The sequence below is a fragment of the Janthinobacterium sp. TB1-E2 genome (genome assembly GCF_036885605.1).
GTDB lineage: Bacteria > Pseudomonadota > Gammaproteobacteria > Burkholderiales > Burkholderiaceae_D > Janthinobacterium > Janthinobacterium aestuarii.
Genome location: NZ_CP142523.1, coordinates 6,116,618 through 6,231,720, shown reverse-complemented (window position 1 = coordinate 6,231,720; position 115,103 = coordinate 6,116,618). Strand labels below are relative to the sequence as shown.

General features: G+C 63.0%; 101 protein-coding genes (2 of these 101 running past the window's edge). 65 read left to right on the top strand and 36 right to left on the bottom strand.

The window, feature by feature from the left end:
• Nucleotides 1–419, top strand: partial view of a glutathione S-transferase family protein gene (locus OPV09_RS28030; RefSeq protein WP_338680047.1) — the 3' portion only. It extends 208 nt beyond the left edge of the window; the window shows 419 of its 627 coding nt (coding positions 209–627); its start codon lies off the left edge, out of view; it ends in the stop codon at nt 417–419.
• Between the two features lie 179 nt (nt 420–598).
• Here OPV09_RS28030 and OPV09_RS28025 read toward each other — a convergent pair whose 3' ends face one another.
• From OPV09_RS28025 to OPV09_RS28015, 3 genes are all read right to left on the bottom strand, one after another.
• Complete coding sequence (locus OPV09_RS28025; RefSeq protein WP_034745523.1) at nt 599–1,447, bottom strand: HDOD domain-containing protein; 849 nt, start codon at nt 1,445–1,447, stop codon at nt 599–601.
• A gap of 152 nt (nt 1,448–1,599) precedes the next feature.
• Nucleotides 1,600–1,884, bottom strand: a complete 285-nt coding sequence (locus OPV09_RS28020) for a hypothetical protein (protein WP_034745526.1) — start codon at nt 1,882–1,884, stop codon at nt 1,600–1,602.
• A gap of 45 nt (nt 1,885–1,929) precedes the next feature.
• Nucleotides 1,930–2,358 (bottom strand): MarR family winged helix-turn-helix transcriptional regulator, encoded by a 429-nt coding sequence (locus tag OPV09_RS28015; RefSeq protein ID WP_034745529.1) that lies wholly within the window; start codon nt 2,356–2,358, stop codon nt 1,930–1,932.
• A 131-nt stretch (nt 2,359–2,489) separates the two neighbouring features.
• On the opposite strand from OPV09_RS28015, the gene OPV09_RS28010 reads away from it, so the two are divergent.
• From OPV09_RS28010 to OPV09_RS27965, 10 genes are all read left to right on the top strand, one after another.
• Complete coding sequence (locus OPV09_RS28010; RefSeq protein WP_072457325.1) at nt 2,490–3,434, top strand: GlxA family transcriptional regulator; 945 nt, start codon at nt 2,490–2,492, stop codon at nt 3,432–3,434.
• A 140-nt stretch (nt 3,435–3,574) separates the two neighbouring features.
• Nucleotides 3,575–4,816 carry an acetylornithine/succinylornithine family transaminase gene (gene astC, locus OPV09_RS28005; RefSeq protein WP_034745535.1) on the top strand — a complete coding sequence of 414 codons (1,242 nt, stop codon included), beginning with the start codon at nt 3,575–3,577 and terminating at the stop codon, nt 4,814–4,816.
• 94 nt (nt 4,817–4,910) lie between these two features.
• Entirely contained in the window at nt 4,911–5,942 is a 1,032-nt protein-coding gene (locus OPV09_RS28000; protein ID WP_072457323.1) for an arginine N-succinyltransferase, read from the top strand.
• A 13-nt stretch (nt 5,943–5,955) separates the two neighbouring features.
• Nucleotides 5,956–7,008 carry an arginine N-succinyltransferase gene (gene astA, locus OPV09_RS27995; RefSeq protein WP_319990466.1) on the top strand — a complete coding sequence of 351 codons (1,053 nt, stop codon included), beginning with the start codon at nt 5,956–5,958 and terminating at the stop codon, nt 7,006–7,008.
• Nucleotides 7,001–8,491: a succinylglutamate-semialdehyde dehydrogenase gene (gene astD, locus OPV09_RS27990; protein ID WP_338680044.1), complete on the top strand. Its 1,491-nt coding sequence runs from the start codon at nt 7,001–7,003 to the stop codon at nt 8,489–8,491. Before astA ends, astD begins: the two co-directional genes overlap by 8 nt.
• Nucleotides 8,492–8,511: 20 nt before the next feature.
• The gene (gene astB, locus OPV09_RS27985; protein WP_338680043.1) at nt 8,512–9,852 is read left to right on the top strand and encodes an N-succinylarginine dihydrolase; all 1,341 of its coding nucleotides are present in this window, start codon (nt 8,512–8,514) and stop codon (nt 9,850–9,852) included.
• A gap of 151 nt (nt 9,853–10,003) precedes the next feature.
• Entirely contained in the window at nt 10,004–14,731 is a 4,728-nt protein-coding gene (locus OPV09_RS27980; protein ID WP_338680042.1) for an NAD-glutamate dehydrogenase domain-containing protein, read from the top strand.
• Nucleotides 14,731–15,744: a succinylglutamate desuccinylase gene (locus tag OPV09_RS27975; protein WP_338680041.1), complete on the top strand. Its 1,014-nt coding sequence runs from the start codon at nt 14,731–14,733 to the stop codon at nt 15,742–15,744. The genes OPV09_RS27980 and OPV09_RS27975 overlap by 1 nt, the downstream gene beginning before the upstream one ends.
• A 145-nt stretch (nt 15,745–15,889) precedes the next feature.
• Complete coding sequence (locus tag OPV09_RS27970) at nt 15,890–16,858, top strand: DUF2167 domain-containing protein (RefSeq protein ID WP_338680040.1); 969 nt, start codon at nt 15,890–15,892, stop codon at nt 16,856–16,858.
• A 99-nt stretch (nt 16,859–16,957) separates the two neighbouring features.
• Complete coding sequence (locus tag OPV09_RS27965) at nt 16,958–17,467, top strand: DUF1993 domain-containing protein (RefSeq protein WP_034745557.1); 510 nt, start codon at nt 16,958–16,960, stop codon at nt 17,465–17,467.
• Here OPV09_RS27965 and OPV09_RS27960 read toward each other — a convergent pair.
• Nucleotides 17,464–18,030, bottom strand: coding sequence for a glycine zipper 2TM domain-containing protein (locus OPV09_RS27960; RefSeq protein WP_070302843.1), 567 nt, complete (start codon nt 18,028–18,030; stop codon nt 17,464–17,466). The genes OPV09_RS27965 and OPV09_RS27960 overlap by 4 nt on opposite strands.
• A gap of 160 nt (nt 18,031–18,190) precedes the next feature.
• Here OPV09_RS27960 and OPV09_RS27955 point away from each other — a divergent pair, with 160 nt between their 5' ends.
• From OPV09_RS27955 to OPV09_RS27930, 6 genes are all read left to right on the top strand, one after another.
• Nucleotides 18,191–19,297, top strand: coding sequence for an NADH:flavin oxidoreductase/NADH oxidase (locus tag OPV09_RS27955; RefSeq protein WP_338680039.1), 1,107 nt, complete (start codon nt 18,191–18,193; stop codon nt 19,295–19,297).
• 161 nt (nt 19,298–19,458) lie between these two features.
• Nucleotides 19,459–21,042 (top strand): ABC-F family ATP-binding cassette domain-containing protein, encoded by a 1,584-nt coding sequence (locus OPV09_RS27950; protein ID WP_338680038.1) that lies wholly within the window; start codon nt 19,459–19,461, stop codon nt 21,040–21,042.
• A 254-nt stretch (nt 21,043–21,296) separates the two neighbouring features.
• Nucleotides 21,297–21,755 carry a RidA family protein gene (locus OPV09_RS27945; RefSeq protein ID WP_034745569.1) on the top strand — a complete coding sequence of 153 codons (459 nt, stop codon included), beginning with the start codon at nt 21,297–21,299 and terminating at the stop codon, nt 21,753–21,755.
• 129 nt (nt 21,756–21,884) lie between these two features.
• The gene (locus OPV09_RS27940; protein WP_319990476.1) at nt 21,885–23,315 is read left to right on the top strand and encodes an amino acid permease; all 1,431 of its coding nucleotides are present in this window, start codon (nt 21,885–21,887) and stop codon (nt 23,313–23,315) included.
• A 286-nt stretch (nt 23,316–23,601) separates the two neighbouring features.
• A complete protein-coding gene (locus OPV09_RS27935) occupies nt 23,602–25,074 on the top strand; it encodes an amino acid permease (RefSeq protein ID WP_034745575.1) in 1,473 nt (490 codons plus the stop codon).
• Between the two features lie 67 nt (nt 25,075–25,141).
• Nucleotides 25,142–27,091 carry a S9 family peptidase gene (locus OPV09_RS27930; RefSeq protein ID WP_338680035.1) on the top strand — a complete coding sequence of 650 codons (1,950 nt, stop codon included), beginning with the start codon at nt 25,142–25,144 and terminating at the stop codon, nt 27,089–27,091.
• Between the two features lie 5 nt (nt 27,092–27,096).
• On the opposite strand, the gene OPV09_RS27925 is transcribed toward OPV09_RS27930, so the two are convergent.
• From OPV09_RS27925 to OPV09_RS27915, 3 genes are all read right to left on the bottom strand, one after another.
• Nucleotides 27,097–29,049 carry an acid phosphatase gene (locus OPV09_RS27925; protein ID WP_338680034.1) on the bottom strand — a complete coding sequence of 651 codons (1,953 nt, stop codon included), beginning with the start codon at nt 29,047–29,049 and terminating at the stop codon, nt 27,097–27,099.
• A gap of 95 nt (nt 29,050–29,144) precedes the next feature.
• A complete protein-coding gene (locus OPV09_RS27920; RefSeq protein ID WP_072457300.1) occupies nt 29,145–31,295 on the bottom strand; it encodes an FUSC family protein in 2,151 nt (716 codons plus the stop codon).
• Between the two features lie 90 nt (nt 31,296–31,385).
• Entirely contained in the window at nt 31,386–33,074 is a 1,689-nt protein-coding gene (locus OPV09_RS27915; protein ID WP_338680033.1) for a M14 family zinc carboxypeptidase, read from the bottom strand.
• A gap of 149 nt (nt 33,075–33,223) precedes the next feature.
• Here OPV09_RS27915 and OPV09_RS27910 point away from each other — a divergent pair, with 149 nt between their 5' ends.
• Nucleotides 33,224–33,793 carry a hypothetical protein gene (locus OPV09_RS27910; protein ID WP_338680032.1) on the top strand — a complete coding sequence of 190 codons (570 nt, stop codon included), beginning with the start codon at nt 33,224–33,226 and terminating at the stop codon, nt 33,791–33,793.
• 68 nt (nt 33,794–33,861) lie between these two features.
• On the opposite strand, the gene OPV09_RS27905 is transcribed toward OPV09_RS27910, so the two are convergent.
• The 6 genes from OPV09_RS27905 to purB all read right to left on the bottom strand — a co-directional run bounded on the left by OPV09_RS27905 (nt 33,862) and on the right by purB (nt 40,161).
• Nucleotides 33,862–36,015 carry a S46 family peptidase gene (locus OPV09_RS27905; RefSeq protein ID WP_034745584.1) on the bottom strand — a complete coding sequence of 718 codons (2,154 nt, stop codon included), beginning with the start codon at nt 36,013–36,015 and terminating at the stop codon, nt 33,862–33,864.
• A gap of 305 nt (nt 36,016–36,320) precedes the next feature.
• Nucleotides 36,321–36,590, bottom strand: coding sequence for a GlsB/YeaQ/YmgE family stress response membrane protein (locus OPV09_RS27900; protein WP_034745587.1), 270 nt, complete (start codon nt 36,588–36,590; stop codon nt 36,321–36,323).
• A 166-nt stretch (nt 36,591–36,756) separates the two neighbouring features.
• Nucleotides 36,757–37,332: a YceI family protein gene (locus OPV09_RS27895; protein ID WP_034747598.1), complete on the bottom strand. Its 576-nt coding sequence runs from the start codon at nt 37,330–37,332 to the stop codon at nt 36,757–36,759.
• Between the two features lie 138 nt (nt 37,333–37,470).
• Complete coding sequence (locus tag OPV09_RS27890) at nt 37,471–38,025, bottom strand: YceI family protein (protein ID WP_338680030.1); 555 nt, start codon at nt 38,023–38,025, stop codon at nt 37,471–37,473.
• Nucleotides 38,026–38,071: 46 nt separating this feature from the next.
• Nucleotides 38,072–38,596: a cytochrome b gene (locus OPV09_RS27885; RefSeq protein ID WP_046684510.1), complete on the bottom strand. Its 525-nt coding sequence runs from the start codon at nt 38,594–38,596 to the stop codon at nt 38,072–38,074.
• A 185-nt stretch (nt 38,597–38,781) separates the two neighbouring features.
• A complete protein-coding gene (gene purB, locus OPV09_RS27880) occupies nt 38,782–40,161 on the bottom strand; it encodes an adenylosuccinate lyase (RefSeq protein ID WP_034745594.1) in 1,380 nt (459 codons plus the stop codon).
• Between the two features lie 277 nt (nt 40,162–40,438).
• Here purB and OPV09_RS27875 point away from each other — a divergent pair, with 277 nt between their 5' ends.
• The 5 genes from OPV09_RS27875 to OPV09_RS27855 all read left to right on the top strand — a co-directional run bounded on the left by OPV09_RS27875 (nt 40,439) and on the right by OPV09_RS27855 (nt 47,897).
• Nucleotides 40,439–41,053: a glutathione S-transferase N-terminal domain-containing protein gene (locus tag OPV09_RS27875; RefSeq protein ID WP_128141672.1), complete on the top strand. Its 615-nt coding sequence runs from the start codon at nt 40,439–40,441 to the stop codon at nt 41,051–41,053.
• Between the two features lie 7 nt (nt 41,054–41,060).
• Nucleotides 41,061–42,089 (top strand): LacI family DNA-binding transcriptional regulator, encoded by a 1,029-nt coding sequence (locus OPV09_RS27870; protein ID WP_070302852.1) that lies wholly within the window; start codon nt 41,061–41,063, stop codon nt 42,087–42,089.
• A 310-nt stretch (nt 42,090–42,399) separates the two neighbouring features.
• Nucleotides 42,400–44,694 (top strand): TonB-dependent receptor, encoded by a 2,295-nt coding sequence (locus OPV09_RS27865; RefSeq protein WP_338680027.1) that lies wholly within the window; start codon nt 42,400–42,402, stop codon nt 44,692–44,694.
• A gap of 15 nt (nt 44,695–44,709) precedes the next feature.
• On the top strand, nt 44,710–46,572 hold the full coding sequence (locus tag OPV09_RS27860; protein WP_338680026.1) for an alpha-amylase family glycosyl hydrolase: 1,863 nt from the start codon (nt 44,710–44,712) through the stop codon (nt 46,570–46,572).
• A complete protein-coding gene (locus tag OPV09_RS27855; protein WP_331777299.1) occupies nt 46,569–47,897 on the top strand; it encodes an MFS transporter in 1,329 nt (442 codons plus the stop codon). The genes OPV09_RS27860 and OPV09_RS27855 overlap by 4 nt, the downstream gene beginning before the upstream one ends.
• Before the next feature lie 56 nt (nt 47,898–47,953).
• Here the strand turns inward: OPV09_RS27855 and bfr are convergent, their stop codons facing one another.
• The gene (gene bfr / locus OPV09_RS27850; RefSeq protein ID WP_034745609.1) at nt 47,954–48,430 is read right to left on the bottom strand and encodes a bacterioferritin; all 477 of its coding nucleotides are present in this window, start codon (nt 48,428–48,430) and stop codon (nt 47,954–47,956) included.
• Between the two features lie 421 nt (nt 48,431–48,851).
• Between bfr and OPV09_RS27845 the strand changes: the two genes are divergently transcribed.
• A complete protein-coding gene (locus OPV09_RS27845; protein WP_046684505.1) occupies nt 48,852–49,532 on the top strand; it encodes a Fe2+-dependent dioxygenase in 681 nt (226 codons plus the stop codon).
• 219 nt (nt 49,533–49,751) lie between these two features.
• Here the strand turns inward: OPV09_RS27845 and OPV09_RS27840 are convergent, their stop codons facing one another.
• Together OPV09_RS27840 and OPV09_RS27835 are read right to left on the bottom strand one after the other, a co-directional pair.
• Nucleotides 49,752–50,453 carry an energy transducer TonB gene (locus OPV09_RS27840; RefSeq protein ID WP_051990857.1) on the bottom strand — a complete coding sequence of 234 codons (702 nt, stop codon included), beginning with the start codon at nt 50,451–50,453 and terminating at the stop codon, nt 49,752–49,754.
• Nucleotides 50,454–50,469: 16 nt separating this feature from the next.
• The gene (locus OPV09_RS27835) at nt 50,470–50,685 is read right to left on the bottom strand and encodes a (2Fe-2S)-binding protein (RefSeq protein WP_034745611.1); all 216 of its coding nucleotides are present in this window, start codon (nt 50,683–50,685) and stop codon (nt 50,470–50,472) included.
• A 413-nt stretch (nt 50,686–51,098) separates the two neighbouring features.
• On the opposite strand from OPV09_RS27835, the gene OPV09_RS27830 reads away from it, so the two are divergent.
• From OPV09_RS27830 to OPV09_RS27815, 4 genes are all read left to right on the top strand, one after another.
• The gene (locus OPV09_RS27830; RefSeq protein ID WP_034745614.1) at nt 51,099–51,383 is read left to right on the top strand and encodes a FeoA family protein; all 285 of its coding nucleotides are present in this window, start codon (nt 51,099–51,101) and stop codon (nt 51,381–51,383) included.
• Between the two features lie 2 nt (nt 51,384–51,385).
• Nucleotides 51,386–53,287, top strand: coding sequence for a ferrous iron transporter B (gene feoB / locus OPV09_RS27825; RefSeq protein ID WP_338680021.1), 1,902 nt, complete (start codon nt 51,386–51,388; stop codon nt 53,285–53,287).
• Nucleotides 53,288–53,296: 9 nt separating this feature from the next.
• Nucleotides 53,297–53,575 (top strand): hypothetical protein, encoded by a 279-nt coding sequence (locus OPV09_RS27820; RefSeq protein ID WP_338680020.1) that lies wholly within the window; start codon nt 53,297–53,299, stop codon nt 53,573–53,575.
• A gap of 70 nt (nt 53,576–53,645) precedes the next feature.
• Complete coding sequence (locus tag OPV09_RS27815; RefSeq protein WP_338680018.1) at nt 53,646–53,807, top strand: hypothetical protein; 162 nt, start codon at nt 53,646–53,648, stop codon at nt 53,805–53,807.
• Between the two features lie 49 nt (nt 53,808–53,856).
• Here OPV09_RS27815 and nagZ read toward each other — a convergent pair whose 3' ends face one another.
• The 4 genes from nagZ to OPV09_RS27795 form a co-directional block, all read right to left on the bottom strand.
• Nucleotides 53,857–55,398 (bottom strand): beta-N-acetylhexosaminidase, encoded by a 1,542-nt coding sequence (gene nagZ / locus OPV09_RS27810; protein ID WP_338680017.1) that lies wholly within the window; start codon nt 55,396–55,398, stop codon nt 53,857–53,859.
• Between the two features lie 170 nt (nt 55,399–55,568).
• Complete coding sequence (locus OPV09_RS27805) at nt 55,569–57,179, bottom strand: FMN-binding glutamate synthase family protein (RefSeq protein ID WP_338680015.1); 1,611 nt, start codon at nt 57,177–57,179, stop codon at nt 55,569–55,571.
• A gap of 103 nt (nt 57,180–57,282) precedes the next feature.
• Entirely contained in the window at nt 57,283–58,296 is a 1,014-nt protein-coding gene (locus OPV09_RS27800) for a M48 family metallopeptidase (protein ID WP_338680014.1), read from the bottom strand.
• Nucleotide 58,297: 1 nt separating this feature from the next.
• Complete coding sequence (locus tag OPV09_RS27795) at nt 58,298–59,350, bottom strand: YjgN family protein (RefSeq protein ID WP_072457273.1); 1,053 nt, start codon at nt 59,348–59,350, stop codon at nt 58,298–58,300.
• A 164-nt stretch (nt 59,351–59,514) separates the two neighbouring features.
• Between OPV09_RS27795 and OPV09_RS27790 the strand changes: the two genes are divergently transcribed.
• The 3 genes from OPV09_RS27790 (at nt 59,515) to OPV09_RS27780 (ending at nt 61,625) form a co-directional block, all read left to right on the top strand.
• Entirely contained in the window at nt 59,515–60,186 is a 672-nt protein-coding gene (locus tag OPV09_RS27790) for a glutathione S-transferase family protein (protein ID WP_034745630.1), read from the top strand.
• Nucleotides 60,187–60,402: 216 nt separating this feature from the next.
• Nucleotides 60,403–61,176: a 5'-3' exonuclease gene (locus tag OPV09_RS27785; RefSeq protein ID WP_034745632.1), complete on the top strand. Its 774-nt coding sequence runs from the start codon at nt 60,403–60,405 to the stop codon at nt 61,174–61,176.
• 41 nt (nt 61,177–61,217) lie between these two features.
• Entirely contained in the window at nt 61,218–61,625 is a 408-nt protein-coding gene (locus OPV09_RS27780; RefSeq protein WP_034747616.1) for a response regulator, read from the top strand.
• On the opposite strand, the gene mnmA is transcribed toward OPV09_RS27780, so the two are convergent.
• Complete coding sequence (gene mnmA, locus OPV09_RS27775) at nt 61,622–62,743, bottom strand: tRNA 2-thiouridine(34) synthase MnmA (protein ID WP_034745634.1); 1,122 nt, start codon at nt 62,741–62,743, stop codon at nt 61,622–61,624. The two genes, OPV09_RS27780 and mnmA, sit on opposite strands and share 4 nt — an antisense overlap.
• 31 nt (nt 62,744–62,774) lie before the next feature.
• Nucleotides 62,775–63,254: an NUDIX hydrolase gene (locus tag OPV09_RS27770; RefSeq protein WP_034745637.1), complete on the bottom strand. Its 480-nt coding sequence runs from the start codon at nt 63,252–63,254 to the stop codon at nt 62,775–62,777.
• A gap of 412 nt (nt 63,255–63,666) precedes the next feature.
• On the opposite strand from OPV09_RS27770, the gene OPV09_RS27765 reads away from it, so the two are divergent.
• From OPV09_RS27765 to OPV09_RS27755, 3 genes are read left to right on the top strand one after another with little or no spacing between them, the layout of a single operon-like run.
• On the top strand, nt 63,667–64,779 hold the full coding sequence (locus OPV09_RS27765; RefSeq protein ID WP_034745641.1) for a Re/Si-specific NAD(P)(+) transhydrogenase subunit alpha: 1,113 nt from the start codon (nt 63,667–63,669) through the stop codon (nt 64,777–64,779).
• A gap of 24 nt (nt 64,780–64,803) precedes the next feature.
• Nucleotides 64,804–65,118, top strand: coding sequence for an NAD(P) transhydrogenase subunit alpha (locus OPV09_RS27760; protein WP_034745644.1), 315 nt, complete (start codon nt 64,804–64,806; stop codon nt 65,116–65,118).
• Nucleotides 65,119–65,126: 8 nt separating this feature from the next.
• Nucleotides 65,127–66,581, top strand: a complete 1,455-nt coding sequence (locus tag OPV09_RS27755; RefSeq protein ID WP_314605639.1) for an NAD(P)(+) transhydrogenase (Re/Si-specific) subunit beta — start codon at nt 65,127–65,129, stop codon at nt 66,579–66,581.
• A gap of 45 nt (nt 66,582–66,626) precedes the next feature.
• On the opposite strand, the gene OPV09_RS27750 is transcribed toward OPV09_RS27755, so the two are convergent.
• From OPV09_RS27750 to OPV09_RS27730, 5 genes are all read right to left on the bottom strand, one after another.
• Nucleotides 66,627–67,571 carry a GGDEF domain-containing protein gene (locus OPV09_RS27750; protein ID WP_081368390.1) on the bottom strand — a complete coding sequence of 315 codons (945 nt, stop codon included), beginning with the start codon at nt 67,569–67,571 and terminating at the stop codon, nt 66,627–66,629.
• Between the two features lie 115 nt (nt 67,572–67,686).
• Nucleotides 67,687–68,829: a UbiH/UbiF/VisC/COQ6 family ubiquinone biosynthesis hydroxylase gene (locus OPV09_RS27745; RefSeq protein ID WP_338680008.1), complete on the bottom strand. Its 1,143-nt coding sequence runs from the start codon at nt 68,827–68,829 to the stop codon at nt 67,687–67,689.
• 9 nt (nt 68,830–68,838) lie between these two features.
• On the bottom strand, nt 68,839–70,161 hold the full coding sequence (locus OPV09_RS27740) for an aminopeptidase P N-terminal domain-containing protein (protein ID WP_338682396.1): 1,323 nt from the start codon (nt 70,159–70,161) through the stop codon (nt 68,839–68,841).
• Complete coding sequence (gene murU, locus OPV09_RS27735) at nt 70,161–70,880, bottom strand: N-acetylmuramate alpha-1-phosphate uridylyltransferase MurU (RefSeq protein ID WP_338680007.1); 720 nt, start codon at nt 70,878–70,880, stop codon at nt 70,161–70,163. Before murU ends, OPV09_RS27740 begins: the two co-directional genes overlap by 1 nt.
• Before the next feature lie 62 nt (nt 70,881–70,942).
• Nucleotides 70,943–72,010 carry an aminoglycoside phosphotransferase family protein gene (locus OPV09_RS27730; protein WP_070302866.1) on the bottom strand — a complete coding sequence of 356 codons (1,068 nt, stop codon included), beginning with the start codon at nt 72,008–72,010 and terminating at the stop codon, nt 70,943–70,945.
• A gap of 99 nt (nt 72,011–72,109) precedes the next feature.
• Here OPV09_RS27730 and OPV09_RS27725 point away from each other — a divergent pair, with 99 nt between their 5' ends.
• From OPV09_RS27725 to rsmA, 4 genes are all read left to right on the top strand, one after another.
• Nucleotides 72,110–74,365, top strand: coding sequence for an LPS-assembly protein LptD (locus tag OPV09_RS27725; protein WP_338680004.1), 2,256 nt, complete (start codon nt 72,110–72,112; stop codon nt 74,363–74,365).
• 103 nt (nt 74,366–74,468) lie between these two features.
• A complete protein-coding gene (locus OPV09_RS27720; RefSeq protein WP_338680003.1) occupies nt 74,469–75,863 on the top strand; it encodes a peptidylprolyl isomerase in 1,395 nt (464 codons plus the stop codon).
• A 19-nt stretch (nt 75,864–75,882) separates the two neighbouring features.
• Nucleotides 75,883–76,938 carry a 4-hydroxythreonine-4-phosphate dehydrogenase PdxA gene (pdxA, locus tag OPV09_RS27715; protein WP_034745664.1) on the top strand — a complete coding sequence of 352 codons (1,056 nt, stop codon included), beginning with the start codon at nt 75,883–75,885 and terminating at the stop codon, nt 76,936–76,938.
• Nucleotides 76,939–77,038: 100 nt separating this feature from the next.
• Complete coding sequence (gene rsmA / locus OPV09_RS27710; protein WP_034745667.1) at nt 77,039–77,818, top strand: 16S rRNA (adenine(1518)-N(6)/adenine(1519)-N(6))-dimethyltransferase RsmA; 780 nt, start codon at nt 77,039–77,041, stop codon at nt 77,816–77,818.
• A gap of 8 nt (nt 77,819–77,826) precedes the next feature.
• Here the strand turns inward: rsmA and OPV09_RS27705 are convergent, their stop codons facing one another.
• Complete coding sequence (locus OPV09_RS27705; RefSeq protein ID WP_034745670.1) at nt 77,827–78,744, bottom strand: LysR family transcriptional regulator; 918 nt, start codon at nt 78,742–78,744, stop codon at nt 77,827–77,829.
• A gap of 225 nt (nt 78,745–78,969) precedes the next feature.
• On the opposite strand from OPV09_RS27705, the gene OPV09_RS27700 reads away from it, so the two are divergent.
• The 7 genes from OPV09_RS27700 to OPV09_RS27670 are packed head-to-tail and all read left to right on the top strand — an operon-like array spanning nt 78,970 to nt 85,890.
• Nucleotides 78,970–80,085: a porin gene (locus OPV09_RS27700; protein ID WP_235194139.1), complete on the top strand. Its 1,116-nt coding sequence runs from the start codon at nt 78,970–78,972 to the stop codon at nt 80,083–80,085.
• A 56-nt stretch (nt 80,086–80,141) separates the two neighbouring features.
• On the top strand, nt 80,142–81,164 hold the full coding sequence (locus OPV09_RS27695) for an ABC transporter substrate-binding protein (protein WP_034745676.1): 1,023 nt from the start codon (nt 80,142–80,144) through the stop codon (nt 81,162–81,164).
• Between the two features lie 21 nt (nt 81,165–81,185).
• A complete protein-coding gene (locus OPV09_RS27690) occupies nt 81,186–82,025 on the top strand; it encodes an ABC transporter permease (RefSeq protein WP_034745679.1) in 840 nt (279 codons plus the stop codon).
• Nucleotides 82,022–82,801, top strand: a complete 780-nt coding sequence (locus OPV09_RS27685; protein ID WP_034745682.1) for an ABC transporter permease — start codon at nt 82,022–82,024, stop codon at nt 82,799–82,801. Before OPV09_RS27690 ends, OPV09_RS27685 begins: the two co-directional genes overlap by 4 nt.
• A gap of 13 nt (nt 82,802–82,814) precedes the next feature.
• Complete coding sequence (locus tag OPV09_RS27680) at nt 82,815–83,846, top strand: ABC transporter ATP-binding protein (protein WP_072457248.1); 1,032 nt, start codon at nt 82,815–82,817, stop codon at nt 83,844–83,846.
• Between the two features lie 18 nt (nt 83,847–83,864).
• Nucleotides 83,865–84,809 carry a nucleoside hydrolase gene (locus OPV09_RS27675; RefSeq protein WP_338680001.1) on the top strand — a complete coding sequence of 315 codons (945 nt, stop codon included), beginning with the start codon at nt 83,865–83,867 and terminating at the stop codon, nt 84,807–84,809.
• Nucleotides 84,810–84,834: 25 nt separating this feature from the next.
• On the top strand, nt 84,835–85,890 hold the full coding sequence (locus OPV09_RS27670; protein ID WP_338679999.1) for an adenosine deaminase: 1,056 nt from the start codon (nt 84,835–84,837) through the stop codon (nt 85,888–85,890).
• A 1-nt stretch (nt 85,891) separates the two neighbouring features.
• Here the strand turns inward: OPV09_RS27670 and OPV09_RS27665 are convergent, their stop codons facing one another.
• Nucleotides 85,892–87,274, bottom strand: a complete 1,383-nt coding sequence (locus tag OPV09_RS27665) for a short-chain fatty acyl-CoA regulator family protein (protein WP_034745691.1) — start codon at nt 87,272–87,274, stop codon at nt 85,892–85,894.
• 157 nt (nt 87,275–87,431) lie between these two features.
• On the opposite strand from OPV09_RS27665, the gene OPV09_RS27660 reads away from it, so the two are divergent.
• From OPV09_RS27660 to mmsB, 5 genes are all read left to right on the top strand, one after another.
• The gene (locus OPV09_RS27660; RefSeq protein WP_338679998.1) at nt 87,432–88,940 is read left to right on the top strand and encodes a CoA-acylating methylmalonate-semialdehyde dehydrogenase; all 1,509 of its coding nucleotides are present in this window, start codon (nt 87,432–87,434) and stop codon (nt 88,938–88,940) included.
• A gap of 9 nt (nt 88,941–88,949) precedes the next feature.
• Nucleotides 88,950–90,110: an acyl-CoA dehydrogenase family protein gene (locus tag OPV09_RS27655; protein WP_034745696.1), complete on the top strand. Its 1,161-nt coding sequence runs from the start codon at nt 88,950–88,952 to the stop codon at nt 90,108–90,110.
• Complete coding sequence (locus OPV09_RS27650; protein WP_034745699.1) at nt 90,107–90,892, top strand: enoyl-CoA hydratase; 786 nt, start codon at nt 90,107–90,109, stop codon at nt 90,890–90,892. The genes OPV09_RS27655 and OPV09_RS27650 overlap by 4 nt, the downstream gene beginning before the upstream one ends.
• The gene (locus tag OPV09_RS27645; RefSeq protein WP_338679997.1) at nt 90,885–92,030 is read left to right on the top strand and encodes an enoyl-CoA hydratase/isomerase family protein; all 1,146 of its coding nucleotides are present in this window, start codon (nt 90,885–90,887) and stop codon (nt 92,028–92,030) included. The genes OPV09_RS27650 and OPV09_RS27645 overlap by 8 nt, the downstream gene beginning before the upstream one ends.
• A 119-nt stretch (nt 92,031–92,149) precedes the next feature.
• A complete protein-coding gene (mmsB, locus tag OPV09_RS27640) occupies nt 92,150–93,052 on the top strand; it encodes a 3-hydroxyisobutyrate dehydrogenase (protein ID WP_034745702.1) in 903 nt (300 codons plus the stop codon).
• A gap of 187 nt (nt 93,053–93,239) precedes the next feature.
• Here the strand turns inward: mmsB and OPV09_RS27635 are convergent, their stop codons facing one another.
• Nucleotides 93,240–93,821: a hypothetical protein gene (locus OPV09_RS27635; protein WP_319990506.1), complete on the bottom strand. Its 582-nt coding sequence runs from the start codon at nt 93,819–93,821 to the stop codon at nt 93,240–93,242.
• A 36-nt stretch (nt 93,822–93,857) separates the two neighbouring features.
• A complete protein-coding gene (locus tag OPV09_RS27630) occupies nt 93,858–94,457 on the bottom strand; it encodes a hypothetical protein (protein WP_034745710.1) in 600 nt (199 codons plus the stop codon).
• A gap of 244 nt (nt 94,458–94,701) precedes the next feature.
• On the opposite strand from OPV09_RS27630, the gene OPV09_RS27625 reads away from it, so the two are divergent.
• On the top strand, nt 94,702–95,427 hold the full coding sequence (locus OPV09_RS27625) for an HAD family hydrolase (protein WP_338679996.1): 726 nt from the start codon (nt 94,702–94,704) through the stop codon (nt 95,425–95,427).
• A 102-nt stretch (nt 95,428–95,529) separates the two neighbouring features.
• Nucleotides 95,530–96,546 carry a heat-inducible transcriptional repressor HrcA gene (gene hrcA / locus OPV09_RS27620; RefSeq protein WP_034745713.1) on the top strand — a complete coding sequence of 339 codons (1,017 nt, stop codon included), beginning with the start codon at nt 95,530–95,532 and terminating at the stop codon, nt 96,544–96,546.
• 48 nt (nt 96,547–96,594) lie between these two features.
• Here the strand turns inward: hrcA and fur are convergent, their stop codons facing one another.
• Nucleotides 96,595–97,026: a ferric iron uptake transcriptional regulator gene (gene fur, locus OPV09_RS27615; RefSeq protein WP_034745717.1), complete on the bottom strand. Its 432-nt coding sequence runs from the start codon at nt 97,024–97,026 to the stop codon at nt 96,595–96,597.
• 195 nt (nt 97,027–97,221) lie between these two features.
• Between fur and OPV09_RS27610 the strand changes: the two genes are divergently transcribed.
• From OPV09_RS27610 to OPV09_RS27600, 3 genes are read left to right on the top strand one after another with little or no spacing between them, the layout of a single operon-like run.
• The gene (locus tag OPV09_RS27610; RefSeq protein WP_338682395.1) at nt 97,222–97,857 is read left to right on the top strand and encodes an outer membrane protein assembly factor BamE; all 636 of its coding nucleotides are present in this window, start codon (nt 97,222–97,224) and stop codon (nt 97,855–97,857) included.
• Between the two features lie 20 nt (nt 97,858–97,877).
• Entirely contained in the window at nt 97,878–98,687 is an 810-nt protein-coding gene (gene dapB / locus OPV09_RS27605) for a 4-hydroxy-tetrahydrodipicolinate reductase (protein ID WP_034745720.1), read from the top strand.
• A gap of 8 nt (nt 98,688–98,695) precedes the next feature.
• On the top strand, nt 98,696–99,022 hold the full coding sequence (locus OPV09_RS27600; protein ID WP_034745723.1) for a barstar family protein: 327 nt from the start codon (nt 98,696–98,698) through the stop codon (nt 99,020–99,022).
• A gap of 118 nt (nt 99,023–99,140) precedes the next feature.
• Here OPV09_RS27600 and OPV09_RS27595 read toward each other — a convergent pair whose 3' ends face one another.
• A complete protein-coding gene (locus OPV09_RS27595) occupies nt 99,141–100,388 on the bottom strand; it encodes a CaiB/BaiF CoA-transferase family protein (RefSeq protein WP_338679993.1) in 1,248 nt (415 codons plus the stop codon).
• Nucleotides 100,388–101,566: an acyl-CoA dehydrogenase gene (locus tag OPV09_RS27590; RefSeq protein ID WP_034745726.1), complete on the bottom strand. Its 1,179-nt coding sequence runs from the start codon at nt 101,564–101,566 to the stop codon at nt 100,388–100,390. The genes OPV09_RS27595 and OPV09_RS27590 overlap by 1 nt, the downstream gene beginning before the upstream one ends.
• Nucleotides 101,567–101,725: 159 nt before the next feature.
• On the opposite strand from OPV09_RS27590, the gene OPV09_RS27585 reads away from it, so the two are divergent.
• Entirely contained in the window at nt 101,726–102,622 is an 897-nt protein-coding gene (locus tag OPV09_RS27585) for a LysR substrate-binding domain-containing protein (protein ID WP_338679992.1), read from the top strand.
• On the opposite strand, the gene OPV09_RS27580 is transcribed toward OPV09_RS27585, so the two are convergent.
• Both OPV09_RS27580 and OPV09_RS27575 read right to left on the bottom strand, forming a co-directional pair.
• A complete protein-coding gene (locus tag OPV09_RS27580) occupies nt 102,619–102,984 on the bottom strand; it encodes a VOC family protein (protein WP_070303028.1) in 366 nt (121 codons plus the stop codon). The genes OPV09_RS27585 and OPV09_RS27580 overlap by 4 nt on opposite strands.
• Nucleotides 102,985–103,061: 77 nt before the next feature.
• The gene (locus OPV09_RS27575; protein ID WP_338679988.1) at nt 103,062–103,850 is read right to left on the bottom strand and encodes a helix-turn-helix domain-containing protein; all 789 of its coding nucleotides are present in this window, start codon (nt 103,848–103,850) and stop codon (nt 103,062–103,064) included.
• A 132-nt stretch (nt 103,851–103,982) separates the two neighbouring features.
• On the opposite strand from OPV09_RS27575, the gene leuS reads away from it, so the two are divergent.
• The 9 genes from leuS to OPV09_RS27530 all read left to right on the top strand — a co-directional run.
• The gene (leuS, locus tag OPV09_RS27570; protein ID WP_219328086.1) at nt 103,983–106,622 is read left to right on the top strand and encodes a leucine--tRNA ligase; all 2,640 of its coding nucleotides are present in this window, start codon (nt 103,983–103,985) and stop codon (nt 106,620–106,622) included.
• A 2-nt stretch (nt 106,623–106,624) separates the two neighbouring features.
• The gene (gene lptE, locus OPV09_RS27565; RefSeq protein ID WP_331777273.1) at nt 106,625–107,224 is read left to right on the top strand and encodes an LPS assembly lipoprotein LptE; all 600 of its coding nucleotides are present in this window, start codon (nt 106,625–106,627) and stop codon (nt 107,222–107,224) included.
• Between the two features lie 10 nt (nt 107,225–107,234).
• Complete coding sequence (gene holA, locus OPV09_RS27560) at nt 107,235–108,251, top strand: DNA polymerase III subunit delta (RefSeq protein WP_034745739.1); 1,017 nt, start codon at nt 107,235–107,237, stop codon at nt 108,249–108,251.
• A 17-nt stretch (nt 108,252–108,268) separates the two neighbouring features.
• Nucleotides 108,269–109,540: a glutamate-5-semialdehyde dehydrogenase gene (locus tag OPV09_RS27555; RefSeq protein ID WP_338679987.1), complete on the top strand. Its 1,272-nt coding sequence runs from the start codon at nt 108,269–108,271 to the stop codon at nt 109,538–109,540.
• 68 nt (nt 109,541–109,608) lie between these two features.
• Nucleotides 109,609–110,046, top strand: coding sequence for a CopD family protein (locus tag OPV09_RS27550; protein WP_034745744.1), 438 nt, complete (start codon nt 109,609–109,611; stop codon nt 110,044–110,046).
• Nucleotides 110,047–110,056: 10 nt separating this feature from the next.
• On the top strand, nt 110,057–110,674 hold the full coding sequence (locus OPV09_RS27545; RefSeq protein ID WP_034745748.1) for a 2-hydroxychromene-2-carboxylate isomerase: 618 nt from the start codon (nt 110,057–110,059) through the stop codon (nt 110,672–110,674).
• A gap of 405 nt (nt 110,675–111,079) precedes the next feature.
• Nucleotides 111,080–112,285, top strand: a complete 1,206-nt coding sequence (locus OPV09_RS27540) for a THUMP domain-containing class I SAM-dependent RNA methyltransferase (RefSeq protein WP_374106838.1) — start codon at nt 111,080–111,082, stop codon at nt 112,283–112,285.
• A 71-nt stretch (nt 112,286–112,356) separates the two neighbouring features.
• Nucleotides 112,357–113,637, top strand: coding sequence for a multidrug effflux MFS transporter (locus OPV09_RS27535; RefSeq protein WP_198511227.1), 1,281 nt, complete (start codon nt 112,357–112,359; stop codon nt 113,635–113,637).
• 203 nt (nt 113,638–113,840) lie between these two features.
• A protein-coding gene (locus tag OPV09_RS27530) for an HDOD domain-containing protein (protein ID WP_338679984.1) crosses the window boundary here: on the top strand, nt 113,841–115,103 show its 5' portion. It continues 900 nt past the right edge of the window; 1,263 of the gene's 2,163 nt are visible here — the first part of the coding sequence; the start codon lies at nt 113,841–113,843; its stop codon lies beyond the right edge, outside the window.

The window sequence follows — 115,103 nt, the reverse complement described above, 5'->3', positions numbered from 1 at the left end:
ACCTGGCCGAGCAGGTGCCGGGCCAGACGATTTACCCGCAGGCGCCGCAAGCGCGCGCCGACGTCAACCGCTGGCTGTTCTGGGCCGCGCAGCACTTTGCGCCCGCCATCAGCGTGCTGGCCTGGGAACGCGCCTGGAAAGGCATGACGGGCAATGGTCCTGCGGACCCGCTGGAAGAGGCGCGCGGCGAGCACGAACTGCATGCCTGTGCCGTGGTGCTGGATGCGCATCTGGCGCAGCGTGAGTGGCTCTGCGGCGATGCCTTGACCCTGGCCGAGTTCGCCGTCGCCGCGCCGCTGATGTACAGCGAGGCCGTGCGCTTGCCGCTGGCGCAGTACCAGCACATCCAGGCGTGGTTTGCCCGCGTGCGCCAGCTGCGCGCCTGGCAGGAAACGGACGTGAAACTGTTGCCGGGATAATGTGTGCGCTAAGTGAGCCAGCGCACGGAGCTGGCGCGGCACAGCGCATAAGATAGGGCTGTCTCTTTCAGGACATCCCTAGCTTTGGACTTTACCCGCTTTCGAGCGGGTTTTTTTTGTTTGCCGCTATGGAAGCCTGGCGCTGATAGTGAGTGCTCGCATCCGGCGCGGCAGGCAGCCTAGTGCACGAGTACCTTCAGCAGCGACTGCACTTCATCGTCCGATTCTTCCATGATGCTCGACAAGGTCGCATCGTCGCCGATCAGGCAATCGATGCTGCGCGCGGCGCGGGCGGCCCGCACGGCGATGGCGGCCGGGCTTTCGTTGAGCGGTGACGAGACGGGCGCCAGGTCATTTGCCAGCAGCAGGGTGTCGCCCAGCGATTCGGGAGGGATGGCGCGCAAGCCTTCCCACAGCGCATCGATGGCGCCCCTGACCGCTTCCGGCACCTTCAGTTTGGCCAGGACGCCGTGGCCGATGGCTTGTTCGCCATGTTCGACCCAGTCTTCCGGTTCGCCGTCGAGGATGCCGGGGAATTCGGCCGCGCGCGACAGCAGATAAAACCCGCCCACTTCATGCATGATGCCTGCAAACAGGGCCGTATCGGGGTCCACCTTGGTGACACGGCGGGCCAATACCTGCGACAGGGCCGCCACGTGGGCCGTATGCTCCCACAGCTGGTTGGCCTTCGCTTGCAGCACGGGATCGGTGATGGTGCTGCCCAGCTGGCGCACGATCAGCGATGCTACCACCGACTGCAGGGTACGCACGCCTAGCCGCTGCACGGCGTTGCGCACGCTGGTGATTTCATTGCCGGAACGGTTGAACGCCACGGAATTGGCGATCGCCACCGTGCGCGCGGCCAGCAGCGGGTCAGCCTGCACCAGCTTGGCGGCGGCCTCGATATGGCAGTCGGGATCGGCCAGCGCCTCTTGCAGCTTGAGCGAAGCGTCCACATTGGCAGGAAAGGTCAGCTCGCCACGAGCGGCTTGTGCGGCGATGCTTTTAAAGGCGTCGAGTCTGTTCATTGAAAAAATTATACTCGCAATATTTCCGTACGGAACTTTTTAAGCATGATCTTTTCGCAAACAGCTTAGCAAAAGGCAAGCAAAGCCCGGTAAACGGAAAAAGGCATGCCACTTGATCAGCAGCATGCCCTTTTGGGATCATACGAGCGTTATCAGTCTGCTTCGCTAAATATCGCGTCGCAGCCTTCAACGAGTTCATCGCTGTCTTCCAGCTCATCCGTCAAGCCCAGGTCGAACAGTTCCTCGACGGCGTTCATGAAGCTGTTGTGCTTGGTGGCGCCGATCAGGCGATAGATTTCGCCGTCTTCGTTGCGCACGCCGATGATCAGTTTTTCCTGACGCACCAGTTCCGGCGTGCTGGCGTTGAGCAGCAGGTTGCCGATGATGTGTTTATCGAAATGAGCAGGCTTTTTGCCTTCGAGCAGTGAGGTTTTCAACTTGGTTTCCTTTGTCTTGTTTGAATGTCGGTGCCTGGTGTATGGTCAGCCGTTGGCGATTGCCTGTTTCAGTCCCGCCAGGGTGCTTTCCAGGCGTATGAAATCGTCTTCGGTATAGCCGTCGAACAGGCGCTGGCCCTGCGTTGTCAGCTTGGGGAACACGTCATGGAACACCTGTTCGCCCTCGCAGCTCAGGCGCACGTAATAGGAACGCTTGTCGCGTGGACAGCGTTCGCGTATCACCAGCCCCTTCTGTTCCAGTCGGTCCACCACGCCCGTCAAAGTACCCTTGGTAATCAGGGTTTTCTGGCCCAGTTCCTTGTAGGACATGCCGCGGGTGTTGCCGAGCGTGGCAATGATGTCGAATTGCGCATGCGTCAAGCCGTACTGGCGCACGAAGTCGCCAGAAAACCGCTCGAAGCCTTGCATGCATTCGGCCAGCAGCCGGATACTTTTTAAATATCGTTCACCCATGGGGGTGATTATATCCTTCCGCTCCGCTTTTTTCCGCCGCGCCCGGATGCGCCCTTGCATGAGGGGGGCGACGGGGCGGAAGTCCGGTATCATGTGGGCAACTCAGCCCTTGCCCTTGGTCCGCCTCGCCGATGTCCTTCGCTAATCTTTCCCGTATCGGCCTCGACAAACCGCTGCGTTTGCTGCTGGTCCATGCCGGCGATGCCGAGTCGATCACCTGGGCCGGCCTGGTGCAGCCGCTGCGCCTGTGCGCGCGGGCGCTGGGACCCGGTGCCTTGCAGCTGGACGTGCGCACGCCGGAACAGGTGGCCGCGCAGGGCGGTAACTGGCATATTGCGCTGCTGGTGGCCGACGAGACGGAGGCGCCGCTGCGCGCCGAGCTGTGCCGGGCCGTGATCGAGCGCTGCCGTTCGGCGCCGTTCTGGGGCGGCGTGGGCGCGGCCGTGCTGTGGCTGGCCGGCGCGGGCGTCATGGATGGCGTGCGCATCGCCTTGCCGTGGGCCCTGTATGCCGATGCGGAAGCGAAGGCCGAACGGGCCATCCTGACACCGCACCTGTTCGACATCGACGGTCCGCACATCACCTGCTGCGGCGGCGCGGCCAGCATCGATTTTTCGCTGACCCTGATCGAGACCATCTTTGGCGCCGACGTGCAGGCGCTCGTCAAGGAAGCGCTGTGCGTGGACAAGGTGCGCGGCAAGGAAGAGCGCCAGAGGGTGGCCCTGCAGGCGCGTTTCGGCGTGCTGCAGCCGAAATTGTCCGAAGCGGTGACCTTGATGGAAGCCAATATCGAGGAACCGCTGTCGACCGACGATATCGCCAGCTTGGTGGGCCTTTCGCGGCGCCAGCTCGAGCGGCTGTTCAAGCAATACCTGGGCAGTCTGCCATCGCGCTACTACCTGGAGCTGCGCCTGCGGCGCTCACGGCAACTGTTGCTCGATACACATTATTCCATTGTGCAAGTTGGCCTGATGTGCGGCTTTTCCTCGGGCTCGCACTTTTCCACGGCCTTTGGCACCCTGTTTGGCAATACGCCCCGGGAAGAGCGGCAAAGAAAGCTGATGCCGCCTGCGTGATTAAAGCAAGCCCGGCTGTGATGAATTGTGAAAATCCTTGTCGCAGATTCAAAAGAGTTTTAGCATCCCGCTTTTTATAATGCAGTACACACGTAGCTGTCGTAGCTGCGGAGTACCTAACATATTGATGGGGAAATGCTATGAATGCCAAGCTTGATTCGACCGTAACGGCTCGTCCAGTCACCCGGGAAACCTTTGACCAGGTCCTCGTTCCTACCTACGCCCCTGCAGCCATGGTGCCCGTGCGCGGTTCCGGTCTGGACCTGTGGGACCAGTCAGGCAAGCATTACCTCGATTTCACCTCCGGCATCGCCGTCAACAGCCTGGGCCACTGCCATCCGGCCCTGGTCGACGTGCTGACCAAGCAAATCAATAATCTGTGGCATTTGGGCAACGGCTACACCAATGAGCCCGTGCTGCGCCTGGCGCTGGCCCTGACGGAAGCGACCTTCGCCGACCGCGCCTTCTTCTGCAACTCGGGCGCGGAAGCCAACGAAGCGGCCCTGAAGCTGGCGCGCAAGTACGCGCATACCAAGTTCGGCGCGCACAAGTCGCGCATCATCTCGTGCTTCAGCTCCTTCCACGGCCGCACCCTGTTTACGGTCTCCGTCGGCGGTCAGGCCAAGTACACGGAAGGCTTCGAGCCGCTGCCGCCATCGATCGACCACATCGCCTACAACGACATCGAAGCGGCGCGTGCCGCCATCGGCGATGATGTCTGCGCCGTGATCGTCGAGCCGGTACAAGGCGAAGGCGGCGTGGTGCCGGGCAATCCGGAGTTCCTCAAGGAGCTGCGCGCCCTGTGCGACAAGACGGGCGCCCTGCTGATTTTCGACGAAGTCCAGAGCGGCATGGGCCGCACCGGCGCCTTGTTCGCCTACATGGGCTACGGCGTCACGCCGGACATCCTGACGGCCGCCAAGGCCCTGGGCAACGGCTACCCGATCGGCGCCATGCTGACCACGAATGAACTGGCGCAAACGCTGGCCGTCGGCACCCACGGCACCACCTACGGCGGCAACCCGCTGGCCGCCACCGTGGCCCTGACCGTGCTGGACACGATCAACACGCCGGCATTCCTGGCGCGTGTGAAAGAAGCGAGCGTCAACACCATCGCCATGCTGCAAGGCTTGATCACGGATTACCCGCAAGTGTTCTCCATCGTGCGCGGCAGCGGTTTGCTGCTGGGCCTGGTCGTCACCGATGCCTACAAAGGCCGCGCGAAAGACATCCAGAAAGCGGCCGAAGCGCAAGGCTTGATGGTGCTGATCGCCGGCATGGACGTGGTGCGCCTGGCGCCGGCCCTGATCGTCTCGGACGAGCAGATCGCCGAAGCGGGCCGTCTGCTGCGCGCCGCCATCGACGGCATGCTGAAAGCCTGAAGCTAGCCCCGCTCCCTGTTTGATCACCGGCCCGCCGCTTTGCTGCGGGCCGGCTTGGTTCTACCCCAGCATCGTCAGCATTGAAGGAGTACCCATGTATGTTGTCCGTCCGGTAGAAATTGCGGATATTGCAGCCCTCGAAGCGCTGGCCGCAGTCACCATGCCGGGTGTCCATACCCTGCCGAAGACGCGCGAAAAAATCGCCGCCTCCGTCGAGCGCTCCATCGCCTCGTTTGCCGCCCATGTCGACATCCCCAGCGAAGAGTCGTATCTCTTCGTGCTTGAATCCCTGCTCGACAAGAGCATCTTTGGTACGGCCGCCATCTTCGCCTCGGCCGGCTCGAACGGCACCTATTTTTCCTTCCGCAACGACGTCATCCAGCAAGTCTCGCGCGACCTGAACATCAGCCACAGCGTGCATGCGCTGACCCTGTGCTCGGAGCTGACGGCGTACTCGCAGCTGTCCGGCTTCTATGTGCGCAACATGGAGCAGGCGGGCCTGGAAGCGGCCCTGCTGTCGCGCGCGCGGCTGCTGTTCGCCGTGCTGGCGCCGCACCGTTTTGGCGACCGCTTCTTCGTGCCGCTGGCCGGCATCACGGACGCCAATGGCCAGTCGCCGTTCTGGGATGCGCTGGGCCGCAAGTTCTTCCAGATGGATTTCCTCGATGCCGAAAAAGTCATCGGCGGTGCGCGCAACCGCACCCTGATCGTCGAACTGATGCCGCATTACCCCGTGTACGTGCCGCTGCTGCCCGGCGACGCGCAGGCGGCCATGGGCCAGATCCACCCGAGCGGCGAACTGGCGTTCAATCTGCTGACGGAAGAAGGCTTTGAAGCCGACGATTACATCGACATCTTCGATGGCGGCCCGATCCTGCAGGCGCACAAGCATGCGCTGCGCTCGTTTACGGGCTCGCTCACGCGCCGCGTCGTCGCCGGCGTCACGCCCAGCCGCACGGGCCTGAAAGTCAATTATGCGGTCGCTTCCGGCGCCGAGCGCAATTTCCGCGCCGTGACCTTCGCCTGCGATGCGCTCGAAGCGCAGGACAGCGTCGGCTTGCCGGCAGACCTGCTCGAGGCGCTGGCCGTGGCCGAAGGCGATAGCGTCATTTGCGTGCGTATCTAAGGGAGTCAATTTTATGCTAGTAGTACGCGCCATCAACGCCAATGACCTCGATGCCCTGTATGGCCTGGCCAGCCAGGTCGGCACCGGCATGACCACCCTCAAGCCGGACATGAAAATGCTGGGCGACCGCCTGGCCATCGCCTGCGCTTCGTTCGCCGAAACCATTCCGCCAGAAAAGCGCGATTACATGTTCGTCATGGAGGATACCGATACGGGCCGCCTGGCTGGCGTGTGCGCCATCAAGGGCGCCGTGGGTCTGGACGAACCGTTCTATAACTACCGCATCGGCACTCTGGTCCATTCCAGCCGCGAGCTCGACGTGTTTACGCGCATGGAAACCCTGTACCTGTCGAACGACCTGACGGGCAGCACGGAACTGTGCTCGCTGTTTCTGCACCCCGATTACCGCAGCGGCAACAACGGCAAGCTGCTGTCGAAAAGCCGTTTCCTGTTCATCGCCCAGTTCCCGCAGCTGTTCACGGAAAAGCTGATCGCGGAAATGCGCGGCTACCAGGCGCCGGACGGCAGCTCGCCGTTCTATGAAGGCCTGGGCCGCCATTTCTTCAAGATGGATTTCCACCACGTCGACGATTTGACGAGCCTGGGTAAAAAATCGTTCATCGCCGAACTGATGCCGCGCCAGCCCATGTACGTGGCCTACCTGCCCGACGAAGCGCAGGAAGTCATCGGCAAGGTGCATCTGAGCACGGCGCCCGCGCGCCGCCTGCTGGAACAGGAAGGCTTGCACTTCGAAGGCTATGTCGATATTTTCGACGCCGGTCCCGTGCTGCAGGCGCGCGTCTCCGAATTGCGCGCCATGCGCGACAGCATGCCGGCCGTGCTCGACGCCGACGCTGCGCCGGAAGTGTGCGGCGACGCGTCCCAGGCCGAGCCTTACCTGGTGTCGAACACCGATCTGAAAGATTTCCGCATGATCGTCACCAGCGCCAATCCGCACAGCGGCAAGATCGCGCTCGATGACGATGAACTGCATCTGCTGCGCTGCCATCACGGCGACACCGTGCGCACCTTGTCACTCAACCCGAGGAAGCATCCCCATGTCTAACGTATTGAATCCATCTAGCGCAGCATCGAACTTCATCAACGGCGCCTGGCTGCCAGGCACGGGCCGTGAACTGGTCACCATCGATCCGTCGAACGGCAAGCAGACCTGGGCCAGCCTGGAAGCGACGGAGAACGAAGTCGAGCAGGCTTGCCAGGCCGCCAGCGCCGCCTTTGAAGCATGGGCCGACACGCCTGTCGAAGAGCGCATCGCCATCTGCGTGCGCTTTCGCGAACTGCTGAAGGAGCATGCGGAAGCGCTGGCGCTGCTGATCTCGGAAGAAGTGGGCAAGCCGCTGTGGGAGTCGCGCACGGAAGTGGCCACCATGGCCAACAAGATCGATATCTCGGTACAGTCGTACAACGCGCGCACGGGCATCACGCAAAGCAAGATCGCCGATGGCGACGCCGTGCTGCGCCACCGTCCGCATGGCGTGTTCGGCGTCTTCGGTCCGTACAATTTCCCCGGCCATCTGCCGAACGGCCACATCGTGCCGGCCCTGATCGCCGGTAACACCATCGTCTTCAAACCGAGCGAATATGCGCCGCGCACGGCCATCAAAACCGTGCAGCTGTGGCAGCAGGCCGGCTTGCCGAATGGCGTCGTCAACCTCGTCAACGGCGGACGCGACACGGGCGTGGCCCTGGGTGCCAATCCGCATCTCGACGGCGTTCTGTTTACGGGTTCGTGCCAGACGGGCATCAGCCTGCATCGCCAGTTCGGCGGCCAGCCGGGCAAGATGCTGGCGCTGGAAATGGGCGGCAACAACGCCCTCGTCGTGTGGGACGTCAAGGACGTCGACGCGGCCGTGCACCACGCGATCTTCTCCGCCTTTGTGTCGGCCGGCCAGCGCTGCACCTGCGCGCGCCGCCTGGTGGTGCAGGATAACGCCGCCGGTGCCGCCTTCATCGCGCGCCTGGTGGAAGTGGCCGCGAAACTGGGTATCGGCGCGTCCGACGCCCAGCCGCAGCCGTTCATGGGCCCAGTGGTATCGAGTGCCGTGGCAAAACGCCTGGTGCAGGCGCAGGAGGACATGGTCGCCAAGGGCGGCACCACCTTGCTGCAGATGCGCCAGTTGAATCCCGAGGCGGGCTTTGTCACGGCCGGCATCGTCGACGTCACCAATGCTGCCGGCATTCCCGACGAAGAGTGGTTCGGCCCACTGCTGCAAGTGATCCGCGTGGCCGATTTCAATGCGGCCCTGAAGGTGGCCAACGCCACGGAATTCGGCCTGGCAGCAGCGCTGCTGTCCGACGATCCGGCCCTGTGGCAAACGTTCCAGACGCGCGCGCGCGCCGGCATCGTCAACTGGAACCGTCCGACCACGGGCGCGGCCAGCACGGCGCCGTTCGGCGGCATCGGCAAGTCGGGCAACCACCGTCCGAGCGCCTATTACGCGGCCGATTACTGCGCCTACCCGGTCGCCTCGATCGAGAACGGCGCTCTGGAAATGCCGGCCAAGCTGTCGCCCGGCCTGAATTTTTAAATTTTAAGGACATGCCTCCCATGCACAGCACGCGCGAATACAATTTTGACGGCCTGGTCGGGCCATCGCATAACTATGCGGGACTCTCGTTCGGCAACGTGGCCTCGTTCAGCAATGTGAAAAGCGCTTCGAATCCGAAGCAGGCCGCCTTGCAGGGCCTGGCGAAGATGCGCGCCCTGGCCGCGCGCGGCTTTGCGCAAGCATTGCTGCCGCCGCAGGACCGGCCGAATTTCCGCCTGCTGCGCTCCATCGGTTTCACGGGCACGGACGCCGAGGTGCTGGCGCGCGCCTACAAGGAATCCCCGGTGATTCTGGCCTGCGCGTATTCCGCCTCGCCCATGTGGACGGCGAATGCCGCCACGGTCAGCCCGTCGGCGGACACGCAAGATGGCCGCGTGCATTTCACGGCCGCCAATCTGAATAACAAGCTGCACCGCGCCTTCGAGCACGCGCAGTCGGCGCGCAGCCTGCGCGCCATTTTCAGCGACGACAAGCACTTCGCCGTGCACGATGCGCTGCCGTCGACACCGGCCTTCGGCGACGAGGGCGCGGCCAACCACACGCGCTTGGGCGCGAGTCACGGCGCGCCATCGGTGGAGTTGTTCGTGTATGGTCGCGTGGAGTTCGACCCGTCCGCGCCATCGCCGAAGCGCTACCCGGCGCGCCAGACCCTGGAAGCGTCGCAAGCCGTGGCGCGATTGCATGGCCTGGACGCGAAGCGCACCGTGTACGTGCAGCAGAACCCGGACGTGATCGACCAGGGCGTGTTCCATAACGACGTCATCGCCGTCGGCAATGGCAATGTGCTGTTCTATCACGAGCAGGCGTTTGCCGATGAAGAAGCAAGCCTGTCACAGTTGCGCCGCGCCGTCGCCGCCACGGGCGCGCAACTGGACGCGCTGCGCGTGGATACGGGCCAGGTGCCGATCCAGGATGCGGTGACCAGCTATCTGTTCAACAGCCAGCTGCTGACGAAAGAGGGCGGCAAGATGGCGCTGGTGATACCGCAGGAATGCCAGGAAAACCGCGCCGTGTCGCGCTACCTGGAAGGCCTGGTGGCCAGCGGTGGACCGATCGACGAACTGATACATTTCGACCTGCGCCAGAGCATGCGCAATGGCGGCGGGCCCGCCTGCCTACGTTTGCGCGTGGCGCTGACGGAAACCGAGGCACGCGCCATGCACCAGGGCGTGATCATGACGGAAACGCTGTACCATCGGCTGGTGCAGTGGGTGGAAAAACACTACCGCGACCATCTGGAGCCGGGCGACCTGGCCGACCCGCAGCTGGCGCTGGAAGTGCATGCGGCGCTTGAAGAATTGACGATCATCCTCAACTTACCTGGATTGTACGACTTGTAGGCGATAGAAAAACACACAGAACATCCGAGACAACTATCCGTAGCACAGACAGAATTGGACGGGCGACCCCCGTCTCTTGACACCGCTGCCGCCCAGCCACAAGCCCGAACGACAGCGTTGGACATTCACATTACCGTAATGGAGATGCAAGATGAATCACACGCCACAAGATTTGCGTACACAAACGCTGGAGTTGATTAACGCGGCTGGCAATGCAGGCAAGGCGGCAGCGCCTGTCGTGCAGCTGGTGCAGGCATGGCTCGACTCGCTCGACGCCGAAGACCTGGCCGATATCGCGCCCGACAGCCTGGCGCCCGTGCTGGTCGAGGGCTTCACGCAAGCGGCCAAGCGCACCGGCAACGGCTGCCAGATCGCCACCCTGCGTTATGCGGATGGACGTGGCGGCATGGCGAGCGCCTTGCTGATCCTGAACGAAGACATGCCTTACCTGGTCGACTCCATCGTCATGGCCATGCGCCGCCAGCACCTGGCCGTGCGTGGCGTGATGAACACCGTGCTGCCCGTGCGCCGCGCCGCCGACGGCAGCGTCGAAGCGGTGCGCCAGCCGGGCGACCCGCTCGAATCGTATGTGCTGGTGCTGCTCGACGAAGAGCTGGCGCCGCAAGCCCAGGCCGCGCTGGTCGCCGCCCTGGAGACGGTCGCGCGTGACGCGGCCGTCGTGCGCCGCGATAGCGCCGCCATGAGCGAGCGCCTGGCCGCCGTCGCCACGGCGGCATCGCAGCATGGCGAAGAAGGCGCGGAGGTGGCGGCCTTCCTGGAGTGGGCCCGCAGCGGCGGCTTTGAAGTATTTGGTTACGCCTACTACCGCGTCAAGCCGGGCGTGCGCGAACTCGAACGCGACATTCCGAGCCGTGTCGGCGTGCTGCAGGATACGGCGCACCCGGTCTACGGCACCTGCCTGGCGAATATCCCGGGCGACTTCGACACCCTGGCCAAGCGCGATTCGGCGCTGTCCATCGTCAAGGCCGACGTGGCGGGCACTTTGCACCGCGACCAGCAGCTGGACTTCATCGGCGTGCGCGACATGGATGCGCAAGGCGCGATCCTGGGCGAGCATTGCTTCGTCGGCCTGTTCACTCGCGCCGGCAATTCCACCCCGCTGGCGGCGCTGCCGTTTGCGCGTGGCCGCGTGGCCAAGGTTTTGAGCCTGGCCGGCGTGCGCCAGCAAGGCTTCCGTGCCGAGAAATTCCGCGAAATCCTTGAGTCCTTGCCGCGCACGGAAGCGCTGGAAGCGGATCTCGACTGGCTGGCGCAAGTGTGCGGTTCCGTCGTTTCGCTGTACAAGCAGCCGCGCACCAAGGTCTTCGCGCGCCGCGACGTGTATGCGCGCCACTTGAACGTGCTGGTCTACCTGCCGCGCGAGCGCTACAGCGCCAGCGTCGCTTCGAGCCTGGCAAAAGCCCTGCAAGCCAGTTCCGGCGCCACGCATGTGAGCATGCAAACCCTGGTGGCCGACGGTCCTCTGGCGCGCGTCTACCTGATCGCCCACGCCGCGCGCTACCCGCTGGACCTGGAAACGGATATCGAACAGCCGCTGCTGAGCGTGCTCGACGGCTGGCATAACGGTTTTGCCGCCGTGGCCGACGCCGTGCCCGACGTGGACCTGCGCACCAGCCTGCGCAAACTGTGCGCCACGTTACCGCTCGATTACGTGGCCGCCACCGCGCCGGCCGTCGCCTTCCGCGACCTCGACACCATCCTGCGCAATACGGATCCGTCGCACGTGGCCGTGCGCATCGAGACGGGCGCCGTCACCACGATCCGTTTGTACTCGGCCAACAAGGTGCCGCCGCTGTCGACCATCCTGCCGGCACTGCACAACGCGGGCGTGGCCATCGACCGCGAACAGGCGTATTCCGTGTCGCTGGCCGACGGCACGCGCTATTTCGTCACCAGCCTGACGGTCGATGCCGCCAGCGCGGCGAAACTGGCGCAGCCATCCGTCGTCGCCGTGGCGCAGGAATTGTTTGCCGCCCTGTTCAACGACACGGCCGAAGATGGCCGTTTGAATGGCCTCGTCATCGAAGGCGGCTTGTCTACGCGCGAAGTGCAGCTGGTGCGTGCCTATACCAGCTACTGGCGCCAGACGGGCAGCCGCTTCTCGGTGCGCTACATCGCCGAAAGCCTGCGCAAGCAGCCGGCCCAGGTCAAAGCCCTGGTGGAAGCGTTCCTGCAGCGCTTCGATCCTTCGCTGTCCGACGCGCAGCATGCGCAAGCCCTGGAAAGCATCGCCGCCATCAAGGCCGGCCTGCCCTCCGTGAACCATGCCGATACCGAGGAAATCCTCGGCGCGCTGGCCGACCTGATGGCCGCCACCCTGCGCACCAGCTACTTCCAGAACAATCAACAAGGCGACAAGATCATCTTCAAGTTCGACACCAGCAGCCTGGCGCTGGTGCCGGAACCGCGTCCTTACCGCGAGATTTTCGTCTTCTCGCGCCGCTTCGAAGGCGTGCACCTGCGCGGCGGCCCTGTCGCCCGCGGCGGCTTGCGCTGGTCCGACCGCATGGAAGACTACCGCACGGAAGTCCTGGGTCTGGTGAAAGCGCAGATGGTCAAAAACGCCGTCATCGTGCCGGCCGGCGCGAAGGGCGGTTTTGTCTGCAAGATGATGCCGAAAGACGCCGTGCGTGAAACCATCGCGGCCGAAGGCGAAGCCGTCTACCGCCTGTTCATTTCCAGCCTGCTGGAAGTGACGGACAACCGTTCCTTGGGCAATATCGTCCCGCCAGTCGATACCGTGTGCTTCGATGAAGCCGATCCGTATCTGGTGGTCGCTGCCGACAAGGGCACGGCCACGTTCTCGGACATCGCCAACGGCATCGCCGTGCAGCGCGGTTTCTGGCTCGGCGACGCGTTTGCCTCGGGCGGCTCGAACGGCTATGACCACAAGAAGCTGGGCATCACCGCCAAGGGCGCGTTCGAAGCCGTGAAGCGCCACTTCTATGAAATGGACCACGACCTCAATACCACCCCGATTACCATGGTCGGCGTGGGCGACATGTCGGGCGACGTGTTCGGCAACGGCGTACTGCTGTCGCGCCAACTGAAACTGGTGGCCGCGTTCGACCACCGCCACATCTTCCTCGACCCGACACCGGACGTCGCCGTCTCGTTCGAGGAACGCGCGCGCCTGTTCGCCTTGCCGCGCTCCTCGTGGGACGACTACAACAAGGAGCTGATCTCCGCAGGCGGCGGCGTGTATCCGCGCACCGCCCGCACGATCGAACTGTCGCCGCAGATCCGCGCCGCGCTCGATATCGCCGAGACCTCGCTGCCGCCGGAAGAACTGATGCACCGCATCCTGAAGTCGCCCGTGGACCTGTTCTACAACGGCGGCATCGGCACCTACATCAAGGCGTCGACGGAGACCCACGCGCAAGTGAAGGACCGCGCGAATGACCACATCCGCGTCAGCGGCAATGAGCTGCGCGTGAAAGTCGTGGCCGAAGGCGGCAATCTCGGTGCGACGCAGGCGGGCCGTATCGAGTTCGCGCTGGCCGGTGGCCGCATCTTCACCGATGCGATCGACAATTCGGCCGGCGTGGATTGCTCGGACCATGAAGTGAACGTGAAAATCTGGCTGGACGTGGAAGTGAACGCGGGCAAGCTGACGGAAGAAGAACGCAACCGCGAGCTGTATGCGATGACGGACGACGTCGAGCGCCTGGTCTTGCGCGACAACACGCAGCAGACGCATTTGCTGGTGCGCGAGTTGCAGGCGCAAAGCGAAAGCGCCGTGCAGGATGGCTACGCCGCCCTGATCGCCAGCTTGGAAGAAGAGGGAGCGCTGTCGCGCGAACTCGAGCAGCTGCCATCGGTGGCCGAACTGGCGCGCCGCAAGCTGGACAACCGTGGCCTGACGACGCCGGAACTGGCGGTGGTGATCGCCAACGTGAAGAACCGCTTCAAGCGCATCCTGTCCGCCTTGCCGCTGACCGGCGAAACGTGGGCCGAGCCGGTGCTGAAACCCTACTTCCCATCCCTGCTGGTGGAAACCCGTTCGGCGCTCGACCACCCGCTGGCCAACGCCATCCTGGCAACCGTGCTGGCCAATGAAGTGATCAACCGCTGCGGCCCGCTGATGATCCGCAACCTGGCGGCGGAACACGGCGTGGACGAATCGACCGTGATCCTGGCCTGGGGCCAGGCCTGGGTGGCCTTGAACCTGGCGCCCGTGTTCGACGCGCTCGATGCGGACGCCTTGACGATTCCACGCGACGTGTCGATCAAGGTCGACGCGCAAACGCGCGTGCTGCAGCAAACGATGATCGCCGGCGTGCTGTCGGTGCCGGCCGAGCAATTGCGCGGCGCCGGCCTGGCCGAACTGACTCGTTTGTTTGGCGCGGAATCGAAGCGTGAGCTGCTCAAAACCGTTGGCATCAAGTCGGAAGCGGCGCTGGTGCCGGGCTTGAGTCCGGCCTTCGTGCAGGCGTGGGATGCGGTCGACGCGCTGGAAGTCGTCGCCGGCTTCCTGTTCCCGGCCCTGTCCGTGCCGCGTCCTGCCTCGATGGACCTGGCTTCCTTCCTGCAACTGGGCCTGGCCCTGCGCAGCCAGGCGGGTATCGACACCTTGGAACGTGGCTTGAAGCTGGCGGCGCAAGGCAAGTCGCAGGAGCAGTTGCGCAACTACGCGCAACAAGCGCTGCGCCGCACGCAACAGCGTTTGCTGACGCAGGTGCTGGCCCGTGCCGAGCAAGGCAATGCCGGCCAGGCCGTCGATGCCGTGACGGGCGCGCTGGGCTTGTCGGCCTATGTGGCGGCGACGGAACTGGAGCAAGCCATGCTGGACGTGTGGACCTTGTCGGAAGCCGTGAATAAAATCACGGCGAAAACCCCAGCGGAAGCGGCGGTGTAATGACGCAAAAAGTAACACAGGTAGTGCAGGATGCTGGCGGCTTGCCGCCAGCCGTGCAGGCGCTGGCGCAGGCCGATTTCAGCGGCGTGGCCCGGTTGTTTTCGGACGCCGGTTTCACGGTGGCCTTGCCGGCGCCCGGCATGCTGCAGGTCGTCAAGCCGGGAGCTGGCCGCGCCAGCGTGGCCGTCTCGGTGGGCGTGCATGGCGACGAGACGGGACCGATCGAAGTGCTGGCGCATCTGCTCGACGCCTTGTCGCGCGATGCATCGAAGCTGGCCGTCGATTTGCTCGTTTGCGTGGGCAATGTCGATGCGATCCGGGCCGGCAAGCGTTTCATCGACGCCGACCTCAATCGCATGTTCCGCCCCGTGCGGGGCAGCCTGGCGCAAGCGGCGGAAAGCGCGCGTGCCGATGAAATGATCGCCGCGACAACAGCGTTCTTTGCAGCGGCGGGACCCGTGCGCTGGCATCTGGATTTACACACGGCCATCCGGCCGTCCGTGTACCCCACGTTTGCCATCGTGCCGGACCTGGTGGCCGACGACGCCAAGGCACAGCTGATCGATTGGCTGGGCCAGGCGGCCATCGGCGCCATCATCATGAACCCGCAGTCGGCCGGCACGTACAGTTATTATTCGGCCGAGCATTTCGGCGCGGCCGCCAGCACGGTGGAACTGGGCCGCGTGGGCACCCTGGGGCAGAACGATTTGTCCCTGTTCGACGACGTGTCGCGGGCGCTCGACGGCTTGCTGCGCGGCTTGCCTGCGCAGCCCGTCAAGGCGCAACCGCACGTGTTCAAGGTGGCGCAGGAAATCATCAAGCACAGCGATGAATTCCGCATGGCTTTTGACCGCAGCACGCAGAATTTCACGTCCTTGCCGCAGCACGCCGTGATCGCCAGCGATGGCGACCATGTGTACACGGTGCAGCACGCGGAAGAGCTGGTGGTGTTTCCCAACCCGGACGTGCGCGTTGGCTTGCGCGCGGGACTGATGGTGGTGCGCGTGTCCTGATCTTCACGCCATGCACGGCAGCAGGCGCCAGCCGGGGAAACCCGTCTGGCGCTTTTTTCATGGGAAAATGCCGCACAGAAATAATTATCCATTAAGCAACCAGTTGATTTAAAATATTTACCCTTTGCAATTTTTTGGACCGATCATGTTGAAACGCCTGCTGACAGCCCTGCTGTGCCTGACCCTCACCGGCCTGACGGCTGCCGCCCCTGCCGAAGAGAAGGCTGCCGCAACGGAAATGACGGCCGAGCAATTCCTTGCCCAGTTGCACCTGCAGCGCGGCAAGATCACATTGCCAGGCGGTATCGCCACCCTGGATTTGCCCGCCAGCTTCCGTTATTTGTCGCCGGCGGACGCCGAGCGCGTGCTGGTCGAGGCCTGGGGTAATCCACCGGGCATGGAATCGCTGGGCATGATCGTGCCCGCCAAGACCAGCGTGCTCGAGCGTGATAGCTGGGGCGTGGTGGTGACGTATGAAAAGGAAGGGCATATCAAGGATGACGATGCGGACAGCATCAAATACGATGAATTGCTCAAGGATATGCAGGCATCCGTGCTGGAAAACAATGCGGAGCGCAAGAAGCAGGGTTACCCAGGCATCCATCTGATGGGCTGGGCGGAAAAACCCAGCTATACCAAGGATACGCACAAGCTGTACTGGGCCAAGGACCTGATGATCGATGGCGGCGAGCACTCGCTGAACTACAATGTGCGCGTGCTGGGCCGTGAAGGCGTGCTGAACCTGAACGCGATCGCCAGCATGCAGCAGATCGCGACGATCAAGCAGGAAATGCAGCAAGTGACGGCGTTCACGGAATTTACCGACGGTAACCGCTACACGGATTTCGACAGCAAGACGGACAAGGTGGCCGAGTATGGCCTGGCGGCGCTGGTGGCCGGTGGCGTGGCCAGCAAGCTGGGCCTGTTTGGCAAATTGCTGGCGCTGCTGCTGGCTTTCAAGAAAGTGCTGCTCCTGGCCGTCGTGGGCGGCGGTGCGGCCATCGTCAAGTTTTTCACTGGCAAGCGCAAGGAGAAGCCGGCGCCGATACAGCAGCAGGAGTCCGTTGAACAGCCAGCGCATTTACCGGACGGCAAGGTCAACCTCGACAAGTAAAAGCAACTGGGCTGCTAGGTGCGCTGACGCACACGGGCGCGGTACCCGAAAACAGCGCCTCGGGTACACTGGCTCATCGTTCACTATCAGGAGTCCGCCATGTCCGTGTCCATGTATCAGGCAACCATTCCCGTCTTCATCCGCGGCTTGCGGGTCGTCTCGTCCCTGCTGGAAAAAGCGCAAGCCCACGTGGAGGAAGATGGCATCGTGCCCGAGATTTTGCTGGGTGCGCAGCTGGCGCCCGACATGCTGGATTTGACGGCGCAGGTGCAGCGCGCCAGCGATACGTCGAAGATGTCGGTCGAGCGCCTGAGCGGCGTGCCGGCGCCGAAATTTGAAGATAACGAAGCGTCCTTCGAGCAGCTACAGGAACGTATCGCCAGCACCATCGCCTACATCGACAGCGTGAATGCGGGCCAGATGGCGGGCAGTGCGCAGAAGGAAGTCGTGCTGAACTGGACCGACGAGGGGACGAAATTCTCGGGCGATGATTACCTGCTCAGCTTTGCCTTGCCGAACTTCTATTTCCACGTTTCCATGGTCCACGCCATCCTGAGAAACAATGGCGTGGCCGTGGGCAAGCTCGATTATCTGGGCCCGTACGATTAACGTTGCGGTTGCTGCTCGACTTGATTTTGCACCGCATTACCCAGCATGCCGCCGCCGATCACGCCGGCCACCGTCGCCAGCGCCTTGCCGCGGCCGCCGCCGACCTGATTGCCGATCAAGCCGCCGATGACGGCGCCCGTGCCGATGCCCACGTAGTTCGGTTGTGCTGGTGCAGGTGCCGGCGCAGGCACTGGCTGCTGGCGCACAGGTTCGCGGTAGGCCGTGTCGCGGTAGCCATCGTTGTTGTCATTGTAGGCAGGGCGCGCTTGTGCCACTTGCGTGTGGTGCACGACGCGCTTGTGCACGACAGGCGCCGGGGCTGGTGCCGGGGCGGCTTGCGCGACGACAGGCGCGGCCACCGGTGCAGCTGCGGGCGCAGCCAGGGCGGCGGCGCTGGCTGGCGTCATGGCGGCCACGTCGGCCGGCACGGCAGGCACATTCGCCCGCGAATTGGGCAGGATGCCGGCGATGGACGCCGCGCCGACCAGGCACAGGACCGTCACGGAAATGGCGGCGCCGGCCATCAAAGGGTGGATGCGGCTGGCGGTAGTCGTCGTGTTCATGTGTTCTCCTGGGGTGGTACTGCGGGTGTTATTGATGTGTCCAGATTAGCGGCCGCGCCTGTCCAAGGCTAGCCCTTGCGCTGTATCAAACGTAAGCAGGTGTAAGCCGCGCTTTTCAAAGCACAGTAGAATCGGTGCTTCCCCTTTTCCGGAGTCCGCCATGAGCCAGCTATTCACGCCGTATGCCCTGGGGCCGCTGCAGGTGGCCAACCGCATCGCCATCGCGCCCATGTGCCAGTACTCGGCTGACAACGGCAACGCCACCGACTGGCACATGATCCACCTGGGCCACCTTGCCCTGTCCGGCGCGGGCTTGCTGATGACGGAAGCGACGGCCGTCTCGCCCGAGGGACGCATCTCGGCCGAAGACCTGGGCCTGTGGTCGGATGCGAATCAAGCTGCGCTGGCCAAGGTGGTGCAGGCGATCCGCCGCCACGCTCCGATTCCCCTGGTGGTGCAACTGGGCCATGCGGGACGCAAGGCGTCGAGCCGCGCGCCCTGGCAGGGTGGTTCCTGCGTGCACCTGGCCGAGGGCGGCTGGCAAACGGTGGCGCCTTCCGCCATCGCCCATGCACCGGGCGAAACCGTGCCGATCGCCCTGGACGAGATGGGCTTGCTGCAAATCAAGGGCGCCTTTGTGTCGGCCGCCCAGCGCGTGCATGCGCTCGGCATCGAGGGCATCGAATTGCATGCGGCGCACGGCTATCTGCTGCACCAGTTCTTGTCGCCGCTGTCCAACCAGCGTACGGATGCGTATGGCGGCAGCCTGGAAAACCGCATGCGCTTTCCGCTGGAAGTTGTTGAAGCCGTGCGCGCCGCCGTGCCGGCCGCCGTGGGCGTGCGCATTTCCGCCGCCGACTGGGTCGAGGGTGGCTGGGAAATTGAGCAAAGCGTGCGTTTCGCGCAGGAACTCAAGCAGCTGGGCGCCGACTTCATCCACGTCTCCAGCGGCGGCGTTTCGCCGCAGCAGCAAATTCCCGTGGGACCCGGCTACCAGGTGGCGTTTGCCGAACGCATCAAGCGCGACAGCGGTTTGCCCACCATCAGCGTGGGCCTGATCACGGAAGCGCAGCAGGCGGAGGACATCATCGTCAACGGCCAGTCCGACATGGTGGCGCTGGCGCGCGCCATCCTGTTCGACCCGCGCTGGCCCTGGCATGCGGCGGCCCAGCTGGGTGCGCAAGTGCAGGCGCCGCCGCAGTACTGGCGCTCGCAGCCGCGTGAATTCAAGAACCTGTTCGGCGACACGACCTTGGGGCAGCGCTGACAAGCCTGCTCTGCTACACTGACGCTTCTTTCCCATTTCTCCAGGACGCTTCGACATGCGCCATTGATACTGCCGTGCTGTGCACGGCCTCGCCCATCCCGCCATAGCGCCTTTGCGCCGCGCGGGTTCGCCAGCCCTGTCTGCACGTACAAGGAGTATCCATGCCCGCATTACTACAACTCGACCGTCTGTCCTTTGTGCTGCCCGATGGCCGCACCCTGTTTTCCGATTTGCAATTTAGCTTTGCCCCGCAACGTATCGGCCTCGTCGGCGATAACGGCGTGGGCAAGAGTGTGCTGGCGCGCCTGCTGGCGGGCCAGGCGCAGCCGTCTTCCGGCGCCGTGCGCTGCGACGGCCGCGTGCATTACGTGGCGCAGGAACTCGATCCTGAACGCTATCGCACCGTGGCGGCGCTCGCCGGCATGGACGACTTGCTGGCCGCGCTGGCGCGCATCGCCGAAGGCAGCGTCGACGAAGCCGATTACGCGCTCGTGGGAGAGCGCTGGGATGCCCACACCCGTTTGCGCCAGGCGCTCGATGCGCTCGATTTGCGCCATGTCGATGCCGACATGCCAACGGTCAGCCTGAGCGGCGGCGAGCGCCAGCGCATCGCTCTGCAAGGGGCCTGGCTGTCGCAGGCGGACTGGCTGGTGCTCGATGAGCCGAGCAACCATCTCGATGTACAGCAGCGCGCCCGCCTGGTGGCGCAGATGGCGCGCTGGCCGGGTGGCTTGCTGCTGGTCAGCCATGACCGCGGCTTGCTCGGGCACGTCGATGCAATCGTCGAGCTGTCTAGCCAGGGCTTGCGCAGCTATGGCGGCAATTACGCGATGTATGCACAGCAGCGCGCGCTGGAACAGGCCGGTTTTGCTGCCGCCCTGCAGGCGGAAAAGGCGGGCGCCAGACGCGAACAGCGCGACGCGCAGCAGCAAGCCGAACGCCAGCAGAAACGGGTGGTGCGTGGTGAGCGCGATGGTCGCGAAGGCAACCAAAGCAAGCTGCTGCTCGATGCGCGCAAAGAGAAAAGCCAGGATAGCCAGGGCAAGTTGCGCCTGCGCGCGCAAGAGGTGCAGCAGGTGCGCCAGCAAAGGGTGATGGACGCCAGCGCCCGCTGCGCGCCCGAGATGGAACGGCTGCTGCTGGCGCCCGACAGTGCCGTGCCGAACGGCAAGCTGATCCTGGAACTGCGCGACGTGGTCTTGCCCTATGGCCAGGCGCAGCCTGTGAGCCTGGTCATCAGCGGCCCGCGCCGCCTGGCCGTGACGGGTAATAATGGCAGCGGCAAGTCGACCCTGCTGCGCGTGATCGCCGGACAGCTGGCGCCCGCCAGCGGCGAGCTGCTGTGCCATGCGCGGGTGGCGTGGCTGGACCAGCATGCCGGACTGCAAGACGGCGAGCGGAGCGCCGTGCAGCGCTTGCAGGAACGCAATAGCACGATGGCGGAAGGGGACTTGCGCACGCGGCTGGCGCTGCTGGGCATTGCCGGCGCGCGCGCCACCATGCCCAGCCACTTGCTCAGCGGTGGCGAGCGCATGAAGGTGGCGCTGGCGGCCGAGTTGTATGCGCAGGCGCCGCCGCAACTGTTGCTGTTAGACGAACCCGACAATCATCTGGACCTGGCCAGCCTGCAGGCGCTGGAGCAGATGCTGCTGCAATACCGGGGCGCGTTACTTGTGGTTTCGCACGACCAGGCATTTCTGGATGCGATAAACCTTGACCCCGAGGGCTTGACATTGCACAAGTGACAATTTAATGAAAAAAGTCACGCTCGATGCCTGTAGAGCATGCTTCATGAACTGATGCTGAATTTTGTTTGATTGTCGGTATAATCCACTGAATAACCGGGCCTATTTGTGAACTAAAACTGCTGGTTCACCAATATGATGACGTTTAATCTGGCACTGTTGTCGGTCACTACCGCGCTGCCAGGGCGTCATCCTCCGTGCCCTGCCGTGCATGAATTCTGGTTTCGCTTATATTGTTTTCTTGGAGAAATAGCATGTCGTTTTACGAAAAACTCAAGGCCCTCAACATTGAACTGCCAGTCGTTGCCGCGCCAGCTGCCGCCTACGTGATGCATGCGCGCACGGGCAACACCGTCTTCCTGTCCGGCCACCTGGCCAAGAAGGATGGCAAGGTCTGGGTTGGTCAACTGGGCAAGGATGTCACGACGGAAGAAGGCAAGATCGCCGCGCGCGGCATCGCCATCGAACTGATCGCCACCCTGCAAGACGCGTGCGGCGGCGACTTGAACAAGGTCAAGCGCATCGTCAAGGTCATGAGCCTGGTCAATTCCACCTCCGAATTCACGGAACAGCACCTGGTGACCAATGGCGCCTCGGAACTGTTCGTCGAAGTCTTCGGCGACAGCGGCAAACATGCGCGCTCCGCCTTTGGCGTGGCGCAAATCCCGCTGGGCGCTTGCGTCGAGATCGAGCTGATCGCCGAACTGGCCTGACGCAGTGGTCTGACCACATGAGCATGCCGGCGATTGCCGCCGGCGCGCCTTTTCTTCCTTTCCAGCAAGAGCGGAACCGCCATTGGGGTGGAGGGATCGGTGTATTCAAGAAAAAAACGGAGACACGTAATGAAAACGAGTGAACAAGGCTTGCACCGCGGCCTGGGTGAGCGGCAGATCCGCCTGATGGCGCTGGGCGCCGCGATTGGCGTGGGCCTGTTTTTGGGTTCGGGTAACGCCATCAAGATGGCCGGTCCCGGCATCATGCTGTCGTACATCATCGGTGGCGCGGTTATCTTCATGATCATGCGCGCGCTGGGCGAAATGGCCGTGCACAATCCCGTGGCCGGCTCCTTCAGCCGCTATGCCCAGGATTATCTGGGCCCCCTGCAAGGCTATCTGACGGGCTGGAACTACTGGTTCCTGTGGCTGGTCACGTGCGTCGCGGAAATTACCGCCGTCGCCATCTATATGGGCATCTGGTTCCCCGACACGCCGCGCTGGATCTGGGCCCTGGCGGCCCTGGGTTCCATGGGCGCGATCAACCTGCTGGCCGTGAAAGCCTACGGCGAGTTCGAGTTCTGGTTCGCCCTGATCAAGGTCGTCACCATCATCCTGATGATTATCGGCGGCACGGGCATGATCGTCTTCGGTCTGGGCAACGATGGCGTGGCCATCGGTATCTCGAACCTGTGGACGCATGGCGGCTTCTTCCCGAATGGCGCGCAAGGCGTATTGATGTCGCTGCAGATGGTGATGTTTGCCTATCTGGGCGTGGAAATGATTGGCCTGACGGCTGGCGAAGCGGCCAACCCGAAGAAATCGATTCCCGACGCCATCAATTCCGTGTTCTGGCGCATTTTGATTTTCTATGTCGGCGCCTTGTTCGTCATCCTGTCGATATACCCATGGAATGAAATCGGCACCACCGGCAGCCCCTTCGTCATGACCTTCGAACGCCTGGGCATCAAGACGGCGGCCGGCATCATCAACTTCGTCGTGCTGACGGCAGCCTTGTCGTCGTGCAATGGCGGCATCTTCAGCACGGGCCGCATGCTGTACAACCTGGCGCTGCAAGGCCAGGCGCCGAAGGCGTTTGCGGAAACGACGGCCAGCGGCGTACCGCGCCGCGCCATCCTCGTGTCCGTCTTCGCGCTGCTGTTGGGCGTGCTGCTGAACTACTTGGTGCCGGAAAAAGTGTTTATCTGGGTTACCTCGATTTCCACCTTCGGCGCCGTCTGGACCTGGGGCGTGATCCTCGTCACGCAGATCCAGTTCCGCAAGACCCTGACGCCGCTGGAAATCAAGAACCTGGCCTTCCGCATGCCGTTCGCACCGTATGGCTCCTGGATTTCGCTCGCTTTCCTGGCACTGGTGATCGGCCTGATGGCGTATTTCCCCGATACGCGCATCGCCCTGATGGTGGGACCGGCCTGGCTGATCCTGCTGACGGTGCTGTACTACGTGTTGGGCCTGGCGCCGAAAGAGGGCCGCGACGACGTGCCGCAAGGCTACGAGGCGGGCTGGTCGCCGGCTGATGCGCCGCACGGCAAGAAGTAATTCAGCTGACCTGAGCTGAACCAGAAGCGCGCCCCTGCCCCTGCAGCGGCGCGCTTTTTCTTTCATAGAAGCAATATCTTCTTCGCCAGCACTCTTGCGTGTTTGGTGGCGCACGCCTGGCGTTGTTTCCATGCATCAAAGTTCTGTTTGGCTGTGCCGGTGAAAGCCCTATAATCGCTTAGTTTTGAAAATGGACGCGATCTTTCCGGTTTTTTGCCAGGTAGGGCCGGAGCGCTATTTGTTTTTACCCGTCATACGAATATGTGTGCCTCATAAAGGAATATTAGTGAGCCAAACCCTGGTCCAGAAAATTTGCCGCACCAAGCCGATCGATACTACGGTCGAATATGGTGAAGGCCTCAGCAGCAGTGGCTTGAGCCGGTCCATCGGCCTGTTTTCCCTCACCATGATCGGCGTCGGCGCCACCATCGGCACGGGCATTTTCTTTACCATGGTCGAAGCCGTGCCCAAGGCGGGCCCTTCGGTCGTTCTGTCTTTCCTGATCGCCGCCATCACGGCCGGCCTGACGGCCTTGTGCTATGCGGAGCTGTCGTTCCGCATCCCCGCCTCCGGCTCCTCGTATTCGTTTGCCTACGCCACTGTCGGCGAGTTTCTTGCCTTCATCATGGCCGCCTGTCTGCTGCTCGAATACGGCTTGGCGGGCAGTGCCGTGGCCATCGGCTGGTCGTCCTACCTGAACAACTTCCTGGAAAATGCGTTTGGCTGGCACATACCCGAGATGCTGCGCACGCCGATGATCGTTTCCGGCCCGCATGGCATGGAGTTTCACGCCGGCCACATCAACCTGCCGCCGATCTTTTTGATCTGCATGTGCGGTTTCCTGCTGTTGCGCGGCGCCAAGGAATCGGCGCTGATGAATGCCATCATGGTCATCATCAAGCTGTCCATCCTCGTATTCTTCATTGCCATTGCCTTTTCCGGTTTCAACGCCGACAACTTCGTGCCGTTCTTCAATACCGACAATAGCAAGGGCTTTGCCGGCATGACGGGCGTAACGGCCGCGGCCGGCACCGTCTTCTTCTCCTTCATCGGCCTCGATACGGTGGCGACGGCCGGCGACGAAGTGAAAGACCCCAAGCGCAATGTCCCGCGCGGCATCCTGTATGGCTTGCTGATCGTCACCGTGTTCTATCTGCTGGTGGCCGTGGCCGCCCTCGGTGCGCAACAGGCGAAATTGTTCGAAGGCCAGGAAGCGGGCCTGGCGGTGATCCTGCAAAACGTGACGGGCAAGACCTGGCCCGCGCTGGTGCTGTCGGCCGGCGCCGTCATTTCCGTCTTCAGCGTGACCCTGGTGACGATCTATGGCCAGACGCGCATCCTGTTTGCCGTCAGCCGCGACGGCCTGATCCCGAAATCGTTCCAGAAGATCCACCCGCGCACCCTGGTGCCGGTCAGCAATACCATCATCGTTTGCCTCGTCGTGGCCGTGGTGGCGGGTTCCATCGATGCGACTTACCTGTGGGACATGGTCAGCATCGGCACCCTGACCGCCTTCATGGTGGTCTCGATCGCCGTGCCCGTGCTGCGCCACAAGCAGGGCGCGAACCGCATCGAAGGCTTCAGCGTGCCGTTCGGCCCGTATGTGATCCCCGGCCTGAGCGTACTCGCTTGCCTGTACATCATGCGCGATTTGCCGCATACGACGTTTGTCGTGTTTAGTATCTGGATGACGGTGACGGTGGCCATTTACTTCCTGTACAGCATGCGGCATTCACACCTGGGCAAGAAGGCCCGCTAATGCAGTCTGTTCCATCCAAAACCGCCGCGCTTGCCGGCGGTTTTTTTTATTTCTAACCGGAATTTACATGATGAAAATAACTGATCTGGCCGCCTGCGGCTTGCTGGCAAGCAGTCTTCTGGGCACCACGGTACAGGCCGCTCCTGCAACCGGGCCGGCATTGCGCGATTACCGCGCCGTGGCCCTGTCGGCCAATGGCCAGCGCATCGCCGCCATCGAATCGAACAAGGCCGGCGAGCAAGCGCAGCGCCCGCACGCTGCCATCGTCGTGCGCGACGCCGCCAACGGGGCCATCGTGCAGCAATTCGACCCGTGTGCCGTGTGTTCCTACGATAAGCCCAGCTGGTCGCCCGATGGCCGGCAGCTGGCCTTCATCGGCTACGACGCCAAGGCGGGCACGGCGCAGCTGTACCTGGCCACCCTGTCGCAAGCGCAAGTCCGAACGTTGACCAGCATCAAGGGCGTGGCCAGCACGGCGCTCTGGTCGCCGGACGGCAAGCAGTTGGCCTTGCTGGCCACGGTGGGCGCGCGCAAGCTGGCCGGCGCCGTCGAGGCGGGCGCGCGCCAGGTGGGCGAAGTGGGCAGCGAAGACGATGCCCAGCGCATCGCCGTCGTGCCGGCCAGCGGCGGCGAGCTGCGCTTGCTGTCGCCAAACGACACCTATGTGTATGAATACAGCTGGACTCCCGATGGCCGCGGCTTTGTCGCCACCAGCGCGCAGGGCAATGGCGACAGCAACTGGTGGGTCGCCAAACTCAGCCATATCGATGCGGCCACGGGCGCCCTGCGCGTGATCGCGTCGCCGGCCATGCAGCTGAACCTGCCTTCGGTCTCGCCCGATGGCAAGACGGTGGTCTTCATCGGCGGCCTGATGAGCGATTTTGGCTCCATCGGCGGCGATATCTACACGGTCCCGCTGGCCGGCGGCACGCCGCGCAATGTGACACAAGACTATCGCGGCACCTTCAATGGCGTCGTCTGGCGCGGCGCCCGTTTGCTGGCAACGGCCCTGATCGATTCGCAGCTGGCGCTGGTGCCCGTCGATGCGCAGACCGGCCCCAGCCAACCCGTGCTGCTCGGAGAAATCAGCAGCAGCGGCAGCGATGGCCGTCTGTCGTTCAGCGCCGATGGCTCGCAAGCGGCCGCCGCGCAGGAAGACTTTACGCACGCTTCCTACCTGGTGGCGGGACCGGTGGCCCAGCTGAAAAAGATCACGCGCGACAATGACGGCTTTGCACCGCAGCTGACGGTGCAGAACGTGGGTTGGAACAACGAGCAATACAAGGTGCAGGGCTGGCTGCTGGGGCCGTTGAAGACGGACGCTGGCAAGCGCTACCCGATGGTCGTCAACGTGCATGGCGGGCCCGGCGCGGCTGCCTCGCCCCGCTACGTGGGCGCGAGCACCCTGATCCACGAATTGACGCAAAAAGGTTATTTCGTCTTCCTGCCCAATCCGCGCGGCAGCTTTGGCCAGGGCCAGGCTTTTACGCGCGCCAACATGGCGGACTTTGGCGGCGGCGACTGGCGCGACATTCTCACTGGCATCGACGCGGTGCAAAAAGTGGCACCCGTCGATGGCGAACGCCTGGGCCTGATCGGCCATTCATATGGCGGCTTCATGACCATGTGGGGCGTCACGCACAGCGACCGCTTCAAGGCGGCCGTGGCGGGCGCTGGCGTGTCGAACTGGATCAGCTATTACGGCCAGAACGGCATCAACCAGTGGATGATCCCGTTCTTTGGCGCCTCCGCCTATGACGATCCGGCCGTCTACCGCAAGGCTTCGCCGATCGAATCGATCAAGGCGGCCAAGACGCCAACCCTGATCTACGTGGGCGAGCGCGACGTGGAAACGCCGGCCGCCCAGTCGCTGGAATTCTGGCACGGCTTGCGCGCCATGGGCGTGCCGTCCAGCCTGTTCATCTACGACGGCGAAGGCCATTCCTTCCGCAAGCCCGAGCACCAGCGCGACTTGCAGAAGCGTACTATCGGCTGGTTTGAGCGCTACCTCAAGTAGCTCGCCTATACATCCAGGCGCAGCTGCAAGCCCGTTGCCGTGTACGTCGGCGTCACCTTGAAACCATCGACCGTGATGCTGTCGAACTTGCCTTTCAGGCTGGCGCCCTGCAGCACGGTCAGGGTGTCGCCGGCGGCCGGCTTGTAGCCGTTCTGGAACGTCACTTTCAGGTTGCCGCCCGCCACCGTCATCTGGCCCGCCACGCTCAGGCGGCCTTGCTGCCCGCTGCCCAGCTTTAATTCCAGGTTGCCGGTGGCCAGCTGCGTGTACTTGCCCGCCAGCGCCAGGCTGGACTGGGCATTGCTGACCAGGGTGCCGCCGCTGACATACACGTCGCCCTTGCCGAAGGCCGTGGCCGACAAGCCTTCCAGGCGGCCCCCTTCCAGCTGCGTGCCGCCGCTCCAGCTATTGTTGCCGCCCAGCTTCAGGGTGCCCGTGCCTTGCTTGTTCAGCTTGCCCGTGCCGCCGATGTCGTTGCGCCAGCGGTCGACGGCGTAGAAGCCGCCCTTGGCCGCATCCATGCTGATGACGACATTGCCCGTGAAGACGGCATAGCCGTCGGCGGCGGCAAACAGGTTCAAGCGGCCCCAGCCTTCAGCATCGTCCATCACCGGGTAGCCCGATGGCAAGGCCGTTGTTTTCAGCACCACGCGGCGCTGCGCGTCGGACAGATACGGCAAACGCGTTTCCAGCAGCACTTCCGCGCCTTTCGGCACGACGGCCGGCGCATTGGCGGCGCCCATCTGCGCGAAACCGAAGGTCAGGCGGCGGATATAGGCGGCCTTGGTGCTGACGTAGTCCGAAAAGCGGTCGTTGGCGCTGCTGTCCGAATGGGCGTAGTCGTAGAAAGTGTCGGCCGTGGTGCCGGTTTTCGCCATCAGGGTCGTGTGCGCCTGCGTTACGGCGGCGGCCTTGGTGGCGGCCGTGGCCGGGTCGAGCAGGTTGGCGGCGACGATGGCTTGCGCCTGCACGCGGCCGCTGATCACGTCGAGCGGCGAATGCATGCCGGCGATGATGCGGTTTTCGCCGAGTTCCAGCCCCCGCGCCACCATTTCCTGGTAGCGCTCGGGCAAGGCATACGCCATGCCCAGCGCGCCGCGCACGGCTTCGGCCGAGTGGCCGCTGGTAAAGCCGCCATCGGTGGCGGGCGTGGGGCTTCGGGCCGGCAGCAGGGCCGGGATCACGGCTACGTTGCTGCTCCAGCGGAACGGGCGCGCATATTTGTAGAAGCGCTTGGCCGGTTCCGTCGAGCCATTGTTGCCCATGGCGTTGACGAGGCCCACCACGTTGCCGAACTCGGCATTGGCGCTGCCTGCCACGCCCGTGTTGCTGCCGCTATCGTTGTAGAGCTTGCTTGTCGCGTCCGGCGCGATGTCGGTGATGCTGGTGGTCTGGCGCGCCGCGCTGCGCCAGGCGTCCGTCAGCGGACCCATGCCGTCGGTGATGCTGTAGCCCTTGCCGCGGCGGTCATCGAGGTAGGCGGCCAGTTCCTGCGCCGGCGTGCGGCTGGTGGTGGCTTTGACGACGAAATCGATGTTCGCATTGTGCACGCTGGCATTGACGATGGTGCCGCCCGGCGTGCCATCGTTGGGTACGCCCGTCCAGGCGGAAGGCACGACCGCAGGGAAGCCGTCCACGGCCGGCGCCGAGACACCGGCATCGACGATTTCCGTCAATGGTTTCCATATGTCGAGCATGCCGGCCAGTACGCGTACGCCCGCATTCGTGGCGGCTGTGGCGTAGCGCGCATCGCCGCGCTGGTTGCTGGCGATATTGTCGACAAAGGGGATGGCCGTGGCCGATGGCGGCGCCGTGTCGGGCGCACCCTGGTCGGCGGGCGCGGCGGGAATGACGAGCGCTGCTTCCTGGTGGTCGGAACCGCCGCAGGCGGCAAGGGCGAGGGCGGCGCTGATGGCCAGCGCCAGCGGCAGGCGCCGGCTCAGGGGAAATGCGTGCATGGATGACCTTGGCTGGAAGTGGAAAAACCATGGCAGCATAGAGAGGCCAGATGACCTCCTGATGACACCACTTGCGCCAGGGCGCTCCCAAAAGATTATCTGGGCGCCACGATATGCACGATCGCCGCGCTATGCACCACGATCTTGTCGGCATCGGCCTGTAACAGGCGGATGCGTCTTTTGACCAGCGGCCAGCCCGACCAGTCCACTTCGCTCACGGGCGGTGCGGCAGGGGTCGCCAGCGGGGCGCTGATGGCGGCCTTGTTGTCGAGCTGGTCCAGCGCGCGCGACAGGGTCAGACACACTTGCGTATGGCTGTGGCCAAGCAGGGCGTTGACGGGCGCGACGGGCAGCTGGCTGGCATGGCGCCCCAGGATGGAGCGCAGCGCCGCCACGTGGGCGACCAGCAAGTAATTTTGCACGATGAACAGGTTGATGTCTTCCACGGCCCGCTGCTTGCTGGCCGGTTCGTCGAGCATGCGCACCAGCGCCGAGCTGAGCGCGGCCAGGCTGTCCATCAAACGCTTGCGCTCGATGCGGTAGGCGAAGTCATCGAAACACTTTCCCTGCAGCAGCGCGAAGCTGGCCTGCATGTATGACAGGTTCACGTTCAGCACCTGGCGCACGAGGCGCGGCAGGCTCTGGTATTCCCAGTTGGCCAGCACGAAGCTGAATACGGTGGCCACCGCCGCGCCGATCAGGGTATCGATCAGGCGTTCGCTGACGAGGTTCGGGTTGCTGGGCGCCACCAGGTGCATTTGCAGCAGAATCATCAGGCTCACGGCAATGGCCGTGTAGCGGTAGCGCAAATAGATGAAGGTGGGCGTGGCCACGATGGAGAGGAACAGGATGGCCATCAGCACGATATTGCTGTGCACGTAGCGGATCACGATGGCCGTGATCACGCAGCCGATGATGGTGCCGATGATGCGGTCGGCGCGGCGCTGGCGCGTCATGCTGAACGTGGGCCGCAGGATGATGACGATGGTGAGCACGATCCAGTAGCTGTGCGCCGCATACGGCAGCCAGTGGCCGATCAGCAGTCCCACCGAGATGGCCATCGACACGCGCAGGGCGAAGCGGAATACGGGCGAGTCCAGGCGCAGATTGGACAGCAGTGTCTTGAGTTCGTATTTCTGCTGCGACAGGAATGGCGCCATGTCCGCACCGCTCCAGAACGGCACGTTGTCATAGACTTTTTGCGTGGCCAAATGCAGTTCACCGATCATTTTCAGAATGGCGCGGATCTTGTTGCGCTGCGCGCGCAGGGTGGCCAGCGCTTCCTGCGCAGCGTCGCCCTTTGCCTGCAGTCGGGCAATTTCTCCTTCGATGTCGGCCCATTCCTTGTCGTAGCTGATCTGCGCATACGAGGCGCGCTTGCGCGTGACGGCGTAGGCGACGGATTCGATGTCGCGCGCCGCCTTGTAGGCCAGGTCGTGCAGGGATTTCAGCACGTCGGAGTCGGCCAGGTGCTGGCGCAGCAGCGCGTAATCCGTGTGCGTCGAGAGTATCAGTTCATACAGATCGAGCATGCACACGTGCACCTGCACGACGATGGCGTCCTTGCTGTTCTTGTGGCTGCGCAAAATCAAGTCGCGCGACGCCTGCTGGCGGTCGGCCAGGATGCTTTGATGGCGCACCAGCTTGTTGAACTGCTCCGTCAGATTGAAACGCGTGTCGTAGAAATCGGCCTTGATGTCGATGTAGGCGGCCAGTTCGAACAGGGCTTCGGCCAGCACTTGCTGCTTGATGCGGTGGCGCAAGACCCAGGCGATGGCCATGGCATAGGCCAGATAGATCAAGCCGCCCAGCATGAACAGGCCCGCGTGGTGGAACGATTGCTGCCACGTCATCTGATGCTCCATCGACATGGTCATGATGAACAGGGCGGCCAGTTGCAAGGGCATGGATTTCTTGCCGTACACCACCATCATGCTGGCGAGAAAACTGACGAGCACGAGCACCATCATCAACAGCCACTGCACGGGCCCGCACAGGCTGATCAATAAGGTCACGGCGCTGCACAGCAGCACGGAAGCGAGCATTTCGTTGAACTTGTGGCGAAGCGGGCTGGGCATGTCCATCAGGGTCGTGCACAGGGCGCCGATGCACACGGTCATGGCCGTGGCGCTGTCGCTGATTTCCTGGGTCAGCAAGGCCAGGCCGACCAGGCCGACGGCCACGCGCAAGCCCAGATAAAAATAATGGCTGTAAATAAAGGTGCGCAGGTTCAGTGCGTAGTGCATGGGATTACCTTGTGGGCAGGGCACAGAAAGAGGCGCCGCACCGGGGTCTCCGATGCGGCGCCAGGATGTTGCAGTCGCTACAGCCCCGAGTTACATCAGGGCGATCACAGGATAACGCCGCCATTCCGGCTCGGCAAAGCGCTGGCAGTGCGCAAAAATGAAGTCGAGCACGGCTTCCTGATTGCTCAGCAAGGCCGGGTTGGCCGCTTTCCACTCGGAAAATTTTGCCGCCAGCGCCGGCTCGTCGCGCAGCAATTCGGATGCCATGTCCTCGAATACGTAGTCGGAAAACGCTTCTTTCTTCTCCAGCACGCTGTTGAAGAAGCCCCAGCGGAAGAAGCTGTCGTGCGCCTGCGGCTCCAGCGTTTCCACGGCGTAGCGGGCGTTGTCCTGCTCCAGGGACACGACATAATCGCCCGCCTGCACGGTGAACTGGCCCGTGCGCGCTTCCAGTTCCACCGTGTCGTGGAACATGTGGCCTTCGTAGGCAGTGGCGCGCGTACCGACGTTGGTGATGTGGTAGTAGCGCGCCGTTAGCGTCTGTTCGGCGGTGATGCGGCTCATTTCGACGCCGTTCCAGCGAAGCCGCTCGATGACTTCGCGCCACGCTTGCGGCACGACGTAGGCTTTCGGCGCGGCCACGGTGACGTCCGCATCGAAGCGGTTGTAATACTTGATATCGCGTTCCCACGGCTGCGAGCGGTCGTAGGACAGGCGCTGGTAGTCGCCGAGGATACTTGGCGTGTATTGCGCCGCATAGCCCTTGAAGGGGAAGGTCGACGGCTGTTCTTCGTTCATGCTCCAGTGGATGGGCCACTCGGCTTGCGTGCGTCCCGCCGCCTTGGCTTGCGCGCGCAGTTGCTTGATCTGTTCGCCATGTTTGACCGTGAACGCCATGGTGATGTCGAGCAGGGCGCGCATGGAAGCGTAGCGGTCGGCAAACGGTTTCAGCATGTGCGTTTCCGGCATGAAACCGATGACGTGGTGCAAGGCCGCAAAGCCGGTCGAGAAACGCGGTACTTCGAGGAACTCGGCGATGCCGTGGTCGGGGCTGTCCTTGACGGGGTTCACATACGGGCAGGTGGGCCAGCCGGCCTGTTCCATCTGCGCAAAGATGTGCGGCAGCATGGTGTCTTGCAGGAAGGGGCCGAGGCCATTGCCCAGCTTGTCCGTCTGCGTGTGGATCAGGGTCATCGTGTACGGGTAGTCGGCGCCGTTCGACGTATGCGTGTCGACCATCACGTCCGGGTCCCAGCTGGCCAGCAGGCGGTTGAACACTTGCGCGTTCAGGCTGTCGCACTTGATGAAGTCGCGGTTCAGGTCCAGGTGGCGGCTGTTGCCGCGGAAACCGAATTGCTCCGGGCCATCCTGGTTCACGCGCGACGTGTTGGCGCGGTTCAGGCTGCCATCGACGTTGTAGATCGGAATGAACAGCAGCACGGTGCTGCCCAGCGCCGCCAGGCGTTCCGGCTGCGTACACAGGTCGCGCACGATGGCCATGCAGGCGTCGATGCCTTCCGGTTCGCCCGGATGGATGCCGTTGTTGTTGAAGAACACGGTGCGGCCCGCGCGCTTGATCTGTTCGCGGTCGAACACGCCGTCCGCGCTGACGACGCCAGCATGGATGGGCACGCCCGAGTCGGACAGGCCGATCTGTTCGAAATGCAGCACTTGCGGGTAGCGTGCGGCGAGATCTTGATAGAAGGTGATGCATTCCAGCCAGGTCGTGGTCTGGTTGTGGTTACCGAGTTCGTAGGTCGTGCGCAAGTCTGGTGGCATAGCGGTCTGAGTCTGGGAGGGGGAAGGCGCGCTGGGTAAGCACGCCCGCTAGGGGCCAATTGTAGCACCGGCGTTGGCGCCTTGAGGCGCGGCAGAGGGACCGGGCCGGACTTGTGTTATGAATACGTTTCACGCACGAGGGAGGCGGCATGGGCAAGATGGCGATGGCGGCGGCGCTGTGGTGGGCTTGCCTGGCGGCACAGGCGGCGCCATTGCGCTTGCCAGTGGGCAAGGGACCGCTGGCGCAGGGCGGGTCCGTCACGGCTGCCGCGCAGGGCGCGCTGATACGCTACCGGGGCTGGCTGCTGGCCGTCGATGGCGCCGTATCGGAGCAGCGGCCCGACGTCGTACTGGCATCGGCGCAGGCGGGCCATGCACCGCAGCTGCAGATGGGATCCACGCAGCGCAGCTTGCCCCTGTGGTCAGCGTTCGAGCTCGTCAAGGGTAGCGCGCGCCTGCGCATCACGGCGCTGCCCGGCCCCGATGAGCTTCCCGCGCTGCTGCTGGACTTTGGCGATGGCGACTACCGCATCGTGATACCCGCCGCCCCCATCGCGCGGCAAGCCTATCCGCTGCTGGCGCAGCGCTTTCCCGGCGCCGACCTGGCCTTGCTGCTGCAGGACGGCCGGAGAGTGATGCTGCCCTTGGGAAGTGGCCGTGCGCAGGTGTTTGGCGAGGAACAAGCGGTGCCGTACCGCTTCACCAAGGTAAAGCGCTAGGCGAAAAAAAGCCACTCCCGCAGGAGTGGCTCAGGCTAAAGCGCCCGTTGCCGGGTTATTGCTTCTTGTTATTCAGCGCCCATTTCTTTCAGCAGGTTGTCTGCGTGGTCGATGTGTTTCATGTTCCACAGCATGTAGCGCAGGTCGACCTGGATCGAACGGGTGTTGGCCTTGTTGTAGTCCCAATCGGAGATGATCGAGTCCAGGGTGCCGTCGAAGGCCAGGCCGATGAATTCGCCTTTGGCGTTCAGCGCAGCCGAACCGGAGTTGCCGCCGGTGATGTCCAGGGTCGCCAGGTAGTCGACCGGTACGGTTTTCAGCTTCGGATCGACGAATTTACCGAAGTCCTTGGCTTTGATCGCGGCCAGTTGGTTTGCCGGTGCATTGAACTCGCCCTGGCCCGTGGCTTTGGCGGCGACGCCATTGACGGTGGTGAAGGCAGACCAGGTGGTGCCGTCGGCGCCATGGTCGCGGCCGGCTACTTTGCCGAACGTCACGCGCAGGGTGCTGTTGGCGTCAGGATAGACGGCTTGGCCCTTGCTCTTCATGAAGGCGATTTTTGCTTTCATGTAGTTGGCGTACGCTTGCTGGATCTTGCCTGCCAGTTCTTCATCTTCCGCTTCGTTTTTCAGCGAATCCGGGTACATGGCGACGGCTGCCTGGATGAAGCTGTCCTTGCTGGCCTGAAATTCAGCTGGCGTGCGTTTCAGCCATGCTGCGCGCTCGGCCTTGTCGGCCAGCTTGCTGCCGGCATACAGTTTGTCCAGGGCGGCGGACAGGTCGGCTGGCGACATGCCGTCCTTGATGCCGATGGCGGCGTCGAAGCTGGCGCGGCGTTGTGCTGCCGGCTGCGCGGCGTACTTGGTCAGGCTGTTCAGTACCAGCGCCTTGTCGACTTTTTCATCGTAGGTGCGCTCGACCGAGGTGATGCCCGCTTCCAGGCGTGGCAAGTCGCGCGTCTGGTAGCCGGACTTGCGTTCCGTATCGGCCTTGGTGCCTTCGTTCGACAGGCGGTACAGGCTGCGAGCCGTGTTCAGCAGGCGTGGCTGTGCGTAGCTGAGGAAGAAATCGCGCTTGGTGTCGGCATCGCGCTCGGCGATCAGCTTTTCCACTTGCTCGATGTCGCCGGCAAATTCGGCCTTGCGTGCTGGCGTGGCGTTGACCCAGGTCTTCAGGGCTTCGTGTTCCGCCGTCTTGCGCGCCAGGAAGTCGCTGCCGGCGTACGAGTCCAGCATGCCTTGGCGGTTCTTGTAGTAATTGTTCACGCCGGCAACTTGACCCGCGTATTTCAGGGCAACATCCTTGTTGTCCTTGGTTTCGCGCGCGATGATGGCCAGGGTTTCGCCCGACGCTTTCACGAAGGCCGGGTAGTTCCAGTCAAACGTGTACGCCACTTCCGATGGCAGACGATGACGGTTGGTGCGGCCAGGATAGCCCAGGACCATGACGAAATCGCCTTCTTTCAAGCCATCCTTGGCCAGTTTCAGCACGTGTTTTGGCTGGTACGGCACGTTGTCCTTGCTGAAGTCGGCAGCCTTGCCGTCCTTGCTGACGTAGGCGCGGTAGAAACCGTAGTCGCCCGTGTGGCGTGGCCACATCCAGTTGTCGGTGTCGCCGCCGAATTTACCGACGCCCGCTGGAGGCGCGTGCACGAGGCGCACGTCGCGGATTTCCAGTTGCTTGATCAGGTAGAACTCCAGGCCGCCGTAGTAGGCGGACACGGTGCAGCGGAAACCCGCTTCTTTTTCGCATTCGGCGACCAGTTTCTTCTGGTTTTTCTCGATCGCGTCGATGCGTGCCTTGCCTTGCAGCTTGGCCACGTCGGCGGTGATGATCTTGTCGCTGACATTCGTCACGGCCGAGGTGACGAAGATGCGGCTGCCTGGGGACGCTGGCAATTCTTCAGCGAAAGTCTTGGCCAGGAAACCGTTGGCCAGCAAATCGCGCTCTTTGGTCGAATTGACCGCCACGCTGTTGTAGACGCAATGGTGGTTGGTGGCAACCAGGCCTTGCGGCGAGACGAACGACGCCGAGCAGCCGCCCAGGCTGACGATGGCGCCCATCGGGAATTCGGTCAGTTTGGTCAGGTTGGTCGGATCAAGTTTCAGTCCGGCCGCTTTCAGTTCCTTGGCTACTTGTGGCAGCTGTTGGGGCATCCACATGCCTTCGTCGGCGTGTGCGAAGTTGCTCAGGATGGCGAGCGCGATGAGAGATTTTTTCATTCGAGTTCTGTTCTTTTACATTGTAGGGAAGTCGGAATCAGCGGAGTACCCGCTGATTGTGCAGCGGGCGACATAGAGTATCCGTATCGAACTCGCACTAGTCAATCACATTTTCCGGGCAGCATGCTCGTATGTGCTTGCTTGAATGACATTATTTTGAGTGGCGCAGGGGCGGGAACCGGCTGCCAGCGCGCATTTTTCCGTGCGGCGGCTGTGGTATTTGTACATACGTGTCCTGGCGGCAATGAAAAATGGCCGGGCGCTTGCGCGGCCCGGCCATGTGTTGCTGCGCTCTTTTTGACTGCTTAGCGTATTTTGCCGCGGCGCAAAAGATTCACGATGCCCAGCAGGATCACGGCGCCCAGGAACGAGACCAGCAACGAAGCCAGGCTGAAATTGTCGCTATTGATGGTGCCCGTGCCGAACAGCGGGGCCAGCAGCCAGCCGCCCAGGAAGGCGCCGACGATGCCGACGATGATATTGAGGAAGATGCCCTGTTGCGCATTGGTTTTCATGACCATGCTGGCCAGCCAGCCAATGACGCCGCCAATAACGATCCAGATAATGAAATTCATGTAGTCCTCCGCGCGATGGATAAGTAGGTGTGCCATGTCAGAACAACATCATGCCAATGGATAGTGATGCCGCACGATAGAAAAGTCCAGCGGATTCGCATGGCGCATGCAAAAGCCCGCCTGGCTGCGGGCAGCGAGGCGGGCTTGTCATGCGGCAAGGCCGTGTTTAATCGGCCTTGATCGCTTCTACCTGGATGGCCAGCTTGACCTCCGGCGAGAACGCCGGCATGCCGTAGTTCAGGCCAAAGTCGCTGCGCTTGAATTCCGCCGTGGCGTCGGCGCCGCACACTTCACGCTTGTAGCGCGGGTGCATGATGCACTTGAACTTGCTCACGTTCAGCTTGACGGGCTTGGTCACGCCCAGCAGGGTCAGTTCGCCATCGACTTCCACCAGCTGATCGCCGTTGAACTTGAGCGATTTGCTCTTGTAGGTGATTTCAGGGAATTTCTCGACGTTGAACATGTCCGCTTTTTTCGCGTGCGTATTCATGGCGTCAAGGCCGAAGTCGATCGAATCGGCATCAATGACGAGGTCCAGGCTGCCTGTCTTGGCGGCGCGGTCCAGGGTGACCGTGCCCTTGGTCTTGTTGAACTTGCCGCGCCACACGGACATGCCCATGTGATCGGCTTCAAAGCTGGGGAAGGTATGCGTCGGGTCGAGGTTGTAGGTGTCGGTAGCGGCCATGGCCGAACCCGCGCCGGCGGCTGCCAGCACGGCGATCATCAAGTGCGAAAATTTCATGCAGATCCTATAGTTGAACAGGTTTTGGGGTTGTTTTTGGTAACGCCTGAAAAACGTTCAGGGCAAGGCACCTTGCCGAAGGCAGTACGAATGTACGACGAGGCAAGAGCAACGCAGCCATGGACGTTTTCTCAGGTGTTATTGAGCGGCAACGTGGAATTTGATGGTAACTTCATCCGCGACCATGCTCGTGTCTTTCCACTCGCCTTCGCCGATGTTGTAGGTCAGGCGCTTGATCGGCAGGGCGCCGTCGAACGCGTATTTGCCGCCGTCGGCTTTGAACGCCAGGGGGAAGGTCACGTCGCTGGTCTTGCCTTTGATGCTCAGCTTGCCCGTCACCGTCAGCTTGCCAGCGCCGGCCGCCTTGATGCTGCTCGAGACAAAGGTGGCTTTCGGGAACTGGGCCGAGTTGAACCATTCTTTCTTGGCCACTTCCTTGTTGTACTCGGGGTCGCCGATATCGATGCTGGCCGTCTCGATTTCCACCGACGCCTTCGAGGCGTCCGGCGCGGCCGGGTTGTAATCGATGGCGATATTGAATTTCTTGAACTTCGCTTCCACGGGCACGTTCATTTGCTTGAACACGGCCGACACGCTGGTCTTGGCGGGATCGACTTTCAGCAAGGTGGCGGCGGTGGCGGCCACGGACAGGCCCAGCAGGGAAGCGAGGACGATGCGTTGGGTGGTTTTCATCTTGTTTTTTTCCTGTAGTTTTTCAGTGAGCAAGGGGAAGTCGGTGCTACGGCAGCATGCGCTTGAGCACGCCATCGCGGTCGATGAACTGGTGCTTCAGCGCGGCCAGCACATGGGCGGCCACGGCGGCGGCCATCGTCATGTTCAGAACATAATGAATTTCTTTTAAAAGCGGCTTAAGTTCCGGGTTCGGCGCCATGATGACCGGCAGCTGGAACAGGCCCAGGTAGACCACGGGCACGCCGGCGGCCAAGGTGTACAGGTAGCCGGAGACGGGCACGGCGAAGATCAGGATATACAGCAGCACGTGCATCGCGTCGGCCGCCTTCTTTTGCCAGGCAACCATGCTGGCCGGGTGCGGCGGCGGCACATTGGCCTTGCGCCACAGCAGGCGGATGGCGGCGATGGCCAGCACGGTCACGCCCAGCCATTTGTGCCAGGAGAAATATTTGAGCTTGGTGGGCGTCAGGCCGGGAATATCGACCATGACCAGGCCCATGACGAATGCGCTGATGATCAGCAGGGCGGTCAGCCAGTGCAGGATGATGGCGGTGGTGGTGTAGCGTTGCATCGATGGCTTTCTTGAAAGTAGTACGTATTAGGACTAATTCGGCCTAATATACCAAAGAAAAGCAAATTGCGCTGCGTGCCGGAGATTCTACAAGAAAGATTGCCGGAAAGACCGCGGGGCGGGCAGCATTTGTGTGCTGGCCGCCCCGCGGGAGTGGGATAGCAAGATCCCCATGTGGAAACTGCTTAGATGGCTTTGGCCAATTGCGCGGCGATGCCGATGTAGTTGCCCGGCGTCATGGTCAGCAGCACATCCTTGGCATCTTGCGGAATGGCCAGGCCATTGACGAAGGTTTGCAGCGCTTCTTTCGAGATGCCCTTGCCGCGCGTCAGCTCTTTCAGCTGCTCGTACGGGTTTTCGATGCCATAGCGGCGCATCACGGTTTGTACGGGCTCGGCCAGCACTTCCCACGTCGCGTCCAAGTCTTGCGCCAGGCGCGCGTGGTTCACTTCCAGCTTGTTCAGGCCGCGCAGGCAGCTGTCATACGCGAGCAGCGTGTAGCCCAGGCCCACGCCGATATTGCGCAGCACGGTCGAATCGGTCAGGTCGCGCTGCATGCGCGAGACGGGCAGTTTTTCCGACAGGTGTTTCAAGACGGCGTTGGCCAGGCCCAGGTTGCCTTCCGAGTTTTCGAAGTCGATCGGGTTGACCTTGTGCGGCATGGTCGACGAACCGATTTCGCCCGCTTTCAGTTTCTGCTTGAAGTAGCCCAGCGAGACATACGTCCAGATGTCGCGGTTCAGGTCCAGCAGGATCGTGTTGGCGCGCGCGAAGGCGTCGAACAGTTCGGCCATGTAGTCGTGCGGTTCGATCTGGATGGTGTACGGATTGAAAACCAGGCCCAGGCGCTGTTCGATGACGGCCTGCGAGAATGCCGGCCAGTCGAAGCCGGGGTAGGCCGACAGGTGGGCGTTGTAGTTGCCGACGGCGCCATTCATCTTGCCGAGGATTTCCACTTGCTCGATGCGTTTCACGGCGCGCTGCAAGCGGGCCACGACGTTGGCAAATTCCTTGCCCAGGGTGGTCGGGCTGGCCGTCTGGCCGTGCGTGCGCGACAGCATCGGCACGTCGGCGTTGTCGTGCGCGATCTGCGTCAGCTTGGCCACCAGGCCGTTCAGTGCCGGCAGCATCACGCCATCGCGCGCGGCTTTGAGCATCATGCCGTGCGAGGTGTTGTTGATGTCTTCCGAGGTGCAGGCGAAATGGATGAATTCCGACGCCGCCACCAGTTCCGGCACGTCCGCCACTTGTTCCTTCAGCCAGTATTCGACAGCCTTGACGTCATGGTTGGTCACCGCTTCGATGGCCTTGATGCGGGCCGCGTCGGCTTCCGAGAAATCGGCCGCCATCTTGTCGAGCAGGGCGCTCGCTTCTGCCGAGAACGGCTTGATTTCAGCGAAACCGGCTTGCGACAGCGCTTGCAGCCAGGAGATTTCCACTTTCACGCGGTGGTGCATGAAACCGGCTTCGGACAGGATCGGGCGCAGCAGATCGGTCTTGCTGGCGTAGCGGCCATCGAGCGGAGACAGGGCCGACAGCGTGGAATACGGAGTAGTAGAAGTCATGAGAGCGGACGCAAGTTAAAGAAACGGTTGGCGTGTGGCGCGCGGGGAGGGCGGGGCTATTGCAATACAGCAACACTGACGGCGCCACAGTAAAGGGCGATTTTACCACCGCTGGCCGCTGGCCAGCCGTCCGTCGGCTGCGGATGGCCCCCATGTTGGCCGAATCCGGCCCCGATGCGGCGCGCCTGCCACACACTGGAGGCCGCCGGGCGCGTGCTGCCAAACACCGCTGCCGCCGATGCTATACTGCTAGCTGCTCCTTTACCTTAAAGTACCTATGAAACTGATCGGTTCCCTCGCCAGCCCGTATGTCCGCAAAGCCCGTATCGTGCTGGCGGAAAAAAAGCTCGACTATGTCTTCGAGCTGGAAAACGTGTGGGCGCCGGAAACCCGCATCGCCCAGGCCAATCCCCTGGGCAAGGTACCCTGCCTGGTGATGGAGGATGGCAGCACGCTGATCGATTCGAAAGTCATCGTCGAATACCTCGACACGCTCACGCCCGTCTGTAAACTGCTGCCGGCCGGCGGCAATGGCCGTGAGCGGGCCGATATCAAGAACTGGGAAGCGCTGGCTGACGGCATCCTCGACGCGGGCGTGCTGGTGCGCCTGGAGCGCACGCAGCGCCCGCCCGAGCAGCAAAGCGCGGCCTGGATCGCGCGCCAGCTGGAAAAAGTCACCCTGGGCCTGGCGGCGCTGGAAGCACGTCTGGGCGAGAGCGCGTATTGCGCCGGCAAGAACTACACCTTGGCCGACGTGGCCGTGGGCTGCGCCCTGGGCTGGCTCAGCTTCCGCTTCCCGGAAATCGACTGGCGCGCGGAGCATCCGGCGCTGGCGCGCCTGTTCGACAAACTGTCCGAGCGCCCATCGTTCAAGGACACCGCGCCGCAGTGAGCGCACGATGACCGGCAACGATTCGAAGGCGCAGCAACGCCTGCAGATGGCCGATATCGCGCGTCTGGCCGGCGTGTCCACGTCGACCGTGTCGCGTGCGCTGAGCGGCAGTTCGCTGGTCAATGAAGAGACGCGCGCGCGCGTCATCGCGCTGGCCCGTTCGCTCAAATACTCCATCAATATCGGCGCGCAAAACCTGCGCCTGAAACAGAACCGCACGGTGGGCGTGGTGGTGCCGTATGACGCGGCCACGCGCCAGCACCTGTCCGATCCTTTCTTTCTCAGCATGCTGGGCAGTCTGGCCGATGCGCTGACGGAACAGGGCTTCGACATGCTCATTTCGCGCGTGGATGCGGAAACGCTCGATGCGGCCGCCCTGTCCTTCGACAGCGGCCGCGTGATCGGCATCATCCTGATCGGCCAGTGGCGCCACCATGAACAACTGAACCAGCTGGCCGCGCGCCAGGTGCCCATCGTCGTGTGGGGCGCGCAATTGCCGCAGCAACTGTATTGCACCGTGGGCGGCGATAACGTCGCCGGCGGCAGGCTGGCCACGGAGCACTTGCTGGCGGCCGGGCGCCGGCGCATCGCCTTCTTTGGCGACGCCAAGCTGCCCGAAGTGGCGCAGCGCCACGCCGGTTATGTGCAGGCGCTGGCCGCGCAAGGACTGGCGCCGGACCCGCAACTGTACGTGGCCGGCTCCTTCCTGCCGCAGGGCGGGGCGACGGACGTGCAGGAACTGCTGGACCGCCAGCTGCCGTTCGACGCCATCTTTGCCTGCAGCGACTTGCTGGCCATGAGCGCCATCAACGCCCTGCGCGCGCGCGGCGTGGCCGTGCCGGAACAGGTGGCCGTGGTCGGCTACGACGATATCGAACTGGCCGCGTATTTCCATCCGCCGCTGACCACCGTGCGCCAGCCGATCCGCGCCGCCGGACGCGCGCTGGTGGCTTCGCTGCTGGCGCTGGTCGATGGCGCGCCTGCGCCATCGCAGCAATTGCCAACCGAGCTGATCGTACGCGCCTCGGGCCGTTGAAATGCATTGGCAAGGCATTGCAACCGATTGCAATCATTTCAAATTTATCCGTGAATTTTCATGCTGCACAGCAGCATGAAAAAGCCTGGCATCACGTCGATCCCCGCCTGTTTCCCTCTATATTGCCCGTAATATTCCCTTAAAAACAACAACATTTTCATGTTGCAGTGCTCGATTGCAATCGATTGCAATAAATTCTTATTCGTTCAATAATGACGTACCGGCTCAGCCAGCGCGCCACGGCATGCGGCGGCCAGTACCCATAACAAGCGGATACCTCGATGTATCGGCATACAACACTGGAGACAAGATGAACGCACGTACTGCACAACGCGGCTGCATGGCCGCCGCCGTCGCCCTGGCCATGCTGCAACTGGGCGCGGCCCACGCGCAATCGGCCGCCGACACCGCCAGCGCCGCTCCCGCCGATGGTCTGAACCTGGAACGCATCGTCGTCACGGGTACCACCGGCGGCACGTCCAAAATGAAATCGAGCAATTCCGTCAGCAGCATGGAGCTCGACACCATCCTGCACAACGCACCGACCAGCGCGGCCGAAGTCCTGCGCTCGGTGCCGGGTTTGCGCGCCGAATCCTCGGGCGGCGAAGGCAATGCCAACATCACCGTGCGCGGCCTGCCCATTTCCGCTGGCGGCGCGCGCTATGTGCAGATCCAGGAAGACGGCTTGCCCGTGCTGCAGTTCGGCGACTTCAACTTCACCACGCCCGACAGCTTCGTCAAGATCGATTCCACGCTCGACCACCTGGAAGTGGTGCGCGGCGGCTCGGCCTCCACCCTGGCCACCAACTCGCCGGGCGGCATCATCAATTTCATCAGCAAGAACGGCAAGGAGAAGGGCGGCAGCGTGGCCCTCAGCCGCGGCCTGGGCTACGACCAGACGCGTGTCGATTTTGATTACGGCGCGCCGGTTTCGGAGCGCACGCGCTTCTTCATCGGCGGCTCCTGGCGCACGGGCGAAGGCATCCGTCACAGTGGCGTCAACAGCGAAAAGGGTGGCCAGATCCGCGGCAATGTCACGCATGAATTCGACAGCGGCTTCGTGCGCCTGTCGTTCAAGCATCTCGACGACCAGTCGCCCACGGCCCTGCCCGTGCCCGTCAGCGTGCGCAATGGCCGCATCGGGGAAATCGCCGGCATCGACCCGCGCAAGGCCAGTTTCTATTCGCCGTACTGGGTGCCCGACACGGTGCTGAACAAGGATAACCAGCGCGTGGCCACCCGCGTCAACGACGGCCTGCACGTCAAGAGCGATACCGTGGGGCTGGAAGCCTCGTTCGAGCTGGGGCAGGGCTGGAGCGTGAGCGAAAACTTCCGCTATGCCGACAATTCGGGGCGCTTCATCGGCGTGTTCCCGTCGAATAATGGCAGCGACGGCAGCTATGTGTTTGCCAGCGGCCCGAACCAGGGCAAGCCCTACACGGGCCGCGCGTTTTCCGCCGTGGTGTTCAACACCTCGATTGACGACGCCAGCAATACCCTGAGCGACACCAAGCTGGCCAAGACGTTTGTGCTCGACAGCGGCAAGCTGACCACCACGGCCGGCCTGTATTTATCGCAGCAAAAGCTGGGCCTGACCTGGAACTTCAATGAATACCTGATGCAGGCCACGGGCGACCGGCCGGCGCTGCTGCAGACGGCCAGCGGCACGCCAGGCTATATCGGCCCGGCCTTCGGCGCCTGCTGCTCGCGCGCCGTCGACATGGAATACCGCACGACGTCGCCCTACCTGAACCTGGCCTGGGAAAGCGGCGCGCTGAATCTCGACGGCGGCCTGCGGCGCGACCGTCAGCATGCGAGCGGCACGGCCAACCAGGCCACCGGCGCGCAAGTCTATCTGCCGTCGACGGTGCAGCAGGTCGACTACACCCTGGGCCACACCTCGTACTCGCTGGGCGCGAACTACAAGCTGCAAGCGAACCTGGCCGTGTTTGCCCGCGTCAGCGAAGGCGTGGCCTTCAATGCCGACCGCATCCTGTTCGGCACACCGCTCGATGGCAGCGTGCCCGTGGCGATCAACACCGTGCGCCAGCTCGAAGGCGGCGTGAAATGGCGGCGTGGCCCGCTGAGCACCTTCGTCACGCTGTTCCAGGCCAAGACGAAAGAAAGCAATTACGAAGCGACCACCCAGCTGCGCACGGCCAACAGTTATGAAGCGAAGGGCGTGGAGCTGGAAGCGGCCTACAGCGCCGGCGACTTCCGCATCAATGGCGGCCTGACGTTCACGGATGCCGAGATCACGGGCACGGCGGCGGCCGACGTGGCGCTGATCGGCAATACGCCGCGGCGCCAGGCGCGTGTCGTCTACCAGATCGCGCCCACCTATGAATGGGGGCAGGCTACCTTGGGCGCGAGCCTGGTCGGCACGGGCAAGTCGTGGGGCGATGATGCGCACACGATCACCTTGCCCGCCTACCAGGTGCTCAATGCCTTCGTCAATTACCAGCTCACGCCGCAATTGCAGGTAGCGCTGACGGCGAACAATCTGCTCGACAAGATCGGCTACACGGAAGTCGAGGGCGACGGCCATGCGGCTCGCTCGATCACGGGGCGCGCCGTCAAGGTCAGCCTGAAATACGCATTTTAAGCAAGGATAGGATTCATGATGTCGATACGCAGCCCCCTGGCGCGCCTGCTGGCGCCGCTCCCCACGCACTTGCGCGACGATGCGGCGCGCCGCTATGCGCGCCAGGAGGCGGTCTTGCTCGACCGTCTGGGCAGCCTGTATGGCCAGCGGCCGGACTTCCTGCCCTGGCTGGGCGACCTGATGGAAAGCGTGGGGCGGCTGTACGCGGCGCGCGCGCCCGAGCTGCTGTGGCAGGATGCGCAGCGCGAAGCGCAGCCGGACTGGTTTGCCAGCCAGTCCATGCTCGGTTACAGCGCGTATGTGCAGCGTTTCGGCGGCAGCTTGCAGGGCGTGGCGGCGCGCATTGCCCACCTGCGCGAACTGGGCGTGACGTATCTGCATCTGCTGCCGTTCCTGCGTCCGCGCGCCGGCGAAAGCGATGGCGGCTTTGCCGTCGCCAGCTTCGAGGAAGTCGATCCCGCGCTGGGCAGCAATGCCGACTTGCTGGCGTTGACGGCGCAGCTGCGCGCGGCCGGTATCAGCCTGTGCTCGGACCTGATCCTCAACCACGTGGCCGACGACCATGCGTGGGCGCTGGGCGCCAAGGCCGGCGATCCGCTGCTGCGCGATTTTTTCCACACCTATCCCGACCGCGTGCAGCCGGACCGCTACGAGCGCACCGTGGGGCAGGTCTTCCCGCAGGCGGCGCCCGGCAATTTCACGTTCGTGCCGGAACTCGAGCGCTGGGTCTGGACGACGTTTTATCCGTATCAATGGGATTTGAACTACGCCAATCCGGCCGTCTTCGCGGCCATGGCCGGCGCCATGCTGGGCCTGGCCAACAAGGGCATCGAGGTGTTCCGCCTCGATTCGACGGCCTTCCTGTGGAAGCGCGAAGGTAGCGATTGCATGAACCAGCCCGAAGCCCACAGCCTGCTGCAGGCGTTGCGGGTGATCGCCGCCATCGTCGCGCCGGGCGTGCTGCTCAAGGCCGAAGCCATCGTGCCCACGCCCAAGCTGCCCGCCTACTTTGGCAGCGATGCGGCGCCTGAATGCCATATCGCCTATCACAGCAGCTTGATGGCCGCCGGCTGGGGCGCGCTGGCCGAGGAAAGTACGGACTTGCTGCAGCAGGTGATCGCCGCCACGCCGCCGCTGCCGCCGGCCGCGAGCTGGCTCAGTTATGTGCGCTGCCATGACGACATCGGCTGGAACGTGCTGCTCAATGAAGCGGGCGCGAACGGGCCGGTGCGCCTGGCGCGCATCGCGCGGTTCTTTGCCGGCGCGCCCGGCAGCTATGCGCGCGGCGCCGCCTTCCAGAGCAGCAGCGCGGACAAGGCGCATGGCAGCAACGGCATGGCCGCCTCGCTGGCCGGCCTGGAAAGCGCCGCCACGGTGCAGGAGCAGGAATACGCGTTGCGGCGGCTGCTGCTGCTGCATGGCCTGGCCTTGAGCTTTGGCGCCTTGCCCGTGCTGTACATGGGCGATGAACTGGGCATGACCAACGATCACAGCTACACGCAGCGGGCCGACCGGGCGATGGACAGCCGCTGGCTGCAGCGTCCCGCGTTCGACGACAGCCTGCTCGCATGGCGCCACGATGGTGTGAGCGCCAGTGGCCGGCTGTACCTGGCGTTGCGCCAGCTGGTCGACGTGCGCAGGCGCTTGCCGGCCCTTGCCGCCGCCGCGCCACGCAGCGTGCTGCCCGCCGATACGCCGGCCGTGCTGGCGCTGCTGCGCGGCGACGCGTTTCTCAACCTGAGCAACTTCAGCGGCGCCAGCCAGCGTTTCACTCTGCCCGCAGGCGAATGGCGCAACAGCCTCGATGGCAGCGTGCTGTCCGGCACGGTGGGCTTGCAGCCCTGGCATATGCTGTGGTTGGAAAGGGAACCAGCATGAGCGACGCCAGCGCGCACCGTCCGCACCTGTCGTTCTGGCAGATCGTCAACATGAATGTCGGCTTTTTCGGCATCCAGTTCAGCTTTGGGCTGCAGCAAAGCAGCATGAGTCCCATCTACAAATACCTGGGCGCCGACGAGGCGAGCCTGCCCTACCTGTGGCTGGCCGGTCCCATGACGGGCCTGCTCGTGCAGCCATTGATCGGCGCCATGAGCGACCGCACGGTGACGCGCTGGGGCCGCCGCACGCCGTACTTCCTGATCGGCGCCATCCTGTGCAGCCTGGGCCTGCTGGCCATGCCGTTCAGCCCCACTCTGTGGATGGCCGCCAGCCTGCTGTGGATACTCGACGCGGCCAACAATGTGACGATGGAGCCCTACCGCGCCTTTGTCAGCGACAAGCTCGACAAGAAGCAGCACTCGCTGGGTTTTCTCACGCAAAGCGCGTTTACGGGACTGGGACAGACACTGGCTTACCTGACGCCGTCGTTGCTCGTCATGCTGGGCATGAACAAGGATGCCGTCAATGGCAGCCATATCCCGCACATCGTCATCGCCGCCTTCATGATCGGCGCCGTGTTCTCGCTCGCCTCGGTGTTGTGGACCTTGAAGACGACGCCGGAAAACCCGCTCACGGCGGCCGAGCTGGCGGCCATCCGCAGCCGCCCGCCGGGCTGGCGCCACACGCTGGCCGATATCGGCGCGGCCCTGCGCGATATGCCGCCGACGATGAAGCAGCTGGCCCTCGTCAACCTGTTCCAGTGGTACGCCCTGTTCTGCTACTGGCAGTACATCGCGCTGTCGCTGTCGGCCACGCTGTTTCACACGACGGACCCCGCGTCGCAAGGTTTTCGTGACGCAGGCCTGCTGAACGGGCAGGTGGGCGCCTTCTACAATTTCGTCGCCTTTGTCGCCGCCTTCGCGCTGGTGCCGTTCACGCGCCGCTTCGGCCCCAAGCGCATGCACAGCGTGTGCCTGTGCGCGGCCGGCGTGGGCATGCTGGGCATCCCGCTGATCCACAGCCCGGCGCTGCTGTTGCTGCCGATGCTGGGCGTGGGCCTGGCCTGGGCCAGCATCATGGGCAATCCCTACATCATGCTGGCCGGCTGCATCCCGCCCGAACGCACGGGTGTCTACATGGGCATTTTCAATATGTTCATCGTCATCCCGATGATCATCCAGATCTTCACCTTGCCGCTGTATTACCGCAGCTGGCTGGGAGGCAATCCGGAGAACGTCATCCGGCTGGCCGGCGCCCTGTTGCTGTGCGCGGCGGTGGCCGTGCTGTTCGTCAAGCTGCGTCCGCCGCAGACCGGCAAGGCTTGACGGCAGGCGAAAAAAAACCGGCGCTGCCGGTTTTTTTTATCTGCCTCGAAGAACAATTATTCTTCAATCGCCATCTGGCTTTGCAGGTAGTTCTGAATGCCGACCTTGGCGATCAGGTCGATCTGCGTTTCCAGCCAGTCGATATGCTCTTCCGTGTCTTCCAGGATCATCAGGAACAGGTCGCGCGAGACGTAATCGCCCGCTTTTTCGCTGATGGCGATGCCTTCCTTGACGGTGGCGTGCGCGGCGCGTTCCAGCTTCAAATCGCATTCAAGCATTTCCGGCGTGTTCTCGCCGATCAGCAGCTTGTGCAGCGCTTGCAGGTTAGGCAGACCGTCGAGCATCAGGATGCGGTCGATCAGCTTGTCGGCGTGTTTCATTTCGCCGATCGATTCTTCGTATTCCTTCTTGCCCAGCTTTTCCAGGCCCCAGTGCTTGTACATGCGCGCATGCAGGAAGTACTGGTTGATGGCCGACAGTTCGTTGGTGAGCTGTGCGTTGAGCATGCGGATGACTTCTTTATCGCCCTTCATGGGATTTCCTTTGTTCTGTGTCGTGTTCGATGATGAAACCGCAGGCTGCTGGCGTTCACTGCCGGGTGGCGTTGGCTGCCTGGTGGCGCGCAGGTTGCCGGTTTCGCTATGCCCGCATGATAGCGCAAAATGCCGGCGATTTCCGGTGCTAAACGGCATTTTTCCGTCTTTTTAACGTAAATATCGTGCGAATAAAACCCATTCTCAAGTGGATTGCCCACTTGCGCCGTTTTTTATTTGTTAAGGAAAATGAAGGCCATTCTCATTCGCGTTTCCAGCGCTGTTTTGCCGCCGCTGGCGCGCGTGCATGGCCGTGCTGAAAAGGCGCGAAATGTTCGTCCGTTCTTGCTTTTGTGCCTTCTTGGCCGACGCCGGCGATGCGATAATCGGGCAGCGATATTTACTGAAAAAGGATAGCAAGATGATGCTGCATATACCCGGCGTGCTGACGCCGGAACAGGTGACGCAGTTTCGCCAGCGCCTGGCGCAGACGGACTGGGTCGACGGACGCGCCAGCGTCGGAGCGCAAGGCGCGCAAGTCAAGCGCAACCGCCAGCTGGCCGAAGGTTCGCCGCTGGCGCTGGAACTGGGCGAGATCGTCAGCCGCGCGCTGATGGCCAATCCGCTGTTCTTTGCGGCCGTGCTGCCGCTGCGCATCCTGCCGCCATTCTTCAACAGCTATGCGGGCGGCGAGCACTATGGCTTGCACATCGATGGCGCCATCCGCACGCCGAAAAACGGCATGCAATCGATGCGCGCCGACGTCTCGTCGACCGTATTCCTGAGCGAGCCGGATGAATACGAAGGCGGCGAGCTGGTGGTGGTCGATTCCTACGGCACGCATGAAGTGAAACTGCCGGCCGGCGACGTGATCGTGTATCCGTCGAGTAGCGTGCATCAGGTGCTGCCCGTCACCAGCGGCGAGCGTATCTGCTCCTTCCTGTGGACGCAAAGCATGGTGCGCGAAGACTGGAAACGCAGCATGCTGTTCGAGCTCGATCAGAATATCCAGAGCGTGCGCGCGGAGCATGGCGATTCACCGGCGACGGTGGGACTGACGGGGCATTATCATAATTTGCTCAGGATGTGGGCGGAGATGTAAGGCTGGGGTCAGACCCCCGGGGACGTTGGCGCTGAACTGGGCGTTGGCGGTGTTGAGGGTCTGACCCCATAGCAGGCAAAAAAAAGTCTGCCTGGCCCGGGGATGTAGGCTGGCAGACTGAAACAAGCAAATCGCTTGACGAAAACGGGCGCAAAAAAGCAAGCAGGGCACAGGGTGCGGTGCTTGCGGGCTGGCAGCGGCCCAAGGGCCGCCGGAAGGCTAGCTCAGTTGGAAGGTCAGCGGTACTAAAACGTAGACGGGTACGGGCTTGCCGTTTTCGATCATCGGCTTGAACAGCGCGCGCTGGGCGGCCTGACGGCCCGCTTCATCGAGGTTGTTGTAGCCGGTCGATTTCTGGATCAGGATTTGCTCGGGCAAGCCTTTTTCATTGATCAGGATGCGCAGCACGACGGTGCCGCTTTCGCCCAGGCGGCGCGACAGATTCGGGTAGATCAGTTGCGGCGCCTTGATGTATTCGACGCTGCTGACGGTGCGCGGTGTCGAAGGTGCCGGTGGCGTCGGCGATGGTGCCGCTGGCGCTGTTGGTGCGGCGGTGGCGACAGGCGCCGCTTCGGCGCGCGTCGGCTGCGGCGGCGTGATCGTCGGTTCGCTTGGCGCCACGGCGATCAGCGGCAGCGGCGGGATCACGGCGCGCGGCACGGGCGCGCTCAGTTCCACGGTTTTCGGCACGGACGGTGCCGGTGGTTTCGGCGGCGCCGGCGGGGCGATGATGCTGATGGTCGTGATGGTCGGCATGGCCGCCGTGACGACGCGACTCAAGAGCCCGCTCTGGATGGCGTAAAAGCCGGCGATATGCAGGACGACGATGGCCATCAGCGGCGCGAATTTGTTGCGCTTCTTGTCGAAGTCGGCAAATTGCTGCACGGCCTGCACCGTTACGGGCGGGGGCATCATCGTCATGGCATTCATCGCTTTCTTAGTTTGTCAGTACAGCTCGCATCAATACGGTTTCTTGCAGCGCCACGGTGGCGTTCAGATGATCGTTCAGCACTTCCCGTGCGCAGGTGTGGCATTTGCCGCAGCAGGTGGCCACGCCCAGGTCGCGGCGCAGTTCGGCCATGCTGGACAGGCCAAGATCGACGGCTTGACGGATTTCACGATCAGATATGTTGTTGCAGACACATACAATCATTGATGCACCTTCTGGCTGGAGGATGAACAGACACTAGTGCTTGGAAGCATTGTTGCTAGTGTTTTAATGAGAATCATTATCATTACGTTTCATTGTCGCGCAAAGTGCGGGACAATGCAAGCGATTTTGATCAAGTGTGCGGCAGTTGGCGGCCTGGCGCGGCGCATCGATATGCCATTTTTTCGGATGGTGCAGCCCTTGATGGGGGCGGCTCTCCGGGCTAAATAAAAACTATTCGCATTCATGTTTATAATGCTGGTATTGTCTCGGACGGTCGCCGTCCGGACAGTTTGAAAGGCCGCTTGTCGGTAATGCGCAACAGTTGCGTTTTACCTCACAACACCCACGTCAAACACGATGCGCCACGCGCAGCAGTCTGTCCCCGGTGTTCTTAATTTGAACGGAATTTGCTCATGACTCTAGTTCCACCCATGATGACGCTCGACGCGCTGGCAGTCGGCCAGAGCGGCACGGTGTTGCATATCACGCCCCACACGGCAGGACAGACGGAGGACGGCGTCGACCTCGTCCGCCGCCTGATGGAGCTGGGATTCGTTCCCGGCGAACGCATCCGCATGCTCAAGCGCGGCATTCCCGGCGGCGATCCGCTGGCCATCAAGGTGGGCAATGCCACGTTCGCGCTGCGCCGCTTCGAAGCGGCGCTGATTACGATTCAACCGCTGCTTCAACCGGAATGACCATGGGTGCTGTCGAAACAATCGTCGATGCGGGCGTGCACAAGCCGCCGCATCAGCCACAAATTGCCTTGCTGGGCAATCCGAACTGCGGCAAGACCGCCCTGTTCAACCGTTTGACGGGCGCGCGCCAGAAAGTGGCGAACTACGCCGGCGTCACCATCGAGCGCAAGGAAGGCCATTTCACGTCGCCCGCCGGCAAGCCCGTGCGCGTGCTCGACCTGCCGGGGGCCTACAGCCTGTCGGCCACCACGCCCGATGAAGCGATCACGCGCGACGTAGTGGGCGGCTTGCGGAAGGGCGACCCGCGCCCGGACGCCATCATCTGCGTCGTCGACGCCACCAATTTGCGCCTGAATTTGCGCCTGGTGCTGGAAGTCAAGCGCCTGGGCCTGCCCATGCTGCTGGCGCTGAACATGACGGACGTGGCGCGCAAGCGCGGCATGGTCATCGACACGGCCAGGCTGTCGCAGGAACTGGGCATGCCCGTGGTGGAAACCATCGCGGTGCAGCACGATGGCGAAAAAGCCCTGCTCGACGCCATCGACGCCATGCTGCCGCTGCCGGTGGTGGAAGCGAAACCGCTGGCGGCCATCGATGCCGTCAGCGTCGAAGAAACCCAGCGCGAAGTGCGCCGCATCCTGGCCGCCGTCAGCAACGACACGCGCGACAGCGGCAACCTGACGGAAAAGATCGACGACGTGGTGCTGCATCCCGTCTTCGGCCCCATCATCCTGGCCGTGCTGATGTTCCTGATCTTCCAGGCCGTGTTTGCCTGGGCGGCCACGCCGATGGAAATGATCACCGATGGCGTGGGCCATCTGGGCGCCGTGCTGACGGCGAACATGCCTGACGGCCACCTGAAAAGCTTGCTGGTGGAAGGCATCATCGGCGGCGTCGGCAGCGTGCTGGTTTTCCTGCCGCAGATCCTGATTTTGTTCTTCTTCATTCTGAGCCTGGAAGACTGCGGCTACCTGCCGCGCGCGGCCTTTTTGCTGGACCGCCTGATGGGCGGCGTGGGCCTGTCGGGCCGCGCCTTCATCCCGCTGCTGTCGAGCTTTGCCTGCGCCATTCCCGGCGTGATGGCGGCGCGCACCATCCAGAATCCGCGCGACCGCCTCGTCACCATCATGATCGCGCCGCTGATGACATGCTCGGCGCGCTTGCCCGTGTATGCGCTGATCATCGCCGCCTTCATTCCGGAACGCCAGGTGTGGGGCTATTTGAGCCTGCAAGGCCTGGTGCTGTTCGTCCTGTACTTTGCCGGCATCATCTCGGCCATGGCCGTGGCCTGGGTCATGAAGCGCAGCATGGGCGTGCGCGGCAACCAGCCGCTGCTGCTGGAACTGCCGGCCTACCACTGGCCGCATTTGCGCAACCTGGCCGTCAGCCTGTGGGAGCGCGCGAAGATCTTCCTCACGCGCGTCGGCACCATCATCCTGAGCCTGATGATCATCCTGTGGTTCCTCAGCACCTTCCCCGGCCCGCCGGACAACGCGATCCACCCGCCGATCTATTACAGCCTGGCCGGCATCCTGGGCCGCGGCCTGGAAGTGATCTTCGCGCCGATCGGTTTCAACTGGCAGATCTGCATCGCGCTGGTGCCGGGCATGGCGGCGCGTGAAGTGGCCGTCGGCGCCTTGGGCACCGTGTATGCGCTGTCGCAAACGGGCGACGCGCTTGCCACCACGCTCGAGCCGCTGATCGCCCATTCGTGGTCGATGGCCACGGCGCTGTCCCTGCTGGCCTGGTATGTATTTGCGCCGCAGTGCCTGTCGACCCTCTCCGTGGTGAAACGCGAGACGGGCGGCTGGCGCTATCCGCTGCTGATGGCCGGCTACATGTTCGCCCTGGCGTATGCCGCCTCGTTCATCACGTACCGCATCGCCCTGATGCTGGGCGCTTAGGAGAAAAGCATGTGGCAAACCCTCATCGTCGCCCTGATCGTCGCAGCCGCGCTGCTGCATTTTTCGACCAAGTACCTGCCGGCCGGCGTGCGCCGCGCCATCGTGCGTGGCCTCGTGCGCTGCGGCCTCGATGAGGCGAAGATGTCGACCTTCTTCAAGGTGGCGCCCGGTTGCGGCAGCGGCTGCGGTTCCTGCGGCTCCTGCGACAGCCCGCCGCCGCCGTCAGCCACGCCACCGGTCGACGGCAGCAGCAGCAAGCGCGTGATCCTGATGCAGGTGCAGCGCTAGGGTCAACGCCGGAGTAGCCACGGGCGCGCCCGTGGGCTACACTGAGCTTTCCGCATGGCAAGGAGTGGCAATGGCGATACTGTTGATCTTCATGTTTCTGTTTGCGGTCGCCACCTGGCGGCTCGCCAGCCGGCGCGGCCGCCACGGGGGACTCTGGTTCGGCATCGGCCTGTTCCTCGGTCCGTTTGCCTTGCTGGCGGTGGCGGCCCTGCCACCCGTTGCGTCAAGCTGAATGAAAAAAACCCGCGCATGCGGGTTTTTTTACGTCTGCAGCGCTGCGCTTACGCCTTGCCCGCCAGCTTGTCGACCACCGGCACCAGCGCGGCGGGGCGGCAGCCGAAGGCGGCCAGGCGGCCTTGCGCGTCGGGCGCCAGGTCCAGGTCATACGGCAAACGGCCCGCCACCAGCCACAGCTTGTCGTGCGGCAGGGCGTCCACCAGGCGGCGCTGGCCGTCGACGAACATGGCGTTATACGTTTGCAGCACGATCTGCCGCGCGCCTTGCGCAAAGGCGATGGCTGCATTGACCTCTTCTTCCAGCGCCTCGGCCGACAAGGCGTACTCGCGTACGTCCAGGCCCGCTTCGAGCAGCGCCGGCAGCATCGAGCTGCGCGCTTCCTTGTTGCGGCCCAGCGCCACTTCGTCGATTTCGCTGCGCGAGCGCACTTCCACCGTCAGCAGGGTCACGGGCAGGCTGGCGTCGAGCGGGCGGTAGTCGCCCTGCACGCGCAAGGCGGCCTTTTGCAGCAGCTGCGACAGGGCCATGGCGGCCGGCTGCATCAGCGCCGGCGGGGCGACAGGGCGTTCGCGCCAGTCGCGCACGGCGCGGTTGCGCTTGAGTTCCGCCACGCGCGCGCAAGCCGCGTCGATGCGGGCGATGGCAATGTCGCCGCGCTCCACGGCGGCGATGACGGCATCGATGGCGGCCGTCTGCTGCGCTTCGCGGTGCGAAATGAGGACGATGTCGGCGCCAGCCTGCAAGGTGGCGATGGCGCCCTGCGCGATGCCGATGCCGTCGGCAATCGCCGCCATCTCCAGGCAGTCGGTGATGACGACGCCCTGGTATTTCAACTCGCCGCGCAGCAGGTCCGTCAGCACGCCTTTCGACAGGGTGGCCGGCACACTGGTGTCGGCCTCGAAAGCGGGGAAGACCACGTGCGCCGTCATGATGGCATCGACGCCGCCGGCAATGGCCGCGCGGAACGGCGCCAGTTCCACGGCGCGCAGGCGTTCCTTGTCGTGCGGGACCAGGGCCATCGCGTAATGCGTGTCGGTGGCCGTGTCGCCGTGGCCGGGGAAGTGCTTGGCCGTGACGGCCACGCCGCTGGCGCGCTGGCCGCGCATGGCTGCCATGCCGTAGTCGATGACGGTGGCGGCATCCTCGCCATACGCGCGCACGCCGATGACGGGGTTGTTGCGGTTGTTGTTCACATCCAGCACGGGCGCGAGCAGCATATTGATGCCCACCTGGCGCATTTCATCGCCGCTGATCTGGTTCATGCGTTCGCAGTCGTCGATGGAGCCGGCCGCCTGGAAGGCCATCGCCGCGGGAATCGGCGTGACCCCCTGTTCGATGCGCATCACCATGCCGCCTTCCTGGTCGATGGAGATCAGCAGCGGCGTGTCGGACACTTCCGCGTTGATCTCCTGCAGTTCGCGGCACAGCGCCGACACTTGCGCGGGCGTGTGCACGTTGCGGCGGAACAGGATCACGCCGCCCACCTTCTTTTCGCGTATCAAGGTCTTGATATGCTCGTCCGCCTGCAGGGCGTCGAAGCCCACCATGAATAGCTGTCCTATTTTCTCGCGCAAACCCTGTTCCATGCTGCAACTCCTCCGGTATTCATTCTGATGACGACAAGTCCGTATTCTGGCCCCTGGTGACGCATCTGGACAATCACCGGAAAAGCTGCCTTTTTTTGGTATTGTATTGGATTCAGATATTTGCGCAAGTGGTTATTAAGTGGTATTGCTTCACTTGCGCAAAGGCCGTATCAATCGAGGCGCTGGAACGAAGCCGATTGCGCCTTCGGCCAGTACAGGCCGAACACGGGCGGCAGTTGCGGCAGCTGGCTCGGGTCGAGCAGCTGGCCCGCTTCCAGGAACGGCAGCAGGGCCGACGCCAGTTTCACCTGGTTCGGCGAAATGCGGCGCACCAGGTGGTGCGGACGCAATTCCTGCGGGTGCGCCAGGCCGGCGGCGGCGATCAGTTCGGCCAGCGCCTTCATGGTGTTCTGGTGGAAGTGCGCCACGCGGGCGATCTTGTCGGACACCACCAGCGCGCGCTGGCGCTGCGGGTCTTGCGTGGCCACGCCCGTGGGGCAGCGGTCCGTGTGGCAGCTTTGCGACTGGATGCAGCCCAGCGCGAACATGAAGCCGCGCGCCGAATTGCACCAGTCGGCGCCCAGCGCCAGCAAGCGGGCGATGTCGAAGGCCGTGATGATCTTGCCCGAGCAGCCGATCTTGACCTTCGCGCGCAGGTTGGCGCCCACGAGGGTGTTATGCACGAGTACCAGTGCTTCCTGCAGCGGCGTGCCCACATGGTCCGTGAATTCCAGGGGCGCGGCGCCCGTGCCCCCTTCGCTGCCGTCGACGACGATGAAGTCGGGCGTGATGCCCGTTTCCAGCATGGCTTTGACGATGGCGAAGAACTCCCACGGATGGCCGATGGCCAGCTTGAAGCCCGTCGGCTTGCCGCCGGAGAGCGTGCGCAGGCGGTCGATGAAGTGCAGCATTTCCAGCGGCGTGGAAAAGGCGCTGTGCGCGGCCGGCGAAACGCAATCCTCGCCCACCATCACGCCGCGCGTGGTGGCGATCTCGATCGTCACTTTCGGCCCGGGCAGCACGCCGCCGTGGCCCGGCTTGGCGCCCTGCGACATTTTCAGCTCGATCATTTTCACCTGCTCCGAGCTGGCGTTGGCGATGAAGCGTTCTTCCGAAAATGTACCGTCCTGATTGCGGCAGCCGAAGTAGCCGGAGCCGATTTCCCACACCAGGTCGCCGCCGTTTTCGCGGTGGTAGGGGCTGATGCTGCCTTCGCCCGTGTCGTGCATGAAGCCGCCGCTGCGCGCGCCGCCGTTCAGGGCCAGGATGGCGTTGGCCGACAGGGCGCCAAAGCTCATCGCCGAGATATTGAAGACGCTGGCCGAATACGGCTTTTCACGTCGGCAGTCCGGATGGTTGCCGATCTCGATGCGGAAATCGTGGCCCGTCACCTTGGCGGGCGCGATGGAATGGTTGATCCATTCATAGCCCGCTTCATACACGTCGAGCTGGGTGCCGAACGGACGCTTGTCCGTCTGTTCCTTGGCGCGCTGGTAGACGATACTGCGCTGGCTGCGCGAGAACGGCGTCGCTTCGCTGTCGCTTTCCAGGAAATACTGGCGGATTTCGGGGCGGATGCTCTCAAAAAAGAAGCGGAAATGCGCGAGGATGGGGTAATTGCGGCGCAGGGCGCGCTTCGTTTGCAGCAGGTCGCTGATGCCGACCAGGGTCAGCGCACCGGCCAGCACGGGCAGCCAGTAATGATCGTAGTAAAACAGGGACAGGACAAAGATGGCTGCCGTCGCAATGAAGGTCAGGTAGCGAAATGGTACTAGGTGCATGGGCACTCCGGTGAAGTCAGACTGGTAAAGCCGAGTCTACCTTCGATTCGCCGAACGTGCTGGAGGGAAAGAAAGCGGCGCCCGGTGGACGCCGCGTGAAGACTTAGCGCTGTGCGGCGCGGATACGCTCGACACGCTCTGCGCTGGCCGGATGGCTAGACAGGTAGGGCGTGCCGTGATCCAGCTTGCCCAGGGCGACAAACACTTGCGCCAGGTGTTCCAGTGGAATAGCGTTCTGGCGCAGCATGGCGATCGCGTAGTCGTCCGCCTCGCGCTCGACGTCGCGCGAATACTTCAAGTCCAGCAGCAGCGGCGGCAAGGTCGCCACCACGGTCGACACGTCGCCGAACAGCAGCGCCGCGCCGGCGCCCACGGCCGACGTCTGGATCAGGCGGCGCGTCAGGTGGCGCTGCTGCAAATGCCCCAGTTCATGCGCCAGCACGCCCATGATGGCATCGTCGTCCGGCATCAGTTCCACCATTTCATCGGTCAGCACGATATCGCCGGACGGCAGGGCGAACGCGTTCGGACCGATCTTGCTCTTGCGGAAAACGATGCGGTGCTCGGGCGTGCTGTCGCCGGGCGTGGCCAGGCGCGCGAACCGGGCGCGCAAGGCTTGCTGGCGCGCGTCAGCGAGCTTGCTTGCCTCAAACACGTGTTCGTCGAGGAAATCGAGCACGCCCTGGCCCAGCTGGCGCTCGACGGACTGGGGAATCGCATACGCGACGCCCTTCGCCACGACCGGCAGCAGGTACTGATAGCTGAGCCACAGGGCCAGCACGGTGGCGACCGTGGCCAGCAGGGCGCCGCGCCAGCTTTGCTGCAGCCGCACCACCCAGCCATCGCGGTGGCCCGTGTCATGCAGCATGTCGTTGAAGGCCGCCTGGTCGGCGATCTCCAGATAGGCGCCGTCGGGAAAGCTGACCTTGCGCACGGCATGGCTGCTGCGTTCGGACACGTGCAGCTCGCCCAGCGGACAGCTGCGTTCGATATCGCCGGCCAGCACGGCCATGCCATCGCGCACGCTGAGCGTGACGTGGTACAGGCGCGAGGTCTGGCCGTCGAAATAGCGCGCGGGCACGGGGGCCGCGCCCGGTGCTTGATTGTCGAGCGTCATGTTACAGCGACAGGTCGAAGTCCAGCAGGTCGACCATGCCTTCGCCCGTGGCCGACACTTGCTCGCCGGTGGCGGCGACAAAGGCGTCGAGGCTGCCGTGCACCAGCATCGAAGTCGCTTCCAGGCGGTACTTCAGCCAGCGCACCTGGGCGAATGGCGAAAACAGGCCCAGCGTGACGACGATGCCCAGCAGGTTGGTCAGCATGATGAAGGTGGTGCGGCCCCACGTCAGCTGCGACTGGAACTGGTGCTGCTGCAGGCGCGTGTGGTTCCAGATCAGGTTCTGGATCATGGTCAGGAACAGCGGCAGCACGATAAAGGCCCAGGCATACAGGGCGGCCACGGCGCCGAAGATGCTGCCGGCCTTGGTGACATCGTTGGCATCGGTGGCAAACGTGGCGAAGACGCTGGCGAAGACGACAAAGATCAGGACCAGGAAACCGGCCAGCAGCAGGGCGAAGAACAGCAAATAGGTTTTGTAGAAGCTGCCGACCGAGGCGTCGAAGCTGAAGTTGCTGCTGCCGAAGCGGCTTTGCGTGTGCTGGAAGCGCTTCAGGCGCTGGTGCAGGAACGGCGTCATCAGGCCAGCCGTGAAGGTGTTCAGGATGGGCAGCCACAGGAAGTATTTGTAGGCTTCTTTGGCGCTGCCGTCAAAGCCGAAGCGGATGCCGCGGTAGCTGGTGTTGTACAGCTTGAATTGCAGGCTTTTCCACACCAGCCATGGCAGCACGGCCATCATCAGCACGAGCATGATCAGGCCGATGATGGGCGAGATCTGGAAGGCGATGTTGTAGCCGCCGATCAGCACGACGGCCGCGATGCGGCCCTTCAGGATGGCGACGGCATTGCCGTGGTATTCGAAGCTGCTGCCAGCCAGGTGGGTGCTGGAATAGAAATAGCGGTTGCGGCGCACCTTGGCCCAGGCGGAATAAATGCCCAGGGTGACGATGCTCAGCAGCAGGTTGACGATCCAGATACGGAAGTATTCGCTGCCCGTGGCGCTGAAGGTGATGGCTTCGCGCTTGGGCGTGGTGTTGTTGGTGTCGAAATCCACAGGGGGTTTCCTTACTTATTGGAAACAAAACAAGATAAGGGAAGATTGAAAAGTTATCAATTGAAAATACTGTTTTTCGCAATTTTTTTGCAGATTCCCTTGCGCCGCCCCGATCCGGCCGTCCCGGCTATACTGGAACTCAACCATCGCTTAACGGGAAAACCATGATCGTCGTCCATCATCTGAACAATTCGCGCTCGCAGCGCGTGCTCTGGCTGCTCGAGGAACTGGGCCTCGATTACGAGGTCAAGCGCTACCAGCGCGACCCGAAAACCATGCTGGCGCCCGCCTCGCTGAAGGCCGTCCATCCGCTGGGCAAGTCGCCCGTGATCACGGACGGCGCCAACACCATCGCCGAATCGGGCGCCATCATCGAGTACTTGGTTGAGCGCTACGGCAATGGCCGCTTGATCCCGGCGGCGGGCACGCCGGAGAAGCTGCGCTGGACCTACTGGCTGCATTTCGCGGAAGGCTCGGCCATGCCGCCGCTGCTGATGAAGCTGGTGTTCGACAAGGTCGAATCGTCGCCGATGCCGTTTTTCGTCAAACCGATCGCGCGCGGCATCGCCAGCAAGGTCAAGAGCAGCTTTATCCTGCCCAATATCAACAGCCAGCTGGCCTACATGGAAGCGGAACTGGAGAACAGCAAATGGTTTACCGGCAATGAATTCACGGCGGCCGACATCCAGATGAGCTTTCCACTGGAAGCGGCGGCCATGCGCGGCGGACTCGACGAGCGCCTGCCAAAGCTGACGGCGTTCCTGCAGCGCATCCATGCGCGGCCTGCCTATCAGCGGGCGCTCGAACGGGGCGGGCCCTACGATTTCGCCAAGTGAGAACGCCTAACCAAACCTACTGCGCGTCGCGACTTGCGGCCTGCGATGCTCACCGTACTTGAGTACGGTTGCGCTTCTTAGCCACAATTCACTTCCGCTCGCTACGGTTTTGTTAGGCGTTGTTACGCCGCGTAAAACCTGCCAAGCGGAATTCGCGGGGAATAGTGCTTGCTCCATACGGTAAAATGATCGATTCAACCAGTATCCCTTTACCGCATGGCCAGACTCCTCGCTATCGACGGCTTGAATATCGTACGCCGCGTCTACGAAGCCAGTCCTGAACCCGATTCCGACCTGAAGGCGGAGATCGCGCTGCGCCATGCGCTGTCGTCGTTCCGCACGCTCATCAACGACCACGAGCCGACGCACATCCTGCCGGCCTTCGACTTTGGCGGCCCGACCTGGCGCCACGCCCTGTATGCCGGTTACCGCGAGGGGCGCCAGCCCATGCCGCAGGTGCTGCGCGACGCCTTGCCTGGCTTCTACGCCACCCTGGCCAGCTTCGGCATGCACGTGGTCAGCATTCCCGAGGTCGAGGCCGACGACGTGATCGGCACGGCCGTCATGCGCTGGCTGCACGAGGGGCGCGGCGCGGCTGTCATCGCCACCACCGACAAGGATTTGCATGGCCTGATCGCGCACGGCGCGCTCGTGTGGGACCACTTCAAGGGCGTCTGGCACGACCACGCCTGGGTCGAGAAAAAGTTCGGCGTGCCGCCGGAACTGCTGCCCGACCTGCTGGCGCTGATGGGCGACGTCACCGACAGCATCCCCGGCGTGTCGAAGATCGGCCTGAAGACGGGCGCAAAACTGTTGCGCGCCTACGGCAATATTGACGCCGTGATGGCCGGCGCGGGCATTTTGCCCGGTGCGCTCGGTGAAAGCCTGCGAAAAGAGCGGGAAATACTGTATCTTTCAAGAAAGTTAGTGGAACTCAAGACCGACGTGACCTTGGGTGTCACCTGGAACAAGCTGGTGTGGGAAAAGTAAAGCGCCAGGCAAGAACAATCAAGCAAGGGAAGTAAATCATGATGTTAAAGACAGTCCTGATCGATAGCAGCGCCGTGGCGCGCGGCCTGCTGAACACGGTCCTGACCGATGGCGGCTACGATGTCTGCGGGCAGACGCATACGAGCGCGCTGGGGCTGGCGCTGCTGGTCAAGCACCATCCGCATTTCGTCTGCATCGCGCGCGAGCAGGTGGAAGACGGGACCAATGTGGTGCAGACCATCCGCGCCCAGTATCCGAAGACGCTCATTTTCATGGTCTCGGGCGGCATCGACGCCGCCTCGCTGCAGGCGGCCCTCGCCATGGGCGTGTCGGGCTTCATCGTGAAACCGTTCATGGCCGACACGGTCCTGAAAACCGTGCGCAATACGGTGATTGCCATGGTGCGCAAGCAGCAGGCTTTGGCCGCCGCCGCGCAAGGCAATAGTTAGACGCCAGCCAGGCCCGTCGCGCTGGCGATGATGCCGCCGCCGAGGCACACGTCGCCGTCGTACAGCACGGCCGACTGGCCAGGCGTGACGGCCCATTGCGCCTGGTCGAAGGCCAGGCCGAAGTGTTCATTCCCATCCGGCAGCAGCTGGCAAGCCACGTCGGCCTGGCGGTAGCGCGTCTTGGCGCTCAAGGCGCCCGCCTGCGGCGCCGTGCCGGCGACCCAGCTGGCCTGGTCGGCCGTCAAGGCCGGCGACAGCAGCCATGGATGGTCATGACCCTGCACTACCCACAGGGTGTTGTTGGCGATATCCTTGCGCGCCACATACCAGGCGTCGCTGCTACCGTCCGCGTTCTGGTACGACTTCACGCCGCCGATGCCGATGCCCTTGCGCTGGCCCAGGGTATAAAAACTCAGTCCCACATGTTCGCCCACGGTCTTGCCGTCGGCCGTTTTCATCGGACCCGGCTTGTACGACAGGTAGCGGTTCAAAAATTCGCGGAACGGGCGCTCGCCGATGAAACAGATGCCCGTCGAATCCTTCTTCTGCGCGTTCGGCAGCGCCAGTTTTTCAGCGATCTTGCGTACTTCCGTTTTCGGGATTTCACCGAGCGGAAACAGGGTTTTCGACAACTGCGCCTGGTTCAGCCGGTGCAGGAAGTAGCTCTGGTCCTTGCTGGCGTCGACTGCCTTGAGCAGTTCATAACGGCCTGCGTCGGTCGGCGCCTGGCGCACGCGCGCATAGTGGCCGGTGGCGATCAGGTCGGCGCCCAGGGTCATGGCGTGGTCAAGGAAGGCCTTGAATTTGATTTCGGCGTTGCACAGCACGTCCGGGTTCGGCGTGCGGCCGGCCTGGTATTCGCGCAGGAAATCGGCGAACACACGGTCCTTGTATTCGGAGGCGAAATTGACGGCTTCGATATCGACGCCGATGACGTCGGCCACGCTGGCCGCGTCGATCCAGTCCTGGCGCGTGGAGCAGTATTCCGAATCGTCGTCATCTTCCCAGTTTTTCATGAACAGGCCGATGACTTCATAGCCTTGTTCCTTCAGCATCCATGCCGCGACCGAGGAATCGACCCCGCCCGACATGCCGATAACGACTTTCTTCTTGCTCATCTTGCTTTCCAGTGTACTTTAGATAATGTTGCTATGCGCTATTGAAAACGGACGCATGCGTGTGCAGCAGGGCCAGCGGCGCGCGCCTGCCAGCCAGGTATTCGTCCACGCACTGCAGCACCAGCGGGCTGCGGTGGCGCTCCTGGCACGCGGCCAGCTCGTCGCGCGTCATCCACAAGGTGCGGATGATGCCTTCGTCCAGCGGGCGGTCATGCTCGGCGCCGGCCGTGCCGCAAAAGGTGAAGCGCAGATAGGTCACGTCCTCGCCCGTGCGCAACGACTGATAGCGCGACATGTACATGCCGACCAGTGCCGTGGGGATGAAATCGTAAGCCGCTTCTTCCAGCGTTTCGCGGATCACCGCCTGCTCCAGCGACTCGAACGGGTCGAGGTGGCCGGCCGGTTGATTGATCTTGATGCCTTCGCTGGTCTCTTCTTCAATCAGTAAAAACAGGCCGTCGCGTTCGACGATGGCGGCAACGGTGACAGAGGGTTTCCAGATTCTCGGCATGATTCCATCCTTGAAAGAGCCGACATTTTATCTTGTTCTGCGCGCGCGGTTTGAAGCCGGCCTTTTGTTGCGCGGACATATTGATAAATGACAACGTTTTAGCAAATAGCGGTGGGAGGTACTTACGTCTGTCCCGGGGAGCGCACTAGCATGGGGGCTTAGTCGGCAAGAGGGTAGCAAGCGCCCGCTAATATAGGCTTTCCCTGTGGTCAAAACAAGCGCGTACGCGTGCTCGACTGTGGTGAGATTGACACACCTTTCCCACAATATGGTCGCCATACCGCATGGCGGAACAAGGATTGGTATTACGGGTAAATTAGTGTCGTACGACTAAAAGTTGCTGCTTCACAAACGTTTAACGCGCTGCTTTCCGTGTTAGATTCTAGTCAGTTTATCAATTAGCGGAGGCATCATGAGGATAGGCATACCGGCCGAAACACGGCCTGGTGAAACGCGGGTGGCGGCAACGCCCGAGACAGTCAAGAAGCTGGCAGCCAAGCATCAAGTCGTCGTGCAGTCCGGAGCGGGCCTGCAAGCCTCGATTCCCGACGACGCCTATGCCGCCGCCGGCGCGCAGATCGGCACCGCCCAGGAAGCCTATGGCTGCGCCATCGTGCTCAAGGTGCGCGCGCCCGATGCCGATGAACGGGCCCTGATGGCCAGCGGCACGGTCCTGATCGGCATGCTCAACCCGTTTGACGCCGACAATATCGCCGCCATGGCCACGGCCGGCCTGTCCGCCTTCGCCCTGGAAGCCGTGCCGCGCATCACGCGCGCGCAGTCGATGGACGTGCTGTCCTCGCAGGCGAACATCGCCGGCTACAAGGCCGTGCTGGTGGCCGCGAATACCTATCAGCGCTTCATGCCGATGCTGATGACGGCGGCCGGCACCGTCAAGGCGGCCCGCGTGCTGATCATGGGCGTGGGCGTGGCAGGACTGCAGGCGATCGCCACGGCCAAGCGCCTGGGCGCCGTCATCGAAGCGTCCGACGTGCGCCCACCTGTGAAGGAACAAGTCGAGTCCCTGGGCGCCAAGTTCCTCGACGTGCCTTTCCTCACCGATGAAGAAAAAGAGATCGCCAAGGGTTCGGGCGGCTATGCGCGCGCCATGCCAGCCGACTGGATGCGCCGCCAGGCCGAACTCGTGCACGAACGGGCGAAACTGGCCGACATCATCATCACCACCGCGCTGATTCCCGGCCGCGCCGCGCCCGTGCTGATTTCCGAAGAAACGGTGAAAGCCATGAAACCGGGCTCCGTCATCGTCGACCTGGCCGTCGAGCAGGGCGGCAATTGCCCGCTGTCGGAACTGGGCAAGACGGTGGTCAAGCACGGCGTCCACATCGTGGGCGAGCCGAACCTGGCCACCCTGGTGGCGGCCGACGCTTCGGCCCTGTATGCGCGCAACGTGCTGGACTTCTTGAAGCTCATCATCGACAAGGACGATCAATTGCTGATCGACCGCGAGGATGAAATCATCAAGGCCAGCCTGGTTTGCGCAGGCAGCGAAATCTTACGTAAATAACGCGGCACCGGAGAGAACAACATCATGGAAATCAGTCATACCATCACCAACCTGATCATCTTCGTGCTGGCCATTTATGTCGGCTACCACGTCGTCTGGACCGTCACGCCGGCGCTGCATACGCCGCTGATGGCCGTCACCAATGCCATTTCCGCCATCATCATCGTCGGCGCCATGCTGGCGGCCGGCCTGACCGATGGCCCGCTGGCGCAAGTGGCCGGCACCCTGGCCGTGGCGCTGGCCGCCGTCAACGTGTTCGGCGGCTTCCTCGTCACGCAGCGCATGCTCGAGATGTTCCGTAAAAAAGAACCGAAGGCCAAGCAAGGAGCAAAAGAATGAGTCACGCCATGAGCTTCGTCACCATGAACCTGGTGACGATGATGTACCTGATCGCCTCGGTGTGCTTCATCCAGGCCCTGAAAGGCCTGTCGTCGCCATCGACGGCGCGCCGCGGCAATGCCTTTGGCATGAGCGGCATGGCCATTGCCGCCGTCACCACCGTGGCACTGATCCTGAAACTGAAGGAGCAGCAGACGGGCGGCATGGGCCTGACCCTCGTCATCATCGGCATCGTCACGGGCGGCGCCATCGGCGCCTACCTGGCGAAAACCGTGGAAATGACGAAGATGCCGGAACTGGTGGCGGCCATGCACTCGCTGATCGGCCTGGCGGCAGTGTGCATCGCCGTGGCGGCCGTGTCGGAGCCGTGGGCCTTCAATATCGCCAAGCATGGCGAGGCGCTGCCCATCGGTAACCGCTTCGAACTGTTCATCGGCACTTTTGTCGGCGCCATCACGTTCTCCGGTTCCGTGATCGCCTTCGGCAAGTTGTCGGGCAAATACAAGTTCCGTCTGTTCCAGGGCGCGCCCGTCAGCTTCAAGGGCCAGCACATGCTCAACCTCGTGCTGGCGCTGGTGATGGTGGGACTGGGCCTGGCGTTCTGCTTCGCCGATGGCGTCGAACCGGCATGGACGCCGTTCATCGTCATGGCCCTGATCGCCTTTGCGCTGGGCGTGCTGATCATCATTCCCATCGGCGGCGCCGACATGCCGGTGGTGGTGTCGATGCTCAACAGCTACTCGGGCTGGGCCGCGGCCGGCATCGGCTTTTCGCTGAATAACTCGATGCTGATCATCGCCGGTTCGCTCGTGGGATCGTCTGGCGCGATCCTGTCGTACATCATGTGCAAGGCGATGAACCGCTCGTTCTTCAACGTCATCCTCGGCGGCTTCGGCGGCGATGCGCCAGCGGCCGGCGCGGCCGGTGCGCAGGAGCAGCGGCCCGTGAAATCGGGTTCGGCCGACGATGCCGCCTTCATCATGAGCAATGCGGAAACCGTCATCATCGTGCCCGGCTACGGCCTGGCCGTGGCGCGCGCGCAGCACTCGCTCAAGGAACTGGTGGAAAAGCTCACGCACAAGGGCATCACCGTCAAGTATGCGATCCACCCGGTGGCGGGGCGCATGCCGGGCCACATGAACGTGCTGCTGGCCGAGGCGGAAGTGCCGTACGACCAGGTCTTCGAGATGGAAGACATCAACGGCGAATTCGGCCAGACGGACGTGGTGCTGGTGCTGGGCGCGAACGACGTCGTCAACCCGGCGGCGAAGGACCCGAAATCGCCGATCGCCGGCATGCCGATCCTGGAAGCGTATAAAGCCAAGAGCATCATCGTCAACAAGCGCTCGATGGCGTCCGGCTATGCGGGCCTGGACAACGACCTGTTCTACCAGCCGAACACGATGATGGTGTTTGGCGATGCGAAGAAGGTGATCGAGGATATGCTCAAAGCCGTCGAATAAGCACGGCTTGCAGCGACCGGACGGCCCGCCTTGCGCGGGCCGTTTTTATTGGGCCGCCACGACCTTGTTGCGGCCCTGGTGCTTGGCCGCATACAGAGCCTTGTCGGCATCGGACATGGCCGCATCCAGCGTGGCGCCGGCCGTCAGGGAGGCCACGCCGATGCTGATGGTCACCTGCAGTTCGCCGCCATCGGGCAACGGCGTGATGGCGGCGGCCACGGCGGCGCGGATGCGTTCGGCCACCCTATGCGCCTGCTGCAGGCTGGCGTCGGGGAACAGCAGGCCGAATTCTTCGCCACCGAGGCGCGCCGCCACGTCGGTGATGCGTCCCGTGTCGCGCAGGGCCTGCGCCACCGTGCGCAGTACGGCGTCGCCCACGGCATGGCCGTAGCGGTCGTTGATCTTCTTGAAATGGTCGAGGTCGGCCACGCCCACGGTCAGGGCGGCGCCGCTGCGCGCCGCGCGCGCCATCGCCTGCTCGGCTTGCGCTTCATACGCGCGCCGGTTCGGCAGCGACGTCAGCGCATCGTGCAGCGCCTGCTGTTCCAGCTGCGCCAGCAGGCTGGCGTTTTTGGCCGCCAGTTCGCGCCGTTCGCGCACGTCGAGCAAGAAGGCGCCGAAATAGCGGATGCCGTCGACCACGCCCAGGTCCATCGCCTTCATTTCGATGGGGATCATCTGCGTGTCGCGGTGGCGGATGGCGAATTCGCGTATCTTGCCCAGCACGCTGGACGTGCGCGAGCTGCGGATGTAATTGATCACGTGATTGTCGTGCTGCGCGCCGACGGCGTCTGGCAGCAGGCCGTTCAAGGTCTGGCCCAGCAATTCCCCGCTCGCATAGCCCGACAATGCCTGCATGGCGCCATTGATATAGCGGATGCGGCAATGCTCGTCGATGATGATGACGGCGTCGAGGGCGTCTTCCAGCAGGCGGGAAAAGAGCACTTCGGGAAGAGCGGCAGGCGGTGCTGCGGGCAATACATCTGTCATGGAACGGTCGCCAAAAGCCAGGTGACAGCCATTGTCGCATCCGCGGGCCGTTTATTCCATGCCGGATATGTTCCCTGTTTCTTTTTCGCCCCAGCTCTTTCCTTATTGTTAAGCCTTAGCGGCGGCCGTACATCATCAGCCCAGCCAATGCCTTGCGTGCTGGGGGGAATGCGTCCAGCAAACCCAGCGACAGGCCCAGCAAGCCTTGCGTGGGGGCGCTGCCCGTGAAGATGCGCGCCATGGTGTCGGTGACGCGCACGGTCAGCCCCCGGTCGGTCTGGCGCAGGTTGGCGTAGCGTTCCAGCCCGGCCGGACTGCCGTCCTGCGCCAGCACGCGGGCCAGCACGGCGGCGTCGCGCAAGCCCAGGTTCAAGCCCTGTCCCGCCACCGGGTGCAGGGTTTGCGCCGCATTGCCGATGGCGACCGTGCGCGCCGTGCCGTTCGCCTGCGCGTTCAAGCCCAGCGGATAGGCCAGGCGCGCCGTCGTGTGCGTAAAGCGTCCCAGGCGACTGCCGAAGGCGGCGCCCAGGCGGGCCAGAAAGGCAGCGTCGTCCAGCGCCAGCAATTGTTCTGCACGCGTGGGCGGCACGCACCACACGAGCGCGTAGCCGTCGTCCTGCGGCAGCAGGGCCAGCGGGCCTTCGTCGGTGAAGCGCTCATACGCGCGGTGGGCGATGGGGCTGCTTGTGCGCACATGGGCGATGATGGCGCTCTGGCCATAATCGCGGCTGACGGCCCGTTCCGGCTGCTGGCCGAACAGGCCGCCCTCGGCTTGCACCAGCAGGCTGGCGCGCAAGCTCGACGCGGCGCCCGCCTGGTCGATCTGCACGCTCACGCCATCGGCGTCTTCCACGCTGCCCGTCACCAGCGCCGGGCGCAGGCTGGCCACGCCAAGGCGCTCGCACACGTCGGCCAGCGAACTGACGACGGCGCCGTAACGGGCCACGTAGCCGAGCGCCTCGACGCCATGTTCGCTGCGGTCCATCAGGCTGCGCCCGAACTGGCCGCGGCGCGAGACGTGGATTTGATGGATGGGCGTCGCTTCCACGGGCCAGGCGCCCGCTTCCTCGAGAATCTGGCGGCTGCCGTGCGACAGGGCGATGGTGCGCGGATCGCGCCTCGCCTGTTCGATGGATTTGGCGTCGAGCAGGACGATGCCGGCGGCGCGGCTGCCGCGCTGTACCAGCAAGGCGGCCAGCGCCATGCCGACGGGGCCGGCGCCGCAGATGGCGAGATCGAAAGTGGGCGGTGTATGCATGCGGCGGCGTTAATCCTGTGACATCAGTTGTTCGATTTCAGCGACGCTCTTGGGCGCCGTGCTGAAGACTTCATGGCCTTGCGGCGTGACCAGCACATCGTCTTCGATGCGGATGCCCGTATGCCAGAACGGCTCCGGCACGCCCGCGCCGGGGCGCACATAGATGCCCGGTTCCACCGTCAGCACCATGCCCGCTTCGAGCGCGCGCCACGGCTTGCCGGGGGTATCCGTGTCGCGGTAGGCGCCCACGTCGTGCACGTCCATGCCCAGCCAGTGGCTGGTGCCGTGCATGTAGAAGGGCATATAGGCCTTGTCGGCGATGACGTCCTGCACGCTGCCGCTTTTTTGCCGGTCCAGCAAACCCAGGTCCAGCATGCCCTGCGCCAGTACCTGCACGGCCGCTTCGTGGATGGCGCTGTGCGGCAAGCCGGGGCGTACCATGTCCAGCGACGCCTGCTGCGCGGCCAGCACCACTTCATACAGCGCCCGCTGCGGGCCGCTGAAACGGCCGCTGACGGGCCAGGTGCGCGTGATGTCCGAGGCGTAGCCATCGAGTTCGCAGCCGGCGTCGATCAATACCAGCTCGCCGTCTTTTAATACCGCGTTGTTGGCGCTGTAGTGCAGGATGCAGGCGTTGCCGCCACCGGCCACGATGGAGGAATACGCGGGAAACTGCGCGCCGCTGCGTCGGAATTCGTACAGCAGCTCCGCTTCGAGCGCATATTCGTGCATGCCGGGACGCGTGGCGCGCATGGCGCGCACGTGGGCTGCGCTGGAAATGGCGGCCGCGCGGCGCATCAGGTTTTGTTCTTCCGTGTCTTTCAGCAGGCGCATGGCGTCGAGCATGCCGTTGATGTCATGCGCGATGGCGGGCGCCGTGACGCCGCTGCGGGCCTTTTGCCGCACATTGTTTCGCCAGACCTTGACCTGTGCATCGAGGCTGCCGCCCAGCGCATAGTAGATCGCGGGGGAGTCGGCCAGCAGGCGCGTCATTTCCACGTCGAGTTCCTCGATGGGGAAGGCGCTGTCAAAACCGAACGTGGCGCGCGCCGCCTCGGGGCCATGGCGGAAACCGTCCCAGATTTCGCGCTCCGTATTCTTGGCGCGGCAAAACAGGATGGTGCGCGCGGGCGCCGTGGCGCTGGCGGCCACCAGGGCCACGGCGCTGTCGGGTTCCGTAAAGCCGCTCAGGTAATAGAAATAGCTGTCATGGCGATACGGATAATCGCAATCGCTGTTGCGCGGCACTTCGGGCGCCGTGGCGAGAATGGCCACGCTGCCCGGCAGCATCTGCGCCAGCAGCGCCGCGCGCCGTGCCGCGTAATTGGCCATCATGCGGCAGGCGCCTTCGCTGCCACGCCATTGAGCACATCGAGTTGCGCTGGCGTACCCACATTGGTCCATTCGCCGGTATAGACTTCACCGCCCACGCGGCCCTGGTCCGCATACCGGCGCAGCAAATCGCCGAGTTTGGCGTGGCTGCCGGGCGCGATGCCGTCGAACATTTCAGGACGGTACACGCCGATATTGGCGAAGGTCCACTTGGTGTCGTCCGTATTGTTGATCGCGAACAAGGTCAGGCCGAAGTCGCCTTTCGGGTGGAAGTCGGGATTGGGCACCAGATAGGCCCAGGCGATATCGCGCTGGTCGGCCGGGTACGGCGTGCCCAGCACGTCCTTGTCGGCCAGCACGTCGAGTACCTGCTTGAAATCGAAATACGGGCAATAGATGTCGCCGGAAATGGCGAGGAACGGTTCCTCGCCCAGCAAGTGGCGCGCCTGGGCGATGCCGCCCGCCGTTTCCAGCGGCGTGGTCTCGGGCGAATACGCGATGCGCGCGCCGTACGCGCTGCCGTCGCCCAGGGTCTCCTCGATCAAATGGCCCAGGTGCGAATGGTTGATGACGATGTCCGTGATGCCGGCGCGCACCAGGTTCAGCACATGCCAGACGATCAGCGGACGGCCGCGCACTTTCAGCAGCGGTTTGGGACAGGTATCGGTAAGCGGACGCATCCGTTCACCGCGGCCTGCGGCAAAGATCATGGCTTTCATGGGGATTCGTTTTCAGTATCGGTAAGTCGGCTGCGCGGACAGGCCGCGCAGCGGGAAAGTGCCTAGAATGTATAGCCGACTTGCGGCGTTTTGTTCTCGAGAGCATCGAGCAAACGCACCAGCGGCTTGAGTTCCGTGTAGCGGTTGGCTGTCTTGCGCACGTAATCGAGCACGGTTGGCAGGTCGCCCATGTACAGATCCTTGCCGTCGCGGTAATTCAGGCGCGCGAATAGGCCGAGGATTTTCAGGTGGCGCTGCAGTGCCGTGAATTCGAAATCGCGGTAGAAGGCGTCGATGTCCGGATTGACTGGCAAGCCCAGCTGTTTGGCGCGCTGCCAGTAGCGGATCACCCAGTCGAGCACCAGTTCTTCATCCCACTGGATATACGCGTCGCGCAGCAGCGAGGCGATGTCGTAGGTGACGGGGCCAAAGACGGCGTCCTGGAAATCGAGGATGCCGGGATTCGGGATGGAACCATCGTTGATGTGCATCAGATTGCGCGAATGGTAGTCGCGGTGCATGAATACTTGCTGCTGCGACAAGATGTTCGCCGTGATGGCTTCGAAGACCTTGTCCAGCTGGGTTTGTTGCACATCCGTCAAGGTGGCGCCCAGGTGCTTGCCGATAAACCATTCCGGGAACAGATTCATTTCGCGCAGGATGAAGGCGCGGTCGAATTCGGGCAGTACGTCGGGTTGGCTGGCCAACTGGATTTTCATCAAGGATTCCAGCGCTTCGGCGTACAGCACGCTGGCGTTGTCGTGGTTCAGGGCGTCGAGATAGGTGGTCGTGCCCAGGTCGGAGAGCAGCAGGAAGCCCTGCTCCAGGTCTTGCGCGATGATCTCGGGCACGGACACGCCGGCGCCTTTCAGCAAGCCGGCCACCTTGACAAAGGCGGGCACGTTTTCGCGCTCGGGCGGCGCATCCATGGCGATCAGTGTACTTCCTGGCAATGTTGTGTTGCCTGGCAGCACATCGAGACGATAGTAGCGGCGGAAGCTGGCATCGCTGGAAGCGGGGCGGGCGGATTCGGGCGCGACGAGGTTAAGCGAGGTCAACCAGGCTTTCAACAGGGTCAGGCGAGCGTCGGCGGAGGCCGGCGCGGCGGAGGAATTGGGGGAGAATGACATTAAGCGGCCTGTGGAATCGGGTTGATGGTGCAGATTCCCATATAATAAGGGATTCAAATCAAAAAATCGCCTGTCAATGGTGCTTGCCCCTTCCAATTCATGAGCTGGTTTTCGGCCTCCCCCCCTTCGCAGCGCTGGGCTTTCGCCATCAGCGCGCTCGTCGCCGCCACGACGGTGCCTGTCCACGCCCAGAAAGCACCGCGTCCCGTGCATGTGGAAGATCCCGACGCGCCCACCGTCATGACGGCGAACAGCATGAACGGACGACCGGAAAGAGAGATCAATCTCGACCAGAATGTCGTGATTGAGCGCGGAAAAACCACAAAAATGACGGCCGATACAGCTTGTTACAAACAAGTTGAAGATCAGTTCGACGCCGAGGGCCATATCAAGATGTGGCGTTTCGGCGATTACTACACGGGCGACGTCCTGAAGCTGAACATGGAGACCGGCAAGGGTTTCCTGCTCAACCCGACCTACCGCTTCGAAGTGGGCGGCGGCCAGGGCAAGGCCGAGCGCGTCGACTTCATCAATCCAGACGAAGCCACTGTGATCGACGGCACGTACAGTACCTGCGAAGGGCCGAATCCGGACTGGTACCTGAAATCGAGCACCTTGAACCTCGATACGGGCCGCGACGTGGGCACCGGCAGCAAGACCATCATCTATTTCAAGGACGTGCCGATCCTGGGCACGCCGGGCATTTCGTTTTCGCTGTCGGGTGCGCGCCGCTCGGGCTGGCTGGCGCCCACGCCGGGCTTTGCCTCGAAGAACGGCTTCGAGCTGCTGATGCCGTATTACGTGAACATCGCGCCGAACCGCGACCTGACCCTGTTCCCGCGCTATATCCAGCGGCGCGGCATCCAGCTCGGTGCGACGGGCCGCTACATGGGCGAGACGGATGCCGGCTTGTACGGTGGTGAAACGTCGTTTGAATTCTTGCCTAACGACAAGCAAACCAAGACCAACCGCTACATGATCAAGTCCAAGCATGAGCAGGCGCTGGCCAAGGGATGGACTTACAGCTGGGATCTGCGCGACGCATCGGACAATAATTACCCGAACGATTTTTCGAAAACGGTCGCTACCGCCACCGAGCGCCAGTTGCTGCGCGAATTGCGCACCGATTACCGCACCGAGGACTGGAGCCTGACAGCGCGCGTGCAGAATTACCAGGTGCTGCAAGACCCGGATGCCGTCAACAACCCCAATCTGGCCGTGCCGCGTCCGTACGACCGTTTGCCGGCGGTGAATTTCCACGCAGGCAAATACGACGTCTGGGGCGGTTTCGACTGGACCTTCGACGCGGAAGCGACGCGCTTCGCGCACCCGACCCAGGTGCAAGGCTCGCGTCTCGTGGCCGTGCCGCAGGTGAGTTTTCCCATCATGCGCCCTGGCTATTTCATCACGCCCAAGCTGATGCTCAATGCCAGCGCGTATCAGCTCGACAATGACGCTCGGACCAAGGCGCTGTTTAAGGACACTTCGTTTACGCGCGCCGTGCCGACTTTTTCCGTCGACAGCGGCCTGGTGTTTGAACGCGACACGAATCTGTTTGGCGCCAAGGGTGGCACGCAAACCCTGGAGCCGCGCCTGTTCTACGTCTACACGCCTTACCGCGACCAGTCGCAGTTTCCGAACTTCGATACGGCTGCCGGTACGTTCAACCTGACACAGATCTTCACGGAAAACCGTTTTGTCGGCAGCGACCGCATCGGCGACGCCAACCAGGTCACGGCCGCCGTCGTCTCGCGTTTCCTGCAATCGGACGGCACGGAACGCATGCGCCTGACTTTCGGCCAGCGTTTCTATTTTGCCGACCAGCGCGTGCAGCTCAGTTCGACGACGCCCGTCAACCAGTCGCGTTCGGATATCCTGCTGGCCGCGACGGGCCGCGTGTCCGAGACTTGGACCGTCGACAGTCTGGTGCAGTACAATCCCAGCGATCGCCAGTTGGTGAGTTACAACTACACCTTGCAATATCAGCCTGGTGCCAAGAAAGTATTGAATTTTGGCAATCGTTTCCAGAGTGGAGATTCTGGTTGGCGCAATGCTGAAGTGTCGACGCAATGGCCGTTGACGGACCGGCTGTATGGTGTCGGCCGCATCAGTTACTCGGTGAAGAATCGCAGCATGCTGGAAAGTCTGGTCGGCCTGGAATACAAGGGCGACTGCTGGGTGTTCCGCATGGGTGCGCAACGTTTCGTGACGACGAACAAGACTGTCTCGACGCCGATCTTCTTCCAGCTGGAATTGACGGGCTTGTCGAATGGTCTGGGCCTGGGTGCGAATGGCCTGGAAACTTTTACAAAAACCATCCCTGGTTACCAGACATTGAGCCAGCCACTCCGTTAAGATAGGCTCCGTTGCCGCCGCCGGTGTTCCCGGCGCTGGCACAAACCGGTTTTTTTATTCACCTGAACTCATGAGCGCTCTACACATTATGCGTAATGCCAGTATGCACCAACTCAAAATTGCAACGGTTTTGTTGTGCGCCATTTCCGGCGCCACGACCAGTAGTGTCTGGGCGCAACAGGCTGCGCCAGCTCCTGCGGCCAAGCCCGCTGCCGCTGCCCTAGCGCCGGTCAAGGGATTCACTCCCCCCGCGTCGAGCAGTGGCCAGACCATCGATTCCATCGCCGTCGTCGTCAATGACGATGTGATTACGCGCAATGAAGTGGCGGCCCGTATCAAGAGCGTGGAGCAGCGCATGAAGGCGCAGAACGTGCCCTTGCCCGATCCTGCCGACCTGCGTCGTCAATTGCTCGAGCGCATGATTGTCGAGCGCGCACAAATGCAGCTGGCCAAGGAAATGGGCGTCCGCGTGGATGACCTGACCTTGGACCGCGCGATTGGCCGTATTGCTGAACAGCAAAAGATGACGGTGCAAGAGCTGCGCAACCAGATGGAAAAGGAAGGCACGCCGTTTGCGACCTTCCGCGAAGAAATCCGCGATGAAATCATCATGCAGCGCTTGCGCGAGCACGAAGTCGACGCGAAGATCCAGATTTCCGATTCCGAAGTGGATAACTTCCTGGAAGCGGAAAAGGCGGCCGCCAGCGAACAGGTGGAGCTGAACCTGGCGCAAATTCTCGTGCGCATTCCGGAAAACTCGAGCCCTGAACAAATCGCCGCGCGCCGCGCGCGCGCCGAAGAAGTCAGCCGCCAGCTGCGCACGGGCGCCGATTTCGCCAAGATGGCCGCCAGCTATTCCGACGCCAGCGACGCGCTGAGCGGCGGCGATATCGGCTGGCGCAATAGCGACCGCCTGCCGCCCCTGTTCACGGAGCAATTGCTGAAATTGAAGCCGGGCCAGATCACGCCTATCATCAAGAGCAACACGGGCTTCCATATCCTGAAGCTGGTGGACCGCCGCAGCGCTGCCGAGGCGCAAGCCGTCGCCGCCGTGCAGCAGACGCATGCCCGCCACATCTTGCTGAAAGTGACGCCGACCCTGTCGGCGGCCGAAGCCAAGCGTAAATTGCTGGAGCTGAAAGAGCGTCTCGACAACAAGGCTGCCAAGTTCGAAGACCTGGCTCGTTTGTTCTCGAACGACGGCTCCGCGGCCAAGGGCGGCGACCTGGGCTGGCTGTATCCAGGCGACACCGTGCCGGAATTCGAAACGGCGATGAATGCGCTGAAACCGGGCGAGGTGAGCGAACCGATCGAATCGAGCTTTGGCTTCCACCTGATCGAAGTGCTGGAACGCAAGAGCGATGACGTCTCGAAAGAGAAGCAGCGCGCTGCCGCACGCAACGCCTTGCGCGAACGCAAGCTGGAAGAAGCGACGGAAAACTGGGCGCGCGAAGTGCGCGACCGTGCCTACGTCGAATTCCGCGCGGACGACCAGTAATGCCGCTGACTGATTGCGCATGAGTAACTTGCCTGTTGCCCGCCGCCCGGCCATCGCCATTACCTGTGGCGAACCGGCCGGTGTCGGCCCGGAAATTTCGATCCGCGCCGCCTGGGCCATGCGGCATGAGGTCAACTGCATCCTGCTGGGCGACGCCGCCTTCCTGGCGCTGACGGCCAGCCTGATCGACCCGGAGATCCGTCTGGCGGCGCTGTCGCTGCAAGCCGTACGCAACAGCGGCTTGCCCCAGTTCGGACCCGGCCGCCTGGCCGTGATCGATATTCCCACCGTGAACAATGTCATTCCTGGCGTGCTGGACAAGGAAAACGGGCGCTCCGTGCTCGCCACCCTGGACGCGGCCGTGGAAGGTATTCAGGCCGGTTGGTTTGGCGCCATGGTCACGGCGCCCTTGCAAAAGAGCACGATCAACGACGCTGGCGTGGCCTTTTCCGGCCACACGGAATACCTGGCAGACAAAACCGGCACGCCGCAAGTGGTGATGATGCTGGCCGGCGAACCCGGCCATGGCGAACCGACCCTGCGCGTGGCGCTGGCCACCACGCATCTGCCGTTGAAGGATGTGTCCGCTGCCATCACCATGGACAGCCTGGCCGTCACCCTCGATATCCTCCAGTCGGACCTGCAACGGAAATTCGGCATCGCCGCGCCGCGCATTCTCGTCACCGGCCTGAACCCGCACGCGGGCGAGGGCGGCTATCTGGGACGCGAGGAAATCGATGTGATCGCTCCGGCGATTGCCGCGGCGCAAGCGCGCGGCATCGATGCGCGCGGACCGTACCCGGCCGACACCCTGTTCCAGCACAAATACCTGGCCGATGCCGACTGCGTGCTGGCCATGTACCACGACCAGGGCTTGCCCGTGCTGAAATACGCGACCTTCGGGCGCGGCATCAATATCACCCTGGGCTTGCCGCTGATACGCACCTCGGTCGACCATGGCACGGCGCTGGACCTGGCAGCGCAAGGGCTGGGGCTGGCCGACGGCCACAGCATGGAGCAAGCGCTGCAAACGGCGCTCGACATGTTGCGCGCCAGCACCCTGACCAGAGCATAGAGCGTAGGTCGGGTTAGCCGGCACGGCGTAACCCGACGCTGCCTGCTCAACCGATTCCGCCGGCCTGTGCCGGCTTTACCGCATTAATAGAAAACACATTATGAAACACGTTGCCCGCAAACGCTTTGGCCAGAACTTCCTGCATGACCGCTTCGTCCTCGACGACATCACGGCCGCCATCGGGCCGCAGCCGGACGATGCCATGGTTGAGATCGGCCCCGGCCTGGGCGCCATGACGGAGCAGCTGCTGCGCCATTTGAAGCAGATGCATGTGGTCGAGCTGGACCGCGACCTGATCGTGCGCCTGGAAAAAACGTTCAATCCGGCCAAGCTGACGATCCATTCGGGCGACGCGCTGAAATTCGATTTCGCGCAAATCCCCGTGCCGGCCGGCCAGAAGCTGCGCATCGTGGGCAACTTGCCGTACAACATTTCCAGCCCGCTGCTGTTCCACCTGGCGGACTTCGCGCCGCTGGTGCAGGACCAGCATTTCATGCTGCAAAAGGAAGTGGTCGAACGCATGGTGGCCGAGCCGGGCAGCAAGGCGTATGGCCGCCTGTCCGTGATGCTGCAGTGGCGCTACAAGATGTCGCTGCTGTTCATCGTGCCGCCGACGGCCTTCGACCCGCCGCCGAAAGTGGAATCGGCCATCGTGCGCATGATCCCCGTGGCCGAGCGCCTGGCCTGCGACCAGGCAACGCTGGAAGCCGTCGTCATGAAGGCCTTCTCGCAGCGCCGCAAGGTGATCCGCAACTGCCTGGCCGGGATGTTTACGGAAGAGCAGATCAAGGCGGCCGGCATCGACCCGACCTTGCGTCCGGAAACCGTGGGCTTGGAGCAATACGTGGCTTTGGCGAACTTGCTGAAGGCACCTGCTTAAGTATTAACTTAAAACCACTGGTCGACCTGCTGCAGGTCTTGTCTCAGCGCTGAAAAACAGTCGTCCACATGGTGGTTGCGGCTGATTTCATTGCGCCGCATCAGGGCGATCTTGCGCTTGCACGTGGGTTGGCGCAGCGGCGCCACGTGCAGGTCCTCGTCGTTGAGGAAGGTCGTGTACAGGCTGGGCATGATGCCCACGGCGATGCCGGCGCGTACCACGCCGTACAGCGATTCGCTGTGGATCATCTGGTACAGGCTCGACGGGCTCAAGCCATGCTGGCGCAGCGCGCTCGAGGCGAACTCCCAGATGCTGCCCTTGGTGAACACGACGATTTCCTGCCCCGCCAGCTGGTCCCAGCGCACTTCCTTGAGCGGTGCCAGCGCATGGCGTCCCGCCGTCACCAGCACCAGCTCGTCTTCGAACAGGCCCACGCTTTCCAGCGACACGGAACCGGGCACTTCGATGCCCACGCAAAAGTCCAGCTGGCCCGAATGCAGCGCGTGCAGCAAGCCATCGTTGGGCATGTCCGACAGGACGATTTCCACTTCATCGCCATGCTGCTCGCAGTAGCGCGCCACCACCACGGCCGTCATCGCCATGGCCGACGGGATGGCGCCGATGCGGATGCGGTGCCGGCCGCTGCCGATGGCGCGCTGGATATCGGCAAAGGTATTGCTCGCCGTATTCAATAAATGCGTGGCGTAGTCGAGCGCCAGCTTGCCTTCGCGCGTCAGTTCCAGCTGGTGGGTTGTGCGGTTAAACAACTTTTTTCCCAGTTGGTTTTCCAGCAGCTTGATCGATGCGCTGAGGGCCGGCTGGGTCACGCACAATTCCTGTGCGGCCTTGCTGAAGCTGTTTACCCGGGCTAGGGTGGCAAACGCTTGCAAATGTCGTAAGGAAATTTTCTTGCTCAGTTCATGCATGGGTTTGCTTATTAGAAAAAGTAATGGATTTATAAAAATAAACAAATTTTCTTATCCTGCAATTTACCATATTCTGGACTGGTCCTTACTTGTCTTGAAGGCAACAATCTTCAGAGAAGCGCTTGCCAGGCGGCGCCGGTACTCGCGGCAGCACGCCATGCAAGGGATGCATCAATAAAATAATTCCAAAAAAACTCAGGGTTTATTCTTTTTAGGGTGGCGGCGATGAACAAATGGATGACGGGAACGATGGTGGTGGGGGGCTTGCTGGCGGCGCACGGCGTGGCGCAGGCGCAAAGCAGCGTGCAAGTGTATGGCTTGCTGTCGGCCGGTATCGGCTATGTATCGGATGAAGGCAAGGGCAGCCGCACGCATGCGCTGAGCGGCACGAATCAGAATCCCCGCATCGGTTTCCGCGGCCAGGAAGACCTGGGCAACGGCACCAAGGCCGTCTTCGTGCTGGAGAACGGTTTTAACGTCATGACGGGCACGGCCTCGCAAAGCGGCCGTCTGTTCGGCCGCCAGTCGTATGTGGGGCTGTCCAGCAACGACAAGGGTACGCTCACCCTTGGCCGCCAGTACGAAGCCGTCAAGGATCTGCTGGGCCCCGTGGTCATCGCCAGTAACGGCGTGCACATCGGCGACAACGACAATGGCTACAATAACCTGCGCGTGCAAAACGCCGTCAAGTATGTGAGCCCGAACATCAGCAACCTGTCGTTTACGGGCTTGTACGGCTTCAGCGAAAACCCGGAAGACTCGAACCGCAACCGCGTTTACAGCATGGGCGCCGGCTACAAGGTCGACGCCTTCAGCTGGGCCGTCGCCTACACCAAGATGGACCGTCCGAACAGCCCCGATGCGCCGAATGGCGCCATCGGTAACGACTATGGCAGCTCCTTGTTGATCTTCAACAAGAGCGCCGTCAAGGGCGCCGGCGTGGACAGCCAGGCCATCGCCGGCACGGGAGGCTTTTATAATGTCGGCAAGACCAAGTTTGGCGCGCTGTACACCAACGTGCGCTACCACTACCTGGATCAAAGCAATCTGACCTTGCAAAACGTGGACTTGAACGTGAACCACAAGCTGACGGAAGCGTTGAACCTGGGCGCCTCGTATTTCTTTACCACCGGTAAATATGACGTGATCAACAAGACGCCGAAATGGCATCAGGTCAATTTCCAGGCCGATTACTTCCTGTCCAAGCGCACCGATATCGCCATCACCTGGAGCTACCAGAAAGCGGCCGGCGATGCGACGTTCGCCCGCGTGTTCGGCTTCGGCGCCTCGGGCGGCAAGACGCAAAGCGTCCTGATCGCCGGCATGCGACATTATTTCTGACTCTGATTCATCTTTACAGGCGCTGTCCCGCAGCGCCGCCTCTGAAAGGAAGCATCTTGAAAAAGCACCTCATGTTGGCGTTGAGCCTAGGCTTGCTGGCCAACGCCGCTCACGCGGAAAAACGCGAGCTGGTCATTTCGGCCTACCCGATTGCCCAGCCCTTGTTCATGAAGTATGTGTACGAGCCGTTCAAGGCCAAATGCGGTTGCGATATCAAGGTGGAAACGGGGAATAACGCGGACCGTATCGCCAAGCTGGTGGTGCACGCCAAGAATCCGGTGATCGACCTCGTGCTGCTGTCCGATTCCGGCATGCTGGAAGCGGCGCAAAAGGGCGTGATCCAGCCCATGGATTACTCCAAGCTGAGCAATTACAAAGCCTTGTACGACGTGGCGAAAAACCCCATCGGCGGCAACTACGCCGTCGGCTACACGCTGTACTCCGTGGGCCTGGTGTACCGCAGCGACAAGATCGCCCCGCTGACGTCCTGGAAGGACTTGTGGCGCCCCGAACTGAAAGGCCGCGTGGCCTTCCCCGACGTGAGCACCACGCAGGGCCCGCTGATGCTGCGCATGGCCGATGCGGCCTGGGGCGGCAAGACGGACGACTACGCGACCGGCTTTGCGAAGATCGTCGGCATGAAGGGCAACGTCGTCACGTTCTCGAAAAACAGCGCGCAGCTGGCGGCTCTGTTCGCCCAGGATGAAATCTGGGCCGCGCCCGTGGCGCGCTTTACGTGGTCGCAAATGCTCAAGACGGGCCTGCCCCTGAAATGGAGCATCCCGGCCGAAGGCCAGGCGGCCGGCATGAACGTGATGGGCATCGTCGCCGGTTCGAAGAATGCGGACCTGGCCTACCAGCTGATGGATTTCTGGCTGTCCAAGGAAGTGCAGACGCAGCTGGCCACCAACCTGGTCGACTCGCCCGTCAACAAGGACGTGCGCCTGTCCGTGGCGGCCGCGCAATTCAATACCTATGGCGCCGACCAGATCAATTCGCTGAAATTCGTCAAGCCGGAAACCATCATCAAACAGCGCAGCAACTGGATGACGCAGTGGAACAAGGCCATGAGCAAATAGTGGTGACGAGGAGAGAACACCATGTTTGCTGATCCAAAAAAGCGCCTGGGACTGCTGCTGGTCCTGCCGGCGCTGATCTTCATCGTCGTCTGCTTCCTGCTGCCCGTGCTGGCTTTGCTGGTCGACGCCTTCCGCGTCGGCGACGGCATGCAGTGGGGTGTGGACCGCTTCATCGACTTCTTCTCGCAGGAATTCAACCGCACCATCTTCTGGCGCACCCTGCGCATCGCCGCGCTGGTGACCCTGGCGGCCATCATCCTCGGCTACCCGGCCGCGCAAGCCGTGGCGCGCGTGTCGCCGAAGTGGCGCGGCCTGGTGGTGGGCATGATGATCTTGCCGCTGATGGTCTCGCCGATTGCGCGTACCTACGCCTGGATCGTGCTGCTGGGCCGTAACGGCGCCGTCAACGCGGCACTCGTCAACATGGGCTTCACGGAAGAGCCGCTGCGTTTGCTGTTCAGCGAATTTGCCGTCTTTGTCGGCCTGCTGCAATTGCTGCTGCCGCTGATGCTGATGTCCTTGGCGGGCGCGCTGGAAAACCTGCCGCGCGACGTGGAACCGGCTGCCGCCACCCTGGGCGCCAATCCATGGCAAGTGTTTTGCAAGGTCACCTTGCCGCTGACGCAGGAAGGCCTGGTTGTCGGCGGCACGCTCGTATTTACGGGCTGCGTGACGGCCTACGTGACGCCGGCCCTGCTGGGCGGCACCAAGGTGCTGATGCTGGAAACGCTGCTGTACCAGAAGGTCAGCGTGGAGAGCGATTTTGGCGCGGCGAATGTCATCGCCGTCATCCTCGTCTGCATGACCCTGCTGGTCAACGCCGGCCTTAAACGTATTTCCTCGAGCCGGAGTTCCGTATGAAAGAAAGCTTATTCTCGCGTGCCGTTTTATGGCTGGTGTTCCTGTTCCTGCTGGGGCCTTTCGCCATCGTCGTGCTGGCAGGCTTTTCCGGCGGCGAAACCTTGGCCTTCCCGCCCGAGTCGTATTCGCTGCGCTGGATCATCGAAGTATGGTCGGCGCCCGAGTTCCGCCGCGCCTTCCAGACCAGCCTGGAAATCGGCCTGATCGCGACCGTCATCGCGCTGCTGCTGGGCATACCCGTCGCGTACGCGTTTTCGCGCATGCCGCCACCGGGCATCGGCGCCATCCGCCAGGTGCTGACGTCGCCGCTGATCATTCCCGCCATCCTCGTCGGTCTGGGCTTGCTGCACCACCTGGTGCTGACGATTAACGCGCCCGTCTACGTGGGCCTGCTGATCGGCCACATCGCGCTGTTGATTCCGTATTCGGTGCGCGTCGTGTACGCCAGCCTGGTGAACCTGCGCGTGGATATCGAGGATGCCGCCATCACCCTGGGCGCGTCGCGCCTGCGGGCGTTTTTCATGATCGTGCTGCCGAATATCCGCAACGCCGTGATCGCCGCCTTCTTCCTCGCCTTCGTCACCTCGTTCAACCAGGTGCCCGTCTCGCTGTTCCTCACGGGGCCCGGCATCAGCACCTTGCCGATCGAGATGCTGGGCCATATGGAAAACAGCTTCGATCCGTCGATCGCTGCCCTGTCGACCTTGCTGGTCTTGTTCACCATGGCCTTCGTGATGGTGACCGAGAAGGTGCTGGGCATTTCTAAATACATGTAAGAGGCAACACACGATGAGTTATCTGGAACTGCACAAGCTGAACCTCGGCTACGCCAAGAACACGACGTCCGTGAAAGACCTGGACCTGCACGTCGAGCAGGGCGAACTGATTTCCCTGCTGGGCCCCAGCGGCTGCGGCAAGACCACCACCATGCGCGCGATTGCCGGTCTGATGCCGCTGCAGTCGGGCCGCATCGTTCTGGACGGCCGCGAGATCGGCAAGCTGGCGCCGAATAAACGCAATATCGGCATGGTGTTCCAGTCGTATGCGCTGTTCCCGCACCTGAACGTGTACGACAACATCGCCTTTGGCCTGCGCCTGCGCAAGGTCGCGCCGGCCCTGCTGAAAACGAAAGTGGAAGCCGTGATCGCCGCCGTGGGACTGACGGGTTTTGAAACCCGTTTGCCGGCGCAGATGTCGGGCGGCCAGCAGCAGCGCGTGGCGCTGGCGCGCGCCATCGTCGTCGAGCCAGCCCTGCTGCTGCTCGATGAACCGTTGTCGAACCTGGACGCCAAGCTGCGCGTGCAGATGCGCGCCGAGCTGCGCCGCATCCAGCGCGAACTGGGCATCACCATGCTGTACGTGACGCATGACCAGGAAGAAGCGCTGGCCCTGTCCGACCGCATCGTCGTCATGAACGGCGGGCGCATCGAGCAGCTGGCCGCGCCGGAAGCCGTGTTCAACACGCCGTCGACGCGTTTTGTCGCCAACTTCATGGGTTTTGAAAACCTGTTCGACTACCGCGACGGCGCGCTGCACCACGCGGGCGCCAGCCTGCCGTACACGTCTCCCGTCGCCGCCGGCACCACGGTGCTGGGCTGGCGTCCGGACAAGGTGCGCGTCTGCGCCGCCGACGACGTTGCAGGCCAATACCCGGGCACCGTGCTGGCGCGGGGCTTCCTGGGCGACACCGTTGAATACCTGCTGCAAACGCCGCTGGGCCAGGTCAAGGGCATTTGCGCGGCCGGTGGCGCCGCCTGGCGCGAAGGCACGGCCGTCTCGTTCGTGCTGCCTGCCGACAGCGCCCTGTGGCTGGGTGCCTAACTCCGACTGGAAACCGTCATGGACAAACCCTTGAAAAAGATCTGGCTCGATACCGATCCCGGTTTCGACGACTGGCTGACGATGCTGCTCCTGGGCAGCAATCCCGCTATCGAGTGGCTGGGCGTGAGCGTGGTGGCGGGCAATGCGCCCGTCGACATCACCTACGACAACGCCTTGCGCATCAAGGCCCATGATGGCTTGACGGTGCCGATCTACCGCGGCTGCGACCAGCCGCTGGCCGGCGTCATCGAAACGGCGCAGCGCATCCTCGGCGACAGCGGCATGCCGACGACGGGCGAGATCTTGCCGCCCGGCGCGGCTACGGACGCTGCCGGCCACGCCGTCGACGCGCTGATCGCCGCCGTGCGCGCCCACCCTGGCCAGATCACCATCGTGGCGATTGCGCCGATGACGAATATCGCAACCGCGCTGGCCAAGGCGCCCGACATCGCGGAAAAAATCGTCGAGATCATTTTGATGGGCGGCTCCACCGACCAGGGCAACCACACGGCGGCGGCCGAATTCAATATCTATGCGGACCCGGAAGCGGCCGCCCAGGTGTTCCAGGCCGGCATCCCGCTGCGCATGTTCGGCTTGAACCTGTGCCGCCAGCTGCTGGTGACGAATGGGGAAGTACAGCAGCTGCGCGCCATCGGCACGCCGCGCGCGCAGCTTTTGTCCGGCTACCTGGAAGCGTACGTGCGCATCCGCAGCGCCGACGGTTCCGTGCCCATGCCCATGTACGACCCCGTGGTGGCCCTGTACCTGGAAGCGCCGCAGCTGTTCCAGTTCCAGAGCGCCCACGTGGCCATCGAATTGACGGGCGAACTGACGCGCGGTATGACGGTGTGCGAGTTCCGCGTGCCGCGCCGCGCGCCCATCAACATGCAGGTGGCGATGCTGGCCGACGGCCCGGCCGCCATCGAACTGCTGATGCGGCGCCTGGCCGGCATTCTTGCCTGATCCACTCCATTACGAAACGAGCTTCATGTCTAATTCCCCCCTGAGCATCGAACAGTTTTTACGCGCCATGCCGAAAGTGGAGCTGCATTGCCATTTGTTCGGCACGGTGCGCCAGGCAACCTTCCGCGCGCTGGCCGCCAAGACGCGCAATGTCGTCACCCCCGAGGAAATCGACTCTTTCTACACGCGTGGCGACAAGCCCGTCGGCGTGCTGCGCGTACTGCGCGCGCTCGACGCGCACCTGATCGTCTCGCCGACGGACCTGTATTGCCTCGCCTACGAATACCTGGAAGACGCGCATGGCCACGGCGTGCGCTATGCGGAGTTCTTCTGGAACCCGACCGGCACCGTGCGCGTGTCGGGCATCCGCTATGAATCGGCGCAAGACGCCATCGTGGCCGCCATCCGCGACGCGCAGCGCGACTTCGGCGTGATTGGCCGTTTGATCCCCAGCATCGACCGTGAAGCGGCTCCCGCCGAAGCCGTGCAGATGGTGGAATGGATGAAGGCCTACCGCGCGCCGGAAGTCATCGGCATCGGCATCGACTACCGCGAAAACGACCGCCCGCCGGAACTCTTCATCGAGGCCTATCGCGCCGCGCGCGCAGCCGGCTTCAAATGCACGGCGCATGCGGGCGAATTCGGCATGCCGTGGATGAACGTGGAGACGGCGATAGACGAATTGAAGGTGGACAGGGTCGACCATGGCTATACGATTGTCGACAATCCGGAACTGGCGCAGCGCTGCGTGGAGCGCGGTCTGGTGTTTACGGTCGTGCCGACCAATTCCTATTACTTGCGCACCCTGGCGCCCGAGCGCTGGGCCCTCGATCACCCGATCCGCGCCATGGCCAAGCTGGGCCTGAAACTGCATCCGAATACGGATGATCCGACCCTGCACCACGTGACGCCGACGGGCGCCTGGATGATGATGCGCGAATTCGGCTTTGGCCTGGACGACATGCGCGGCTTTATGTTGAATGGGCTGGACGCGGCCTGGATAGACGAGTCCACGCGGCGCGACTGGCGCGCGGAGTTTGCGCGCGAATTCGATGCGCTGCGCGCCCGGGTCGCCGAATAAATCAGGCTGATGCTGGCGGCGGTGCCAGCAGCGACGGAAACGCCCGCTGCGGGCAGCTTTGGCGCTCGCACACCTTGCAGCCCGTGCCGATCGGCGTGGCGCTGGAAGGGTCGTGCAGATCGAGTCCCTTCGAATAGATCAAGCGGTGCGCCTGCGAGATGTCGCAGCCCAGCGCCACGGCAAACGTCTTGCCGGGCGCACGGAAGCCAGGCGACGCCGTGCTGACCTGGCGCGCGATCCATAAATAGGTGCAGCCGTCCGGCATGCTGGCCACTTGCGTGAGCACCTGGCCCGGATGGCTGAAGGCATCGTAGACGATCCACAGCGGGCACGTGCCGCCCACTCTTGAGAAATGAAAGTCCGTGGCCGACTGGCGCTTCGAGACATTGCCGGCCCGGTCGACTCTGACAAAGAAAAACGGCAATCCCGCCGCATCCGGGCGCTGCATGGTGCTCAGGCGGTGGCAGACGGCTTCAAAACCCACGCCGAACTGGTGCGCCAGGCGCTCGATATCGTAGGCGCGCGTTTCCGCCGTCTGCAGGAAGCGCTGGTAGGGCATCAGCAGGGCGCCCGCAAAATAATTCGAGAAAGCCAGGCGCGCGCCCGTTTGCGCGGCCGCGCCGGACAATCCCGCCGCCAGCACGAGAGCGTCGATCAGGTCGCTGTGTTCGAGCAGGCTGATTTGCGCCGCCATCTGGAAGGCGCGCTGGCCGCCCGTCAGGGTGTCGGGCAGCCACAGTATCTGTTGTTGCGCGTCGTAGCGGTGCTTGCGCACCATGCCCGCGTCGCCATCGGACAGGCGCACTTCGATGCCGTGGCGTTCCAGCAGCCGGCCTTGCAGCGCGTCGAGCGTGCGCAGGGCGGGATCGAATTCGCCGGCCACGAGCTCCGCCGCCCGGTCCAGCTCATCGATATAGTTTTGCCGCCGGTTCAGGTATTCGCGCACTTCCTCGTCTGTGGACGGTGCCGCCGAGCTGGCGCCGCGGCTACCGTCGTCGAGGCGCGCGGCCAGGGTGTCGGCCCGCTCCGCCATCACCCGGTAGCGCCGCTGCAGCAGCAAGATCGAGCGGGCCAGTTCCGGCATGTTTTCCACCAGCATCTTGAGTTCGGCCATCGAGGTGGGCGGCGCGTCCGGCAATTCGCCGAACACGTCGCGCACGTCGGCCACGAGGCTGGCGCTGTCGTGTTCGGAAAAGATTTGCGGATCGACGCCCAGCACCGTGCCGATGCGCAGCAAAATCGGCACCGTCAGCGGGCGCTGGTTGCGTTCCATCTGGTTCAGGTAGCTGGGCGAAATGCCCAGGGACTTGGCCAGCGCCACCTGCGTCATGCGCCGTTCCTCGCGCAGCCGCTGCAGGCGCACGCCCATGAAAACCTTTGCCATCGCGTTTCCTCTTCCCCGGTTTGTGGAATCTGCAAATTTACAACATTTGCAGATTAACAGATTCAGCTTTGCATTATCTCGCATTTTCACGCCTTGTTCGCGGCGGCGATTGTGCGAATAATGCAAACAGACTTATACCCACACAAGGAGACACCGAGTGACCACGCAAAACGCTATTCCGACCGTTCCCCTCTTGATCAACGGCGAGTGGGTTGAATCCCAGACCACCGTCTGGCGCGACGTCGTCAACCCCGCCACGCAGGAAGTCCTGGCCAAGGTGCCGTTCGCTACCCCGGACGAAGTCAACGCGGCCATCGCCTCGGCCCAGCGCGCCTTCAAAACCTGGCGCAAGACGCCCATCGGTGCGCGCGCACGTATCTTTTTGAAGCTGCAACAGCTGATCCGTGAAAACATGGCCGACCTGGCCGCCACCTTGACGATGGAACAGGGCAAGACTTTGCTGGACGCGGAAGGCGACGTCTTCCGTGGCCTGGAAGTGGTGGAACACGCGGCCAATATCGGCACCCTGCAAATGGGTGAATACGCGCAAAACGTGGCCGGCGGCGTCGATACCTACAGCGTGATGCAGCCGCTGGGCGTGTGCGCCGGCATTACCCCGTTCAATTTCCCCGCCATGATCCCCTTGTGGATGTTCCCGATGGCAATTGCCTGCGGCAATACCTTCGTGCTGAAACCATCGGAGCAAGATCCGCTCGTGACGGAAAAACTCGTGCGCCTGGCCTTGCAGGCGGGTATTCCTGCCGGCGTGCTGAACGTCATCCACGGCGGCGAAGACGTCGTCAACGCCCTGTGCGACCATCCGGACATCAAGGCGATTTCGTTCGTGGGCTCCAGCAAGGTGGGCACGCATGTGTACCAGCGCGCCAGCCTGAACGGCAAGCGCGCGCAATGCATGATGGGCGCCAAGAACCATGCCGTCGTCTTGCCGGATGCAAATAAAGAACAGACCTTGAACCAGTTGCTGGGCGCGGGCTTCGGCGCGGCTGGCCAGCGCTGCATGGCCGCCTCCGTCGCCGTGCTGGTGGGTGCAGCGCGCGAGTGGCTGCCGGAACTGGCCGCCAAGGCGCAAGGCTTGAGCGTCGGTGCGGGCAAGGACAATCCGGACCTCGGTCCCGTCATTTCCTGCGCCGCAAAAGAGCGCGTGCACAGCCTCGTTGCCAAGGGCATCGAACAGGGCGCCGTCTTGACTCTCGATGGCCGCGACGTCAAGGTCGATGGCTATCCGAACGGCAACTTCGTGGGACCGACGATTCTGTCCGGCGTGAAACCCGGCATGGTCGTGTATGACCAGGAAATCTTTGGTCCCGTCCTGATCGTCGTCGAAGTCGATACCCTGGATGAAGCGATTGCCCTGGTGAACGCGAATCCGAACGGCAACGGCACGGCGCTGTTCACGCAAAGCGGCGCGGCCGCGCGTTACTTCCAGGAAGAAATCGACGTGGGCCAGGTCGGTATCAACGTGCCCATTCCTGTGCCCGTTCCCCTGTTCAGCTTTACGGGTTCGCGCGGCTCCAAGCTGGGCGACCTGGGCCCGTTCGGCAAGCAAGTCGTGCTGTTCTACACGCAGACGCAAACGATTACCCAGCGCTGGTTCACGGATGCGGCCTCGGTGGGCAAGGTCAACACGACCATCAGCCTCAAATAAGGAGCTGGCATGGATTTTGAACTGAGCGACGAGCAGCGCGAGTTCCAGCAGGCGGCGCGCGCGTTTGCCGAAGGCGAATTGGCGCCGCATGCGGCCCATTGGGACGCGGAATCGATCTTTCCCGTGGAAACTATCGCCAAGGCGGGCGAGATGGGCTTTTGCGGCCTGTACACGCCGCAGCGCTGGGGCGGCCTGGGCTTGAGCCGCCAGGATGCGGCCATCGTCTTCGAGGAGCTGGCCGGGGGCTGCACCTCGACCACGGCCTACATCACGATCCACAACATGGCCACCTGGATGCTGTCGCGCTGGGGCCAGGAAGCCCTGTGCGACGAATGGGTGCCGGCCCTGGCCGCCGGCCAGAAGCTGGCCAGCTATTGCCTGACGGAACCGCAATCGGGTTCCGACGCGGCATCCTTGCGCACGAAAGCCGTGAAGGATGGCGATTTCTATGTGCTGGATGGAACCAAGGCCTTCATTTCGGGCGCGGGCCAGACGGACATGCTGATCGTTATGGCACGCACGGGCGGCGAGGGCGCGGCCGGCATTTCCGCGTTTGCCGTGCCGGCGAATTTGCCCGGCATCGTGTATGGCAAGAAGGAAGAAAAGATGGGCTGGAATAGCCAGCCCACGCGCATCATCAGCTTCGACCAGGTAAGAGTTCCTGTCGGTAACTTGCTGGGCGCGGAAGGCGAAGGCTTTACCATTGCCATGAAGGGCATCGATGGCGGGCGCATCAATATCGCCGTGTGCTCGGTGGGCACGGCGCAGGCGGCCCTCACGCGGGCGCAAGCGTACATGAAGGAGCGCACGCAGTTTGGCCGCGAGCTGGCGCAATTCCAGGCTTTGCAATTCAAGCTGGCCGACATGCTGACCGAACTGGTGGCGGCGCGCCAGATGGTGCGCCTGGCGGCCTGGAAACTGGACCAGGAAAGCCCGGACGCCACGGCGTACTGCGCCATGGCAAAACGTTTCGCCACGGATGTGGGTTTCAATGTGGCCAACGATGCGCTGCAATTGCATGGCGGCTATGGCTACATCCGCGAGTACCCGCTCGAGCGCCATGTGCGCGACACGCGGGTGCATCAGATCCTGGAAGGGACGAATGAAATCATGCGCCTGATCGTCGCGCGAGCGATTTTGAAAGACGGCGCCACGGAGACCTTACGATGAGCAAAGTGTATACAAATTTACTGCTGGAACGCCGTGGCCACACGGCCCTGGTGACCCTCGATAATCCTCCGGCCCACACGTGGACCCTGGCCAGCCTGAACGGGCTGACGCAGCTGGTGGCCGACCTGAATGCCGACCCGGACGTGTATGCGCTCGTGATTACGGGCGGCGGCGCCAAGTTCTTCTCGGCTGGCGCCGACTTGAACGTGTTTGCCGATGGTAACAAGGACACAGCGTTTGCCATGGCCGCCGCGTTTGGCGAGGCGTTCGAGGCATTGTCCGCGTTTCGCGGCGTCAGCATCGCCGCCATCAATGGCTATGCCATGGGCGGCGGGCTCGAATGCGCGCTGGCCTGCGACATCCGTATCGCGGAAGAACACGCGCAGATGGCCTTGCCGGAAGCATCGGTCGGCCTGCTGCCGTGTGCGGGCGGCACGCAGCATTTGCCATGGCTGGTGGGCGAAGGCTGGGCCAAGCGCATGATACTGTGCGGCGAGCGGGTCGATGCGGCCAAGGCCCTGGCTATCGGCCTCGTCGAGGAGGTCGTGCCAACCGGCAAGGCTGCCGCCACGGCGCTGGCCCTGGCCGCCAAAGTGGCGCGCCAGAGCCCCAGCAGCGTGACGGCGTGCAAGACCCTGATCCAGGGCGCGCGCAGCCATCCATTGGTCAACTCCTTGCCCGACGAACGCACCCTGTTCCTGGGCCTGTTCGATACGCAAGACCAGAAAGAGGGCGTGCAAGCGTTCCTGGAAAAACGTCCGGCGGAGTGGCGCAATGGCTGAAATCTTGGCTGAAAGCACCCTGATTGATACGGTGAAGATCGAGGAGCGCGATTGTCCCGGCGGCATGAAGCTGGGCGTCATCACCCTCGATGCGCCCAAATCCCTGCATGCATTGACCCTGGACATGATACGCGCCATCGATGGCGCCCTCGTGCGCTGGGCCAGTGACGACGCCATCGCCTGCGTGGTGCTGCACTCGTCGACCGACAAGGCCTTTTGCGCGGGCGGCGACGTGCGCAGTTTGCGCTCGGCCGTTGCCGAGCAGCCAGGTATCGTGCCGAACCCGCAGGCGCTGGCCTTCTTTGCCGAGGAATACCGGCTCGACCACCGCATCCATACGTACGTGAAACCGCTGCTGGTGTGGGGCGGCGGCATCGTCATGGGTGGCGGCCTGGGCCTGATGGCGGGCGCCAGCCACCGTGTCGTAACGGAAAATACGCGCATCGCCATGCCGGAAATCACGATCGGCCTGTTCCCGGACGTGGGCGGCAGCTGGTTCCTGGGCCGCATGCCGGGGCGCAGCGGCCTGTTCCTGGGCTTGACGGGCGCGCCGATGAACGCGGCCGACGCCCTGTTCACAGGGCTCGGCGACTATTTCCTGCGCCAGGAAGAGCGCGCCATGGTGCTCGACGCTCTTGCGCTGGCGCAATGGCAAGCCAGCCCGCAGGCAAACAGCGAGCAGCTGGACCGCTTGCTGCGCGGTTTCTCGGCGCCAGCCTCCATGCTGCCCGTCTCCGAAGTGCGCGCCAACTTCGACGCCATCGCCGCGCTGACGCAAGCGCCCACCTTGCCCGAAGTGGTGGCCGCCATTGCCGCGTATGACGGCGATTCGGCCTGGCTGCAAAAGGCGGCCCATTCGCTGGCCAAGGGCGCGCCCAGTTCCGCCGCTTTGGTCTGGGCCATGCGCGACCGCACACGCCACATGAGCTTGGCGCAAGTGTTCCAGCTGGAATTGATCGTGGCCGTGCAATGCTGCGCCCATGCGGATTTCAGCGAAGGCGTGCGCGCCTTGCTGATCGACAAGGACAACGCGCCGCAGTGGCAGCCGGCCAGTCTGGCCGACGTCAGCGCAACGCATCTGGACGAATATTTTGCCGCGCCGTGGACACAGCATCCATTGGCCGATTTACCCATTTAAACATTTAAGTAGTGCATAAAAATGCTCAGGGCTAGGCGCCTTGCCGAAGGCAGTACGACTAGTACGACGAGGCAAGGCAACAACGCCATGGGCTTTTTTAGGCGCTACAGGAGACATACATGCAACATATCGCTTTCATCGGCCTGGGCAACATGGGCGCGCCGATGGCCCGCAACCTGGTGGCCGCCGGCTTCCACGTGTCCGTCTTCGACTTGGCGCCAGCAGCCGTCGCATCCCTCGTTGAAGCGGGCGCCACGGCGGCTGCTTCCGCCAGCGCGGCCGTACAGACGGCTGACGCCGTCATCACCATGCTGCCAGCTAACAAGCACGTGCAGGAGCTGTACCTAGCGGCTGGCGGCGTGCTCGATTCCGCCAAGCCCGGCGCCCTGTTCATCGATTGCAGCACCATCGCGGCCGACGTGGCACGGCAAGTGGCGCAGGCGGCCAGCGAGCGGGGCTTTGCCATGATCGATGCGCCCGTCTCGGGCGGCACGGCGGGCGCGGCGGCCGGCACCCTGACGTTCATCGTCGGCGGCAGCGAAGCGGCCTTGCAGCAGGCGCGTCCATTACTGGAAAAGATGGGCAAGAACATCTTCCATGCGGGCGAGGCGGGTGCGGGCCAGGTAGCGAAGATTTGCAACAACATGCTGCTGGGTATCTTGATGGCCGGTACGGCCGAGGCGCTGAACCTCGGCGTGGCGCATGGCCTCGATCCGAAAGTCTTGTCCGACATCATGGCCAAGAGTTCGGGCCGCAACTGGACCCTGGAAGTGTACAACCCGTGGCCCGGTGTCATGGACGGCACGCCCGCGTCGCGCAATTACACGGGTGGCTTCGGCACGGCGCTGATGCTGAAAGACCTGGGCCTGGCGCAGCAGTCGGCCCTGTCGGCAAACGCGCCCACGCCGTTGGGCGGGCTGGTGCGCCAGTTGTACCAGATGCATGCGCAAGCCGGTTATGCGCAGCAGGATTTCTCCAGCATCGTGCAAATGCTGCAGCCGGACTTGAATAAACCCGCTTGAGGAATTTTGGACAAAAAAAAGCCCGCTGGTAAAAGCGGGCTAAATCCAATTCTCGGAAGAGTTGGAGGAGACAGATGCATTATGCTGCATCGCCACATATAACTCCAATTTATCTTTCGAATATCAACTATAGTTTTCAGTGATATCTCTTCCTGGCAGCCGCGTCGCGGCTCCCAGCGCCACAGCGTTAGCCCGGATTGCAGGCGATCTGCACGGTGGTCACGTTCGCTTCGCCCATCACGCCGACGCCAGTGTTGGGCGCCACGCTGCATTTCAAGCCGGTTGGCTGGGTAAATACGCTGATGCCATACTTATCGCCATCGGCAACACGCGATGCCAGGGTGAAGGTCGTGCTGCCCTTGGCCACCGTGGTTTGCGCATTGCCGTTGATCAAGACCAGGCCGTCGGCTGTCAGGCCAGTCACCGTGCCGCCAACCGTGTAGCTATTCTGCGTGCACACGACCGCTGCCTGGATGCTCAGGTAATGACCGGCCGAACCGGTCCCGCCACTGATGGCGCAAGTCATGTGGGCTGGCTGGGTCTGCACGGTGATGTTGTAGTCGGTGCCATAGTCGATGCGCTTGGCAAAGGTAAACGAGGTCTGGCCGGCTTTGACCGGGAGCGGGACGCCGCCGTTGGCCAGGACCAGGCCGTCGGTGTTCAAGTTGCTGATGGTGCCACTGACATCATACGAGGCCTTGCCGCCGCAAGCAGCCAGTCCTAGGGTCAACAGCAGCGCGGCGAGTGGGCGCAGGCAGGATAACTTCATGTATTTCTCCAATATAGTGGTGACGAATCGCGTGGCTTACTGCGCCGTGCAGTTCAGTGTGGCGCCGGTCGTTGCGGCTGAGCCCATGGTGCCGACGACATCGCGGCCGTTGGCGCTGGCAGAGCCCACGAAACTGCACGTCTGGCCCGCTGGATACGTCGCTATGGAAATATTGTAGGCGATGCCGTCATTGACAGCCGGGAATGTATAGCTCGTGCTGCCTTTCAGCGGGCTAGTGCTGGCGTTGCCAATGGCCAAGGTCAAGCCGTCGGCGGTCAGGCCCGTGATCGTGCCGCTCAGCGGGTAGGTATTGGTCGTGCAAGTCACCAGGGCAGTGGTCACGGTATAGCTCGATGCCTTGCCTGCGCCATTGGTAATCGTGCACACGGCGCCTTTGGGCTGTTGTGCGATGCTGATGTCGTAGCGGTCATCGGTGTTGACCAGCTTGGTGAAAACAAACGAGGTCTGGCCTGCGGAGACCGGCAAGCGTTCGCCGTCATTGAGGAGAATCAGGCCGTCTTTTGCCAGATTGGACACTTGGCCACTCAGATACAGGTTGCCGCCGCTGCCGCCGCAGGCTGCCAATGTGACGGCGCAAGCCGCCGCCAGCATCGAGCGCAGGTACAAATTTTTCATACATTCTCCAAAACGAATTAGGTTGGGTAGCGCAACGCGGACGCTGGCGCCGCATTGGAATGGCGCCTATTTTAGTCTATCTGGCAAGCCGAATGATCTTGCCTTGTATCACCCTGTAACAATTTTTCGCCGGGAAGCGCTGGCCCGGCCCCATTTCACGGGGGCGCAGCGATGCCGGTGGCGGCGATCGGTGCGACAATAGATGCAGGCTGCGCACTGTGGCGCGGCATCCACCGTGAATCCCATGTCCCTTGCTCCTGTAAAACCTGCCGTGCCGCCCAAGGCCATCCTGTTCGACCTCGACGATACTCTGTGGCCCATCGCGCCCGTGATTGCCGCCGCCGAAACCCTGCTGCACGACTGGCTGGCCACGCATGCGCCCAAGGTGGCGCAGCAGTTTTCCATCGAGGTGCTGCGCCAGCACCGCCTGGCCATGCTCAATGAACAACCGCATTTTCATGGCAACCTGATCGAGTTGCGCCGCGCGGGCTTGCTGACCGCCTTCGAGGCCACCGGCGAGGATCCCGCCCTGGTCGATGGCGCCATCGCGCAGTTCCTGGCGGCGCGCCATCGCGTCCAGCCGTATGACGACGTCTTGCCTGGCCTGGCCTGGATGGGCCAGCGCATGCTGGTCGGCTCCATTTCGAATGGCAATGCGGACCTTGAAATTATCGGCCTGGCGCAGCATTTCAAGGTATCGATCGCCGCCAGCGATTTCGGCGTCGCCAAGCCTGACGCCAGCATTTTCCTGGCCGGTTGCGCCGCGCTGGGCGTGGCGCCCCATGAGGCCGTGTATGTCGGCGACGATCTGTATTTCGATGTGACGGGGGCGCAAGGGGCGGGCATGCGTGCCGTGTGGATGAACCGCAAGGGCAGCGACGCCCACCTGGCCGCCGGCGTGCAGCCCGACGCCATCTGCGCCAACTTTGATGAATTGCTGCTGTGGCTGCAGGGGCAACTGGAAGATTGATCGCCGCCGGGCGGACGAACGTGCATAATAGGCGCTGTTGATGCACGTTCGGCCGCTTTCGTTGCCGCTTGCTTAACAAAATACTTGCTTAAATAAAAAACCATGCAACTCGATACACGTGCCCAAACACTGCTGAAAGCCCTGGTCGAGCGATATATCGCCGACGGCCTGCCGGTCGGTTCGCGCGCCTTGTCGAAAATTTCCGGCCTCGACCTGTCGCCAGCCACGATCCGCAACATCATGGCCGATCTGGAAGAGCTCGGTTATGTGTCCAGTCCGCATACCTCGGCCGGACGCATCCCCACGCCGCGCGGCTACCGCATCTTTGTCGACACCTTGCTGACTGTCCGGCATCTGGATGAGCATCTGGTGGAGTCGCGCATGCGCCTGCAGACGCCGCAGCCGCAAAAAACCATCGCCAACGCGGCGCAGATGCTGTCGTCGCTGTCGCAGTTTGCCGGCGTCGTGCTCAGCCCGCGCCGCGAATCCGTGTTCCAGCAAATCGAATTCCTGCGCCTGTCCGAAAAACGCATCCTGCTCGTCATCGTCGCGCCTGGCGGCGACGTGCAGAACCGTTTATTGCTGACGGAGGCCGACTATACGCCGGCGCAACTGGTGCAATCGGCCAATTACATCAACCAGAATTATGGCGGCCTGTCGTTCGACGCCGTGCGCGTGCGCCTGCAGGGCGAGCTGCGCCAGTTGCGCGACGACATGGGCAGCCTGATGCAGGCGGCCGTGGAAGCGGGCAGCGAAGCGATGGCCGACCATAGCGACGACATGGTGATTTCCGGCGAGCGCAACTTGCTCAGCGTGAGCGATCTGTCATCGAATATGCATTCGCTGCGCCAGATGTTCGACATGTTCGAGCAAAAAACGGGCTTGATGCAGCTGCTCGACGTGTCGAGCAAGGCGACGGGCGTGCAGATTTTCATCGGCGGCGAATCGAACCTGGTGCCGATGGATGAAATGAGCGTGGTGACGGCGCCGTATGAAGTCAACGGCAAGATCGTGGGAACGTTGGGAGTGATCGGACCGACGCGCATGGCTTACGAGCGCGTCATCCCGATTGTCGATATCACGGCCAAGTTGCTGTCAAGCGCGCTCAGCCATCATTGATCGTACTGCCTGATGCGCCAGCCGCTCCATGGGCGCGGCCGGAACGAATCAGGCGGTTTTGTGCGGGCAAGCCGTCTTGGTGCAGTTGCCGTAGATGGCCAGCGCGTGTTCGGCGATCTTGAAGCCGCGCTCTTCGGCCACTTTTTGCTGGCGGATTTCGATTTCTTCGTCGAAGAATTCTTCAACCCGGCCACAGTCGAGGCACACCAGGTGGTCGTGGTGGGAGCCTTCGTTGAGTTCGAAAATCGCCTTGCCGGTTTCAAAATGGTTGCGGTTGAGCAAGCCTGCCTGTTCGAATTGGGTCAGGACGCGGTAGACAGTTGCCAAACCGACATCCATATTGTCGGCCAGCAGAATCTTGTAGACGTCTTCCGCCGTCAGGTGGCGTACCGGGCTACTCTGGAAGATATCGAGTATCTTCAGCCGTGGCAGGGTGGCTTTCAGGCCGCTTGCCTTGAGATCACTAGGATTGTTACTCATGTTTGTTGCTCGTATGTGGGTCAGGTGCTTTATCATATAGCGTTTTAGCGGGGAGTGCCAAAATATGCATTTTTTGGCAGGCCGGCCACTCCTGGCGTTTTGTTCATCAAATTGAGGTCATTTATGCGCGTAACACCGGCTGTATTGCCATCTCTCTGGCACCGTATTTCATTCCGAGCACCAGTCGTGGCAGGCATGGTCTGTGTCGCGCTGGCCATGTCCGGCTGCGCCAGCCGTGGCATCCTTGGCGAAAAGCCGGCAGCTGCTCAAAAGGAAGGCAAGGAACTGGTCCCCGAACAGGGCGCACAAACGACCACCATTACGCCGCTGCAAAAATTCATGTGGTTTTTCTCGCCGTATCGTCCTGACATTCAACAAGGCAACTTTGTCTCCGAAGAGATGCTGGCCCAGTTGAAAGTGGGCATGACGCGCGACCAGGTGCGCTTCGTCCTCGGTACCTCGCTGCTGACCGATATCTTCCATGCCGACCGCTGGGATTACCCATTCCGCCTGGCCCGGGGCAGTGGCGAAACCACCAGCAGCCGCGTGGTCGTGTACTTCGGCAAGGATGGCAAGGTGGAACGTTTCGAAGGCGGCAACTTGCCGACGGAGAAGGAATACATCGACCGCATCGCCGGTCCGTCGCCATTCGCCAAGGTCGCCAAGGCCGACGTGCCTGCCGCCGCCGTGCCATCGCCCGTGGCGCCAAGCGCCGTGCCGGTGCCAGCCGATGCCGCCCCTGCCATTCCTGTTAGCAAGCCTGACGTTGCACCCGCAACGGCGCCTGCCGCCGAGCCTGTACCTGCACCTGCTGCCGAACCCACCAAATAAGCTGTTGTAAGAGAATAAAAATGACTGAACTGAAAATCGCCATCGCTGGCGCCAGCGGCCGCATGGGCCATATCCTGATCGAAGCCGTCAGCAACGCGCCCGACGCCGTGCTCGCTGGCGCACTCGACCGCGCCGGTTCGCCGTCCGTCGGCCAGGATGCCGCCGCTTTCCTCGGCAAGCCTGCTGGCGTGCTGATCGAGTCCGACCTGGCTACCGGCCTGGCCGGCGCCGATTACCTGATCGACTTCACGCGTCCGGAAGGCACTTTGCAGCACCTGGCGTATTGCGCCGAGCACGGCGTCAAGATGATCATCGGCACCACCGGTTTCGATGACGCGGGCAAGGCCGCTATTGCCGCCGCCGCCGAAAAGACGGCCATCATGTTCGCGCCGAATATGAGCGTGGGCGTGAACGTCACCATGAAGCTGCTGGAACTGGCCGCGAAAAGCCTGTCCGAAGGCTACGATATCGAGATCATCGAAGCGCATCACCGCTTCAAGGTCGATGCGCCGTCGGGCACGGCCCTGCAAATGGGTGAAGTGGTGGCCGGCGCCCTGGGCCGCGACTTGAAGGAATGCGCCGTATACGGCCGCGAAGGCGTGACGGGCGAACGCGACCCGTCAACCATCGGCTTTGCCACCATCCGCGGCGGCGATATCGTCGGCGACCATACGGTGCTGTTTGCCGGCATCGGTGAGCGCATCGAGATCAGCCACAAGTCGAGCAGCCGCGTCACCTACGCCCACGGCGCACTGCGCGCGGCGCGTTTCCTGGCCGACAAACCGACCGGCCTGTTCGACATGCAGGATGTGCTGTCGCTGAAGAACTGAGGAGCACCATGGCCACTGCCATCCTGAATGGAAAAGACATCACCGACGAAGCGAGTTTTCACGCGCAATGCGTGCAAGCCTTCGGATTCCCCGAGTTCTACGGCAACAGCATGGATGCCTGGGTCGATTGCCTCAGCTATTTGCGCGACGACGAAAACATGACGCAGTTCCGTTTGAAGCCGAACGAAGTGCTCGAGATCGTTGTGCAGGATGCGGCAAGCATGAAGGCGCAAGTACCTGATTTACTGGAAGAAATCACCTTCTGTATCGCCGGCATCAATGAGCGCTATGACGATTATGGCGAGAAGCCAGCGTTGAAACTGGTACTCAAGTAAATAGAATCGTAGGTCGGATTAGGCCCTGCGGGCCGTAATCCGACAACATTGTTGGCGCTGGGTGCGGTGTCGGATTACGCGCAAGCGCTAATCCGACCTACGTCCGGACGACCAATATTTACACCACCTTGCGCTCACGCAAGCCGTCAATTTCCGCACTGTCCAACCCCAGCCACTGCTGCAGCACTTCCTGCGTATGCTGCCCCAGCAATGGCGGTGGCAAGCGGTATTGCACTGGCGAGGCCGACAGGCGCACGGGATTGGCCACCAGCGCCACCGTGCCCGCCGTCGGGTGCGGCATCTCCACTTTCAAGCCACGCGCCACCACTTGCGGGTCGGCAAAGACCTGGTCGATGCGGTTGACGGGACCGCAGGGCACGGCTTGCGCCTCGAACGCGCTGATCCACTCGGCCGTCGTGCGCATGACCGTGGTCTGGCGCATCAAGGGGATCAATATCGCCCGGTGCGCCACACGCTGCGGATTGGTGGCGAAGCGTTCATCCTGCGCCCATTCCGGGTGGCCGGCGACGGCGCAAAAGCGCGAAAACTGCCCATCGTTGCCGATCGCCAGAATCATGTCGCCATCGGCCGTGGGAAAGTCCTGGTAAGGCACGATGTTCGGGTGCGCATTGCCCATGCGCTGCGGCACTTTGCCGCCGCACAGGTAATTGGCCGCCTGGTTGCCCAGCGCCGCCACTTGCACGTCGAGCAAGGCCAGGTCGATATGCTGGCCCAGGCCCGAGCGTTCCCGTTCGGCCAGCGCCGCCTGCACGGCGATGGTGGCGTACAGGCCCGTCAGGATGTCCGTCTGCGCCACGCCCACTTTTTGCGGGCCGGCGCCCGGCTGGCCATCGGGCACGCCCGTGATGCTCATCAAGCCGCCCATGCCCTGGATCAGGAAGTCATAGCCGGCGCGCGCCGCGTACGGCCCATCCTGGCCGAAGCCCGTGATGGAGCAGTAGACGAGACGCGGGTTGAGTGCCAGCAAGCTGGCCGCATCGAGGCCGTATTGCTTCAAGCCGTCCAGCTTGAAATTTTCCAGCAGCACGTCCGATTCGGCAGCCAGCTTGCGCACCACCGCTTGCCCTTCGGGCGCGGCCAGGTCGATGCACAGGGAGCGCTTGTTGCGGTTGGCACACTGGAAATAGGCGACCTCGGCCGTGTCGCGGCCATCTTCATCCTTCAGATACGGTGGACCCCACGAGCGCGTGTCGTCGCCGCGGCCCGGCTGTTCAACCTTGACGACGTCGGCGCCCAGGTCGGCCAGCATTTGCCCGGCCCACGGGCCGGCCAGCACGCGCGACAGGTCGAGCACGCGCAAGCCGGTCAGCGGCGCGGGCCGCAAGGTGGAAGCCAAGGCGTCCATTAGTTGAAGGCGGCGATGCCGGTGATGGCGCGGCCGATGATCAGCGCGTGCACGTCGTGCGTGCCTTCATAGGTGTTGACCACTTCCAGGTTGACCAGGTGGCGGATGACGCCGAACTCGTCGGAAATGCCGTTGCCACCCATCATGTCGCGCGCCACGCGGGCAATATCGAGCGCCTTGCCGCAGCTGTTGCGTTTCATGATCGAGGTGATTTCCACGGCGGGCGAGCCTTCATCCTTCATGCGGCCCAGGCGCAAGCAGCCTTGCAAGCCCATGGTGATTTCCGTCAGCATGTCGGCCAGTTTCTTTTGCACCAGCTGGTTCGCGGCCAATGGGCGGCCGAATTGCTGGCGGTCCATCGTGTATTGGCGGGCCTTCAGGTAGCAGTCTTCGGCCGCACCCAGCGCGCCCCAGGCAATGCCGTAGCGGGCGCTGTTCAGGCAAGTGAACGGGCCTTTCAGGCCGCGCACGTCGGGGAAGGCGTTTTCTTCAGGGCAAAATACTTCATCCATGACGATTTCACCGGTGATGCTAGTGCGCAAGCCGACCTTGCCGTGGATTTCCGGCGCCGACAAGCCTTTCCAGCCTTTTTCCAGCACGAAGCCGCGGATCGCGCCTTCATCGTCCTTGGCCCAGACGACGAACACGTCGGCGATCGGGCTGTTGGTGATCCACATCTTGGCGCCCGACAAGCTGTAGCCGCCCGGCACTTTACGGGCGCGCGTGACCATGCTGCCCGGATCGGAGCCGTGGTTCGGTTCCGTCAGGCCGAAGCAGCCGATGTATTCGCCCGTCGCCAGTTTCGGCAGGTATTTCTGTTTCGTTTCTTCGTTGCCGAAGGCATTGATCGGCACCATTACCAGCGACGATTGCACGCTCATCATCGAGCGGTAGCCCGAATCGACGCGCTCGACTTCGCGCGCGGCCAGGCCGTAGCACACGTAGTTCAGGCCGGCGCCGCCGTATTCTTCGGGAATGGTGGTGCCCAGCAAGCCCAGCTCGCCCATTTCGCGGAAGATGGCCGCATCCGTGCGGCCATGGCGGAACGATTCGAGTACGCGTGGCACCAGGCTACCCTGGCAATAGTCGCGGGCCGCTTCCAGCACGGCGCGTTCGTCGCCCGTCAGTTGTTCTTCCAGCAGCAGAGGGGAATTCCAGTCGAATACGGTTTTGCTCATCACAGGCCTCGCAGGTGAGCGCCGGTAATCGGCGCAAGATTGAATATGGCTCATGGTAGGTTTTTGCCTAGCCTTGCGCAAACGATTTTTTCGCACCCAGACATGCGTACTGCGCATATCTTGCGGCATACTAGGAGCCTTTCACCGGCCGGATACCCCATGTCACGCAAAATTCCCATGCTGCAAGCCCTGAACTGCTTCGAGGCGGCTGCGCGGCACCAGAGCTACACGCATGCGGCGCGCGAACTGTCGCTGACGCAAAGTGCCGTGTCGCGCCAGATATCCTCGCTGGAAAGCTTTCTCGGCGTGCAACTGTTCCAGCGCACGCGCCATGGGGTGCTGCTGACCAGCGCCGGCGCGGCGTATGCGCGGCAGATCGCGGCTCGCCTCGATGGCCTCGAGCGCGACACGCTCGACACCATGGCGCGCCAGGGCGGTGGCGGCGCTTTGCAGCTGGCTTCGGTTCCCACGTTTGCCACGCGCTGGTTGATGCCGCGGCTGGCTTCACTGGCGGGCTTGCATCCCGAGATCGTCGTGCATATCGACGCATATACAAAACCGTTCATGTTTGCCGATACGGAATACGACGGCGCCCTGTACGCGGGCACGCCCGAGCAGCTGGCGCGCTGGCCCGGCACGCGCGCCACCTTGCTCATGCATGAAGAAATCGTGCCCGTCGCCAGCCCCCGCCTGCTGGCGGCACGCAGCGCCTGGCAGCCGCAGGATTTATTGGAACTGACCTTGTTGCAACAAAGTACGCGCCCGGGCGCCTGGCGCCAGTGGTTTGACGCCATGCAGGTCGATGGGGAACTGGCGCGCTACGGCGCCCGCTATGAGCTGTTTTCCATGCTGGCCATGGCGGCCGTGCAGGGGCAGGGCGTGGTCTTGCTGCCACGCATGCTGGTCGAAGCGGAACTGGCGCGCGGCGAGCTGCGCATCGCATGCGAGCGCCCACTGCGCGGCCAGCGCGCGTATTACCTGATCACGCCCGAGGCGGCGCATGAAAAACTGGCCTTGCAGCAGTTCCGGCGATGGTTGCAGGACGAGGCGGCTTAGGCGACCTTGGCCGTGTCGAAATGGGGATTGTCGATCAGGCCGATCTGGTTGCCGAACGGGTCGAGCAATTCCACCGTGCGGATGCCGTCGCCCACGTCCGTGAGCGGGTGGTGCAGGCTGCCGCCCAGTGCCACGATGCGTTCGACCTCTGCCTCGATGCCGTCCACGCCCCAGTACGTCACGCTGCCCTGCGTGCCAGGCTGGCCGTCCGGCAGCAAGCCCAGCTCGAAACCGCCGATGGCAAAGCCGACATAGAAGGGCTGGTCGAAATACGGCGCCGTGCCGAATACCTGGCTGTACCAGGCCTTGGCCTTGTCCAGGTCGGGGACGGGATAGGTGACGGTGCGTAAACCTTTGATCATGTGCTACTCCTGATGAATGAAGAATACGGTCATCATGCCACCGGCGCGCGGCGTGTGATTGTAAAAATGGAAGGTATTCAAGTGCGCCGACCCGTCAGCCACGCCTCGGGCGAACTGCGGGCGAAATCCTGGAAGTCGTGGATCAGGTGCGACTGGTCGAAATAGCCATATTGCAAGGCCACTTGCGCCCAATCCTGTTGTCCGGCCAGGCTTCGCATGCCAGCGCTGGCCGCGCGAAAGCGGCAGATGCGGGCAAACAGCTTCGGGCTGATGCCCACTTGCTGGCGAAATTGCAGCGCCAGGTGCTGGCGCGATACGCCCAGCTGCTGCGCCAGCCCATCCACGCGCACCTGGCCGGCTGCCGCCTCGATGGCCGCGATCGCATGTTCGGCCGCGCCAGCCTGGCGCCGTGGCGGCGCGGTGCGCAAGCGCAGCAGCAGATATTCTTGCAAAATGGAAACTCGTTGCACGTTGCTCAAAGGCTCGCTCCATAGCGCGTCACCGAGGCGCGCCGCCAGCTCGCGGCCCCACAGCTGCTGCAATCCCGTGCGGCCATCGTTGAGTTCGCACAAGGGCAGCTGGAAGAAGCGTGCCGCCGCGCCCGGCTTGAAGCGGGCCGCCACCGTCTGCACGAGGCCCTGGCTGACGACGGCAATCGGCGCCGTCATCATGCCGACGGCAAAGCTGGCGTCCTGCTGGTCCTGGCACAGGATGTCGATGCAATTGTCGGGCAAGACCTGGTGCGTGAAGGGCGTGGCGCCCGTCTGCACGCGGCACGTCCAGACGCACTCCAGCCAGGGCCGCAGGGCGGGGATGGGCGGATATTCCTGGTAGACGATCATGGCCGGCTTTGATGCAAAGAACAAGATTGCGTATATCTTACACAGCATAATTGTGCGCCGGCCAAAATATGCGCGCCCGGGCCGCCAGCGCGCCGCGCTATCGGGCGGCGACAACCAGTATAATGCTCGGTTCATATCCACTATTGGCCGCACATCATGCAAGATAAATATAGTCCCGCCGACGTCGAACAAGCCGCCCAATCGCACTGGAAGGCGATCGACGCCTATAAAGCCGTCGAACACGACCCGCGTTTCCCAAAAGGCAAGTATTTTGCCTGCTCGATGCTGCCTTACCCTTCGGGCAAGCTGCACATGGGTCACGTGCGCAACTATACGATCAATGACGTGATGTACCGCTACCTGCGCATGAACGGCTACAACGTGCTCATGCCGATGGGCTGGGATGCGTTCGGCATGCCGGCGGAAAACGCGGCCATGGCCAACAACGTGCCGCCCGCGCAATGGACGTACTCGAACATCGCCCACATGAAGCAGCAGATGGAATCGATGGGCCTGGCCATCGACTGGTCGCGCGAAATGACCGCCTGCAAGCCCGAATACTACAAATGGAACCAGTGGATGTTCCTCAAGATGCTGGAAAAAGGCATTATCTACAAGAAGACCGGTACCGTGAACTGGGATCCGATCGACCAGACCGTGCTGGCCAACGAACAAGTGGTCGATGGCAAGGGCTGGCGTTCGGGCGCGCTGATCGAAAAGCGCGAAATCCCCATGTACTACGCGCGCATCACCGATTACGCGGAAGAATTGCTGGCCTATGTGGACGACAAGTTGCCGGGCTGGCCCGAGCGCGTGCGCATCATGCAGACCAACTGGATCGGCAAGTCGACGGGCGTGCGCTTCGCCTTCCCGCACACAATCGCGGATGCCGAAGGCGCCCTGATCGGCGACGGCAAGCTGTATGTGTTTACCACGCGTCCTGACACCGTCATGGGCGTGACCTTCTGCGCCGTGGCCGCCGAGCACCCGCTGGCCATCCACGCCGCGCAAAGCAATCCCGCGCTGGCGGCCTTCAACGCCGAATGCAAGCTCGGTTCCGTGATCGAAGCGGACATGGCAACGATGGAGAAGAAGGGCATGCCGACCGGCCTGTTCGTCACCCATCCGTTGACGGGCGCGCAAGTGGAAGTCTGGGTCGGCAACTACGTCCTGATCACCTACGGCGATGGCGCCGTGATGGGCGTGCCGGCGCACGACGAGCGCGATTTCGGCTTTGCCAAGAAATACAATCTGCCAATCAAGCAAGTGATCGAAGTCAAGGGCCAGGAATTTTCGACGGACGCCTGGCAGGAATCGTATGGCAGCAAGGACGGCGTCTGCGTCGCTTCCGGCAAATACGACGGCTTGCATTTCGCTTCCGCCGTCGATGCGGTGGCGGCCGACCTGGCGGAGCTGGGCCTGGGTGAAAAGAAAACCACGTTCCGCCTGCGCGACTGGGGCATTTCGCGCCAGCGCTACTGGGGCACGCCGATCCCGATGATCCATTGCGCCGATTGCGGCGTGGTACCGGTGCCGGAAAAAGATCTGCCGGTAGTGCTGCCGGAAGACTGCGTGCCGGACGGCACGGGCAATCCGCTGAACAAATATGAAGCCTTTTTGCAGTGCGACTGCCCGCAGTGCGGCAAGCCGGCGCGCCGCGAGACGGACACCATGGATACCTTCGTCGATTCGTCGTGGTACTACATGCGCTATACCTCGCCAGGCTCGAACGACGCCATGGTCGACGCGCGCAACGATTACTGGATGCCGATGGACCAGTACATCGGCGGCATCGAACACGCCGTCATGCACTTGCTGTACGCGCGCTTCTGGACCAAGATCATGCGCGACTTCGGCCTGGTCAAGTTCGACGAGCCATTCGTCAACCTGCTGACGCAGGGCATGGTGCTCAACGAAACCTACTTCCGCAAGGACGCGGCGGGCAAGACCACCTGGTTCAACCCGGACGACGTGCGCCTGTCGCTCGATGACAAGGGCCGTCCGCAAAGCGCCGTCCTGGTGGCCGACGGCCAGCCGGTGGAAATCGGCGGCACGGAAAAAATGTCGAAGTCGAAGAACAACGGTATCGACCCGCAAGCGCAGATCGAGCAGTACGGCGCCGACACGGCCCGCCTGTTCACCATGTTCGCCTCGCCGCCGGAACAGACGCTGGAATGGTCGGGCAGCGGCGTCGAAGGCGCGAACCGCTTCCTGCGCCGCGTGTGGAACTTCGGTTACGCGCAGTCGGCAACGATCCAGGCCGCACTGGCTGGCGGTGCCGCACCGGCCACGGGCGACGCGCAGAAAAACCTGCGCCGCGAATTGCACAAGCTGCTGCAGCAAGCCGATTACGACTTGAAGCGCATCCAGTACAACACCGTGGTGTCGGCCTGCATGAAGATGCTCAATACGCTGGAATCGGCCAAGCTCGATGACAGCGCGCAGTCGAAGGCGCTGATCGCCGAAGGCTTCTCCATCTTCCTGCGCCTGCTGAACCCTGTCGCGCCGCACATCACCCACGTGCTGTGGCAGGAACTCGGTTACGCTGGCGTGCACGGCGATCTGCTCAACGTGGCATGGCCGCAGGTCGACCCGGCCGCATTGGAACAGTCCGAGATCGAGATGATGATCCAGGTGAACGGCAAGCTGCGCGGCTCGATCACGGTCGCCAAGGATGCGGACAAGGCCAGCATCGAAGCGGCTGCGCTGGCGTGCGAAAGTGTGCAGAAGTACGTCGAGACCACGCCGAAGAAGATCATCGTCGTGCCAGGCAAGTTAATCAGCATCGTGGTGTAATCATGACGACATCCTCTCAAGTATCGCTGTTGGGCCGCCGCGCCGTGCTGGCGCTGGGCCTGACTGTCCTGCTGTCGGCCTGCGGCTTTCACTTGCGCGGTTCGAACGGCAGTTTCATGCTGCCGTTCGCGACGATGTACATCGGCTTGCCCGACTCGTCGCCGCTGGCGATCGGCCTGAAACGCTATATCCGCGCCATTGGCAGCACGGAGGTGGTCAATACCAAGGATGGCGCCGATGCCGTCCTCGAGGTGCTCACCGATCCGGAGAGGAATCGTACCAAGACCATTCTGTCCCTGAATACCAGCGGCCGCGTACAAGAGTACCAACTCGGCTATGCGATCAATTTCCGCGTATTGGACAAGGCCGGCAACCAGTTGCTGGCACCGACGACCATCAGCCTGGTGCGTCCTATCACCTTCGACGACAGGCAGGTGCTGGCCAAGGAAACCGAGGAAGCGGCGCTGTACCGCGACATGCGCAACGACCTGGTGCAGCAGATCATGCGCCGCCTGGCCGCCATCAAGCCGGTGCTGCCGGCCATGTCGGTGGCGCCAGTGGCGCCCGTGACGCCGGTCTTGCCGGCAGCCCCGCAGCAGTAACGGGGACGCCATGCAATTGCGGATAGACGCGCTCGATGGGCATGTGGCCAAGCCGCTGGCGCAGCTGTATGTGATCACCAGCGACGAACACCTGCTGGCGCTGGAAGCGGCCGACAAGATCCGCCGCGCGGCGCGCGCGCAAGGGTTTTCCGAGCGCGACGTGCTGACGGTGGAGCGCAGCTTCAAGTGGGGCGAACTGCTGGCGGCGAACCAGGAGCTGTCGCTGTTCGGCGATAAAAAACTGATCGAGCTGCGCATCCCCACCGGCAAGCCGGGCAAGGATGGCGGCGCGGCGCTGCAAAGCTACGCCAAAAACCTCAGTCCCGACAATCTCACACTGATCACCTTGCCCAAGCTGGACTGGGCCACGCAGAAGGCGGCCTGGGTCGCCAGCCTGCAGCAGGCGGCCGTGTATATCGACATTCCGAATGTGGAACGGGCGCAGTTGCCGGCCTGGATATCCCAGCGCCTGGCCGCGCAGGGGCAAAGCGCCGAACGGGCCAGCATCGACTTCATCGCCGAGCGGGTGGAAGGCAACTTGCTGGCGGCGCACCAGGAAATCCAGAAACTGGGCTTGCTGCATGCCGCTGGCAAGCTGACGTACGAACAAGTGCAGGACGCGGTGCTGAACGTGGCCCGCTACGATGTCTTCAAGCTGTCCGAAGCCATGCTGGCCGGCGATCCGGCGCGCCTGGTGCGCATGCTCGAAGGCTTGAAAGGCGAGGGCGAGGCGCTGCCGCTGGTCTTGTGGGCCGTCTCCGAGGAAATCCGTACGCTGTTAAAATTGAAGGCCGGCATGGCGCAAGGGCGTCCATTGGGTGCGCTGCTGAAGGAATACCGCATCTGGGGTCCGCGCGAGCGGATGATGGAACCGGCCCTGCGGCGCATTTCACTGCCTGTGCTGGAAGCGGCGCTGCAGCAGGCGGCGCAGGTGGACAAGATGATCAAGGGCTTGCGCGCCAAGGGCTACGCGGGCGATGCCTGGGACGCCATGCTGCAGCTGGGCCTGAAGATCGCCCGAGGTTAACTTTTATGGATACGAGCATGGACATCACAGAATATATGCAGGACGTGGGCACGCGCGCGCGCGCCGCTTCGCGCGCCATGGCGCGTGCCGACAGCGCCACGCGCAACCGCGCCTTGAGTCTGATCGCCGCCGCCATCGTGCGCGATGCCGATCTGCTGCGCGCCGCCAACCAGCGCGACCTCGATGCGGCCGCTGCCGCCGGCCTGGCGCCGGCCATGCTCGACCGCCTGACCCTGTCCGATGCGGCCATTGCCACCATGGTCGAAGGTTTGACGCAGATCGTGTCGCTGGCCGATCCGATCGGTGAAATCTCGAACATGAAATTCCGCCCGACAGGCATCCAGGTGGGCCAGATGCGCGTGCCGCTGGGCGTTATCGGCATCATCTATGAAGCGCGTCCGAACGTGACGGTGGACGCGGCCGGCCTGTGCATCAAGAGCGGCAACGCGACGATCTTGCGCGGCGGCTCGGAAGCGATCCACTGCAACCGCGCGCTGGCCAAGCTGGTGGCCGAGGGCTTGCAGGGAGCAGGTCTGCCGGCCGATGCCGTGCAAGTCATCGACACCACCGACCGCGCCGCCGTCGGTGCCTTGATCACCATGCCGCAGTACGTGGACGTCATCGTGCCGCGCGGCGGCAAGGGCCTGATCGCGCGCCTGATGAACGAGGCCACCGTGCCGATGATCAAGCACCTTGATGGCATCTGCCACGTCTACATCGACGCCAAGGCCGATATCAGGAAGGCGATCGATATCGGCTTCAATGCGAAGTGCCACCGCTACGGCACCTGCAACACCATGGAAACCCTGCTGGTGTCGCGCGCCATCGCCGCCACCGTGCTGCCGCAGCTGGCCGAGCTGTACCTGACCAAGCAGGTGGAACTGCGCGCCGATCCGGAAAGCCATGCGATCCTGGCCGCCGCTGCGTATCCGCACCTGGTAGAGGCCACCGAGGAAGACTGGTCCACCGAATACCTGGCCGCCATCCTGTCGGTGAAGGTCGTCGACGGCATCGATGAAGCGATGGACCACATCAACCAGTATTCATCGAAGCACACGGAATCGATCATCACGGAAGACTACAGCGATGCGCTGCGCTTCCTGCGCGAAGTCGATTCCGCCTCGGTGATGGTGAACGCGTCGACGCGTTTCGCCGATGGTTTTGAGTATGGCCTGGGCGCCGAAATCGGCATCTCGAACGATAAGCTGCACGCGCGCGGTCCGGTGGGACTGGAAGGCCTGACCTCGCTCAAGTACGTGGTATTCGGCCACGGCGAAATCCGCAAGTAGTCTATTCGCGGGCGGCCCACAAGGCGGCCCGCGCTCTGTTTTTCTCCACCTCCGACAATGGGAACCCCATGCTCTTTCTCTGGACCAAAGCCTTCCACATTATCTTCGTCATGTCCTGGTTCGCCGGCCTGTTTTATTTGCCGCGCATCTTCGTGAATCTGGCGATGGAGACGGAAACGGTGGCCACCGAGCGCCTGCTGCTGATGGCGCGCAAGCTGTACCGCTTCATGTCCCTGCTGGCGCTGCCGGCGATGGTGCTGGGGTTGGCCCTGATGTGGATGCTGTACGGCGGGGGCGAAGGCCGCATGAAGATGCCGGGCTGGATGCACGCCAAGCTGACGTTCGTGGTGCTGCTGCTCGGCTATCACCACGCCTGCGGTTCTATCCTGCGCAAGTTTGAAAAAGGTCTCAACAAGCGCAGCCACACCTGGTTCCGCTGGTTTAATGAAGTGCCGGTGGTGATGCTGCTGGCCGTCGTCGTGCTGGTCGTGGTCAAGCCTTTCTAAGGGAGTCGAGATGAGTGCAAGTCAGAACAAAGTCGTGCAGTATTTCTTCGCCCCCCACTCGCCATGGACCTATTTGGGCCACGCGCGCCTGATGGCCATCGCCGCGAAGACGGGCGCACAGATCGACGTGCGTCCCTTCGACCTGGGCAAGGTCTTCAGCGTCTCGGGCGGCCTGCCGCTGGCCAAGCGCGCGCCGCAGCGCCAGGCCTACCGCCTGGCCGAACTGGCGCGCTGGTCGGCCTTTTTGCAAGTGCCATTGACCTTGCAGCCGAAGTTCTTCCCCGTGTCGCCGGAAGCGTCGGCCAAGCTGATCATCGCCACGCGCCTGGCGCACGGCGTGGAGGCATCGCTGAACCTGGCGCACGCCATCATGCGCGGCCTGTGGGCCGAAGAGCGCAACATCGGCGACGAAGAGACGCTGGTGCAGATCGCCGTTGATGCCGGTTTCGATGGCCGCCAGTTGCTGAAAACGTCGGAAACGGCAAGCGTGCAGGCGGAATACGACGCCAATACGGAGGCAGCCACCGCCGCTTCCGTCTTCGGCTCGCCGTGGTACATCGTCGATGGCGAAGGGTACTGGGGCCAGGACCGCCTCGATTTCGTCGAGCGGGCGCTGGACGCAAAATAGATAGGGATGTAGGTCGGATTAGCGCCCCGCGCGTAATCCGACAAGCTCAGTCGGCAGCGCATGTCGGCTTACGCCCTGGCGGGCTAAGCCGACCTACGGGACAGGCGCGGTTTTGCCTCATGGTCTGAGGATGTAGGTCGGATTAGCGGGGCAAGGCCGCGCGTAATCCGACCAGCACAGTCAGCGGCACATGTCGGCTGGCGAGGTAGCAAGTTAAAAGCAGTGTTAACAAAGTGGTTTTTTTAATGCAGTAAAAGTAACGATACCCGCAGGCACCGTCGCGAGCGGATCGCCGCTTGTCCGAGAAGCGCAGCCGTACGAAGGTACGGCGAGCATCGCCGGGCGAGCGCCGTACCGCGCAGCAGGTGCCTGCGGGTGTTCACTACAACGGATAAAAGGTACACCATGGCTTCATATTTTTGCCCATGCCCGCGCGGCATGGAAGCGGCGCTGGCCGAGGAACTGGGCGAGATCGCCCAGGATAGTGCGACCATGAAGGTCCATAACCAGGTACCGGGCGGCGTACACTGCTCGGGCGACCTGCTCGATTCCTACCGCATCAACCTGCATTCGCGCATCGCTTCGCGCGTGCTGATGCGCATGGCCCATTCCGGCTACAAGACGGAAAACGACATCTATGACCTGACCCTGGCGCAATCCTGGGAAGACTGGTTCGGCGTGCACCACACGATCCGCGTCGATGTCACGGCCGTCAAATCGCCGCTGCGCAGCCTGGAATTCACGACACTGAAAATCAAGGATGCGATCTGCGACCGCTTCCGCGACCAGTTCAACGAGCGTCCATCGGTCAACACCAAGACGCCGGACATGCGCATCGTCGGCTTCCTCGACGCGCACACGTTTACCGTCTACCTCGACACCTCGGGCGAAGCCCTGTTCAAGCGCGGCTGGCGCGAAGAGACGGGCGACGCGCCGCTGCGCGAAAACCTGGCCGCCGGCCTGCTGCGCGTGTCGGGCTGGAAGCCTGGCATGGTGCTGTTCGACCCGATGTGCGGTTCCGGCACCATCCTGGCCGAAGCGGCGCAGATGCTGCAGGGGATACCACCGGGCGCGTCGCGCCAGTTCGCGTTTGAAAACTTCCACGACTTCGATCCGGCGCCATGGAATGCCATGAAAAACGCTATCAAGGTCAATCCGCTGCCGGCCGAACCGACGATTTTCGGCAGCGATATCTCGGGCGACATGGTCGCCATGACGCGCCACAACCTGCGTTGCGCCGGCGTGCGCTTCGACGTGCCCTTGAAACAGATCGAGGCGCAGGAAGTCAAGCCGCCAAGCGACGTGCCGGGCATCATGCTGACCAACCCGCCGTACGGCGAGCGTATCGGCGTGCGCGGCGACAGCACCATCCCGGAAGATGAACTGTCGACGTCCTTCTACTCGGCCATGGGCACGACCCTGAAGCAGCGTTTCGCCGGCTGGACCGTGTTCCTGTTTACGGCCGACCTGGGCTTGCCCAAGCTGCTGCGTTTGAAAGAAGCGCGCAAGACGCCATTCTTCAATGGTGCGCTGGAATGCCGTCTGTTCCGCTTCGATATGGTGGCGGGATACAACCGCCGTGAAGAAGCCAAGCCCAAGCCACAGCAGTAAGCGTTCACCGCAATACACCCGCAGTAACCCGCGCGGACCAATGCAGGTCCGCGCGCCACTTTGGATCCGCCATGTTTCCCACTCCTCCGGCCGACGTGCCGCCAGACCCGGTTACCCCCGTTCCGCCTCCCACGCCGAGCCACATGGCGCCGCTGAGCCGCGGTGCGCTGGCGATGATGCTGGCCGGGCTGTCGATGCTGGGCCCCCTGTCGATCGATACGTATCTGCCCGCGTTTGGCGCGATCCAGGGGTCGCTGCAGGCGTCGCCGCTGGAAGTGCAGCAGTCGCTGACGTTCTACATGCTGGCCTTTGCCGGCATGGTGCTGTGGCATGGCGCAATCTCGGACACCTTTGGCCGGCGCAACGTCATCCTCGTGTCCCTGCTGATGTTTGCCATCGGCTCGCTGGGCTGCGCGTCGGCGCACACGGTGCACTACCTGTGGTTCTTCCGCATCATGCAGGGCGTCTCGGCCGGCGCCGGCGTGGTGATCAGCCGCGCCATCATCCGCGACCTGTATGCCGATGCGGCGGCGGCGCGGCTGCTGTCGCTGGTGACGATGATCTTTTCCATCGCCCCGGCCGTGGCGCCGATTCTCGGCGGCTGGATCGTCATCTGGTTCGACTGGCGCTCGATCTTCCTGTTCCTCGCCTTTTACACGGTGGTGCTGCTGGCGTTCTGCTACTGGCGCCTGCCCGAAACCCTGCCTTTGGCCAAGCGCCAGCCGTTCAATCCGCGTTTTCTCGCGTCGAGCTATGGCCAGATCCTGCGCTCGCCCCTGTTCCACATCAAGGCGGGCATCGTCGCCCTCAATTTCGCGGGCCTGTTCCTGTTCATCACGGCCGCGCCGGAAATGCTGCCCAAGCAGCTGGGCCTGGGACCATCGCAATTCGCCTGGCTGTTCATTCCCTGCGTGAGCGGCATCTTCATGGGCGCCGCGGCGGCCAACCGCATCGCCGGCAAGGTCACGTTCGCGCGCCAGATCGGCATCGGCTTTGCCTTCCTGCTGTGCGCCGCCAGCGTCAATGTCGTGTATCACCTGTTCCTGCCGCCATCGTTGCCCTGGTCGGTGCTGCCCCTGTTCTTCTACACCTTCGGCATGTCGCTGGTGGGGCCGGGCGCGACCCTGCTGGCGCTTGACCTGTTCCCGCATATCCGCGGCACGGTGGCTTCGTGCCAGTCGTTTGCCAGCACCTTGCTGGGCGCCGTGGTAGCTGGCGTGATCTCGCCGCTGCTGTCCGGTTCCGTGCTGTGGCTGGCCTCGGGCCAGCTGGCGTTTACAGGCCTGGCACTGGCGCTGTGGCTGATATCGCGGCGCTTCCGCCACCGTTTGCTTGGTTCCTTCAAGGCATAAGTTTCCACTGTAGAACGCTGGATTTATTTCAACTTAATTTTCTATATTGCAAGTAATATCCGGCGCTTATGATAAGATGACTGCTTTCCCGGCATCCTCTCAGGCAACACATTTTTTGCTTACAGGAGTGGAGGATTCCTCTGAACGTGGCCGCGCTTCGCTGCTGAGCGCTCATCCTTTTCGAACCGGCAATGCCTGATACGATGCATCAATCTGATCAAGATATACGCAATCGCCTGCTGATTGCCCGCCTGCCGGCCATGCCGCAGATCCTCCTCAAGCTGATCGCCCACCTGCAGGCCGACGATGCCGGCATGCCGGAACTGGCCGCCCTGATCGCCAAGGATGCGGGCATGACCAGCAAGATACTCGGCGTGGCCAACAGCTCGGCCTACCATCGCCAGAGCAAGGTCGTCAGCCTGGAGCAATCGCTCGTCTCGCTCGGCACGGACATGATCAAGACCCTGGTCATCAGCGAATCCGTGTTCCAGACCTTCAACAGCTTCCCTCATTCCGGCAGCACGGATTTGCGCGCCTTCTGGAAAAGTTCGCTGTCGGCCGCCGTCATGGCGCGCGCGCTGGCCAAGGCCATGGCCTATCCGCACGCCGAGGAAGCGTATCTGGCCGGCTTGCTGCACAACGTGGGCCGACTGGCCTTGCTGGCCACGGCGCCGAAGGAATACGCCTTCAATTTCACGGCGCGCGACGATGCCGCCCTGTGCGCGGTGGAGCAGCGCACCTTGCAGATCACGCATGCGGAGGCGGGCGCCTGGCTGATCGAACGCTGGCACCTCGATTCCTTCCTGGCCGACAGCGTGCTGTATCACCATGAACCGCTGGCGCGCCTGGAAGCGAGCCATCCCCTGATCCGCATCGTGCGTCTGGCGCACCTGTTGTGCTGCCATGCCGACGATGCGGACGAGGCCGAGTCCATCACGCAGGCGGCAAGCCTGTGCGCGCTGGACGTCGAGACACTGGACGACCTGGCCGGCAGCGTCGCGCGCCAGGTGGAGCAGGCCGCGCAGCACCTGGGCATCGACCTGGCCGGCGCGGATGATATCGCCACGCCGCCCGCGTATGCGCCGCCAGCCGTCGATCCGGTGCAGCGGCGCCTGTCCGACGAAGTGCGCAATATGGTGCTGGTGTCCGAAGTGGGGCAGACCTTCGCCCGGCAGCAGGGCGAGAGCAGCCTGCTCGAAGCCATCACGCGCTCGGCGCGCATCCTGTTCGATTTCGACACCGCCGTCATCCTGCTGCAAAACGCCACCGGCCATGCGCTCGTCGGCGTGGCGGCGGGCGAACATCAGCAGCGCCTGGCCGGCTTCTCGGTCCCGCTGGCCAAGGGCGGACCTTTGGCGGCATCGGCGCTCGAGTGCCAGCTGGCGTTCCTGAAACGCGACATGCCGGCGCTGGGCATCGTCGAAGAGCAGCTGTTCCGCATTCTCGGCACGGACAGCCTGGTTTGC

Coding starts and splice junctions, on each gene's coding strand:
- OPV09_RS28025 (WP_034745523.1), bottom strand. CDS start 1,447: ATGAACAGACTCGACGCCTTTAAAAGCATCGCCGCACAAGCCGCTCGT.
- OPV09_RS28015 (WP_034745529.1), bottom strand. CDS start 2,358: ATGGGTGAACGATATTTAAAAAGTATCCGGCTGCTGGCCGAATGCATG.
- OPV09_RS28010 (WP_072457325.1), top strand. CDS start 2,490: ATGTCCTTCGCTAATCTTTCCCGTATCGGCCTCGACAAACCGCTGCGT.
- astC (WP_034745535.1), top strand. CDS start 3,575: ATGAATGCCAAGCTTGATTCGACCGTAACGGCTCGTCCAGTCACCCGG.
- OPV09_RS28000 (WP_072457323.1), top strand. CDS start 4,911: ATGTATGTTGTCCGTCCGGTAGAAATTGCGGATATTGCAGCCCTCGAA.
- astA (WP_319990466.1), top strand. CDS start 5,956: ATGCTAGTAGTACGCGCCATCAACGCCAATGACCTCGATGCCCTGTAT.
- astD (WP_338680044.1), top strand. CDS start 7,001: ATGTCTAACGTATTGAATCCATCTAGCGCAGCATCGAACTTCATCAAC.
- astB (WP_338680043.1), top strand. CDS start 8,512: ATGCACAGCACGCGCGAATACAATTTTGACGGCCTGGTCGGGCCATCG.
- OPV09_RS27980 (WP_338680042.1), top strand. CDS start 10,004: ATGAATCACACGCCACAAGATTTGCGTACACAAACGCTGGAGTTGATT.
- OPV09_RS27975 (WP_338680041.1), top strand. CDS start 14,731: ATGACGCAAAAAGTAACACAGGTAGTGCAGGATGCTGGCGGCTTGCCG.
- OPV09_RS27970 (WP_338680040.1), top strand. CDS start 15,890: ATGTTGAAACGCCTGCTGACAGCCCTGCTGTGCCTGACCCTCACCGGC.
- OPV09_RS27965 (WP_034745557.1), top strand. CDS start 16,958: ATGTCCGTGTCCATGTATCAGGCAACCATTCCCGTCTTCATCCGCGGC.
- OPV09_RS27960 (WP_070302843.1), bottom strand. CDS start 18,030: ATGAACACGACGACTACCGCCAGCCGCATCCACCCTTTGATGGCCGGC.
- OPV09_RS27955 (WP_338680039.1), top strand. CDS start 18,191: ATGAGCCAGCTATTCACGCCGTATGCCCTGGGGCCGCTGCAGGTGGCC.
- OPV09_RS27950 (WP_338680038.1), top strand. CDS start 19,459: ATGCCCGCATTACTACAACTCGACCGTCTGTCCTTTGTGCTGCCCGAT.
- OPV09_RS27945 (WP_034745569.1), top strand. CDS start 21,297: ATGTCGTTTTACGAAAAACTCAAGGCCCTCAACATTGAACTGCCAGTC.
- OPV09_RS27940 (WP_319990476.1), top strand. CDS start 21,885: ATGAAAACGAGTGAACAAGGCTTGCACCGCGGCCTGGGTGAGCGGCAG.
- OPV09_RS27930 (WP_338680035.1), top strand. CDS start 25,142: ATGATGAAAATAACTGATCTGGCCGCCTGCGGCTTGCTGGCAAGCAGT.
- OPV09_RS27925 (WP_338680034.1), bottom strand. CDS start 29,049: ATGCACGCATTTCCCCTGAGCCGGCGCCTGCCGCTGGCGCTGGCCATC.
- OPV09_RS27920 (WP_072457300.1), bottom strand. CDS start 31,295: ATGCACTACGCACTGAACCTGCGCACCTTTATTTACAGCCATTATTTT.
- OPV09_RS27915 (WP_338680033.1), bottom strand. CDS start 33,074: ATGCCACCAGACTTGCGCACGACCTACGAACTCGGTAACCACAACCAG.
- OPV09_RS27910 (WP_338680032.1), top strand. CDS start 33,224: ATGGGCAAGATGGCGATGGCGGCGGCGCTGTGGTGGGCTTGCCTGGCG.
- OPV09_RS27905 (WP_034745584.1), bottom strand. CDS start 36,015: ATGAAAAAATCTCTCATCGCGCTCGCCATCCTGAGCAACTTCGCACAC.
- OPV09_RS27900 (WP_034745587.1), bottom strand. CDS start 36,590: ATGAATTTCATTATCTGGATCGTTATTGGCGGCGTCATTGGCTGGCTG.
- OPV09_RS27895 (WP_034747598.1), bottom strand. CDS start 37,332: ATGAAATTTTCGCACTTGATGATCGCCGTGCTGGCAGCCGCCGGCGCG.
- OPV09_RS27890 (WP_338680030.1), bottom strand. CDS start 38,025: ATGAAAACCACCCAACGCATCGTCCTCGCTTCCCTGCTGGGCCTGTCC.
- OPV09_RS27885 (WP_046684510.1), bottom strand. CDS start 38,596: ATGCAACGCTACACCACCACCGCCATCATCCTGCACTGGCTGACCGCC.
- purB (WP_034745594.1), bottom strand. CDS start 40,161: ATGACTTCTACTACTCCGTATTCCACGCTGTCGGCCCTGTCTCCGCTC.
- OPV09_RS27875 (WP_128141672.1), top strand. CDS start 40,439: ATGAAACTGATCGGTTCCCTCGCCAGCCCGTATGTCCGCAAAGCCCGT.
- OPV09_RS27870 (WP_070302852.1), top strand. CDS start 41,061: ATGACCGGCAACGATTCGAAGGCGCAGCAACGCCTGCAGATGGCCGAT.
- OPV09_RS27865 (WP_338680027.1), top strand. CDS start 42,400: ATGAACGCACGTACTGCACAACGCGGCTGCATGGCCGCCGCCGTCGCC.
- OPV09_RS27860 (WP_338680026.1), top strand. CDS start 44,710: ATGATGTCGATACGCAGCCCCCTGGCGCGCCTGCTGGCGCCGCTCCCC.
- OPV09_RS27855 (WP_331777299.1), top strand. CDS start 46,569: ATGAGCGACGCCAGCGCGCACCGTCCGCACCTGTCGTTCTGGCAGATC.
- bfr (WP_034745609.1), bottom strand. CDS start 48,430: ATGAAGGGCGATAAAGAAGTCATCCGCATGCTCAACGCACAGCTCACC.
- OPV09_RS27845 (WP_046684505.1), top strand. CDS start 48,852: ATGATGCTGCATATACCCGGCGTGCTGACGCCGGAACAGGTGACGCAG.
- OPV09_RS27840 (WP_051990857.1), bottom strand. CDS start 50,453: ATGACGATGATGCCCCCGCCCGTAACGGTGCAGGCCGTGCAGCAATTT.
- OPV09_RS27835 (WP_034745611.1), bottom strand. CDS start 50,685: ATGATTGTATGTGTCTGCAACAACATATCTGATCGTGAAATCCGTCAA.
- OPV09_RS27830 (WP_034745614.1), top strand. CDS start 51,099: ATGACTCTAGTTCCACCCATGATGACGCTCGACGCGCTGGCAGTCGGC.
- feoB (WP_338680021.1), top strand. CDS start 51,386: ATGGGTGCTGTCGAAACAATCGTCGATGCGGGCGTGCACAAGCCGCCG.
- OPV09_RS27820 (WP_338680020.1), top strand. CDS start 53,297: ATGTGGCAAACCCTCATCGTCGCCCTGATCGTCGCAGCCGCGCTGCTG.
- OPV09_RS27815 (WP_338680018.1), top strand. CDS start 53,646: ATGGCGATACTGTTGATCTTCATGTTTCTGTTTGCGGTCGCCACCTGG.
- nagZ (WP_338680017.1), bottom strand. CDS start 55,398: ATGGAACAGGGTTTGCGCGAGAAAATAGGACAGCTATTCATGGTGGGC.
- OPV09_RS27805 (WP_338680015.1), bottom strand. CDS start 57,179: ATGCACCTAGTACCATTTCGCTACCTGACCTTCATTGCGACGGCAGCC.
- OPV09_RS27800 (WP_338680014.1), bottom strand. CDS start 58,296: ATGACGCTCGACAATCAAGCACCGGGCGCGGCCCCCGTGCCCGCGCGC.
- OPV09_RS27790 (WP_034745630.1), top strand. CDS start 59,515: ATGATCGTCGTCCATCATCTGAACAATTCGCGCTCGCAGCGCGTGCTC.
- OPV09_RS27785 (WP_034745632.1), top strand. CDS start 60,403: ATGGCCAGACTCCTCGCTATCGACGGCTTGAATATCGTACGCCGCGTC.
- OPV09_RS27780 (WP_034747616.1), top strand. CDS start 61,218: ATGTTAAAGACAGTCCTGATCGATAGCAGCGCCGTGGCGCGCGGCCTG.
- mnmA (WP_034745634.1), bottom strand. CDS start 62,743: ATGAGCAAGAAGAAAGTCGTTATCGGCATGTCGGGCGGGGTCGATTCC.
- OPV09_RS27770 (WP_034745637.1), bottom strand. CDS start 63,254: ATGCCGAGAATCTGGAAACCCTCTGTCACCGTTGCCGCCATCGTCGAA.
- OPV09_RS27765 (WP_034745641.1), top strand. CDS start 63,667: ATGAGGATAGGCATACCGGCCGAAACACGGCCTGGTGAAACGCGGGTG.
- OPV09_RS27760 (WP_034745644.1), top strand. CDS start 64,804: ATGGAAATCAGTCATACCATCACCAACCTGATCATCTTCGTGCTGGCC.
- OPV09_RS27755 (WP_314605639.1), top strand. CDS start 65,127: ATGAGCTTCGTCACCATGAACCTGGTGACGATGATGTACCTGATCGCC.
- OPV09_RS27750 (WP_081368390.1), bottom strand. CDS start 67,571: ATGACAGATGTATTGCCCGCAGCACCGCCTGCCGCTCTTCCCGAAGTG.
- OPV09_RS27745 (WP_338680008.1), bottom strand. CDS start 68,829: ATGCATACACCGCCCACTTTCGATCTCGCCATCTGCGGCGCCGGCCCC.
- OPV09_RS27740 (WP_338682396.1), bottom strand. CDS start 70,161: ATGGCCAATTACGCGGCACGGCGCGCGGCGCTGCTGGCGCAGATGCTG.
- murU (WP_338680007.1), bottom strand. CDS start 70,880: ATGAAAGCCATGATCTTTGCCGCAGGCCGCGGTGAACGGATGCGTCCG.
- OPV09_RS27730 (WP_070302866.1), bottom strand. CDS start 72,010: ATGTCATTCTCCCCCAATTCCTCCGCCGCGCCGGCCTCCGCCGACGCT.
- OPV09_RS27725 (WP_338680004.1), top strand. CDS start 72,110: ATGAGCTGGTTTTCGGCCTCCCCCCCTTCGCAGCGCTGGGCTTTCGCC.
- OPV09_RS27720 (WP_338680003.1), top strand. CDS start 74,469: ATGCACCAACTCAAAATTGCAACGGTTTTGTTGTGCGCCATTTCCGGC.
- pdxA (WP_034745664.1), top strand. CDS start 75,883: ATGAGTAACTTGCCTGTTGCCCGCCGCCCGGCCATCGCCATTACCTGT.
- rsmA (WP_034745667.1), top strand. CDS start 77,039: ATGAAACACGTTGCCCGCAAACGCTTTGGCCAGAACTTCCTGCATGAC.
- OPV09_RS27705 (WP_034745670.1), bottom strand. CDS start 78,744: ATGCATGAACTGAGCAAGAAAATTTCCTTACGACATTTGCAAGCGTTT.
- OPV09_RS27700 (WP_235194139.1), top strand. CDS start 78,970: ATGAACAAATGGATGACGGGAACGATGGTGGTGGGGGGCTTGCTGGCG.
- OPV09_RS27690 (WP_034745679.1), top strand. CDS start 81,186: ATGTTTGCTGATCCAAAAAAGCGCCTGGGACTGCTGCTGGTCCTGCCG.
- OPV09_RS27685 (WP_034745682.1), top strand. CDS start 82,022: ATGAAAGAAAGCTTATTCTCGCGTGCCGTTTTATGGCTGGTGTTCCTG.
- OPV09_RS27680 (WP_072457248.1), top strand. CDS start 82,815: ATGAGTTATCTGGAACTGCACAAGCTGAACCTCGGCTACGCCAAGAAC.
- OPV09_RS27675 (WP_338680001.1), top strand. CDS start 83,865: ATGGACAAACCCTTGAAAAAGATCTGGCTCGATACCGATCCCGGTTTC.
- OPV09_RS27670 (WP_338679999.1), top strand. CDS start 84,835: ATGTCTAATTCCCCCCTGAGCATCGAACAGTTTTTACGCGCCATGCCG.
- OPV09_RS27665 (WP_034745691.1), bottom strand. CDS start 87,274: ATGGCAAAGGTTTTCATGGGCGTGCGCCTGCAGCGGCTGCGCGAGGAA.
- OPV09_RS27655 (WP_034745696.1), top strand. CDS start 88,950: ATGGATTTTGAACTGAGCGACGAGCAGCGCGAGTTCCAGCAGGCGGCG.
- OPV09_RS27650 (WP_034745699.1), top strand. CDS start 90,107: ATGAGCAAAGTGTATACAAATTTACTGCTGGAACGCCGTGGCCACACG.
- OPV09_RS27645 (WP_338679997.1), top strand. CDS start 90,885: ATGGCTGAAATCTTGGCTGAAAGCACCCTGATTGATACGGTGAAGATC.
- mmsB (WP_034745702.1), top strand. CDS start 92,150: ATGCAACATATCGCTTTCATCGGCCTGGGCAACATGGGCGCGCCGATG.
- OPV09_RS27635 (WP_319990506.1), bottom strand. CDS start 93,821: ATGAAGTTATCCTGCCTGCGCCCACTCGCCGCGCTGCTGTTGACCCTA.
- OPV09_RS27630 (WP_034745710.1), bottom strand. CDS start 94,457: ATGAAAAATTTGTACCTGCGCTCGATGCTGGCGGCGGCTTGCGCCGTC.
- OPV09_RS27625 (WP_338679996.1), top strand. CDS start 94,702: ATGTCCCTTGCTCCTGTAAAACCTGCCGTGCCGCCCAAGGCCATCCTG.
- hrcA (WP_034745713.1), top strand. CDS start 95,530: ATGCAACTCGATACACGTGCCCAAACACTGCTGAAAGCCCTGGTCGAG.
- fur (WP_034745717.1), bottom strand. CDS start 97,026: ATGAGTAACAATCCTAGTGATCTCAAGGCAAGCGGCCTGAAAGCCACC.
- OPV09_RS27610 (WP_338682395.1), top strand. CDS start 97,222: ATGGTCTGTGTCGCGCTGGCCATGTCCGGCTGCGCCAGCCGTGGCATC.
- dapB (WP_034745720.1), top strand. CDS start 97,878: ATGACTGAACTGAAAATCGCCATCGCTGGCGCCAGCGGCCGCATGGGC.
- OPV09_RS27600 (WP_034745723.1), top strand. CDS start 98,696: ATGGCCACTGCCATCCTGAATGGAAAAGACATCACCGACGAAGCGAGT.
- OPV09_RS27595 (WP_338679993.1), bottom strand. CDS start 100,388: ATGGACGCCTTGGCTTCCACCTTGCGGCCCGCGCCGCTGACCGGCTTG.
- OPV09_RS27590 (WP_034745726.1), bottom strand. CDS start 101,566: ATGAGCAAAACCGTATTCGACTGGAATTCCCCTCTGCTGCTGGAAGAA.
- OPV09_RS27585 (WP_338679992.1), top strand. CDS start 101,726: ATGTCACGCAAAATTCCCATGCTGCAAGCCCTGAACTGCTTCGAGGCG.
- OPV09_RS27580 (WP_070303028.1), bottom strand. CDS start 102,984: ATGATCAAAGGTTTACGCACCGTCACCTATCCCGTCCCCGACCTGGAC.
- leuS (WP_219328086.1), top strand. CDS start 103,983: ATGCAAGATAAATATAGTCCCGCCGACGTCGAACAAGCCGCCCAATCG.
- lptE (WP_331777273.1), top strand. CDS start 106,625: ATGACGACATCCTCTCAAGTATCGCTGTTGGGCCGCCGCGCCGTGCTG.
- holA (WP_034745739.1), top strand. CDS start 107,235: ATGCAATTGCGGATAGACGCGCTCGATGGGCATGTGGCCAAGCCGCTG.
- OPV09_RS27555 (WP_338679987.1), top strand. CDS start 108,269: ATGGACATCACAGAATATATGCAGGACGTGGGCACGCGCGCGCGCGCC.
- OPV09_RS27550 (WP_034745744.1), top strand. CDS start 109,609: ATGCTCTTTCTCTGGACCAAAGCCTTCCACATTATCTTCGTCATGTCC.
- OPV09_RS27545 (WP_034745748.1), top strand. CDS start 110,057: ATGAGTGCAAGTCAGAACAAAGTCGTGCAGTATTTCTTCGCCCCCCAC.
- OPV09_RS27540 (WP_374106838.1), top strand. CDS start 111,080: ATGGCTTCATATTTTTGCCCATGCCCGCGCGGCATGGAAGCGGCGCTG.
- OPV09_RS27535 (WP_198511227.1), top strand. CDS start 112,357: ATGTTTCCCACTCCTCCGGCCGACGTGCCGCCAGACCCGGTTACCCCC.